88 protein-coding genes and 7 pseudogenes are annotated in these 84,332 nt (G+C 60.4%); 49 read left to right on the top strand and 46 right to left on the bottom strand.

Features of this window, described 5'->3' with window-relative positions; genetic code table 11:
* Window positions 1–337: 337 nt before the first annotated feature.
* The 7 genes and pseudogenes from KX729_RS29445 to KX729_RS29475 all read right to left on the bottom strand — a co-directional run bounded on the left by KX729_RS29445 (window position 338) and on the right by KX729_RS29475 (window position 9,638).
* Window positions 338–2,233 carry a P-loop NTPase fold protein gene (locus KX729_RS29445; RefSeq protein WP_219746034.1) on the bottom strand — a complete coding sequence of 632 codons (1,896 nt, stop codon included), beginning with the start codon at window positions 2,231–2,233 and terminating at the stop codon, window positions 338–340.
* 23 nt (window positions 2,234–2,256) lie between these two features.
* Window positions 2,257–4,566 (bottom strand): alpha/beta fold hydrolase, encoded by a 2,310-nt coding sequence (locus tag KX729_RS29450; protein WP_246617968.1) that lies wholly within the window; start codon window positions 4,564–4,566, stop codon window positions 2,257–2,259.
* A gap of 152 nt (window positions 4,567–4,718) precedes the next feature.
* Entirely contained in the window at window positions 4,719–5,207 is a 489-nt protein-coding gene (locus KX729_RS29455; RefSeq protein WP_219746036.1) for a hypothetical protein, read from the bottom strand.
* A 126-nt stretch (window positions 5,208–5,333) separates the two neighbouring features.
* Window positions 5,334–6,029: a hypothetical protein gene (locus KX729_RS29460; RefSeq protein WP_219746037.1), complete on the bottom strand. Its 696-nt coding sequence runs from the start codon at window positions 6,027–6,029 to the stop codon at window positions 5,334–5,336.
* A complete protein-coding gene (locus KX729_RS29465; protein ID WP_219746038.1) occupies window positions 6,022–7,002 on the bottom strand; it encodes a hypothetical protein in 981 nt (326 codons plus the stop codon). Before KX729_RS29465 ends, KX729_RS29460 begins: the two co-directional genes overlap by 8 nt.
* A 107-nt stretch (window positions 7,003–7,109) precedes the next feature.
* Window positions 7,110–7,584, bottom strand: a pseudogene (locus KX729_RS29470) (proton-conducting transporter transmembrane domain-containing protein); the annotation flags it as partial.
* 38 nt (window positions 7,585–7,622) lie between these two features.
* Window positions 7,623–9,638 carry a S8 family serine peptidase gene (locus KX729_RS29475; protein ID WP_219746039.1) on the bottom strand — a complete coding sequence of 672 codons (2,016 nt, stop codon included), beginning with the start codon at window positions 9,636–9,638 and terminating at the stop codon, window positions 7,623–7,625.
* Between the two features lie 11 nt (window positions 9,639–9,649).
* On the opposite strand from KX729_RS29475, the gene KX729_RS29480 reads away from it, so the two are divergent.
* On the top strand, window positions 9,650–9,916 hold the full coding sequence (locus KX729_RS29480; protein ID WP_219746113.1) for a DUF2188 domain-containing protein: 267 nt from the start codon (window positions 9,650–9,652) through the stop codon (window positions 9,914–9,916).
* 215 nt (window positions 9,917–10,131) lie between these two features.
* Here the strand turns inward: KX729_RS29480 and KX729_RS29485 are convergent, their stop codons facing one another.
* Window positions 10,132–10,557, bottom strand: coding sequence for a response regulator (locus KX729_RS29485; protein ID WP_219746040.1), 426 nt, complete (start codon window positions 10,555–10,557; stop codon window positions 10,132–10,134).
* Window positions 10,554–11,678 (bottom strand): annotated as a pseudogene (locus tag KX729_RS29490) (PAS domain-containing protein). The gene KX729_RS29485 and the pseudogene KX729_RS29490 overlap by 4 nt, the downstream one beginning before the upstream one ends.
* Before the next feature lie 222 nt (window positions 11,679–11,900).
* Between KX729_RS29490 and KX729_RS29495 the strand changes: the two are divergent.
* From KX729_RS29495 to KX729_RS29510, 5 genes are all read left to right on the top strand, one after another.
* Window positions 11,901–12,104, top strand: coding sequence for a cold-shock protein (locus KX729_RS29495; RefSeq protein WP_219746041.1), 204 nt, complete (start codon window positions 11,901–11,903; stop codon window positions 12,102–12,104).
* A 24-nt stretch (window positions 12,105–12,128) separates the two neighbouring features.
* Entirely contained in the window at window positions 12,129–12,437 is a 309-nt protein-coding gene (locus tag KX729_RS29500) for a GNAT family N-acetyltransferase (RefSeq protein WP_246617972.1), read from the top strand.
* A complete protein-coding gene (locus KX729_RS33900; protein ID WP_312992663.1) occupies window positions 12,385–12,594 on the top strand; it encodes a GNAT family N-acetyltransferase in 210 nt (69 codons plus the stop codon). Before KX729_RS29500 ends, KX729_RS33900 begins: the two co-directional genes overlap by 53 nt.
* Before the next feature lie 526 nt (window positions 12,595–13,120).
* Window positions 13,121–13,288, top strand: coding sequence for a hypothetical protein (locus tag KX729_RS29505; protein WP_219746042.1), 168 nt, complete (start codon window positions 13,121–13,123; stop codon window positions 13,286–13,288).
* A gap of 5 nt (window positions 13,289–13,293) precedes the next feature.
* Window positions 13,294–14,061, top strand: a complete 768-nt coding sequence (locus KX729_RS29510; RefSeq protein WP_246617958.1) for an SOS response-associated peptidase — start codon at window positions 13,294–13,296, stop codon at window positions 14,059–14,061.
* A 287-nt stretch (window positions 14,062–14,348) separates the two neighbouring features.
* Here the strand turns inward: KX729_RS29510 and KX729_RS29520 are convergent, their stop codons facing one another.
* The 3 genes and pseudogenes from KX729_RS29520 to KX729_RS29530 form a co-directional block, all read right to left on the bottom strand.
* Entirely contained in the window at window positions 14,349–14,717 is a 369-nt protein-coding gene (locus KX729_RS29520) for a DUF1330 domain-containing protein (RefSeq protein ID WP_219746043.1), read from the bottom strand.
* Window positions 14,718–14,763: 46 nt separating this feature from the next.
* Complete coding sequence (locus KX729_RS29525; protein ID WP_219746044.1) at window positions 14,764–15,480, bottom strand: helix-turn-helix transcriptional regulator; 717 nt, start codon at window positions 15,478–15,480, stop codon at window positions 14,764–14,766.
* Between the two features lie 70 nt (window positions 15,481–15,550).
* A pseudogene (locus KX729_RS29530) lies at window positions 15,551–16,360 on the bottom strand (OB-fold nucleic acid binding domain-containing protein); the annotation flags it as partial.
* A 356-nt stretch (window positions 16,361–16,716) separates the two neighbouring features.
* Between KX729_RS29530 and KX729_RS29535 the strand changes: the two are divergent.
* Together KX729_RS29535 and KX729_RS29540 are read left to right on the top strand one after the other, a co-directional pair.
* Window positions 16,717–16,959 carry a hypothetical protein gene (locus KX729_RS29535; RefSeq protein ID WP_219746045.1) on the top strand — a complete coding sequence of 81 codons (243 nt, stop codon included), beginning with the start codon at window positions 16,717–16,719 and terminating at the stop codon, window positions 16,957–16,959.
* 213 nt (window positions 16,960–17,172) lie between these two features.
* Window positions 17,173–17,430, top strand: a complete 258-nt coding sequence (locus tag KX729_RS29540) for a hypothetical protein (RefSeq protein ID WP_219746046.1) — start codon at window positions 17,173–17,175, stop codon at window positions 17,428–17,430.
* Window positions 17,431–17,558: 128 nt separating this feature from the next.
* On the opposite strand, the gene KX729_RS29545 is transcribed toward KX729_RS29540, so the two are convergent.
* Window positions 17,559–17,885 (bottom strand): hypothetical protein, encoded by a 327-nt coding sequence (locus tag KX729_RS29545; RefSeq protein ID WP_219746047.1) that lies wholly within the window; start codon window positions 17,883–17,885, stop codon window positions 17,559–17,561.
* Window positions 17,882–18,118, bottom strand: coding sequence for a hypothetical protein (locus KX729_RS29550; protein WP_219746048.1), 237 nt, complete (start codon window positions 18,116–18,118; stop codon window positions 17,882–17,884). The genes KX729_RS29545 and KX729_RS29550 overlap by 4 nt, the downstream gene beginning before the upstream one ends.
* 218 nt (window positions 18,119–18,336) lie before the next feature.
* Here KX729_RS29550 and KX729_RS29555 point away from each other — a divergent pair, with 218 nt between their 5' ends.
* The 3 genes from KX729_RS29555 (at window position 18,337) to KX729_RS29565 (ending at window position 21,392) form a co-directional block, all read left to right on the top strand.
* A complete protein-coding gene (locus KX729_RS29555) occupies window positions 18,337–19,761 on the top strand; it encodes a cytochrome ubiquinol oxidase subunit I (RefSeq protein ID WP_219746049.1) in 1,425 nt (474 codons plus the stop codon).
* A complete protein-coding gene (gene cydB / locus KX729_RS29560) occupies window positions 19,751–20,755 on the top strand; it encodes a cytochrome d ubiquinol oxidase subunit II (RefSeq protein ID WP_219746050.1) in 1,005 nt (334 codons plus the stop codon). Before KX729_RS29555 ends, cydB begins: the two co-directional genes overlap by 11 nt.
* A 325-nt stretch (window positions 20,756–21,080) precedes the next feature.
* Window positions 21,081–21,392: a BA14K family protein gene (locus KX729_RS29565; protein ID WP_219746051.1), complete on the top strand. Its 312-nt coding sequence runs from the start codon at window positions 21,081–21,083 to the stop codon at window positions 21,390–21,392.
* Between the two features lie 303 nt (window positions 21,393–21,695).
* Here KX729_RS29565 and KX729_RS29570 read toward each other — a convergent pair whose 3' ends face one another.
* The gene (locus tag KX729_RS29570; protein WP_219746052.1) at window positions 21,696–22,238 is read right to left on the bottom strand and encodes a TetR/AcrR family transcriptional regulator; all 543 of its coding nucleotides are present in this window, start codon (window positions 22,236–22,238) and stop codon (window positions 21,696–21,698) included.
* Between the two features lie 181 nt (window positions 22,239–22,419).
* Here KX729_RS29570 and KX729_RS29575 point away from each other — a divergent pair, with 181 nt between their 5' ends.
* Window positions 22,420–23,106 carry a glutathione S-transferase family protein gene (locus KX729_RS29575; RefSeq protein WP_219746053.1) on the top strand — a complete coding sequence of 229 codons (687 nt, stop codon included), beginning with the start codon at window positions 22,420–22,422 and terminating at the stop codon, window positions 23,104–23,106.
* A 184-nt stretch (window positions 23,107–23,290) separates the two neighbouring features.
* Here the strand turns inward: KX729_RS29575 and KX729_RS29580 are convergent, their stop codons facing one another.
* Both KX729_RS29580 and KX729_RS29585 read right to left on the bottom strand, forming a co-directional pair.
* Entirely contained in the window at window positions 23,291–23,446 is a 156-nt protein-coding gene (locus KX729_RS29580; RefSeq protein ID WP_219746054.1) for a hypothetical protein, read from the bottom strand.
* Between the two features lie 562 nt (window positions 23,447–24,008).
* A complete protein-coding gene (locus KX729_RS29585; RefSeq protein WP_219746055.1) occupies window positions 24,009–24,611 on the bottom strand; it encodes an NUDIX domain-containing protein in 603 nt (200 codons plus the stop codon).
* Window positions 24,612–24,691: 80 nt separating this feature from the next.
* Between KX729_RS29585 and KX729_RS29590 the strand changes: the two genes are divergently transcribed.
* Window positions 24,692–25,456 (top strand): DeoR/GlpR family DNA-binding transcription regulator, encoded by a 765-nt coding sequence (locus KX729_RS29590; RefSeq protein ID WP_219746056.1) that lies wholly within the window; start codon window positions 24,692–24,694, stop codon window positions 25,454–25,456.
* A gap of 166 nt (window positions 25,457–25,622) precedes the next feature.
* Here the strand turns inward: KX729_RS29590 and KX729_RS29595 are convergent, their stop codons facing one another.
* The 4 genes from KX729_RS29595 to KX729_RS29610 are packed head-to-tail and all read right to left on the bottom strand — an operon-like array spanning window position 25,623 to window position 27,895.
* The gene (locus KX729_RS29595; RefSeq protein ID WP_219746057.1) at window positions 25,623–26,513 is read right to left on the bottom strand and encodes an EamA family transporter; all 891 of its coding nucleotides are present in this window, start codon (window positions 26,511–26,513) and stop codon (window positions 25,623–25,625) included.
* Window positions 26,504–27,079: a DUF4865 family protein gene (locus KX729_RS29600; protein WP_219746058.1), complete on the bottom strand. Its 576-nt coding sequence runs from the start codon at window positions 27,077–27,079 to the stop codon at window positions 26,504–26,506. The genes KX729_RS29595 and KX729_RS29600 overlap by 10 nt, the downstream gene beginning before the upstream one ends.
* Window positions 27,076–27,480 carry a cupin domain-containing protein gene (locus KX729_RS29605; RefSeq protein ID WP_219746059.1) on the bottom strand — a complete coding sequence of 135 codons (405 nt, stop codon included), beginning with the start codon at window positions 27,478–27,480 and terminating at the stop codon, window positions 27,076–27,078. The genes KX729_RS29600 and KX729_RS29605 overlap by 4 nt, the downstream gene beginning before the upstream one ends.
* Window positions 27,467–27,895, bottom strand: coding sequence for a tautomerase family protein (locus KX729_RS29610; protein ID WP_219746060.1), 429 nt, complete (start codon window positions 27,893–27,895; stop codon window positions 27,467–27,469). The genes KX729_RS29605 and KX729_RS29610 overlap by 14 nt, the downstream gene beginning before the upstream one ends.
* Before the next feature lie 102 nt (window positions 27,896–27,997).
* Between KX729_RS29610 and KX729_RS29615 the strand changes: the two genes are divergently transcribed.
* Window positions 27,998–28,900: a LysR substrate-binding domain-containing protein gene (locus KX729_RS29615; protein WP_219746061.1), complete on the top strand. Its 903-nt coding sequence runs from the start codon at window positions 27,998–28,000 to the stop codon at window positions 28,898–28,900.
* A gap of 136 nt (window positions 28,901–29,036) precedes the next feature.
* On the opposite strand, the gene KX729_RS29620 is transcribed toward KX729_RS29615, so the two are convergent.
* The 6 genes from KX729_RS29620 to KX729_RS29645 form a co-directional block, all read right to left on the bottom strand.
* Window positions 29,037–29,273, bottom strand: a complete 237-nt coding sequence (locus KX729_RS29620; protein WP_219746062.1) for a DUF2934 domain-containing protein — start codon at window positions 29,271–29,273, stop codon at window positions 29,037–29,039.
* Window positions 29,274–30,710: 1,437 nt separating this feature from the next.
* Window positions 30,711–30,917, bottom strand: coding sequence for a hypothetical protein (locus KX729_RS29625; RefSeq protein WP_219746063.1), 207 nt, complete (start codon window positions 30,915–30,917; stop codon window positions 30,711–30,713).
* A gap of 28 nt (window positions 30,918–30,945) precedes the next feature.
* Window positions 30,946–31,119 (bottom strand): DUF3606 domain-containing protein, encoded by a 174-nt coding sequence (locus tag KX729_RS29630; protein ID WP_219746064.1) that lies wholly within the window; start codon window positions 31,117–31,119, stop codon window positions 30,946–30,948.
* Between the two features lie 87 nt (window positions 31,120–31,206).
* Window positions 31,207–33,168, bottom strand: a complete 1,962-nt coding sequence (locus tag KX729_RS29635) for a hybrid sensor histidine kinase/response regulator (protein WP_219746065.1) — start codon at window positions 33,166–33,168, stop codon at window positions 31,207–31,209.
* Between the two features lie 72 nt (window positions 33,169–33,240).
* Entirely contained in the window at window positions 33,241–33,600 is a 360-nt protein-coding gene (locus KX729_RS29640) for a response regulator (RefSeq protein ID WP_219746066.1), read from the bottom strand.
* 227 nt (window positions 33,601–33,827) lie between these two features.
* Window positions 33,828–34,439: a hypothetical protein gene (locus KX729_RS29645; protein ID WP_219746067.1), complete on the bottom strand. Its 612-nt coding sequence runs from the start codon at window positions 34,437–34,439 to the stop codon at window positions 33,828–33,830.
* 218 nt (window positions 34,440–34,657) lie between these two features.
* Between KX729_RS29645 and KX729_RS29650 the strand changes: the two genes are divergently transcribed.
* On the top strand, window positions 34,658–35,398 hold the full coding sequence (locus KX729_RS29650) for a dienelactone hydrolase family protein (RefSeq protein WP_219746068.1): 741 nt from the start codon (window positions 34,658–34,660) through the stop codon (window positions 35,396–35,398).
* 39 nt (window positions 35,399–35,437) lie between these two features.
* Window positions 35,438–35,752, top strand: a complete 315-nt coding sequence (locus KX729_RS29655) for a hypothetical protein (RefSeq protein ID WP_219746069.1) — start codon at window positions 35,438–35,440, stop codon at window positions 35,750–35,752.
* A gap of 135 nt (window positions 35,753–35,887) precedes the next feature.
* On the opposite strand, the gene KX729_RS29660 is transcribed toward KX729_RS29655, so the two are convergent.
* Complete coding sequence (locus KX729_RS29660; RefSeq protein WP_219746070.1) at window positions 35,888–36,124, bottom strand: hypothetical protein; 237 nt, start codon at window positions 36,122–36,124, stop codon at window positions 35,888–35,890.
* A gap of 760 nt (window positions 36,125–36,884) precedes the next feature.
* Here KX729_RS29660 and KX729_RS29665 point away from each other — a divergent pair.
* From KX729_RS29665 to KX729_RS29705, 9 genes and pseudogenes are all read left to right on the top strand, one after another.
* Window positions 36,885–37,061 (top strand): hypothetical protein, encoded by a 177-nt coding sequence (locus KX729_RS29665; protein WP_219746071.1) that lies wholly within the window; start codon window positions 36,885–36,887, stop codon window positions 37,059–37,061.
* Between the two features lie 64 nt (window positions 37,062–37,125).
* Window positions 37,126–37,539 (top strand): copper resistance CopC family protein, encoded by a 414-nt coding sequence (locus KX729_RS29670; RefSeq protein WP_219746072.1) that lies wholly within the window; start codon window positions 37,126–37,128, stop codon window positions 37,537–37,539.
* Window positions 37,536–38,300, top strand: coding sequence for a CopD family protein (locus tag KX729_RS29675; RefSeq protein ID WP_219746073.1), 765 nt, complete (start codon window positions 37,536–37,538; stop codon window positions 38,298–38,300). The genes KX729_RS29670 and KX729_RS29675 overlap by 4 nt, the downstream gene beginning before the upstream one ends.
* Window positions 38,301–38,373: 73 nt before the next feature.
* Window positions 38,374–38,859, top strand: a complete 486-nt coding sequence (locus KX729_RS29680) for a DUF305 domain-containing protein (RefSeq protein ID WP_219746074.1) — start codon at window positions 38,374–38,376, stop codon at window positions 38,857–38,859.
* Window positions 38,860–38,875: 16 nt separating this feature from the next.
* Window positions 38,876–40,332, top strand: a pseudogene (locus KX729_RS29685) (YncE family protein).
* Window positions 40,333–40,379: 47 nt separating this feature from the next.
* Window positions 40,380–40,907 (top strand): RNA polymerase sigma factor, encoded by a 528-nt coding sequence (locus KX729_RS29690; protein ID WP_219746075.1) that lies wholly within the window; start codon window positions 40,380–40,382, stop codon window positions 40,905–40,907.
* Window positions 40,904–41,671, top strand: a complete 768-nt coding sequence (locus tag KX729_RS29695; RefSeq protein WP_219746076.1) for an anti-sigma factor family protein — start codon at window positions 40,904–40,906, stop codon at window positions 41,669–41,671. Before KX729_RS29690 ends, KX729_RS29695 begins: the two co-directional genes overlap by 4 nt.
* Before the next feature lie 451 nt (window positions 41,672–42,122).
* The gene (locus KX729_RS29700; protein ID WP_219746077.1) at window positions 42,123–43,010 is read left to right on the top strand and encodes an alpha/beta fold hydrolase; all 888 of its coding nucleotides are present in this window, start codon (window positions 42,123–42,125) and stop codon (window positions 43,008–43,010) included.
* 121 nt (window positions 43,011–43,131) lie between these two features.
* Entirely contained in the window at window positions 43,132–43,314 is a 183-nt protein-coding gene (locus KX729_RS29705) for a hypothetical protein (RefSeq protein WP_219746078.1), read from the top strand.
* A gap of 138 nt (window positions 43,315–43,452) precedes the next feature.
* Here KX729_RS29705 and KX729_RS29710 read toward each other — a convergent pair whose 3' ends face one another.
* Window positions 43,453–44,349 (bottom strand): hypothetical protein, encoded by an 897-nt coding sequence (locus KX729_RS29710; protein ID WP_219746079.1) that lies wholly within the window; start codon window positions 44,347–44,349, stop codon window positions 43,453–43,455.
* Between the two features lie 535 nt (window positions 44,350–44,884).
* Between KX729_RS29710 and KX729_RS29715 the strand changes: the two genes are divergently transcribed.
* Window positions 44,885–45,322 carry a LysR substrate-binding domain-containing protein gene (locus KX729_RS29715; RefSeq protein WP_246617960.1) on the top strand — a complete coding sequence of 146 codons (438 nt, stop codon included), beginning with the start codon at window positions 44,885–44,887 and terminating at the stop codon, window positions 45,320–45,322.
* Between the two features lie 102 nt (window positions 45,323–45,424).
* On the opposite strand, the gene KX729_RS29720 is transcribed toward KX729_RS29715, so the two are convergent.
* Window positions 45,425–46,315, bottom strand: a complete 891-nt coding sequence (locus KX729_RS29720; RefSeq protein WP_219746081.1) for a LysR family transcriptional regulator — start codon at window positions 46,313–46,315, stop codon at window positions 45,425–45,427.
* A gap of 103 nt (window positions 46,316–46,418) precedes the next feature.
* On the opposite strand from KX729_RS29720, the gene KX729_RS29725 reads away from it, so the two are divergent.
* The 3 genes and pseudogenes from KX729_RS29725 to KX729_RS29735 all read left to right on the top strand — a co-directional run bounded on the left by KX729_RS29725 (window position 46,419) and on the right by KX729_RS29735 (window position 48,493).
* The gene (locus tag KX729_RS29725; protein WP_219746082.1) at window positions 46,419–47,288 is read left to right on the top strand and encodes an SDR family oxidoreductase; all 870 of its coding nucleotides are present in this window, start codon (window positions 46,419–46,421) and stop codon (window positions 47,286–47,288) included.
* A 51-nt stretch (window positions 47,289–47,339) separates the two neighbouring features.
* Window positions 47,340–47,813 carry an AtaL-like protein gene (locus KX729_RS29730; protein ID WP_219746083.1) on the top strand — a complete coding sequence of 158 codons (474 nt, stop codon included), beginning with the start codon at window positions 47,340–47,342 and terminating at the stop codon, window positions 47,811–47,813.
* A 69-nt stretch (window positions 47,814–47,882) separates the two neighbouring features.
* Window positions 47,883–48,493 (top strand): annotated as a pseudogene (locus KX729_RS29735) (NAD(P)-dependent oxidoreductase).
* A gap of 57 nt (window positions 48,494–48,550) precedes the next feature.
* Here the strand turns inward: KX729_RS29735 and KX729_RS29740 are convergent.
* Together KX729_RS29740 and KX729_RS29745 are read right to left on the bottom strand one after the other, a co-directional pair.
* Window positions 48,551–49,498: an alpha/beta hydrolase family protein gene (locus KX729_RS29740; RefSeq protein ID WP_219746084.1), complete on the bottom strand. Its 948-nt coding sequence runs from the start codon at window positions 49,496–49,498 to the stop codon at window positions 48,551–48,553.
* A 36-nt stretch (window positions 49,499–49,534) separates the two neighbouring features.
* Window positions 49,535–50,293, bottom strand: a complete 759-nt coding sequence (locus KX729_RS29745; RefSeq protein WP_219746085.1) for an SDR family oxidoreductase — start codon at window positions 50,291–50,293, stop codon at window positions 49,535–49,537.
* 96 nt (window positions 50,294–50,389) lie between these two features.
* Between KX729_RS29745 and KX729_RS29750 the strand changes: the two genes are divergently transcribed.
* Window positions 50,390–51,289: a helix-turn-helix transcriptional regulator gene (locus KX729_RS29750; RefSeq protein ID WP_219746086.1), complete on the top strand. Its 900-nt coding sequence runs from the start codon at window positions 50,390–50,392 to the stop codon at window positions 51,287–51,289.
* A gap of 44 nt (window positions 51,290–51,333) precedes the next feature.
* Here KX729_RS29750 and KX729_RS29755 read toward each other — a convergent pair whose 3' ends face one another.
* Window positions 51,334–51,501 carry a hypothetical protein gene (locus KX729_RS29755; protein WP_219746087.1) on the bottom strand — a complete coding sequence of 56 codons (168 nt, stop codon included), beginning with the start codon at window positions 51,499–51,501 and terminating at the stop codon, window positions 51,334–51,336.
* A 110-nt stretch (window positions 51,502–51,611) separates the two neighbouring features.
* The gene (locus KX729_RS29760; protein ID WP_219746088.1) at window positions 51,612–52,511 is read right to left on the bottom strand and encodes a LysR family transcriptional regulator; all 900 of its coding nucleotides are present in this window, start codon (window positions 52,509–52,511) and stop codon (window positions 51,612–51,614) included.
* Between the two features lie 117 nt (window positions 52,512–52,628).
* Between KX729_RS29760 and KX729_RS29765 the strand changes: the two genes are divergently transcribed.
* The 8 genes from KX729_RS29765 to KX729_RS29800 all read left to right on the top strand — a co-directional run bounded on the left by KX729_RS29765 (window position 52,629) and on the right by KX729_RS29800 (window position 61,005).
* Entirely contained in the window at window positions 52,629–53,564 is a 936-nt protein-coding gene (locus tag KX729_RS29765; protein ID WP_219746089.1) for a VOC family protein, read from the top strand.
* A 267-nt stretch (window positions 53,565–53,831) separates the two neighbouring features.
* Window positions 53,832–54,521 (top strand): hydrolase, encoded by a 690-nt coding sequence (locus KX729_RS29770; RefSeq protein ID WP_219746090.1) that lies wholly within the window; start codon window positions 53,832–53,834, stop codon window positions 54,519–54,521.
* 58 nt (window positions 54,522–54,579) lie between these two features.
* The gene (locus KX729_RS29775; RefSeq protein ID WP_219746091.1) at window positions 54,580–54,867 is read left to right on the top strand and encodes a XapX domain-containing protein; all 288 of its coding nucleotides are present in this window, start codon (window positions 54,580–54,582) and stop codon (window positions 54,865–54,867) included.
* A complete protein-coding gene (locus KX729_RS29780; RefSeq protein WP_219746092.1) occupies window positions 54,867–56,846 on the top strand; it encodes an amidohydrolase in 1,980 nt (659 codons plus the stop codon). The genes KX729_RS29775 and KX729_RS29780 overlap by 1 nt, the downstream gene beginning before the upstream one ends.
* Window positions 56,847–57,049: 203 nt before the next feature.
* A complete protein-coding gene (locus KX729_RS29785) occupies window positions 57,050–57,487 on the top strand; it encodes a DoxX family protein (RefSeq protein WP_219746093.1) in 438 nt (145 codons plus the stop codon).
* Window positions 57,484–59,082 carry an MFS transporter gene (locus KX729_RS29790; protein ID WP_219746094.1) on the top strand — a complete coding sequence of 533 codons (1,599 nt, stop codon included), beginning with the start codon at window positions 57,484–57,486 and terminating at the stop codon, window positions 59,080–59,082. Before KX729_RS29785 ends, KX729_RS29790 begins: the two co-directional genes overlap by 4 nt.
* A 306-nt stretch (window positions 59,083–59,388) precedes the next feature.
* The gene (locus KX729_RS29795) at window positions 59,389–60,225 is read left to right on the top strand and encodes an alpha/beta fold hydrolase (RefSeq protein ID WP_312992713.1); all 837 of its coding nucleotides are present in this window, start codon (window positions 59,389–59,391) and stop codon (window positions 60,223–60,225) included.
* Between the two features lie 66 nt (window positions 60,226–60,291).
* Window positions 60,292–61,005 carry a gamma-glutamylcyclotransferase gene (locus KX729_RS29800; protein ID WP_246617961.1) on the top strand — a complete coding sequence of 238 codons (714 nt, stop codon included), beginning with the start codon at window positions 60,292–60,294 and terminating at the stop codon, window positions 61,003–61,005.
* A 351-nt stretch (window positions 61,006–61,356) separates the two neighbouring features.
* Here KX729_RS29800 and KX729_RS33905 read toward each other — a convergent pair whose 3' ends face one another.
* From KX729_RS33905 to KX729_RS29830, 6 genes are all read right to left on the bottom strand, one after another.
* On the bottom strand, window positions 61,357–61,572 hold the full coding sequence (locus KX729_RS33905) for a hypothetical protein (protein ID WP_246617962.1): 216 nt from the start codon (window positions 61,570–61,572) through the stop codon (window positions 61,357–61,359).
* A gap of 425 nt (window positions 61,573–61,997) precedes the next feature.
* Entirely contained in the window at window positions 61,998–65,255 is a 3,258-nt protein-coding gene (locus tag KX729_RS29810) for an error-prone DNA polymerase (RefSeq protein ID WP_219746096.1), read from the bottom strand.
* Window positions 65,255–66,766, bottom strand: coding sequence for a Y-family DNA polymerase (locus KX729_RS29815; RefSeq protein WP_219746097.1), 1,512 nt, complete (start codon window positions 66,764–66,766; stop codon window positions 65,255–65,257). The genes KX729_RS29810 and KX729_RS29815 overlap by 1 nt, the downstream gene beginning before the upstream one ends.
* Complete coding sequence (locus KX729_RS29820) at window positions 66,690–67,439, bottom strand: ImuA family protein (RefSeq protein WP_219746098.1); 750 nt, start codon at window positions 67,437–67,439, stop codon at window positions 66,690–66,692. The genes KX729_RS29815 and KX729_RS29820 overlap by 77 nt, the downstream gene beginning before the upstream one ends.
* Before the next feature lie 246 nt (window positions 67,440–67,685).
* Entirely contained in the window at window positions 67,686–67,937 is a 252-nt protein-coding gene (locus KX729_RS34480) for a hypothetical protein (protein WP_219746099.1), read from the bottom strand.
* An 82-nt stretch (window positions 67,938–68,019) separates the two neighbouring features.
* Window positions 68,020–68,634, bottom strand: a complete 615-nt coding sequence (locus tag KX729_RS29830; RefSeq protein ID WP_219746100.1) for a pyridoxamine 5'-phosphate oxidase family protein — start codon at window positions 68,632–68,634, stop codon at window positions 68,020–68,022.
* Window positions 68,635–68,808: 174 nt separating this feature from the next.
* Here KX729_RS29830 and KX729_RS29835 point away from each other — a divergent pair, with 174 nt between their 5' ends.
* The 4 genes from KX729_RS29835 (at window position 68,809) to KX729_RS29845 (ending at window position 71,573) form a co-directional block, all read left to right on the top strand.
* On the top strand, window positions 68,809–69,486 hold the full coding sequence (locus tag KX729_RS29835; protein WP_219746101.1) for a hypothetical protein: 678 nt from the start codon (window positions 68,809–68,811) through the stop codon (window positions 69,484–69,486).
* Window positions 69,487–69,654: 168 nt separating this feature from the next.
* Window positions 69,655–70,440 carry a hypothetical protein gene (locus KX729_RS33915; protein ID WP_246617973.1) on the top strand — a complete coding sequence of 262 codons (786 nt, stop codon included), beginning with the start codon at window positions 69,655–69,657 and terminating at the stop codon, window positions 70,438–70,440.
* Between the two features lie 266 nt (window positions 70,441–70,706).
* Window positions 70,707–70,991, top strand: coding sequence for a sensor histidine kinase (locus KX729_RS33920; RefSeq protein ID WP_376776094.1), 285 nt, complete (start codon window positions 70,707–70,709; stop codon window positions 70,989–70,991).
* A 108-nt stretch (window positions 70,992–71,099) separates the two neighbouring features.
* Window positions 71,100–71,573, top strand: coding sequence for a hypothetical protein (locus tag KX729_RS29845; RefSeq protein WP_219746102.1), 474 nt, complete (start codon window positions 71,100–71,102; stop codon window positions 71,571–71,573).
* Window positions 71,574–71,720: 147 nt separating this feature from the next.
* On the opposite strand, the gene KX729_RS29850 is transcribed toward KX729_RS29845, so the two are convergent.
* Window positions 71,721–72,116, bottom strand: coding sequence for a DUF1236 domain-containing protein (locus KX729_RS29850; protein WP_219746103.1), 396 nt, complete (start codon window positions 72,114–72,116; stop codon window positions 71,721–71,723).
* A 254-nt stretch (window positions 72,117–72,370) separates the two neighbouring features.
* On the opposite strand from KX729_RS29850, the gene KX729_RS29855 reads away from it, so the two are divergent.
* Together KX729_RS29855 and KX729_RS29860 are read left to right on the top strand one after the other, a co-directional pair.
* A complete protein-coding gene (locus KX729_RS29855; protein WP_219746104.1) occupies window positions 72,371–72,673 on the top strand; it encodes a DUF1236 domain-containing protein in 303 nt (100 codons plus the stop codon).
* A complete protein-coding gene (locus KX729_RS29860; protein WP_246617965.1) occupies window positions 72,630–73,589 on the top strand; it encodes a DUF1236 domain-containing protein in 960 nt (319 codons plus the stop codon). The genes KX729_RS29855 and KX729_RS29860 overlap by 44 nt, the downstream gene beginning before the upstream one ends.
* 57 nt (window positions 73,590–73,646) lie before the next feature.
* Here the strand turns inward: KX729_RS29860 and KX729_RS29865 are convergent, their stop codons facing one another.
* A complete protein-coding gene (locus KX729_RS29865) occupies window positions 73,647–76,265 on the bottom strand; it encodes an ATP-binding protein (RefSeq protein WP_219746105.1) in 2,619 nt (872 codons plus the stop codon).
* A 149-nt stretch (window positions 76,266–76,414) separates the two neighbouring features.
* Between KX729_RS29865 and KX729_RS29870 the strand changes: the two genes are divergently transcribed.
* Both KX729_RS29870 and KX729_RS29875 read left to right on the top strand, forming a co-directional pair.
* A complete protein-coding gene (locus KX729_RS29870) occupies window positions 76,415–77,584 on the top strand; it encodes an EAL domain-containing response regulator (RefSeq protein WP_219746106.1) in 1,170 nt (389 codons plus the stop codon).
* A gap of 56 nt (window positions 77,585–77,640) precedes the next feature.
* Window positions 77,641–78,843: a pilus assembly protein TadG-related protein gene (locus KX729_RS29875; protein WP_219746107.1), complete on the top strand. Its 1,203-nt coding sequence runs from the start codon at window positions 77,641–77,643 to the stop codon at window positions 78,841–78,843.
* A gap of 57 nt (window positions 78,844–78,900) precedes the next feature.
* Here the strand turns inward: KX729_RS29875 and KX729_RS29880 are convergent, their stop codons facing one another.
* From KX729_RS29880 to KX729_RS29895, 4 genes are all read right to left on the bottom strand, one after another.
* Window positions 78,901–79,038 (bottom strand): hypothetical protein, encoded by a 138-nt coding sequence (locus KX729_RS29880; protein WP_219746108.1) that lies wholly within the window; start codon window positions 79,036–79,038, stop codon window positions 78,901–78,903.
* A 70-nt stretch (window positions 79,039–79,108) separates the two neighbouring features.
* Window positions 79,109–79,552 carry a hypothetical protein gene (locus KX729_RS29885; protein ID WP_219746109.1) on the bottom strand — a complete coding sequence of 148 codons (444 nt, stop codon included), beginning with the start codon at window positions 79,550–79,552 and terminating at the stop codon, window positions 79,109–79,111.
* 11 nt (window positions 79,553–79,563) lie between these two features.
* On the bottom strand, window positions 79,564–79,953 hold the full coding sequence (locus tag KX729_RS29890) for a hypothetical protein (protein WP_246617966.1): 390 nt from the start codon (window positions 79,951–79,953) through the stop codon (window positions 79,564–79,566).
* A gap of 55 nt (window positions 79,954–80,008) precedes the next feature.
* Complete coding sequence (locus KX729_RS29895) at window positions 80,009–80,575, bottom strand: hypothetical protein (protein WP_219746110.1); 567 nt, start codon at window positions 80,573–80,575, stop codon at window positions 80,009–80,011.
* Window positions 80,576–80,877: 302 nt separating this feature from the next.
* Between KX729_RS29895 and tnpB the strand changes: the two are divergent.
* From tnpB to KX729_RS29910, 3 genes and pseudogenes are all read left to right on the top strand, one after another.
* Window positions 80,878–81,103 (top strand): annotated as a pseudogene (gene tnpB, locus KX729_RS33925) (IS66 family insertion sequence element accessory protein TnpB); the annotation flags it as partial.
* 84 nt (window positions 81,104–81,187) lie between these two features.
* Window positions 81,188–81,352: pseudogene (locus KX729_RS33930) on the top strand (type 1 glutamine amidotransferase domain-containing protein); the annotation flags it as partial.
* Between the two features lie 253 nt (window positions 81,353–81,605).
* On the top strand, window positions 81,606–84,161 hold the full coding sequence (locus KX729_RS29910; protein ID WP_246617967.1) for an HWE histidine kinase domain-containing protein: 2,556 nt from the start codon (window positions 81,606–81,608) through the stop codon (window positions 84,159–84,161).
* Window positions 84,162–84,332: the final 171 nt, after the last annotated feature.

The raw sequence follows: 84,332 nt of genomic DNA on the forward strand, positions 1-84,332 counted from the left end.
CACGCCCCGATCTGATCTTGCAACCGGTATCAGCCGGTCAGATCGGGGCTCGTCGATGGGCATTGTGACGACCCGTCGGACATTTCTACTTTGCAAACCGGCGGACATTTCAACCTTGCCGCCACATTGAGTGAGTGTAGGGTGGGTTCAAGGATGAAGCGCGACTTGATAAAACGACGCTGGAACGGGCCAAACTGATTAAGTTCGAGCCAACAGCGAACTACGGAAGAGCCAGCGAGCAATCGTGCCTAGGGACACTCCGAAAAGATTTAGCTCCGTCCCTCTTGCACGATTGGGTTCCCAACTGTCGACTGTCTACTTGGCAATCCCGCTTGGATCAGACTACGTATCTCGCCAACCGGCGCGCATCGTCTCGTTGTTCCTCAGTTGCATCGGGTGTCACCTCGTTAATCATAGGCGTGTTGCCGAGAAGATGGACAAGCTCAACGAAGATTGCGTCGAGAATGGCCGACTTCTCCCAGTCGTGCAGCGCGCGATCTTCCGACCGAATGATCAGGTAGTGCCATAGCGTCATCATCATTTCGAATTTTCGCAGAAATGAAATGATCGCGCGGGGACCCCAGATAATTCCCTCCTCATCCGAGAGCCGGCCCATGATTTCGACGATCTTCTGGCGCTCGGCGTCCCCTACACGGATGATAGGCTGAAGCTTTGTTGCACCTTCGTCCGTGTGATAAAGCCGCTTCTTGAACGCGACGATCGCGGCCTCATCCTCGTCGAGTTGCACACGGAGGTTCGCCACTGCCTTTTCGGCCGACTGCACTTCCGCGGAAGCAGATCTCATCGCCGCATCACGGTTGCTCTTCGAGGCCGCTATCTCCTCACTTGTCGCCTTGCGAACCCGCTTCACCGCTGCTTTATAAACCGTCTTAGTCTGTGGCAGATAGGCCTCCTCGCCCATCATCATATCGTGCCGCATGGAGCCAGTGCGACGTGGAGGTGCGACTTCCACCTCATCGGTAGAAGCTGGCGTGACGATTTCCTCGACCTTCTGAATGATCGCCATTGCCTGAGCGTCCTCAAACTTCTTCGACGCCGATTTAAGGTTTGCGGTGAGGGCCTCAATCTCCATCTGCCTGTTCGCCCGCACCTGGAGCAATTTGTCCAAGACGTCCTTTTCGATGATGAATGAGCTCGTTGCCTTGGCCTCCGCGGAGGTCATGGGCGGCAGCCGTATATGGGCCTTGAAGAGCCGTTCCTTGAAGTAGTAGGCGACATTGCGATCGACGACGTCGCCATGGCGGGCGACGATCGCACTGTCCAGCGCCTTCTCGTCCATGAGGAACAGGAAGTGCATCGCCGCCGAAGCTGAGTGATCGGCGAGAAACACGGAGATCGATTCTGTTATCGATAGCGAGTGCTCGGCGGACACACGATCCAGATCCTCGATAATAACGAGGAGCCGCTTTTTGCCTGGTCGATTGGTTTCGACGAGCACGAGCAGAACCAGGCTGCATAGGCAGAAGACGGACCAAGCCATTATCGGAGGGACGCTTCCCGATAATTCAGTGTAAAGTGGAGTGCCTTTGCTAAGCGCCTTCACCAACAGAAACGCGAACGGCACGATGTACAGAACCGGGATAAGCGCGATCATTCTTCGAATGCTTGGTGTGCTCGGAGCGTTCCAGGCATTGATCAGATCTCTAAGATCTCGTCCGATGGTCTCTTGTAGACCAAGTTTTTCAGTATGGCTCTCAATCCGCCAATATACAGTGTGCAGATGTTTCACGACGTTGGGGATCGCCGATGCGATTTTCCACGCGAACAAGAGCGCGACTGGCCCAATCGAGTATGCAAGGCTCCACGCGAAGCCAACGTCCAGCGAACTTGCCGCAAACAACCATATCATGACGTAGATGACTGATAGGACCGCTTGCCAGACGCCGGACCTTTCGAAATTCATGCGGACCACCGCCGAGTACAGTGACGACGCGTTTTCCCTCAAGAGACCTTCGAAGATAGTCCTGTAGAGATGCGCCCAGCATTCCGGTTTGTTCGGATAAAGCCAGCTCGGAAACCGTATGGCCAGCATGTCTGCGGGCAGGTTTCTGCGAACTGTCTCAGATGTAAAGGTCTTGCCCCTCCCCCACGCGCCAAACATTGCGAACGCAGATTCGGTTGTCTCGGATCCTATGATGCTCACCAACGAGAAGGCGACTGCGAGCTGCTCGGCAGTGGGCCTCTCGGAGCCATTCGCGCTCTGGGAATTCATTGGATCTCCTACCTACAGTGTTGTCAGTCGGGGAATTTCCAATAAGTCGGTGCAGATGCCGCAGGCATGCCGACGAGAATGTGCGTCCGCTTGTCCGGGGGCCGGACGCCGCTTGAAAGAAGCGACGCGATCTCCTCCATCGCCGACATGGATTCTGAGAAGGTGCTGTGGTTAAGGCTGAAGAAGTCTCTGCCAACTGAGGAGATATCGATCGTATCGACACCAGCGGCAACAAGCGGGCCATCGGGCATGCTAGCGTCGCCCGCCCGCATGAACTGATTTCGAAGCTGTTTTGACGCGAAAAGTGCCCAGTCGTTCTTGTTGGCGTAGAGGGTCACTCCCTTTGCCATGCTCCTGACAATCGCGATCTGTTGAGCGAAGATCTGGCTGTCGACGTCCGGCGCGGCAAAGACCAGTTCACCTAACGGTCGATCTCCAAGCTTCGGTTCGGAACTGAGAAGCCCTTGTAGAACCACCCGCGAGCCCATGCTGTGTGCGATGACATGCACGGTCTTCACATGGGCGTCCTGCTTAAGCGTCCGGAGCAGTTCGCGAAAGGCCGGCGCAGAATACTCGGCACTGTCATAGTCAGTCTCATACCCTGCCGTCGTCCCGCGTGACGGCCAGGAAAACACGATGGGAACGCCTTGATACTTCGTATCCCAAACAATTTGCGCTAACCGAAAAACGCTGTCGTCGAAGGTGTTGCGAAATCCATGGACGTAGACCAGAGCGTCCTCGGGGTTTGCAGTCTTTATCGCGGATGTGAACTCCTCGCGCGACAGTTCCTTCTCTTCCTGGATTTGAAACTCGGTTTCAGAGACGGATTTGAAGGTGAACACCTGAAGCCACGAACGCCGATCCACCTGACCGAATGAATGGCCTGCCGGCACCGAGACGCGCGCGGCGCCGAAGGTCAAATCAGAACGGACCGGGGCAAAGTTCAGGCTGGCATTGGCCGCCTTTTCAACTTTTCGGGTGGTTGCGATCATCAGATCGACAGTGCGCTTGTTCTGGTCGACAGCCGGCTTGCAACCCACTTCCATATCGAACACCGCGCAAGTGCCGACGCCGGCGTTCCACTTCGAAACCAGAAGTTTGGTATCCGGAAGGCCGGGATTCCAGCGATCTCCGAACAGAACCGGCGTCTTCGCTTCGACGATGTAAGTGCCGTCCGACTGCGCTCGCCCCAGGAGCACCGCCTGAAGGATCCGAGTGGTGGGATCAACGCTGACGTCGAAGCCGGCGTATCCTGGCACGGCGACGCTTTGAACCTGCGGACGCCAAGCGGCTGGAACCGCCGAGCCGGCCCGTTCAACTGCGGCGGTCCAAATTGAAAAGCCCAGCGCTTCAGCAGCCATCATCTCCGTGATGGGCTCTGCGGCATGCCCGTATGCCTTCCATCGACGTAGCAGATCGCGATTGGCTGCGGTGTCGAGAGTGTCGAAGTAGGCTCGGGCCGAGAGGGTTCCGGCAGCGGGCGCGATCTTCGCTGCAAACCCTCCCTGATCGAACGCGATCATTGGCGTCGTTGCGGTCCCCGGCCCCAGGTGGTCGAAAGCCTCTTTGAAGGATTGGTTGGAGTCGCCCAATATGGTGGATATGACTGCGGTCGAGCTGTTCGACGCTTGGAGCTTCGAAGCCTCCATCGCGAGACCGGTCCAATCCGTCGAACCTACATCCTCGTATCTGGTAAGGACACTGTCCGACGACACCCCTTTCGCCTTCAAGTATTCCTCGACGAGACCGTTCACTTCCTTGCCATATGCCCCGTCGGTCGATGCAAGCAGCCAGTTTCTGATGCCATCGTTTTCGCGGAGAAATTCAACGGCTGGAATGACTCGTTGCGGTGCGGGCAGCCCAAGCTGGATAGTCCATCCACCGTTTATGGGCGTCGTGTTTTCGCCTGGGCAGAACAGCAGAACCTTCGCCTGTTCTGCGACCGCGCTCATTGTGTCGCAGGACGACTGACGCGCGCCGCCGAAAATCACGGAGACGTCTCCCCGTGCGGTTAGTATGTATGCTCCCTGGGCATACTTTTCGTCGTTTGAGGCTGGATCCATGACGACAAGTTCGACTTGTCGGCCGAGGAGACCCCCTTTGCTGTTCTGCTCGGCAACCAGCATCCGGATCATTTCCGTGAGACCGGTCTCGTCACTTGCGTAGGCGCCGCTGCTGCTCTGAACGACGCCGAGTCGAATTGGATCGGCTGCAGTTCCTACCGTCGGAACGCCTATGGCGACCGAAAAGAATACAGCTACATGAAACATCGACACTCTCGCGAGCCGAAGCACCGCGATGTCATGCAACCGCCCAAATACAGCAACCAGCATCCTGAGCACGAAATCCCCCTCGCCGTGTGGATGGCAGTTGAATTAAGTACACTGGAAAATGTTTGGCAAGAACAACTTTAGCTCTAGTGAGAATACTGGGCAGAGGCCACCCTCGCCAGGATTCGACCAGCCTGAGCAACAAGCAGGACCGGCTAAACTCCGTCCCGCTCAGCCATTTCGAGAGCCTCGCCGACTGTCCGAGCTACATCTCGGTATGGCGCCGTTCGACGTGCGATTTCGTCGAAGTCCTTGCGGTCGCGCGACTGCTTCGGTGGCCGGTCCTCCCAGCGCGCGATCACCTCATCCAGGTCGTCGAACGACAATTCGCTCCGACGCTTCCTGTCCCAACGAAGCTTTCCGTGCTCATCCTTGTATGGAACAGGGATCCGTTTGCCGAGGTGGTAGTGGCCGAACATGTCTGGACCGTTGTTCGTCGAACTTACCTTCGCTCGGCAGTTGTTGCGAATCAAAGTTCGAAGGCCGAGCGCGATGACGTGGTCCTGAATCTTTTCTAGCCGCTTTGGATGGCTGTGAAGGATCGCGCCCACCACTTTATCGATCGAAAACCTCTGTTCGGTCGAGGATCCCTCGATCAAGCCCTCGAGGAAGTTATGAAATTCGCGTAACTCCAAACTGCTCATTCGTCGCTCCGTCTATTCCGCTTCGCTGATATGAAATCAGGAAAGCGGAACAAGTCAAGAACGAGTTTCAGCTTTGCACAGCAATCTGAACTGGTTGGCGTCGATAGTTGACAGCGCCAAGCATGATCAGATTCCCTTCTTCAACGCGGGGATCTGTGAACCGATAGTCTCCGGGATAAAAGCATGGTCATATCCGCCGTACTCTCCGATCGTCCACCGGCGGAGAATACCGTGAACATCGACGCCGCGCCGCATTCCGCGGCCGGAAATCGGTATCCCCGAAAGCACGAACGGTGGTTGCTCGAATCCACGTGCCTTGAAGGATTCGCTGAAGCAGTCGAAGTCCGGGCTCTTAGCAGCGGGTACGAAAACCAGCGGCTGCGAAAGAGAGTCGTGGCGATCCATGACCCTCGCGAGGTTGCTGGCGGCCGTCGCGTACTCCGTCAAGGAGGAGGCAACAAGCACAAGTTCGTCGGGTTTCAGAATACCCTTCTGAGTATATTGTGCGATCATGTACGACGAGTCCGGTATGACGCCGTCCACGTCCTTCACGCGATACTCATTCCAGAAACACGAATAGGACGGTCGTGCTTTCTTGCTCCGAAGCGCTTCCATGAACCCCGACGCTATGAAGTCCAGATCCTCTGCGGTGCAGACCACATGCACATTCTTGCCTTCGAGCGCCCGATCCGGCGGCCAGAGATTGATCAAGTCAGCGCCCATGTCGTGAAGTACCGCACCAATTGATCGCGTTCCTTCGTCGAGATGACCAAGGTGCACCTCCATCGCTTTCGCGACGTCCTCCTGCCTCGTATCAGCCATTGGTGGTCTCTCTAAAAATCGCCAATACCTCGTTCAGATATGCGGGGCGGGCCTGCCGAACAGCCTCTTCGAAGCGATCGCCGCTTTCCGTCCCCAAGATACACGACAAGGACCCCTCAGGACCATCGTGCACTTCATACTTCACCCGCCCGTTGCTCGACACAATCGCTATCCCATCGACTGCGCCAAGTATGTCGCGAACATCCGCCGAGAGTTTCACGGGCTTCGCACGCCAACAGACGTTTCGGCATTCTGCATCGACCTTTGGAAGGAGTTCGGAGACGACATGCTTTTGCCCGGAAGGAAGCTGATGGACGAGAGCGAGAATATCGTTCACGCAGGTACGGAGATCTTCTAGCTCCAGTGGCGAGGGGTTCATCGGGTCGTATCTGTATCGAGCCGCGTTTTCCGGAAGTAGCCTTCGGATAATCGTCGCTACTGAGCTTCGCGAGCTGATATCGATCTCGTCCGGTCGCCCCTCTGCAAAAGCGGCAACTAGCACCCGCGCTCCTCCGAATGCCTTCGGCAGGTCGTTCTTCAGTATCTTGGCCCGCTCGTTCCTGCTTACCACAAGGCTATAAGTATTCCTGGCGCCACCATGCTGCGTCAACTTCCTGTCTGCGTTGATCTGGGCAGCAAAATTGTCTTCAATCCGGCGGTTCTTTTCTCCTGTCCGCCAAGTCACATCGCCGCGTTTCGCCTCAATCCAGAGCACGCCGCCCGCCATTCCGATGATGATGTCATCGATGTAACTCGGAACCTGCATCGCGATCCACAGATCGGAGCCGTCCTCGACGCGGCCGTCGCGTATCCGGCTCAGAAGTTTACCGAACTGGTAGGTCGCATATGCCAGTTCGAACGAATAACCGTCACGCTGGTTCTTGCCGCCTTGGTTCTTGCTTGCGAGATGTCTTAACTCAGCATCCGGAAGGATGGACGGCAGGCCGTCGATTTCGGGTATCGGTGGCATCATTCACCATGAGTGGTTGCTTCCGCGTCTCGATACCCGCCAAACGTTTAACAATGGTAATCGCTTATGGTAAAGCCGGCGGACGGCGAGTTCGCCGCCGCTCCGGCTGACTACTGCCGCGCCAGGACCTGCGCGAGAGCGGCCGCGCTCTTGGCCGTCACTTCCATGATGGGTGCCGTGTAAACGCCGAACAAGAGAGCAAGGGCGACCAAAGGGTATAGCATCCAGCGCTCGACGCTTGTCAGATCGGTAAGACCCTTCAGTTCCTCCTTGTCGAGCGCCAAAAATCACCCGCCGGTAGAGCCAGAGCGCATAGGAGGCCGACAAGATCACGCCCGAAGTAGCGAACAATGCGAAGATGGTGTTGACCTTGAAGGCTGCGATGATCGTCAGAAACGTGCCTGGAAGACCGACGTTAGCCATCGTGAAGACCATGAGAACGGCGGCATATTTGGGCATGTTGTTCGCCAAGCCGCCGAACGCAGCGATCTCTCTGGTGTGCAGTCGCTCGTAGACCACGCCGACGCAAAGGAAGAGCGCTCCGGATACGATGCCATGGGAGATCATTTGGAACATGGCGTCTTGTTTGATGCAGCGTGGTCGAACGGCGTGCTTTAACGGTCTCACGCGGCGGGAGGTGTGATAACGACGGCAGGCTTGATGGGCAGGCTCAGCGCAACTTCTTCGTAAACCGGCAGGTCCGCATCGGTCTGAATCGTGATCGCGATGGCGAAGGCTATCACATCGTCCGCACCCACTCCGTAGTCCTTCTCGCGTTGAACTCGGAATTCTATGCGATCGTTAGCGACGAAGGCAGCAGCCTTTTCTCCTGTGAAGATCCTGTGCGCGACCGTCCCTCTCCTCGTGGCGTTCACATCCGGCTGAAGGTCGTTCTTCGACATGCCCAATCGACCAAGGTCGTCTCCATTGGGATCGGCGACGATAAGTCGGGTGGTCTTGTAGCTGCGGCGACCTGGTGCTGTTGGGGAAAACCACGCCAAGGTCACTGCGATCGTCTTGGGAACGGTCTGTCCCGAAAGAGAGGCTGGAAGAGGTAGCGAAACTATCGCGGCACCGAGCTTCTGGACGTCACCCACGGCCCACGCGGTCGCGCGGTTCTTCACGCAGTAAAGGATGTCATCGTGATCGACGATGCCATAGCCCAAGAGGCGCGCTGCATTCGCTCTTCGCTTCTGCCAGTGCAGGCCGGCTCCAAAAGCTTGGTCGATCTTGTCGGTCACGTTGCTCCAACGAGCTCGATGGACGAGCAAGGCTTTCAACAAAAGGGCGCGGTGCCGTGAGGAAAGTGTCAGAAAGGCGGAACCGTAGGAAATTTCAAGAACGTCGTGGAGACGATGAGCCGTCCGCGTGGCGATAGCGGCGGCCGTGCTGGTCTGTCCGACGAACGATACGGAGGAGTGGGTGCCATCGCCTGAGTAAGGGCTCGCAGCCTTGAGGCCAAACGGCTTGTTCAATTTCAACGGGCGAACGGACACACCCGTGCCGCCGAGCGTTGGCAGCACCAGTTCTTGACCTCCTGCCAGCAGAATATCGGGCTTGATGCTCCGACCGTACCCTGGACCCGGAGCCGAACTAAGATTCGGAAAGGTATTCGCGGAGGCGAACGGAAGGATTCCTGGATTTCCCACCGACGCATTTGCCGCTCTGTCGCTGTTCACTGCACCAACGGTTAGAGCATTTATTGAATCTGCTGGCGCTAGAAGTGTCCTATCCCGGATGGAAGCCGCGAGCCCTTGCAGGATCGCGGTCTGTCGGGCGTCGGACGATGCGGCCGAGAACTGCAGAGGATCGGCGAATCCTTCTATGGCGACATCGTCTAAGCCAGCCGCATCGAGATTCCCTGCACTTACGACAAACAGCAGTCCATAGCGCCACGAAAGATCATCGATCGCTCTCGCCCAGCGCGACAGCCTTCCCGCGAAGCGTCGCCGATTGTCCCCGAGAGAGACGTTTATCACAAGAACGCTCGGCGCTGAGGGCGGCAGCCCATCTAGCCCAACCTTCATACGGACGACTGCATCGTAGAAATCATCGACTAGCAGCCTGTCATTGGGAAAGACCTCCTCGTCGCTTCCCGCCGTCCGCGCATACATCACGGGTCTAACGTACAACGGACGGCTGATGGAAGGCTCTGGACTGCTCAAGTCGCCGTGGATCACGAGGGAAGCCATTGCCGTCCCATGCACGCGAAGACCGACTGACCGGTTGTCCAGATTTGCCGGGTCGTCGAACTGCATACGCCCGCGAAGATGTGCATGCTGCAGCAGCGGGACAGCATCGAAGAGGCCGGCGATCGGCTCCCGATCCGGAAGATCCCTTGGAACGGCGGCGGGCTCGCTTGTCCGCTCGTCGGCACGAACAGTTATCGAAGCCTGGGGACCTATCGACATGATCGGGTCGAGTCCTGCGAGAGAAGTCTCTGAACGCTGAACGATGGGGTAGACTTGTACAGCCGGGAGTTCGACGAGGAGCGCATCTGAAAGAAATTGCGGATGGCGACTGGAGTGAAGCAGTCTACCGCCTGCCATCTCGACCGCCTTGATGACCGACTGCCGTGCCTCCGCCGCCTGAGCCTGACCCTCACGATAGACGAGTTCGATTTCAATCGCGATGGGCATGCTTGGGTCGTTTGAAGCGATGTCCTTCAGGACGTCGGCGTCCGCCTCACGACGGGGGTTTCGCGTACAGGCTGGACGACGTCTGGTCTGAGCCCTTCGCGAATCATGATGCCGCGCTAGCCGCAGCTCGTTCCGCTGCAGAGCGGCAGCATCTTGAGGGCCGCGACGCGGAGATATCGTTCCAGCTTGCCGACGGTCGCTGGCAGACGGAACATGCTTCTGGCGGAGACCGTCCAGAGACCGACGTCGTCGATGATGCAGCGGAGAAGTCGGCATGACCACGCTTTTCGGGTCTTGCTCTTGTGGTGATGTGAAGGTGGCGGTCCGCGGGGAGCCTTTGCGCACCGGCACCCGGTGATTTAATTCGTTGATGAGCAGGCCGCGCACGAAGAGCGCAGACTTTGCGATGAGACGGAGGACGCGTCGGCGTGGCCGCTTCGTCTAGCCGAAGGCAGGGTATGCGGCGTCGCCTGGAAGAAATAGTCGGCCAGTCTCATCGGCCGCTTGCTCTGTACCCGACGTCTTGCGCGAGCACCAAGCTCGCAGGCGGCAGACGACCTTCGTCGCCACTGACCACGGCGTCGATATATGCAAGCGCGTTCGCCATCCCATTCATCGTATATGGCTTCTCGATCGCGCCGAGCGCCCCAGCGAAATCCGGAGGCAACTTCTTGATGTTGCCGCTGACGAAGATGTATGGAATCCCCTTTCCGGAAAGCATCCGCCCTACCTCGATGCCCGTGGGGCCGTCCTGCAGGTGGATGTCGACAAACGCGAACTCCAGGCCTCCGTCGCGGACGATATCAGGAACCTGAGCGCTGCTTGACGCCATTCCGACCACGGCATGCCCGGCGGCTTCGACTTCGCTCTCCAGCTCCATGGCAAGCAGCATCTCGTCTTCGACGATCATCACTTTCACTGCGGTGTGTCCTTGTTTTCTACGAGAAGCGTGACGTCGACGATCGAGCGCCGACCTTCCATCGTCTTTTCAATCGTCGCGCCAACCTGTCTGGCGGACGCCTCGAGCATGCGCCGCCCAAGTTCGGCGCTGGCGGGGTCCGGCTCCACCGGCTCCGACGTGTCCTCGACGCGGATCAGAAAGTGCCCGTTGAGTCGTCGCACGACGACATGGATTTCGCCACCGCCATCGGCCAGCCCTCGTCGGACCGCGTCGCCTACCAGTTCGTTGACAATGAGCGAGAGCGGCGTCGCCTTCACGGCGGGAACAAGTACTGGCGAGACGTCCATCGTCAGCCTAATGTCGTCGCGCTTGATAGCCTCCACGAGGTCGGTCGCGAGCTCTCGAGCAAAGTCTCCAATGTCGAACCTCTCGACGTCGTTTGTCGTAAACAGCTTGCGCTGCACGGTGCTGATCGCCTCGATCCTGTTGAGGACCGAGAGAAGTGCGTGTCGCTGGCCCTCGTCTTCGGTGAGCCGTACTTGCATCTTCACGATCGATGCCATTGTAGCGAGGTTGTTCTTGACCCGATGGTCGACCTCGTGGACCAGGAGCGTACGGGCCGCAAGCGACTCCTGCAGGTCGTCGGTTCGCTCGGCGACTTCCGCCTCGGCCTGATGTCGGGCGGCGGCAAGTTCCGCTTCCTTGCTCTTGATGTTCGTGAAGTCGAGCTGCGAGGCGAAGAAGTAGATTATGTCGCCGTCGTCGTCGCGCACCGGACTGACGAACAGCGCGTTCCAGAATGTGCTGCCGTCTTTCTTGTAGTTGAGAATGTCGACCGAGATGTCCTTCCCCTCGGATACCGCCTCGTGGAGGCGTCAGACTGTATCTCCGCTTGTTTCCGGCCCCTGGAGCAGCCGGCAGTTCTTCCCGACAAGCTCGTCGTTGGAATATCCAGTCAATCTCTGGAAAGCCGCGTTGCAGAAGATGATTGGGTTGTCCTGCTGGTTCGGGTCGGTGACGATCATCGGCATGCGCGTCGCCTTGAAGGCCGCAGCGAAGGGATCTTCCCGGACACGCGCCGCTGCTAGGCGCTCGCCCGCACGTCGAGCGTCGCTCTGACTGGTATCACTATCTGGCATTATCGGCCCCTGCTGATCCTGAGCGGAATGACCGGCGGCCCGAATAGTTCCAGACACGGCGGCATCGCGCGTGAGTTCCATCGGACAGTGCCCCTCTCGAAACCACACTCGATCGGTGAGACGTGGTTGGCCCGCCCATACCTAACAGGGCGGCTAAGCCGTTGCGGGCCTCCCGCCGAGCCGCTATGAAGTACCCGCAGGATACCAACCAGGGGATTTTCAGTGGCTTACGGTACGGTCAAGTTTTTCAACCAGGACAAGGGCTTTGGATTCATAACGCCAGACGACGGCGGACAGGACGTGTTCGTCCATGTCAGCGCGGTCCAGGGTTCGACGCTGCTCCGCGACGGGCAGAAGGTGTCGTACGACGTGGGTCAGGATCGAAAGACCGGCAAGTCGAAAGCCGAGAACGTCCGTGGCGCCTGACGTAGGTCGAGCGGAGTTTCCTGGATGAACATCAGGACGGCCACCGAGGACGACGTGGCGTCGATGAGCGCGATGCTCGAGAAGCTTGTCGCGGCGGGCAGACGCACGATGCCGACGGACGAAGACTACGTTAGGGATCATTACGTCGCCAATCCTCTTGTCATACGCTGCAGTCTCGCCGAAGACGAGGATGGTAGCCTTCTCGGGTTTCAGTCCCTGATCCGCGCCGTCAAGGGCAACCCCTACGACACGCCGGTCGGCTGGGGGATTATTAACCCATGTGTCGCCGGAAGCAGCTCGAACCGGCGTCGGCACCAGACTGTTCGCATCTAGCGAGCAGGCTGCGACAGAAGCAGGATTGTCGAAGATCGAGGCCTTCATCGGCAAGGACAACGCCGTGGCTCAAGCCTACTACGAGCGGATGGGTTTCGAGACCTTTCGGCAGACGGAGGCGGCGGTCTGCAAGGTCTGGGCGCGACAGAAGGGCTGAAGGACAGGCAGTCCGCGGTTTGGGAGGCGTCGACGCCCTCAATGAAGTGTCGGCCAGACGGCATACTGAGGATGTCTGAGATGGAACGTGGTGATCATGCCGACCACCGGCCGCAAAAGGCGCATCGGGATGTCGCGGATCCGCTTGATAAACGCTCCGGTGGCAGGATTTCGATGTCTGCTTCGGCGAAAACGGGGGTGGTCTTCTCGTCCATCTCGGGTCTTCAGGTCGAGAGTTTCGACTCGAGATAGTATGGCCGGCGACGATCGCAAGATGAGTTCCGTGAGGGTAATGCCAGTACCGGTTCGATCGACATGACGAAGACGGTGGCGGCAGCGGTTCCTATTCATCTGTGAACCGACATCGAAAGCTCGAACCGCGCGCTCGCCCGCATCCTGGCGAATTGTCAGTGATCAGCATCACAGGCGCCTTGAAGCGGCCCACGCGGACTCCATCTCACTCGGATGGCGAAACCTAGTCACCAGTCGGGAGCGACGCCGACCGCCTTGTACGGTGCCAGGAAGCGATGGACGACGCCTTCTCGTCCGCCCCCGAGACCGCGGTCTGCTCTGGCTGGGAGCCCGAGGAAATCGCGGCCGCGCTGGTCGAGCTTGCCGACAATTTCATACTGGCCGTGCTTGCCAACCGCGCGGTTGAAGATGATCTTGCGGTTCTCAAAAGTGGGAGATCCTAGAACGCATGTGTGGACGGTTTACCCTGGAGCACGAGTGGCCCGCGTTCGTCGATCTTTACGACCTGCCTTGGGACGTCGAGCGGGGGCGAAACACGGAGGCCCGCTTCAACATCGCGCCGACCACGTCAGTGCTGATGGTTCATAACGATGGCGAAGGGCGGCAGATGGCGGAAGAAGCCAGATGGTGGCTGGTGCCTTGGTGGGCGAAAGAAATGCCGAAAGCGGCGATGTTCAATGCCAGAGTCGAAACCATCGACACGACGGCCGGCTTCCGGGACGCTTTCAAGAGCAAACGCTGCCTGATCCCCGCCTCCGCTTTCTACGAATGGACGGTTGACCCTTCGGACGGCAAGAAAAACCCTTGGCACATCCATCTTGCTGGCGACCGGCCGTTTTCGTTCGCGGGGCTTTGGGCCCACAACGACAAGCTGGACGTCACGAGCTGTACCATCGTCACGATGCCCGCGAGCAATCCAATGAAGACGCTCCACGACAGGCAGCCGGTGATCCTCGACCCGTCCGTTTACAAGGAATGGCTCGATGTCGGCACGACGCCCGCGCGCGCGCGCGAAGGAGCTTCTGCAGGCGAACCTCGACGACAAGGTCGAATTCCACAGAGTATCTCGGGACGTCAACTCCTCCAAGTTCGCGGGCAAGCCTATGCCGGAGGTGAACTCCCTTTGACCGTGACGACCGACATTATTTCGGAGTTCGTACGGGCGGCGAACTGTGTTGAGGCGCCGACAGGCGTCTGCTTCTCGAAAGAGGCGTAACTGCATCCGGCGCGCTGCGGGGTCTGCTTGTAAAGACTGGAAAGGTCGCACCGTCGACGATGCCGCCGAAAGAGTCATCCGGGACATCGCAAGCGACATAGAACAGATGTCGGATGAAACAGTGTCAAAGGCGATGCTCGCGCTTGCGGCTCAGATACGGACCATGAGGATTTTGAACCGAGAGCCCACTTCCGCTTGAGGAGCCTTGTTACACCTCCAGTGCGACGTGCGGAGCGAATGAGGGCTGCCGCGGCCCTATTATAGCGCGGCAGCCTGTAGTGGATAATTCAAAGTCCTTTCGAGATCTGCAGAGGCTGCAGGACGATATCTGCAAGCGCCGCCTTTCCTACTTCGAACGCCTTCTGGTAATCGGCGTCTTCCACCATCTCACGGAAGGCCGTCCGCCGCGGATACTGCACAAGCAGCACCGCGTCCCACCCTTCCACCTGCCCGTTCGTAAGGACGTCGAGGCCGTCGCCACGGAATAGGATCCGTGCACCGAAGCGGGCAAGAATGGGTTCCGCCATTCTCAGGTATTCCAGATGCCGTTCCCGGCCGCCCTCGGGGACGAACCGTAGAAGGTTCAGCATCACGACTGGGGCGTCGTCCTCTTCAAATAGGAACTTGGCAAAGACGTCGGGTGAAAACGCGACCATTGAGTTATCCTTTCATAGCAGCGTCCTTGCGACGCCTTCAGAAAGTTTAAACCGACGCTCCGTCAGAAACTGTCAGGAACGAACGCCAGTCCCGATCCTGCTCGCGCCAACGCCGCATGAGCACGGCCCGGCGCTCCGGATACCGCTCGTCGAGGATCAATGCCGACCTCACGCGGTCGACGCGGAAGTGACGGAAAGCCGACTTGCTTTCGCACCACGCAGCGAGAACCCGAACGTCGTCGAAATAGACGATGGTGATCGGCCAGACGACACGTTCAGACGTAGCGCCGCCGGCGTCCTCGTATACGAGCGCGACCTTTCGCAGGCGACGGATCGCATCACGTAGTATTCCGACCTGCGCCGGATCTGAACGCTGTGAAACGGACGCCGCCGATACGAGAGCCGGCGAATTTTCGTCGTGCAGCCGGTCTGTGCGGGTCGAAAGTATCTTGGCTAAAGCGCTGTCGCTGCTCTGAGATAGAGCCGGATCGGCTCTCTGCTGCACCCACGTCAGCCCAAGGATCAGAGCCTCCACCTCTTCCGCCGAGAATGCGAAGTTCGGCAGGAAAAATCCGTCGCGCAGCAGAAATCCGATGCCCGCCTGCCCGTCGAGCGGTGCCCCAAGCAGACGAAGGGTTTCGACGTCACGATAAACGCTTCTCTCGGAGACCCCCAGTTCCTGTGACAGCTCTAGCGCGGTTACCGGCGTTCGTCGTGCTCGAAGCATGCCAAGCATTTCAAGGAGGCGGCTTGTTCTCGACATTCAGCTAGTCGTCCCGTCTTTCGGTCGGAGATATCTAGTGCGCCTGCGACCGGCGTCCAAGAACGCCCGTCTATTGAAAATTCCGCGCTTTAACTCTGAGGGTGTCTATGTGGAGATCCCTGACGAAGATGTCCCGCGGCTGCGGCACCGGCCTCGGCCGATCCCGAGAATCCGGACTGCCCGGCGAACCATGCGCGAACTCGTCTCCCCTGCCCGTCGGCAGCTTGAAGTCGATGTCGCGATCGGCCAGTCCGGACAGGTCTCCCGACAGATCGAAGAGCTGCTGGGCGACGAGATGGACGACGTCGCCTTCCCGCTGGATGCGGCCGTTGATCGCTATCATGCTCGCTCCGAGAACGACACGACGCCGCTTCTCGAACAACGAGGGCCAGACGACGACGTTGGCCGGACCGGTCTCGTCCTCGATGGTGATGAACATGACACCCTTGGCGCTCCCCGGCTTCTGACGCACCAGGACGAGACGTGCGGCGTAAACCCAGCGGCCGTCGCGGGAGTTCATCGCCTCTGCGCACGTGATGATGTTCCGTGCCTGAAGGTCGCGGCGCAGGAAGGCAAGCGGATGTTCGCGCAGCGTCAGGCCGACGTGGCCGTAGTCCTCGACAACGTTGTGGCCTTCCGTCATCTGGCGCAACTCGACCTCCGGCTCCTGTTGCTCCGGGATGACGGCGGCTTCGCGTTCGGCCGCGGCCGCGAAAAGCGGAAGCGGCTCGTCGCGCAGAGCCTTTATCGCCCACAGCGCATCGCGGCGCTCGAGGTTCAGCGAGGGACGGAAGGCGTCCGCCTCTGCTAGCTGGACAAGCGTCTCCGTTGGAACATCAGAACGTCACCAGGCATCGTCGACGCTTTCGAACTCCTGTTCATGCGAATTCCTCCTGATGGTTTCGATCATCGGAAACGGGTGCCGATTTCCAGAAGTTGCCAAGGACTACGGCGCGAGGCACTCTTCGCAGATGCCGCACCCGTCTTCGTCCATTAGGGATTGCCACCGTCCGCACAAAAGGCATGCCGCGCCTCCTTCGCAGTGGGCATCGCGCTCCGGCGGAAGGATTTCGATTTCACATGCAGATGTCGTTTCAACGGACGCGTCTTCCATCTCGAGGCTCCAGGTTCGAGGACGGAACCAAGATGGTGATGCCGGCCGACGAAACAAGCCGTGCAAGCCCCCCGAAACCGTGCGGGGCCGGAATGCGTTTCGATGGCAAAGGAGACCACTCGATGCCCGGAACGTTCACCACCTTCTATGTACTTGCCTTCGACCTCGACGACCGAAACCAGCCGGTCAAGGCATTCGAACCGCACGCCGCCGCGAGCGTCGAGGCGGCCGTCGATGCTGCTCGAAATCTTTCTTCAAGGCATGCGGGCGTCGTCGCGTGGAAGCTTGAAAGCGATCCGGTAGTCGGGGAGGAAGGCCATCCAGAGGTTCTCTTCCAGGCCGGGAGGGTTGGCGACTTCTTCTAGGCCGTCATCCGTGGCGATCTAAACCCCATTCGACGTCCTCGCTCTTAAGAGTTCTGCGACTAAAGAAACTAACAGGGAGGCATCAAGCTGGCGGTCTCCCTGCCCTAGTGAAGCCGGGTCCTCTTCGGGCGGCCTCTCCCGCATCGGGTGCGGAGCTGTAGCGAGGACGACGTCCGTGCCTTTTACGAGCTCCTCAAGCTCCCGGACGAGCGCTTGGCGCGCACGATACGTCACCTCTTGGTGAATTGCTTTCCATTGCGCTTCAGCCCCACCGCGATTCATCAAGAAGACAACGATGCCTCGGTTTGCGAGCAGCATGAGCGGCAAGGCTCTGCGGGCGTAGCGGGAACTCCGCACGACGTTGTCTTCGAACCCAGTTCTCCAGTCTTCGTCGGTCACTTTCAGGAAGGGCTTCGCCACGAATTCGCCGCCGACATCGACCAGGATATCGAGTTCGCAAGGGGCGCATGAGAGTTCGCAGCTATTCTCAGCGGCCTCGTCGAGCACGATGGCCCCTTCCGCAGCCAATGCGGCCCGGAGCTCCGCTACGACGGGCGCGCATCCTACGACTAGCGCTGTTCTTCCTGCCAGTCGCATGTTCATCTCCCCTGCCTTCGGTCGCGCGGCACACCTCCTTGTCGCGCGCGCTCCATGACTTCGCCAAGAGTCGGCGGCGGCTCCATCACCAGGTCAATCAAATCCTCCAGCCCGACGACTACCACGACGTCATTACCGTCAACGGCCACCAGAGCCGGCCGGCCCTTCAGGGCGTCCACCGTCATGAGCAGCAGCCTCTTGCGCGCGAGCCGGACAGGAAGCGCATCGCCTGCGACCTCCCGCACGATGCTCTTGACCAGCCGTCGGCGGTCCGGGTCGATCGAAGCCTTCAATCCTCTGACGACATCCCTCCAATCAGCCTCGCTCATGCCGCCGCTCCCTGCTTCAGAACACGATGCACCTCGTCACCCTCGACGATCCCCTTCTCCACCAGGACGTCGGCGATGACCTCTACCGCGGATCGGCATGCGCGAACGATGTCGGCGGCTCGCTTCATCTGCTCCTGGAGGATTCGTTCCACCCGTGCGGCGACCGCCCGGTCGTCTGCGCGGACCCGATCGCGATCCACCACCGACTTGACGGTCCGGTAGGCAAGCGACATGTAATGTAACCCAGAGCTGGGGTGCTACATCTGTTTAGCGGCAGCCCTGCCTGGTGCCTCGGGACGTGGCATTCCGACGCGCGACACAGGGTGAGGTTGGCCTCGACAGATTTCACCCTACGTTGTGGTCCGAGAGGCCGACATAAACAGCCACGATGCCACGCCCGGAACCGGGGCGGCGGCACCGAGTTCGAGGGTCCTCAAAAAATGGAGTCGTCATGACCTTCCTTGGTCTCGAAGCCGAAATGCTGGCGCGGCTGCAGTTCGCGTTTACCGTCTCGTTCCACTTCCTATTTCCCGCCTTCTCGATCGGGACGGCAAGCTACCTCGCCGTCCTGAACGCGCTCTGGCTGTGGAAGCGCGACCAGGCCTATCTCAAGCTCTTCGAATACTGGAAGACGATTTTCGCAGTGACCTTCGCCATGGGCGTCGTCTCCGGGATCGTGATGAGCTACCAGTTTGGCACCAACTGGTCCGCCTTCTCCGACAAGGCTGGACCGGTCATAGGCCCGTTAATGGGCTACGAGGTCCTCACCGCCTTCTTCCTCGAAGCAGGCTTCCTCGGTATCGCGCTCTTCGGCCGCAAACGTGTCGGAGACACGGCTCATATGGTGGCGGTCGCGATGGTTGCGATCGGCACGCTGATTTCGGCGACGTGGATCACGGCGGCCAATAGCTGGATGCATACGCCTACCGGATTCAGCATCGACTCCAACGGCGTCTTTGTGCCGGAAGACTGGTGGCAGATCATCTTCAACCCGTCCTTCCCGTACAGGATGACCCATACCGTGATGGCGGCCTTCCTGACCACCGCCTTCGCCGTGGGCGCCGTCGGCGCGTGGCACCTTCTGAAGGACCGCAAGAACCGCCAGGCCCAGATCATGTTCTCGATGGCCATGTGGATGGCGGCCATCGTCACTCCGATCCAGATCTTCGTCGGCGACCTGCATGGCCTGAACACGCTGGAACACCAGCCTGCGAAGATCGCGGCCATGGAGGGACATTACGAGACGCATAAGGATGGTGCTCCTCTTGTCCTGTTCGGCATTCCCGACGACGAGGCGGAGACCACCCACTACGCAATCGAGGTGCCGAAGCTCGGATCGTTGATCCTGACGCACGAACTGAATGGCGAGATCAAGGGACTGAAGGAATGGCCGCGCGACCAGCGTCCTCCGGCTTTGATGCCGTTCATCACCTTCCGCATCATGGTTGGTCTCGGCTTCCTGATGCTCGGCGTCGGGCTCTGGTCTCTGTGGGCGCGCTGGAAGGGGAACCTGTACGACACGCCCTGGCTCCATCGCATCGCGGTAGCAATGGGAGGTTCCGGTTTCATCGCGGTGCTTGCCGGCTGGTACACGACCGAGGTCGGCCGTCAGCCCTGGACGGTCTATGGCCATCTGAGAACTGCCCACAGCCTTTCTCCGGTTTCCGCTCCCGCGGTGGGCACTTCGCTACTCATCTTCATCGCCGTCTACTTCGTGGTCTTCGGCGTGGGCGTCTACTACCTGCTGAAGCTCATGCAACGGCCGCCGACGCCTTTGGACACAGACCGGGAACTGGATGCCGGTCCTATCCGGACGGCGGGCATCATGCCGGGCGCTGCACAGGATCATCCGATCGGAGGCCGACATGGACATTGACCTTTCATTCGTCTGGGCGGGGATCATCGCCTTCTCGGTCCTTGCTTATGTCGTGCTGGACGGCTTCGACCTTGGGATCGGCATCGTCTTCCCGTTCTTCCGAAAGCGGCACGACCGGGATGTGATGACGAACTCGATCGCCCCAGTCTGGGACGGCAACGAGACATGGCTGGTGCTTGGCGGCGGCGGCCTCATGGCAGTCTTCCCGCTCGCCTACGCGATCATCATGCCCGCGCTCTACATGCCGATCATCCTGATGCTGGTCAGCCTGATCTTCCGCGGTGTCGCCTTCGAGTTCCGCTGGCGAACGCATCACGAATCCCACCTCTGGGACTTCGGCTTCTGGATCGGGTCCTCAGTCGCGGCTCTCATGCAGGGCATCTCTCTCGGCGCGCTGGTGCAGGGTGTCGCTGTGGAAGGCAGGCAGTACGCAGGCGGCTGGTGGGACTGGCTTACCCCTTTCTCTATCCTGACCGGGATAGCGGTTCTCGTCGGCTATGCGCTGCTCGGCGTGACGTGGCTCAATCTGAAGACGTCCGGGGAGATTCAGTCCCGATCGGCGAAGCTCGCACGTCCCTTGAGCGTCGCCCTCCTGGCCTTGATCGGCGCGGTGTCTCTCTGGACGCCGTTTATCAACGAGATTTACTTCGAACGCTGGTTTGGATGGCCGACCGCCTTCTTCTCTTCATTCGTGCCCCTGCTGCTTGCTCTCTGCGCTTTCGCGCTCTGGCACGGCCTCACCCACGGCAAGCACCTGCAGCCCTTCCTCTCGGCGCTCGGCTTGTTCATCCTCAGCTTCGCTGGATTGGGCATAAGCTTCTATCCATACATGATCCCCGGTGTGCTCACGATCAGGGACGCCGCAGCTCCGGACAGTTCGCTGAAGTTCCTGCTTGTCGGTGCGTCGATCCTCGTGCCGATGATCTTGGCCTACACCGCCTACGCCTACTGGGTCTTCCGCGGCAAGGTAGACCCAGAGGAAGGATATCATTGATGCACGAGGCTCTTCGAAAGGCGGCATGGTTTATCGGGCTTTGGTTGGCTGGCGTGGGCACAGTTACCCTGGTCGGGCTGATAATCCGCTCGTTCCTAAAGTAGGTCGAAGAGGAGAGAGCCTCATTTGACGATGTCTGGAATCGGATCTCGCCGGTTTGGCATGAAGTTGTTACGACCTTCTCAAGATAGGACGGCCTTGAATCCCTTGATTTAGCGTCCACGACAACGGCTCGTTTATGCGGATCGCCGGCGCTCTGCCGGCGAAACGGAACCATTTCAGCCCAGCGACCTTTCTTAAGTAAGTCCTAACGATTGGTCATTCCATGCGCAAAATCGCAAAGCTCGCCGCTCTGTCCACCTTCAGCGGCATCTTCTTCGCTCTAGCACTGAACTCCGTCCAGGCGTTCCAGATGCCACAAGCAGCCGGCAAGGCCGGCGCCGGGTCCAGACAGGCAGTTTCGGCGTATGCCGAAGATGCCGGAAGCGTCGGTAGCCCCCGGACCTCTGCCCTCTCTCCCGCTGAAGTCAGGCACGTCTCCTGGTGCGCAGCCCGCTACGCGCTTGCCTACAGCGCTGTAGACAACACCTATGACAATGGCCGCGGCCGCCGCATCGAGTGCGTGTCTCCAAAGTGACGATCGACTCACTAGCACGCGACCTGGCACCCCGTGGAAAGCATGCCGCTGGAGACGATTTCGGGATCGCCTTAAGATGGGAGACTTCGCCCGACCAGCGGCTTGCAACCGAGCTTCTTGATTACGCGACGGATGTCGCACGGAGCGAGTTAGACCTGAATATTCCTGCGGATACGACGTGAAGCCGAAGCGATGGCTCGACTATTTGCAAGAAACGGATTCGTCCCCGACGGCCAAGCCGACGTCGATCTGCTTCCAGAGATCCTCCTCCTCCGCTTCCACCACGACCTGCACTGACCTGCCTTACCAAACCGGGAAGAGACCGGCTGATCCATACCGATCCATCATACGGTCGAACATTCCGATGTCCGCGCTTCCGCGCGCGACGAGCTGCGCGCCCTCGATTGCCGAGAAGATTGCGAGCGCGTCGTCGCCCAGTTCGACCTCTCCGGCCTTCGGTCGATGCACGGAGATGAATTCGCGCAACCAGTCCACGTTCACCGACCGAAAACGTTCGACTTCCGTCAGCACCGGCCCTGGAAGAGCATCCCTCTCGGCGAGCATGATCCCGCAGAGGCACATCCGATTGTCGTTTTTCAGGGCGAGCCGGAAAGCTTCCACGTAAGTCCTCATCGTCTCGGCGCCGTCTTCCTTTATGAGCGACAATCCTTCTAGGAACGCCTTCGCCTCCTCGGCATACCGCTTCGCTAGAGCTTGGCCGAGGTCGCCTTTCGTAGGGAAATGGTAGTGGACGCTGGCGTTCTTGATGCCGATGTCCTTGGCCAGCTCTCGGAAGCTGAGCGCATTGTAGCCCTCCCGCTGCACCACGAGCTTGGCCGCGTCCATGATGGTGTCGCGAGTGTCGGTCGTCATCTGCTGCTCATCCTGTTTCGACCACCCTTAACATCAAACTCTACTCGCCGCAAGAATTTACCTAGCGCTAGGTAGGGGATTGACAGACGACCAGCTCGATGCTTTTCTGACCTAGCGCTAGGTAGATCGCGTAGCGCTTAACTGGAGATCATCCATGAAAATCTACGACCGCCCCGGCTTTCCAAATGCCGCCCGAATCCGCATCGTCCTTGCAGAGAAAGGATTGGACGCCGCCGTCGAATACGTTCCTGTCGACCTGATTGCGGCGGAGCACAAGCAGGAAGCCTTTCTGAAGCTTAATCCATCCGGGGTCATCCCTGTCCTGGAACTCGATGATGGGACGTTTATTTCCGAAGCGACCGCCATCTCGGAATACATCGACAACCTCGACGGAAATCCGACGCTTACAGGCGCCTCTCCGAAGGAGAAGGCCATAGTCCACATGATGCAGAGGCGAGCAGAAGCATTTGTCCTCGATCCCGTGGGAATCTTCTTCCACCACGGGACTCCGGGTCTCGGTGCAGCCCTTCAGGCCTACAAGAGCCCCGAGTGGAACGGACGCGAGGAGTGGGCGCTAAGGAACCGCGCCACCGCCATGTCCGGGTTCGCGTACTTCGACGAGGTCCTTGCCCGCTCTTCTTTCCTCGCGGGAGACCGGTTCTCTATCGCGGACATCACCCTGTACGCGGGCCTTCTCTTCGGCGACGTCGCCGGGGTGCAGCCGGCGAATGGCCTCGAACATCTGGCACAGTGGCGTGGTCGGGTGGCCGAACTTCCGAGCGTGAAAGGAAGATCAGGGCAGAACCTTCTGCCTGAAGATCTCCGTCGGCTGGGGTTCTAGTAGAGTGGTCGCGCTGCTCTGACACAGTAAAAGGTATCGCTGTAAGAGTGGAAGGGGAAATGGCACCTGAAGGGTCGATAGCCACGCACTTGGGGGGTGATGGCCACCAGGTCGGCGGCGCCGGCCATCCACTCAATCGCGATACACGGAACGGGACGGCCGCGCCGACCGTAGGCGCGTCCGTCTATGGAATCGAGTCAGCCGTTTGGCCGAATGACGCCTTCGCGCAGCCTTCCTTCTTGTCCCGGTAGGTCTTGTAAGCCTCATGCCCCTCTTCCAGGCCGATCCGATTGGCGATGAGGAAGAAAGGGCCGATCTTCCCTTCCACGATCAGATTCATCAGCGACTCAAGATACCGTTGAACGTGGGTCTAACCAGCCTTCAGTGAGACCCTTGCCCACGAAGCCTCTAAGCGGGGGCTGGGTGCAGTCCAACGAACACCCCGGCCTTTTATGTCTTCAATTTCAACCTCGACGACAAGGATCAGCCGGTGAAGGCCTTCGACCCGCGCACCTCGACGGACGAGCGGCGGCGATAAAGGGGGCGCGCGACCTGGCAAACAGGCACGCAAGCGTAGTTGTTTGGAAGCGCGAAGGAAGGCCGGTGGTGAGCGAGGACGGCAATCCCGGAACTGTGTTCCAGTCTTGCAAGATCGGAGACTTCGTCTGACGGCGCAGCCAGGAGGAAGCTCCGTCGGCGGCACTGCCTACAACTCTGCCAAACAGCATGCCACGGCCGCACGGTGCTAGTCAGCCCTGACAAGAGTCAGAATTGACTGATCTTCACGTGTCCGGCGACGCCGGCTAGTTCCCGATCGAGCGCATTTTTTTCATAGTGTCCATCGTCGTCGCCTCATCGCGCACGGTTCAGACGGACTTAGTGCCCATATAGGACAAGACCATTCATCGCTTCGCCTGTCTGCAGTCATCAAAGATGTTCAGGGCTGCGTACTGAAGCAGCATAATGGTCTTCCCATCGCGGATCCGCCTGTCGGCAATCATCGCGAGCGCCTCCTCGATCGTCGGTTCCAGACGTTCGATATCCTCGCCCTCATCGGCGTTGCCTCCTCCGCTGGAAACCTGATCCGCAGCCGTGTAAGACCCGACGAAGAAGTGAATTCGCTCCGTTACGGAACCGGGGCTCATGAAGGCGTCGAACACCTCGCGGACGTCCGTCACGCGGTATCCGGTCTCCTCCTCGACCTCGGCCCTGATGCGCTCCTCGGGCGTTGCCTTGTCGAGAAGGCCGGCGGGCGTCTCGATCAGCAGGTCGTCATACCCGTTCACGAAGGCCGGGTAGCGGAACTGCCTCGTCAGCACCACTGTGCGCCGATCGAGGTCGTAGAGGAGTATCGTCGCGCCGTTTCCGCGGTCATAGGTTTCCCGGCTCTGCCTTTGCCAGGTGCCGTCTGCTCTTAAAAAGCGAAAGGTTGTCTTCTTCAGGACGTACCAGTCATCAGACAGTGTCGCTACGTCTTCGATCTGCACGCGATCCGCAAGCATCATTTTGAGCTCCATATTCTACCGTTGCCTGACATTGCACAATCTCTGCGTTCGTGCAATATCATGCAGAGAAGGAGAAGCGAATGCTAACTGTGGAAAGGAAGGCCCTCATCCTCCAGCGCCTCGAAAGCGTGGGTCGGGTTGTGGCCAAGGAGATGAGCCTTGAGCTGGAACTGTCTGAGGATACAATTCGGCGTGACCTGAGAGAACTTGCCGCCGAGGGGTTGCTTCAGCGGGTGCACGGCGGCGCCCTTCCCGCCTCGAAAGCGCTTGCTGACCTGCCGACGAGACGCAAGGTTCAGCCGGCGGACAAGGCGGCGATCGCGAAGGCGGCCGCTGGCATGATCAAGAACGGACAGACCGTGTTCCTGGACGGTGGCACCACGGCTATCGCGCTTGCCCGGTCGTTGGCAGCCACCGACCTTCAAGCGACTGTCGTAACCCACAGTCCAGATGTGGCAGTGGCACTTCACGCTCATGGGGGGGTCGAAGTCGAGCTTATCGGTGGGCGGCTCTACAAGCACTCCAACGTCACCGTCGGCGCCGTTGCCATCGAAGAAATCACCTCCATTCGGCCGGACATCTACTTCATGGGCGTCACAGGCATCCATCCCGAATACGGCCTCACAACCGGCAACCGGGAGGAAGCAGCCGTCAAGCGCGCCATCAGCCGACAATCCGCCGAAACGGTCGTGCTTGCCTCACGAGAGAAGCTTGGGGCGGTCTCGGCACACAGCGTCGTGCCCCTCGACCAAATCGATAGCCTGCTCGTCGCGAGGAGCTGCCCACCAGACCTGATAGACCCGTTCACGAGCCTCGGGGTCTCGATTGTCCACGCCGGTGCTTGAGATGAAGCGGCGCTACATCGGACAGCCCGGCGCTACCAGCCTCCTTCTTTAGACCGACTGCGCCGAGCGAATTTCGTATACGTGTACGAAAACATACTGCTGCCGGTGAGGTTTTCGGGGTGGACGCTTACGAAGAATCTAAATTAAAGCACCTCATCCGTGCGGTTCACTTTCCGACCTGCAGCCTTGAGCCGATAGCACTCGCCCCAACGACCATTGCGATCCCCAGCATTTGAACCTGAGCAAGCCCCTGCCCCAGGACCAGCAACCCGATTGCGGCGCCGACGGCGGGCTCCAGACTCATCAGAAGCCCGAAGGAGAACGTCTGCATGCGTTTGAGTGCAAGATACTCGAGCGAGTATGGCATCAAGGGAACAAGAATCGCCAAGAGTGCCACCTGAAGGGCAAGCATCGGTGTTACGTGTTGAAGAGCTTCGATTACACCAAGCGGCGTTGCAACCAGGGTCGCGAAGAGGAGCGAGAGCGCCAAGCCTTCTAGTCCCGCGAAGCGGCGGCCGACGCGCTTCATGAGGATGATGTAGCCAGCCCAGCCTACTGCGGCGCCGAGTGCCAGAAAAGCACCAGCCGTATTGCCCGTCCAGGATCGTCCGTCCCACGAAAGGCACAACACCCCTGCAGCAGCAATAAGTGGGCAGAGGATTCGCCAGACACCGCGGCCGTAAAGAGCTGCGACGGTCAGAGGACCGAGGAAATCGATCGCTACAGCAAGGCTCAGAGAGATGTACTGAATCGAGGCGAAGAAGCACAGCGTCATTATCGCCATCGCACATCCCAGCGCTCCAGCCGACTGCCAGTGCCGGACGTCGTAGTCCCTGATGCGTGGCCGCACGAAGGGCACCAGGAAGAGGGTGGCAAACAAGAGCCGAAGCCAGGTTGCCCCAAATGATCCGAGCTTTTCCATGACTGGACCGGAAAGCGCGGCACCGACCTGAATGCTGATCATCGACAGGATACAAAGTGCCATGCCGACCAGGCTGGCTTTAAGCGGCGTAGTCGCATGGTTGGCCAACTTATCCACGTCGCGTGTCACTTCCATCTTTCACCCGCATATCCTGATTCAACAGCAACGTAGCCAACGTCGTATCTCTGTCCCGGCAACTGGTCCGTGGGCGGCTCTCTCCAGAGCGAGAACTCCACAAGCGACCAACCACGCGGATCGAAGCCTGTGACGCAGGCAAGAGCGCCCATCGTTGTCTGCTCCAGCGCGCGCCGGGTTGCCTCGCACCGCAGCGCCTGAAGATCGCAATACGGCGCAATCGGCAGGATATGTTTCATGGCACATCCTGCCGCCGCGACGTCCATGGAGACGTCTTGGTGCCAAACAAGCCAGGAAGCAACGCTCGGCCAGCCGAACGCACTGCTGACGGCCCGGAAACCTGGGCCACTCAGGAAAGCCTCCATTCCCGCAGCCCGCTCCCATAGATAGAAGGGAGCGTAGAGGTTTTCGGGGCTTTGCATCTCGCCGGTTCGCGCCGACAGGTACGCCTTGAAGCGGAGGTCCGGAAAGCCATCGAGCCTGTGCCCATTATCACTGATGCGCCGATCGATGATCGACATGTCGTAGTCGGCGGGAAGCGGGAAGCTATACTGCATCGCAATCATCTTCTCTGCTCCACCTGTTCCAACCAGTCGACGTTGCGGCCGTCCTGCCAGAGTTGCACCGACAAGTAGGCGAAGGTCCCGTGCGGCGAGGCGCCGTGCCAGTGCTTCTCACCCGGAGCAAACCATACCGCATCGCCTGCACGGAGTTCGTTCACCTCACCGCCGCAAACCTGCGCTAGTCCCACGCCGGACAGGGCATAGAGAAGCTGCCCGCGCGGATGGGAGTGCCACTTCGTGATCGTCCCAGGAGCGAGGTCGGCCCGAATCGCGGCCAGGTCGCCGTCGCCACCTCCGTCAAGGAGGTTTTCGAACCAGAAGGGCGTGCTGCTGATCCCGGCGGGCGACAGAGCCGCACCACCAGCCCGACGGATCGTCATGGAAGCTGGGTTACTCCTGTTCATAGCCCGCCTCCCCCACCTGCACGCGCCAATCTGCCGACACCATCTGGGCAACCCCGTCGCCGAACGACCATTCGTCCGGCTGCGTCGTGATGATGACGATCATCAGGTTCTTCGGGTCCAGCCCCGGACTGCGTTGAAGCTCCTCGGCCGCTCGCTTGAAAAAGGCTCCCCGCATTTGCGTTGTCCGTGCGCGGCCTGCGGTGACGGCGACGAGAATAAAGTCTTCCGTCCTCGGACCCGCGAGATACGTCGGGTCGAAGATCAGCTCGTACAGTTCGTGCTGGTGGACGATTTGGAAACGGTCACTCTCAGGCACGTCGTATTCGGCGACGAGCGCGCGGTGGAGGCCGTCGCCGATCGAGCGGATATAGCTTTCGGGCTTGCCTCGGATCATGGAAATTCGAACGAAAGGCATCAGGGGCTCCTGTCGTGTGGCTGTTTACACCGGCAAGATCGCATGGCATATCCGTACGGAAAATCAGATTGTTTAGAACTTATGGTTCGGAGAAACAGGACGATGAAGAAGATCAACCTGGACCTCGACGTTGTTCGGACGTTCGCCACCGGCATAGAACTCGGCAGCTTCGCGAAGGCGGCGGACCGGCTCGGACGATCGACGTCGGCGGTCAGCGCCCAGTTGAAGAAGCTGGAGGAACAGACGGGCGCCGAACTGTTTCGCAAGGCTGGCCGGGGCCTTGCCCTGACCGAGGCCGGTGAGACAATGCTTGCCTACGGCCGGCGCCTGCTCGAGCTCAACGACGAGGCGGTCATCGCCGTACATGGCGTCGAACTCGAAGGCTGGGTGAGGCTGGGTCTGCAGGAAGACTTCGGGGAGACGCTGCTGCCGGACGTCCTTGGTCGATTTGCGCGGGCGCACCCAAAGGTGAAGATCGAGGCTCGCGTCGCCCGCAACGCTGAACTGCTCGACGCGATCGCCGGAGGGAGGCTCGACCTCGCGCTTGCGTGGAGCGACGGGGCCCGTACGGCCCACTGCCAGCCTCTTGCCGACGTTCCGCTCTGCTGGGTCGGAAGCGCGACATACAGGAACACGATAGACCCGCGCGAGCCGGTTCCACTTCTTGCTCTCGACAACCAGTGCCTGATGCGGACTATCGGTGCGAAGGCGCTCGACGACGCGGGAAGGCCGTGGCGCATCAGCTTCGTCGGCTCCAGCCTCGCAAGCTTGTGGGCGGCCGCCGCGGCGGGATTGGGCGTCACGGTGAGGACGGAGCTGTGGCTCCCGGAAAAGGTGACAAGGATCGACTCCATAGCCGATACGCTTCCCTCGCTGTCCTCGATCGGACTGACGCTTCACCGCGCCGAAGCTCATCTGTCTCCCGCGGCGGAAGCACTTGCTTCGCTAGTGATAACCGACGTGCTATCCGCGATTGGCCGAGACCTTGGAATGTCTACTGCCTGAGCGGCATTGTTGACCGCGGCGACACCAATCGGGGGGAGACGTCTACTCGCTCGCGAGGCACCTCGTGCTGGATAGGTCGGAAACTGAAGATCGCCAGGATTTACAAGGCCACCGAATCCTTCGCGGAGGACAATGCCTACTCGTCCGCCAAAGGCCAATCGTTCGAAGGCTCTTCGACGTCCTGCTCTCCGTGAGGAACGCCTTCTGAACGCGAAGTCGGCGACACCCCGCTATTGTGGTCGGACGGCATCGTCTGCGTCGTGCCGGAATGCTCCTGCTCCGCCTCTCTCCAGTGTCGGTCATGCTGCCCTTCCGGGCGGCCCTCCTGCTCCCATCTCCGATGCGCAATCTCTCTAATCTTTTCGTCGTCCATGATAATCTCCTCGTGCATTCCACTCGAACAGCTAGCGACGACGCCAGTTCCGTAAGCGACGAACGAAAGCTCGAAACTGGAACCTCGTCTCTGCGGTTGAAAAGAGACGCCGGGTTTAGTATAAAAGCTCTGCTGATCAATGCGTTCTCAAACTTGGAGCTATCGCTTCTCCAAGATCGGCATTTATAAAGCCCGGCCATCTCCTGTGCCGGGTTCTTTTTTTAGAAAATTGCGTGGGAGCCTTCAGCCATGTAGCCGCTACACGCGATGCCGGTCGCCTATACGAAGTTGGCTGTAGTAATCATCGATATGACTGCCAAGCTGGGCATCACACCCGAAGACGTTCAGCAAATCCTTGTCTCGCGGCGGGCATTCATCAGTAATTCGTGTTTGCGCGCGAACGATCCAAGAAGCTTACCAGCCGGGCTTGCTTGTCTTTTGGGAGCCCGTATCTGGTGCCGAAATCCGCGACGCTGACGACTTTCTTCGCGCTAGGAAGTTGGATCTTTATAACACCAGCGATGCCGACAGAGGCGAACTCTACGTGAAGCTTATCCTCTCCCAAGGTCATTGGTCCTAGGGAAAACCTGGGTGCTCCAGGAGTGCTTGTGCTTTGGTAAGCAAGCAGGGACTAAAGTCCAGGTTGCAACCGACAAATGTATTGCTACTATCGCTGAGCGAGCTCATGGCTGTGCCTTGCTCGTAACGGATAAGGCTTTGAGGTGTGGAGCCTAGCCTTGTCCGTTCTGAAGTTTAGGACAGAGAAGCACTGTCCAGACAAGGCTCTCGAAGTAGTGCGTGATCGTACCCGCGGTCGTCAGAGATGTGTCGTTCGCCGCGTCAACTGTCGTTCGGGCGGCTTTAGCCCGCCCGCGCTCGGATGGCACTGAAAGTAGCCTGCTGCAGCGCACGCGCGAGGTCCTCGGACGTGTAAGGCTTCGTGAGCTGGACTGCGTCGACAATACCTGATTCCTGCCGGCCCAGCTCGTCGCCGCTGGCGAAGATGATCCCCACCCTCGGCCATCGCTCCCGGACCTGGCGCGCCAGCGCGATCCATGCCCAGCATGGTGCGTGACTTCAAAGGGTATCGGAAAGCGATCTATAGTCCGAACGACCACTTCGCGGTGGTCACCCCTTCAGGCAGCAACCGAGTTTTCGATTTCAAGGAGCGCCAGCCGCGTCGACTGTCGTCGAGGGAGCGTCGACATGCCTGCACCGGGCCGAGACCGTGATTAACGAACTTCTCCACGATCCCACGCCTCTGCCGCAGCTATAGCGCGTGGCGTCGACGCTATTCAGTCGCCGGACGCGGCGTCCATCTTAAAAATGAAGCAGGTTTCGTCGTCATCCGAACGGACGTCGATCCTTCCAGCATGTGCCTCCGCTTTCTGTGACGCGATTAGAAACCGAGGCCGAGGCCGGTGGAGGTCGCGATCTTCAAATGCCGCTTTCCATTTCGGTTTCCTCCTCGAGAGCGGACAGCCGCGCATTGGCGGCGTCGAGAATCGCCGTAAGGAACTCGACGCGGGTCCACCCGACGAGGTGCGCTTCCTCGACGAGAAGCTGGACGGCGTAGTCGACCGTCTGGTCGAGTTCGACCTTTCGCTCTGGAGATTCCGGGTTGCAGGTAGGGGGATCGATCACGGTGGAATCGTGCTCCAGTGGCTATTGCTCACTTCTCGAGTTCGTTCTCGACCTTCGAGCGCGAATTGCCAACCTTCTTCACGGCGTCCTTGACCTGGGACTTAGATACGTCTTCCTTAGAAGCTTCGTATCGAACTTCGTGGTCCTGGCCGCCGGCCACTTTCGCCCGATCCTGAGCACGGCCTTTCGACGATGTTGGCATGTGAGCACCTCCTTCATGAGTTCGCCAGAAACGCTGGACAAATGATGAAGTTCCACCGCTATCGGCCAGACCGGAAGACCTTGGCGACTAATTGCCGTCTGCGTTCCGATGCCGGTCGGCGACGACTGCCGCGAGCGCGTCGCGCAACTGCATCTGCGTGAACGGCTTCGGGAGTCGCAGGACGCCAGGATCCTCGCCTGTCGGAAGCTCCGCATACCCGGTGGCCAGAATCAATCCCACGTGGGGATGCCGCCCGGCCACCTTCCGGATGAGGTCGGCCCCCAGCATGCGTGGCATGGCGTGATCCGAAATCAGCACGTCGGGCAGCGGCCCGGATTGCAGAGCAGCTAGCGCCTCGTCACCTGAATGGGCTTCGATCGCTGTGTGCCCGAGATCTTCCAGCATCAGCACGGTGTTCATCAGCACCAGGGCGTCGTCGTCGACGGCCAGAACGGTGAGCGGCCGCATCGGAGCCGGCTGCTCGAAAACCAGCGACGGGACGTCGATGACCGGATCGGTTTTTCGGTCGGCGACGGGCAGCCACAGCTCGGCCGTCGTACCGTTTGCGAGCGACGACTTCATGACGAGCCGTCCGCCGGACTGCGCCATCAGTCCTTGCACCATTGGGAGCCCTAGTCCGGTGCCCTTGCCGACGCCCTTCGTCGTGAAGAACGGGGTGGTCGCCTTCTCCAGCGTCTCCTCGTCCATCCCCTCGCCTTCGTCCTTGACAGAAAGGCACACGTATTCGCCTGCCGGGAGTTCGGGCACCTGACCAGCGCGCAGGACATGCTTGCGTGCGGCGATCTGGATCATCCCACCGTCGGGCATGGCGTCGCGGGCATTGACGCAAAGGTTGAGCAGCGCGCTTTCAAGCTGGTTCGGGTCGGATAGCACCTGCGGTAGGGACAACGGAAAGGTCGTGCTGATCTCGACGCCCGGCCCGATGGATCTTTGTAGGAGTTCGGCCATCTCCCTGACGAGGTCGGGGACGCTGACCACCTCCAGCTTGAGGTCCTGCTTTCTGGAGAACGCGAGCAGCCGCTGCGTTAACGAAGCTCCTCGCTTCGCCCCTACGATCGCATTGTCGATCAGGCCGACGACGTCGGGCATGGACGCGACACGCTTCCGTGCGATTTCGAGGCTCCCCAGGACCGCAGTCAGCAGGTTGTTGAAGTCGTGCGCGACGCCGCCCGTGAGCTGGCCGACGGCGTCCATCTTCTGCGCCTGGAAAAGTTCCTTCTGCGCCGTGTCGAGGGCCTCCTGAGCAAGTCTCTTTTCGGTGACGTCCCTCGTGATCTTCGCGTACCCCACCAGACGTCCGTCGTCGCCGTGGATGGCGTCGATGATGACGTTGGCCCAGAACCTGCTGCCGTCCTTGCGTATCCTCCATCCCTCGCGTTCGAAGCGTCCTTCGCGCGCGGCCGTTTCCAACGCTCTTGCCGGAAAGCCGGCGTCGCGGTCTTCGTCCGTGTAGAACTTCGAGAAGTGCTCTCCGATGATCTCGTCGGGCAGATACCCTTTGATGCGCTGAGCGCCGGCATTCCAACTTGCCACGTTGCCGTCCAGGTCGAGCATGTAGATTGCGTAGTCGGTGACTCCTTGAACCAGCAGCCTGAACTGCTGCTCGCTCTGTCGTAGAATTTCCTCCGCAGCCTTGCGTTCGGAAAGATCGCGCGTGATCTTCGCGAAGCCGACGAGATGTCCGTGCGGATCCCTGATCGCATCGATCACGACGTGAGCCCAGAAACGTTCGCCGCCCTTCCTGACGCGCCAGCCTTCGGCTTCGAAGCGACCCTCGGCTCTGGCAGTCGCCAGCGCCCTCGCAGGCAGTTCCGTCGCCTTGTCCTCGTCCGTGTAGAAACGGGAGAAGTGTTCTCCGAGGATCTCGCTCTCGGCATAGCCCTTGAAGCGCTGCGCCCCGGAGTTCCAGCTCGAGACGCGCCCCTCGGTGTCGAGCATGTAGATGGCATAGTCGGTAATCGCATCTACAAGGATGCGGTAGCGATCCTCGAGGGAGCCGGACCGGAGCGAGCTTACATGGGCTGTCATATCATGGTTCCGCAAATGTGTGCAGCGGGCGGTGCCTCGGAGCAGGCAGCGGCCTTGAAGTTAGGAAACATCTCAAGCGGCAAGCATTCCCTGCATGGCCAGAGCAACCTGAGAGACGTCGTAGGGCTTGGAGAAGAACAAGCCGCAGGCCGGCATCTCGGCGCCTGTCGGGCGATGCTTGCCTGAAACGACGATTATCTGGATCTGACGCCATCGATCACGCACGGCAGCAGCAAGCCCCACCCCGTCCATGGAGCCGGGCATATCTATATCGGTAAAAAGCATCCGGATGTCGGAAATCTTCCCTAGAATATCGAGAGCCTCGTCTGCGTTCGATGCCTCGATCGCCTCGAACCCCGCGTCTTCCACGATGTCGACGGCCAGCATTCTGACAAGGGGTTCGTCTTCGACCACCAGAACTCTATGCGGCATTAGTCACCTTGTCCTCGTCCACCATCGAAAGAAACGGGCGGCTCTTGGTTCAGTTCCGTGTAGCCGAATTAATTTGGAAACGAAGGCCCTCTGGATGAAAGTCGATCGAGGAACGCGGCGTCGCCGTTGCAGGAAACGCGCGCTCTTCTTAAGGGCTGCGCCATAGGCGACGCGCTCGAGCGTCGTCACTCGACGCGCAACGTATTGATCATCCATGTTCGCCTCCGTCAGCGATGATAGCGGCGGACGACGGTGTCCAGACTGATCACCTCATCGATGTCCATGGAGATCAGGCGGTGCAGGTACATCCACGAGATGCCTGTGAGCGGCTGTGTTTCTCGGAAGACCTGAAAGCCGTCAGCGATGGTCAGCGATCCGGCTTCTTCCAGCGCAGACAACATTCGGATCCGGTCATTCAAGGGAGTGCGAGAGCGGGCGTAGCGGAGCATGTCCCTTGCGTTGGCTAGACGGGAGCCTTGCCTGACTTCCTGCCTAGGTACGGCGCGGTACCGGAGGCCGGCTACCGCGGCGCCCTCCGCGATTTCCGGCGCCCCGGTCTCCTCGACCGCGTCAAGGTAGATGCGGACGCCGCCCTCATAGTCGACAAGGAAGTCCGGCACGTGAGGGCCGCGCTCGGTGTGAAACTCGAGCGGGAGGCAGAGCCAAGCTACGACGTCAGGATCGACGTCGAGAATACACGCCAGGTCGCGTGCATGTCTTGAGCGGAACATCGGATCGCCCGAGCAACGGACCGCTGCGCGTGGATAGAAGAGTTTGGTTGAAGCAGATTCATAGGCGGCATACAGCGCCGCAGGCGTCGCGAAATGCGGATGGCTCATCATGAACATCCTCGAACAGGTGACGGGGTGCCTGCGGCCGCGGGACCGCTTGCCGTTCAACCTATTCGGGATATTTTGAGGAACCTGATCATGCGGAACAGAATAAACATTTTTCAGAGAGTCAATCGCGATTCTGTCGTTCCCTGGAATGCCCATCTCGACCGGTCTTGTAGGCGGGCCAGTGATGTCACTACGATCCACGGAAAAAGGATTTCAACTTGAAGAAGCTCATTCAGATTTCGACCAGGGACGGTATAGCTCCCGCAGGACTATTCACTCCTGTCGATGGCAGACCGGTCCGAGCCGGCGTCCTGTTCTTCATGGACGCCATGGGCCCCCGCCCCTCCATGGACGAGATGGCTCAGCGGCTTGCCGACGACGGCTACCTGGTCCTGCTGCCCGACCTCTTCTACCGCTTCGGGGAGTACGGCCCCTACACGGGATCTGCCTTCGCCCACGAGACGTCGCGAAACCAGTTGCTGAAGATGATGGGAGAAACGACCGTCGAGATGACGACGAGCGACACGGAAGCATTCCTCCAGGTCTTCGAGCGCGAGGGCGTCGCGCCGCCTCTGGGCGTCGTCGGATACTGCATGTCGGGAAGGCGCGCGCTCACCGTCGCGGCGAAGTTCCCGGACCGCTTTGCGGCGGCGGCGAGCTTTCACGGCGCGGCGTTGGCGAGCGACACGGCCGACAGCCCTCACCTTCTGGCGAGCGAAATCAAAGCTCGCGTCTACGTCGGCACCGCGTCTGACGACGGCAGCTTCCCTCCAGAGCAGTCGACCCGATTCGCGGATGCCTTCCGCCGGGCGGGCGCGGACTTCGCGCTGGAGAGCTATGTCGGCATGCAGCACGGCTGGACCGTTCCCGACCGTGACGGCGTGTACGATGAAGCCGGAGCCGAACGACACTGGCGACGCCTTCTCCAACTCTTCGGCGAGACGCTAGGACGGAGCTGAAGTCTTGCAGATACCTTCTCTATCGGCTCACTTTTCGGAATGAGCAGCATTCCCTCCTTCGTTTCCGAACTCGTCCGCTCCGCCAACGAGACCGACCGCCTTTCCGATTTCGAAGCGGTAAGCTTGCTGAGGCGGTCGATCACGGTCATCCGCGACCTACGCGAGACGGTCGGCATCCCGGCGGACGGCACGGAGCACGACGCGGTCATCCAACTGGATCGGCTCGCAACCAACGTGGATGGCGCTTCTCGTGAAGGCCTGCATCGCGGGCTGCTCGAGGCGGCCGACATGGTTCGAACTCTTTGGATCGTCGTCGACAGCGGAACCCGGATAAGCATTCCCGCTTCAGGATAGAGCGACCGTAGTGCGTCCGACTACCAGCCGCACGCGCTGCAGCAGTTGCCGTCGGCTGACCAAGTCGACCCCGCGCTCACAACAGGCACCTGAATCGATTTCCGAAGAAGATTTCGTAAGTCATTCTATCGGTGGTCAATGCAAGGCTGGCCCAGTGGGATACCGAGGGTGGCGGCTATGAAAGGTTGTGATCAGTGCCACGGCTCTGGCGGCAACGTCTTCTGCGAGCATGACGTCGCAGCAAGCAAGATCGTCGGCCACGGTCATGATGGCCTTACCGACGGAAACCATAACCATCTCCAGGCCGTCGTCGCCTTCGTCCGCCGCCCAGCTCGCGTTCCGCACCAGAGTGACCGCGAGACGCTCGAGCATTGCTTGTCGCTCCAGAGGCGAGAATTCGGCTAAAGCCTGTGGCGGGACATTCAATGTGAAACTCCGGATTCGAGAAACGAGCACCACAACCTACGAGTTTCCTATTTGTTTCAGTAAGCTGAGAACTGCGTCCGCGTCTCCATTATCTGACACCGCCGCGCCTCGAACGGGATCATTGCCGCGTGCCGACCTACGCGAGTGAACGCTAATAGGCGAATGCTGTTGGGTCCCACCATCGAGCTCGTGCACTACAGAGCGTTTGGTGAAATCGGGCCGCTCGCACGTGAATTGGCAGGATCAGATAGAGGACGCCCGAGTCATTACCGCGTCCGCAACGGCGTCGGGGAACATTGATGCAACTAGACTGGGCTTCATATGAAGCTGCAGCAAACCAGGCTTCTGCAGCTCGAACGACTTCCACGCTAGGCCGCCGTTAAAGCCCATCCCGTCCAAGTGGCGCACAATTCCCTTCAATACTGCCTCGTCCCCAACCATGCGATCCCAGTCGATGCCCTTAAGACGCGCCGGATTATAGGCAGCCTCGAACGAGGCTTCCGCTTTTACAAGCCGTCCATCCCGGAAGGGCGGATCGCTCGAACTGGACGTTGAATTGCGCCGCGATCGACGGGTGGGACTAAGGGCTCGCTGGTAGTGTCACTACCCGGAGATCACCGCGGCATCGAAAGCCACTTGGTCGCCATGGCGACTTCTGCGCTTCATCGTCGTCGGCGTCGGTATCAGGGCGGTCGCCGCCAGACGCATGATCCTTCTCTCGGCTCCCATCGGCGAGCTCGACTGTTATCTCGGTGTCGCGACCCTCAAGATGCTGTCGCTCCGCAACCCATCGTTCTCCGACCATCATGGCATCATGTTCGGCAAATGCGGCATCATGATCGGTGGGAGGACCAGACAGGCGGAGGCCTTCCCGCGGGCTTGAGCGCTGCCGTTTGATCGGCGGGCTGACGAAATCTTGCGACTGCGGGAATAAATCGACGCTGTCGATGTCTACTTGTGCGTCCAGTCACGGTCTGAAAGGCGACACAATGCGAAACGCAATCTTCTCTGCCCTGGTCGTAAGTTCGACCTGCCTCGGGCTTGCCGCCACGGCATCGGCACATGCCCGCCTCGTCCAGTCTGACCCTGCCAACGGGGCGTCGCTGCATGCGGCGCCCCCCATCGTCACCTTGTCCTTTTCCGAAGGACTAGAGCCTGCGTTCTCCCATGTGACGTTGGCCAACGGGTCAGGCGACGCCGCCCCGCTTCGGGAACGGAAGGTCGCCGGGGACGATGGCTCGCTGCTCACCGCAGTCCCTCTCGCCCCCCTCTCCGCGGGAGCCTACGAGGCAAGATGGGACGTGCTGTCGAAGGACGGTCACAAGACGTCGGGCGCGATCACGTTCACGGTCGAGCCATGACGCCGTACGACGCGCAGGTGGTCGACCGCTTTCTGTTCGACACGGCGCTTTCGTTCGTCTGGGGCGGAGGCGGATTTATCCTTTTCACGCCACGGCAGGTTCGAACTTGCCTGCAGGCGGCGATGCGGAGGCCTTTCGCCGTATGCGGCCTGGTCGCTTACGCCGCGGGAGCCGCCGCAGTGCCGATTCAGGCAGCCAGCATCGGGTCGGATTGGACGAGCGCCGGGCAGTGGGACATCCTTGCGGCCGTTGCTCTCCAGACGCATACGGGTATCTCGCTGACGGTCTCGGCCGCCGGGATCGGCATCGCACTGGCCGCGGCCACCGCATTCGACCTCCTGCGGACGAGCGTGTTCCTGTCGTTCCTGACGCTCGTCTGCCTGGCCACCAGGGGCCATTCCGCGGGGCTTTCAGGTGCGGCCGGATTGATCGAGCTCATGATCTCAGCGGTTCATGTTCTGTCGGCGACGGCATGGGTCGGTGCGCTCGTCCCATTCATCCTCCTCGTGCGGATGTCGGCGTTGAAGGTCGACGGGGCGGTCGCCGCGATGAAGCGCTTTTCCCGACTTTCGTGGAAGATAGCAGCGACACTTGCCATGACCTGCATGGCCCTCGCCAACCGATATCTCATTGTCCCGATGCGCGGCAGGCATCCCACGAGGTCGCGAACACTTCTTGTGGCGGGCTGCGGGCTGGAAATCTTGCTGGGGCTGGTCGCATTCGCGCTCGTCGCGTCCCTAGGTCTCGACGATCCGAATTGAAAAAAAATGCAGGCACAGGGAATAGAAGCCCGTCTCGGGTGTCTACTCCTTTGAAACAGGAAGGAAGAAGCCAATGACGAGAAGGTCATATGGGAAGTCGATCGCAGTGGCGGCCGGTCTCTTGCTCACGTCGAGCGCCTGGGCCGCGTTCGCGCACGATCCGTCCCAGCACGGGCACGCGCCAGTCGTTGCAGATAATACGGAGGCTGCCTACCTCGCCGAAAATGATGCCGCTATGGACACGATGATGGCGGACATGGAGGTGCAGCCGACAGGTGATATCGACCGCGATTTCGTGGCGATGATGACGCCTCATCACCAGGGCGCGATCGATATGGCGCTCGCTGTCCTCAAGTACGGGAAGAACGAGCAGCTCAAGCGTATCGCGCAGGAGATCATCGTCGACCAGCAACAGGAGATCGCGGCGATGAAGCTCGCGATCGGCGACACCCTCCCGCCCTCCGGTCCCGCTCCCACGCAAGTCGCCCCGGAAAACACCCCCGCCCCGTCCTCGCCCAGCCACACCCCGCAGGGCATGGACCCAAACATGAAGATGTAACTCTAAGGTCTATCCAATGAACATTCGGACATCTTTCGCCGCCAGCCTTCTGGCGGGCAGCATGTTGTTGCCTTTTTCCGCCTTCGCAGGACAGGCGCCCGCCGCAGCCTCCGATCCAGACATCGCCATCAGCAGCAAGGACCGAGTCTACGCCGCCGAGCAGTTCTCCAACACCGTCTCGGTCAGCGACCCGTCCACGAACAAGCTGCTCGGCGTGATCAAGCTCGGCGATCCTCAACCCGGCAATCTGTCGCCGCTCTATAAGGGCCAAGTTCTGGTCCACGGCATGGGCTTCTCGCCAGACCACAAGACCCTCGCGGTCGTCTCGATCGGTTCCAACTCCGTAACCTTCATCGACACGGCCACGAATGCGGTCAAGCACACGACCTATGTCGGCCGCTCGCCGCATGAAGCGTTCTTCACGCCCGACGGCAAGGAAGTCTGGGTCACCGTTCGCGGCGAGGACTACATCTCGGTGATCGACGCCGCGACCTTCGAGGAGAAGACGCAGATCAAGGTGCCGGCAGGCCCCGGCATGCAGATCTTCTCGCCGGACGGCAAGTACGGCTATATCTGCTCGTCCTTCAATCCTGACACCGTTGTGGTGTCCGTCGCCGACCATCACATCGTCGGCCATGTGAAGCAGGAAAGCCCCTTCTGCCCGAACATCGCCGCCTCGCCCGATGGCAAGCAGGTGTGGTTCACACTCAAGGATGTCGGCAAGACGCAGGTCTTCAACGCGCAGGCGCCGTTCGACCACATCAAGACGATCGATACCGGACCGATCACCAACCACGTCAATCTCGTCACCAACAAGAACGGCAGCTTCGCCTATGTGACGGTGGGCGGTCTGAACGAGGTGAAGGTATTCCGCACCGACAGTTTCGAGCAGGTGGCGACCATCCCCGTTGGCAACCTGCCGCACGGGATCTGGCCGTCGGGCGACGGCACCCGCGTCTATGTCGGTCTGGAGAACGCCGATCAGTTCGCCGTCATCGACACGCTTACGAACAAGGTCGTCGCTAACATCCCGATCGGCCAGGCCCCCAGGCGGTCGCCTATGTTCCAAACGCCGTACCGGATGGCGACGGCCTGGCGAACCTAGTGCCGCTCGGCAAGGCTGGCGAGGCGGCGCACCTGAAGCTGGCAGCCAAGGGTGGAACGGAGAAGACGCCTTCGACGGTTTCGCTGTTCGATCAGGGTTTGACGCAGGTCCTGCAGGCCTCGGTGACTGGACTGGAGCCGAGGAAGATGTATGTCCTTGCTCTCGCCGACAAGGCGGACGGCAGCGGCGCTCTTGAAGGTCTGTCGAACTTCATGACCAATCCGGCAGGCTCGGCCATCGTCAACGCTGTCGGCCCGATCCGTCAGATCGTGGAGGCAAAGCACAAGGACGAACGCCGATACCTCGTCGTGGCAGCCGTCGACGACGGCAAGCCGGGCAAGGTCCTGCAGGTGCAGGCGGCAGAATAACGGCAGACGGGCGCCTGCGCGTGCAGGCGTCCGTTCGGAGGCGCGATATGAACGACTTGCTTTCACAGGTGGAGCCGATGATCCCGGCCCTCAGGCGCTACGCCCGCGGTCTGGTTCGAGACGCGGAGAGCGCCGACGACATCGTCCAGGACTGCCTCGAGAGGGTCGTGCTGAACTGGAGCCGCCGCCACGACGACAACCCGCGCTCCTGGGTCTTCGCCATTCTGCATAACCTTGCCGTCAACAAGCTGAGGCAGGATGCCCGGCGCGCAGGCTCGGTGCCTATCGAAGACGCACCGGAGACGGTCGGGGCGCGGTCGCCGACGCAGGAAGATGCGATTTACGGCGGGGAGGTCATGGCGGCCATCGAGCGCCTGCCGCCCGACTACCGAAGTATTCTGTTGCTCGTTTCCGTGGAAGATCTTTCCTACGCCGAGGCCGGCAAGGTATTGGAAATTCCGCTGGGGACGGTCATGTCGAGACTTGCGCGGGCCCGCGAGCGGCTAAGGTCGATATTGGAAAACGAACGACCGCGAACTTCGACGGCCGGTTCCTACATCCGGAGGGTGAAATGACTATTAGGCCGATCACCGAAGACGATCTCCAAGCGTATGTCGACCGCGTCCTCGACGACAAGCGGCACCGGGACGTGTCGGAATACCTGGTTGCAAACCCGGAGGCAGCAGAACGCGTCTCGTCCTATCGGTCGCAAGCCGCCGCTCTTCGCTCTGCACTGGAGACAGTGGCAAGAGAACCAGTGCCTTCGAGGCTGAACTTGACGACGATCGCGGCCGCGCGAGCCCCTGCCCGCCGGACAGGGTCGTTCCGGCTTGCCGCGGCTGCAGTAGTGCTTCTGGCGGTCGGCGCGACCGGCGGCTGGATTATGAAAAGCTATACCCTGCCACCTTCGGAAGGCGTCGCAGCGCTCGCACAGGAGGCGTCAACCAGCTATGGCACCTTCGCCCCCGACCGCCTACATCCCGTTGAGGTTAGAGCCGACGGAGGCGACAGGCTCCAGCAATTCGCGAATTCGGCGCTTGGACGCCCCGCGGCCATCCCGGACCTTAGAACGGCAGGCTACCGCCTCATGGGCGGCCGCGTTGTCCCGACGGCGCATGGTCCAGCCCTGATGCTGATGTATGACGATGACAAGGGCAGCAGGCTCGTCATGTTTACCCGTCCCATGGCCTTAGACCAGGACAAGCCCATGGTGGCCACCGAGACGGCCGACGTCAGAGGTTGGAGCTGGGCGAAAAACGGCCTCGGCTATAGTCTTGTGGGATCTCTGCCGCACGCCGACCTCCACTCGATCGCAAACGTGGCGCGCTCGCAAATCTAGCGTTCAGGCAGCGTCGGGTCTGCTTCACCGTTATGCCTCGACGCTTCAGTTCGCACCGCGCTTCCGGCGGCCGGCGAGCCGATATTCTCCCGATCGCGAAATTTCGCGGTACGCCTGGCTTCCCGCAGTTCTCCGAGCGTTCGCTGCCGCCGTCCTGGAACTTGCTTGGATATCTCGCAGACGAGCCGTGCTCCGCGGACGTGGCAGGCGTGGGCCGGTCAACCATCAGGAGAACAGTAACGATGCTATCTTCCTCTTAGCTCCTCGCGTCTATGTCCACCGCGAGTAATCATCACGCTGGCCCGCACGTCGCTCTTTCATGATCCGAATATGTCTTGCCGGATCATTGGACCGACACCTGCCTACCATCGTGCGAACGCGGTCGGATAAGGGTGCCGCGGGAACCTTGGCCATAGGCTCAGGGTTCGTGTCGAAAAAGAGGGACTCATCGATGCCTCACATCTCGACCGATGATCTGCATATCAGTTACATAGAATCCGGCCCAAAAGACGGACGGCCAGTGCTCCTCCTGCACGGATGGCCGGACGACGCATCAACCTGGGCGGCCGTTTCCTCACGCCTTGCGGATCGTAATCTGCGGCTGATCGCGCCGTACCTGCGAGGCTTCGGCAGCAGCGTCTTTCGCAATCTCGATACTCTGCGCACGGCCAACGGCGCGGTACTAGCCATGGATGCAATCGCGCTGATGGACAGTCTGGACATCGAGACCTTCTCCGTTGTCGGGCACGACTGGGGATCGAATATCGCGGAGGGTCTTGCCATCGGCTGGCCACAACGGGTCGAGCGGATGGCCCTGCTATCATCCTTGCCTCGTATGGGAGGTCTGAAGACGCCGTCGTTCAAGCAGGCCCAGCGGTACTGGTACCATTGGTTTATGGCCACTAAACGAGGAGGTGAAGCCATTACGGAGGACCCTTCTGGATTCGCACGCATCCAGTGGGAGAACTGGAGTCCAAACGGGTGGTTCGACGAGGTCACATTCGATGCGGTCGCGACTTCCTTCGAAAACCCGGACTGGGTGGCTGTCACGCTGCACAGCTACAGGGTCCGGTGGGGCGAGGTCGAACCGGACCCGTCCAGCATGTGGCTCGAGGAGCGGATCAAGGAAACGAAGACGTTGTCGGTCCCGACTATATATATTCAGGGCCTGGAGGATGGCGTGAACCCTCCAGAACTGTCTGAGAACCTTCATGAGAAGTTTCTAGGACCGTTCGAACGTATCGCTCTGCAAAACGTTGGACATTTCCCGCAGCGTGAGGATCCGGAGACCGTTGCTCGAGAGTTCGCGATTTTCCTTGAAGAAACGCCAGCGTTCTGAACGCCGGATATCTGTCACGCCGTCAACTATTCTAAGTTCAGGACCGTGGCACAAGGAGGGCCGGCTGACCGCGCGATTTAACCGCTCGCGAGTTTTCCTACATCACAACAAGGAGTTTCGGATGCATAAGGATACGAAGGCCCAAGAAGCCATCGAAGAAACAGGGAATAAGCCGGCCGCTGTAGAGCAACGCCCGCCAGCAGGCCCGCATGACCAGCCGCACCTTCAGGACGAGAGCAAGACGCCCGGTGCCGGATCACTGCCCGACAATAGCGACAACAGCGTATCGCCGGGTAGCGGCTGATTCGAAACAGGGGCGCTCGACCCGATGGGAAGCGCGGAGGTCGGAGAGCGGTCGGTTGAGTATCGCCATGGAAAGAGCACTCCGTCGATCTGCCACTGGCGCGACAAGACCCTTTACCGGTGTTGCCTGTAACCTGCCTCATCGAGACGCGGCGTCGGTAGTGGCTTCGCGAACTCCGCGACGTCGCTCTGTCGATTTCGCAGCCCTCCTCGCTTCCCGCAGTTCGTCCAAGCTCGGCTGCCACCACCCCCTAATCCTTTCGAGTTCCCCCGGACCTGTTTTCGAGGGCCATGTATGGATAAGCTCCTCCAGCGTTGCCGCTCGCCATCCGGCCCACACATGCTCGTCGCTCGCATCGGGATGGTGTTCGACAATCTCCTCCGGATCAACGATCTCACCCGTTATCTCCGTGATGACGACGATCCCGAAAGCGGCCGTTGCGACCGGCCGACCCAGGGGTGGCAGATCGTCGCTTGGCACGGGCAGCCGCCTCTTCCTGCGTTCGGAGATTTTCCGCTTCGCCCTAGCCTCTACCTCGGTACCCCTTCGCGCCTCGGCACGCTTGCGCCGTTCTTCCGGCTCAGAACGCTTCGCGCCCTCCTCGATCGCCTGCCATCTGTGCTGCAGATCGTCGTAAGATGCGAAAGGGATCTCCCAAACCTTGTCGACGCCATTCCATCTGGCGAAAGGGATTTGACGGAGCTCGTCGACAACCGCCCGTGAGAACGGCGTCCTGACACGGAAACCTTGGTCGCCAACTTGAAGATATTGGCTGAGGATCGGCTCGAATTCGAAGGCATCGCGCCCGCGCTCCTGCTCGTATGGTGTCCGTCGGTCGGCCTCGGAGGCGACCCATCGGTCGATACGGTTTCTCGCCGTCTTTCCTGGCACCGTCCACGCCTGCAGTTTGTCGCTCCATCGAGCATTTGGGAAGGTCTCGCGAAAGCGAACGACCGTCATGCGATCGAAGGCAAACGATACAGTCTCCTGTAGCGGTGCTTCGGATTCGTCCTGTTCGGTGCGCTCGTCGGCCATACTAAGAAAACGCTTCCGCGGCCGCCTGGTTGCGTTCAGACAAGCGTCTCCCTGAGGAATGCAAGGGCCTTTTCGGCGCCTGCGCTGGAGATCGTATGTCCTATTCCCTGCTCGACTTCGAGTGCGACCTTGAAGCCGGCCGTCCGAACGTGACGAGCGCGCCCACCGCCCAGCATCCGTTGGCGACCGCGTCGGGGCCCATGATGGCGCCCTGCGAGGCTTTCCCGCCAAGATGCGGCAAGCGGCATGAGCTGTGCGCCCGAAGCACCTATACCATGGAGAAGGATTACGAGATTATCGTGCGAAACCATGATTTCCGTGAGTGTCAAAAAAGGTCCGAGGGCGCTCGACCCGAGGAGGGAGCGGCCCTCTCACCCCGCGCAAGGCATCACGATAGCGCCGGCGGACGGCGCTGCGGAGGCTCTCGTTGTGGGGTGGCAAACATGATATGGTGTCCCACCCGCAATCTCGCAAGGACATCGCCTGCCTCGTACGCTGCCGGACGTGCCGTCCGGACTTGTTGAAGGTGGACCTTATGGCTTCCATCTGTCGGGAATGCGGCAGCCCGGCGTACCTAGCACGACGTGGCGTCCCGCAGTCTCTGGATGACCTTCGTTCGCAGGCACACCGCACGATCCATTACAGCAGGACGCTTGGTACGAAGCCATATGGGTGGGAGTATCCGAATGGCGACGACGGCGAATATGAGACGCTCTCGGTACCTGGTTCGCTCCACGTAAACAGCGTCCAGACCTACGAGGCTGCCGGGCTTGCAGGTATGGGTCTCATCCAGGCGGCATATTCGGGGATTCGCCAGCACCTTGAGAGCGGGGCTATGGTAGAGGTTCTGCTGCAGTTCCGACCGGAACCGCTAGACGGGTCGCTCGTCGTGGCTCATCGCCGGAATCTCTCGCCCCGCGTCCGGGCCTTCATGAAGTGGGTCGAAGGGGTGCTGCAGCCATATCTGGAGTAGACAGCAGCGACTGCGCAGACAGAGGGATCGGACGAACATCAGCATACCCCTCCTCGTCGCCGCAGCCGCCGCAGCCGCCGCAGCGTCGACATCCCAGGATCGTCACCTGCCGATATAGGCGGCCAGCTCCTCGGGCGTTCCTGCGGGAAACGCCTGCTTGAGGTAGTCGAGAAAAACCGAGACACGGGCGCTCAGGAGCCGCCGGGAGGGGTACAGCGCCCATAGGGAGATTTCGGATCCTTCGACGTCGCCCCAGTGAAGGAGCGTTCCGTCGTGCAGATCATGGCTCACGAGCGAGATCGGCAGGCGAGCGGCGCCGACGCCGGCGCGTACGGCATCCCGCACCATGATGAGCGACGACATGGACAGGACCGGCTCTATCTCGATCTTCGCTCGACCTTCCGATGTCAGGACGGCCCAGCTTTGGCCGCCACCGCTGCCACGGACCACGCCCGGCGAGGCCCTCCCTGCGACCGGACGAGGAACCTTGGGACTTGCAATGACGACCAGCCGGTCATGAAGGAAGGCACGGCCGACGAGGCTTTCGTCCGCATCCGGATTGACGCGGATAACCAGGTCGTAGCCCTCCTCGATCATGTCGACCACGCGATCCTCCGTGGTGATCTCAAGCCTTACCTCCGGGTATCGGAGCGCAAACCCTGCGGCGATCTTGCCCATAGCGGTCTGCGACAGGAGAAGCGGCGCGCTGATCCGCAGCCGACCGCGCGGCCTTTCCGCGCCAGAAGAAATTGCAGCCGCCGTCTCGTGCAGTTCGATCAGGAGGGCTGCCGTCCGCTGGTGGAGAGCGCGTCCTTCCTCGGTGAGCTTCAGATCACGTGCTCCGCGTTCGAATAGCCGCAGATCAAGGGAGGCTTCGAGTTCCGCCACCCGCCGCGACAGCGTTGCTTTGGGACGGCCGGACGCCCGCGCCGCTTTTCCAAAACCGCCATGGCGGGCCACAAGATTGAAGTCGGCGAGTGCGAGAAGATCCATACTGTTTCACCTACGAGACGGCGCGTCTATTTTGAAGGTCTATTTGGCTGAAGATGAACCAGTCATATTCGGGTCGTCAAGAACACCAACCGGAGATACTCACATGACCATTCTCGTAACCGGCGCCACCGGCAATATCGGCAGCCAAGTCGTCCAACACCTCGCCAGCCGCGGCGCCGACGTTCGCGCCCTCGTCCGCGATCTCTCGAAAGTCAGCTTCCCGGCCGGCGTCGATGTCTCCAAGGGCGACTTTCTCGATGTCGAATCCCTGCGCGCCGCCATGTCCGGCGTCTCGACGCTGTTTCTGCTGAACGCCGTCGTTCCGGACGAATTCACCCAGGCCCTGATCGCGCTCAACGTCGCACGCTCGGCCGGCATTGAGCGCATCGTCTACCTCTCGGTCATTCATCCTGACGTCTATGTCAACGTTCCGCATTTCGCGGGCAAGTACGGCGTCGAGCGGATGATCGAACAGATGGGCATGAAAGCCACCATCCTTCGCCCTGCCTACTTCATCCAGAACGACCTGATGATCAAGGACGCGATCACCGGCTACGGCGTCTACCCGATGCCGGTCGGCGACAAGGGTCTCGCCATGATCGACGTGCGAGACATCGCAGAGATCGCGGCGCTCGAACTGCTGCGTCGTGAACAGGCTGCAGAACCGCTGCCGCTCAACCGCGTCAATCTGGTCGGCCCCGAAACCCTCACGGGCGAGGATATCGCCGCCATCTGGTCGGACGTCCTCGGCCGCCAGATCAGCTATGCCGGCGGCGATACGGACGCCTTCGAGCAGAACCTCAACCAGTTCATGCCGCCCTGGATGGCGTACGACATGCGGATGATGGGCGAGCGCTTCCTGACCGACGGCATGCTGCCGGAAGGCGGCGACGTCGAACGCCTGACGACGCTGCTCGGCCGCCCGCTCCGCTCCTACCGCGACTTCGCCTCGGAAGCCGCCGCCTCGGCTTGAGGCGGCAACCTTCACCACCACCAGCAAACATCCACCACAAGGACCATCGTCATGATCTATTCGACCGCTACCGTTTCAGTAAATCCAGAGGGCGAAACCAGGCTCACCCGTGAACAGGCCTGGAAGGGCCTCGAACTGAAAGCCCGCGACGCGCGGCTGTTCCTGCCGCCCGGCCTCTGCACCCGCTGCGACGTCGTGGAGGATAGCACGACCCACTTCGTGCGCGAAGCCACGATCGCCGGTTCCGACATCAGGGAGATCATCACACTGGAGCCAGAACATAAAGTCACCTTCTTCCAGGCCATGGGACCGCGCGAAGGCGCGATCATCAACGAGCTGTTCGAAGATGAAGGTGGCGAACTGCAGCTTCGCTTCTACTGCTACCTCGGCCTGCGCGGCAAGCAGCCGAACGGACCTGAAGAACAGGCGGAGCAGACCCAGTTCGACAGCGACAGGGGCTACAAGTCCGCCCTGCTGTCGACCCTTAAGCGGACCCGCGAACTGGTCGCCGAGGGCCGGCTCTGATTATCGTCACCATCAACAATACCAGCGGGGCGGCCTGAGACAGGCGCCCTGCCCGCCAGGAGAACCGCCATGCCCACCTCTGCTACCACCCGATCAGACGCCACGCCGAAGATCACCGTCCTCGGCGCCACCGGCCCGACCGGACGTCATATCGTCACCCTGGCCTTGAGCCGCGGCCACGACATCACCGCTTTCGTGCGTTCGCCGGAGAAGGTCGCGGAGACGGCTCTCCGCGAGGCTATCGAGGGCCGCGACGCGGTCATCAGCGCGCTCGGAACGCCCGCCAGCCCGTTTAAGGAAGTGACGCTTCTTTCGAGCGCGACGAAAGCCCTCGTCGATGCGATGAAGGCGGAGCAGGTGTCGCGCCTCGTCGCCGTTACCGGGACAGCCGGGCGCGTGGCGGTTTCGTCTTCGACAAGCTGATCTTCCCGCTTCTTCTGCGCAACATCTATGCCGACAAGGACCGTCAGGAAGCGCTTATCCGGGAGAGTGGGCTGGAGTGGACAATCGTCCGGCCTTCCGTTCTCAACAACAAGGCCGCCCGAGGGACTGTACGCGCGCTTACCGACCTGAGCGACTTCCATGGCGGAAGCATATCCCGCCAGGATGTCGCCCGCTTCCTTTTGGATCAGGTCGGATCAGACGGATGGCTGCGAAAGTCGCCGCTGATTACCTGGTAAGGCTTCGGCCGGTCTCGTTGAGACGCCAAGCCCGCTGGTCGAGCGGGCTTGTTTGCGTCACCTTCGTCGAACGACCACATGCCCCAGTTCCGTTGCCCGACCCGCAAGTCCGGTGCAGGCCACGCTCCATGCGTCCGGATCTACTGCAAGTGCCGTCCGCATCCAAGCGAGCGTCATGCGCTTCGTCGCCTCTAGCACGTCCGGCGCCTCGATCTCCGTTTCCTTGGCGTCGAGTCCGGCGATGCCTCCAAGTCCATGCCCGGCGCCATGCAACATCAGGAGCGCATCGTCCCGCCCCAGCGCGTCGTGAAAGGGATCGGCATGCCATTGCGGGCCACGGGTCGTAAAATGCGGATCGTCCGCATCTCCGCAGACGACCAGGATCGGTCTGGAGATCTTCGAGAAGTCGACGTCGAAGAACGGAAACCGGGCGGCGCTCTCCTCGGTCATGTCCTTCCCTCCACGCCCCGGCGCGGCGAGGAGGATGCCCGACGAGATGCGGTCGTCGGAGAAGTCCTCGCCCTCCAACTGCGCGCCCAGCAGAAGTCCGACGGTATGGCCGCCGAAGGAATGCCCGGCCGCTGCCACGCGAGAATGATCGAGCCGTCCGGACACGGCAGGCGCCTGTCGTTCCACCTCCGGCAGTCGATCGAGGATCGCCTTCATCTCCTGCACGCGCTCGCGCCAGAAGAACGGCGCTCCGGGCGCATCGCTCGACAGTCCTCCGACCCGCGAGCTTGCGTGCGTTGGCTGGATGACGGCAAAGCCGCGTTCGGCCCAGAACTGGGCCATATGCCCGTAGCCGTCCTTCGACGGGATGTAGTTGGAGGGGCCATAACCGTGGGACAGCAGCACGATGGGAAGCTTGTCGCCGGTCGCTGGCGCGGTGAGGCGCAGTTCGAGGGGCTGTCGGCCCTCCATGAGCAGTCGGATCGGCGTATAGGCAAGGGTTAGAGCGGCGTCGGGCGTGGGTATGTGGCGTGCGATATCGATGAGACGGTTCATGTTCTGAATCCTTGAGGAAATATTGGAAGGAGCTCGTTATTCGGCAAGAAGACCAGCCTCGCGGAACCACGTGCTTGCGTCGGCTCCTGCCGGAATCTTCATAGGAGCGTCGAGCTCGGTCACGGCGCGCCAAGCAGCCTCGGCCACGTCCTCCGGCGTCGTGAACTCCGTTCCGGCGCGGAGCGTGCTGAGATAGTCGTGGACGAACGAGCCGTATGGCTCAGGGATTTCCATTCCCATCCTAGCGACGGCATTCTTGCCGAATCCGGTGGTCGGAGCGGATCCCGGCAGTATCAGGCGGGTCCTTACGCCGAACGGGCCGGCTTCCAGCGCCAGGCTCTCGGTGAATGCGTTCAATGCAGCCTTGCTGGCACTGTAGACGGCCAAGGCAGGCAGCGGCTTCATCGTCACGATGGAGCTGACGTTGACGATGACGCCCGATCCCCGAATCCGCATCTGCGGAAGAAACGCCTTCGTCATCGCGATGGCGCCGAAGACGTTCGTTTCGAAGAGTTCGTGGATCTTGTCGATCTCGGCGCCTTCGAGCACGTTCAGCATACCAACGCCTGCGTTGTTGACAAGGGCGTCGATCGGTCCCGCCGCCTCGACGGCCTCCTCGATGCTTCGCGCGTCGGTCACGTCCAGCGCCAGGACTTGAAGCTTGTCGTGGGCGGGCAGCAGATCGTGCCGGCGCGTGCGCATGGTGGCGACGACCTCCCACTCACGTGCCAGAAAAGTCTGTGCGATGGCAACGCCGAAGCCGGAAGAGCAGCCGGTGATAAGGATCTTTGGCAAGTGCTTGTCTCCTGATTAAAGCCTGTCAAAGATGGACTAGATCCGGCGGACTTGCTATCTCTGTAGGTCCGAACTCCTTTAGCGAAAGTCCGAACAATGACCGATCCAGTCGCCGAAGTCGCCGCTCTGCTGAAGCCGACTCCCTCTGTCTCGAAAGTAGTGACCGGTGGCGGGCGCTGGCTCGTGGAGCGCAAAGACCTCGGGAGCCCCTTCTATTGCGCCGTGGTGGAAGGCGAATGCTTGCTGACTATCGCCGGACGCGACCCTTTGCAGATGACCGCGAGCGACTTCGTCCTGGTTCCGGAAGCCTCCTCGTTCACAATGAGCAGTCTGGAACCGCCGCCTCGCGGAACCCTTGCACAGCGGCTGGAGACGAGCCCCGGCGTCTTCCGGCTGGGCGATCCCGACCTCCCTGTCTCGATCAGGGCCATGGTTGGGCACTGTTCGTTCAATTCGGACCAGAGGGAACTTCTTGTCACGCTGCTGCCGGAGGTCATCCATGTCCATGGAGAGGAACGGCTCGCGCTGCTCGTCCGTATGATCAACGATGAGACCAGAGCCGACCGGACCGCGCGCGAGATCGTCCTGAGACATCTGCTGGAGCTTTTGTTCATAGAGGCGCTACGGTGCAGTGGCGGCGCTGCCGCATCTCCGGGCCTACTGCGCGGCATGGCCGATCCGCAACTCGCACCGACCCTGCGGCGAATCCATGAAGATCCCGGCCGCGGCATCACCGTAGAGACGTTGGCCAAGGATGCTGCCATGTCGCGTTCGACCTTCTTCGAGCGCTTCCGCAGAGAGATCGGCGTCGCGCCGATGGAATATGCGACCGGCTGGCGGATGGCGCTCGCAAAGGAGCTGCTCCGCAAGGACGTCGCCACGACGGAGATTGCGGAACGTGTCGGATATGGCTCGGCAAGCGCCTTCAGCGTCGCGTTCAGCCGCCACTTCGGAAAGCCGCCGGGAGCGTACTCGCGACAGCTTGCCGACGCATAACTTGCCGAATGAAGACGGACGACGGTTCAGCAAGTTCCTTGAGCTTAGGGGGCGAGGCACTCTTCGCAGATGCCGCATCCGTCTTCGTCCATTATAAACTGCCGCCGCCCGCAGCAGAGACATTCGGCGCTGCCTTCGCTGGAAAGCTCGCGCTCCGGCGGAAGAATTTCGATCTCGCAGGCAGATATTGTTTCAACGGACGCGTCTTCCATCTCGAGGCTCCAGGTTCGAGGACGGAATTAAGATGGTGATGCCGATCGACGAAACAAGCCGTGCAAGGTGCCCCGCCTAGTCGTTTCAGAGCAGCTCTGCGAGAAGCGCGTTAATCCAGCATGACCATATGGGCCGGGAGCTGCTCCTCGAAAAACTTGGAGAACGACGCGATGCGGGGCGGCAGGGCCTGATAGGGCGGATAGAACAGCGTGAGCCAGAGGTCCGGCGGCGCCCATCCCTTGAAGACATGCACCAGACGTCCACTGCGGATGTGTTCCGCGATGTTGAAACCGGGAAGCAGGGCAACGCCAGCCCCATCCGCAGCCATGTCCGCCAGGACCTCGCCGCTGTTGGCGCTGAAAGCACGGCCCGCCGAGATCGCAATGCTCGAGCCGCTGTCCGACAGCACCCAGTTCTCCCGCCGACTTTCTCCGCTGTAGGCAAGGCAATCGTCAGGTTTCAGCTCATTGGGGTGTTGCATGTCGACGAAGCGGCTGCCGGGTGCTGCGACGAGGATGCGCGGCACGACGCGAATCTTTCTCCAAATGGTGAACTTGTCGGACGGCTGTGAGGAGATGCGGATCGCCAAGTCATAGTCGTCGTCAACGATGTTCACCAGCCCGTCGGAGAGCGAAATCTCGAAGCACATCTTGGGATATTTGTCCTTGAAGCCGGACAGGATCGGCGGCAGCACGACTTTTCCGAACCAGGTCGGCGCGCTGATCCTGAGACGGCCCTCCTCGGCCTTGTGGGCGTTCATCATCTCACGCCGCGCGTCCTCGAGCGATTTCACCGCCGGCTGAATCTGCGCCGCGAAGATCGCGCCATCGGTGGTCAGGGAGACCTGCCGCGTCGTGCGCACGAAGAGCTGGACGCCGAGCTCCGCCTCAAGGGCGGCGATGGCGCGCGTGACGGCCGCCGGCGTCATGTCCAGTTCGCGGGCCACTTGCGCGAAATTCCGCTTCTCGGCGGCAAGGAGAAAGGTGCGCAGGGCCTTGTAGTCGTTCATGGGATTATTTCACTCTGTGCAATGCTGTGGGAATTAGTATTGCAATTCCGCCCGGCAATCAACCGGCCTATATTGCATTCACGTAACAGACACGAGTGCTGACTGAAAGGCATCGACATGATCAAGGATATCAAGGGGCTGCACCACGTGACGTCGATGGCGTCAGACGCGCGGCAGAACAACCGCTTCTTCACCGAAACGCTCGGCCTGCGCCGCGTCAAGCAGACGGTAAACTTCGACGACCCGAGCGTCCATCATCTCTATTACGGTGACCAGACGGGGTCAGCCGGAACAGTCATGACCTGCTTCCCGTTCGAAAACATGATGCTCGGGCGTCCCGGCGTGGGCGAGGTCGGCGAGACGCAGTTCTCCGTGCCCAGGGGATCGCTCAAATTCTGGCAGGATCGTCTCCTGGCGCAGGGCGTCGACGGGCTGGAAACGGACACCGTCTTCGGTGCCGGCAGGCTTCGGTTCATGGGTCCAGATGGCGACAGCCTAGCGCTGGTCGAGTCAGCCGACGACCGCCGCTCGTCTCCCTGGCTCGCCGGGGCCATCCCGGAAGACGCCGCGATCCGTGGTTTTGCAGGCGCCCGCTTCAGTCTGCATGATACGGCTGCCACCGAGGAACTGCTGAGCTTCATGGGCTATCAGCGCGCGGAAAGGCAAGGCGACGTGACACGCTTCGTCATTCCGAACGGAAACGGTGCCGATACGATCGATCTGCAGCTTCTCCCCAAGACGCCCTTCGCACGGCAAGGCGCAGGGTCGGTACACCACATCGCCTTTGCCGTCGACAATCGCGAGAAGCAGCTCGAGGTCCGCAAGGCGCTGATGGCCACCGGCTACCAGGTCACGCCCGTGATCGACCGGGACTATTTCTGGGCGATCTATTTCCGCACGCCGGGCGGCATATTGTTCGAGATCGCCACCAACGAGCCGGGCTTTGACCGCGACGAGGACACCGCCAATCTCGGGCAGGCGCTCAAGCTGCCGAGCCGGTATGAGGCATTCCGCGCGGAGATCGAGGCCAACCTCCCCTCGCTGGCTGCGTAACCGGCCTAACCCACATTGCTGTAGACGAAGGCCGCGGTCCGAAAGGATCGCGGCCTTTTTGCTACTCGCTCCGCTCAGCGTCCCCTGACTATTTCGTTTTCGACAATTCACTAGAAATATTTATTGCAATTTTGCGCGCATGCGGTCGGCGGTAAGTTCGATTTCAGCAGCCGAGACGGCAGCGAACAGCCAGCAGGCCCCGGAAGCTCCCGACAGCCGCAACTGATTTCGGGCGCCGTTCGCGGGCCCAACCAAGAGGAAAGAACCATGTCCAAGCTTGAAGTCCTAACCCCGGCAAACAGCCAGCTCATCTTCATCGACCAGCAGCCACAGATGGCTTTCGGCGTCCAGTCGATCGACCGCCAGACGCTGAAGAACAACGTCGTCGGCCTTGCCAAGGCAGCAAAGATTTTCGACATCCCAACCACCATTACCACGGTCGAGACGCTCTCCTTCTCGGGCAATACCTTTCCGGAGCTGCTCGCGGTCTACCCTGAGAACGACATCCTCGAACGGACCTCGATGAATTCGTGGGACGATCAGAACGTCCGCGACGCACTGGCCAGGAATGCCGCCGCCGGCCGTAAGAAGATCGTCGTCTCCGGTCTGTGGACGGAAGTCTGCAACACCACCTTCGCCCTTTCCGCTCTCCACGACGTTCCGGACTACGAAATTTATATGGTTGCCGATGCCTCCGGCGGCACCTCGCTGGAAGCGCATAACCGCGCCATGGACCGCATGGTGCAGGCTGGCGTGATCCCAGTCACCTGGCAGCAGGTCCTGCTCGAATGGCAGCGCGATTGGGCACGCAAGGAGAGCTACGACGCCGTCACGACGCTGGTGAAGGAGCATTCGGGCGCCTACGGCATGGGCATCGACTATGCCTACACGATGGTTCACGGCGCGGAAGAACGCGTCAAGCACGGCAAGCGCATCGGCCCGAACCCGGCGAAGTAGTAGTCCTGCCCCTGCTCCGGCATTTCGCCGGAGCGGAATCAATCCGGAAAGGTGTCCCATGAAAATGTATGTCATGTCGCTCGGCGCGGGTCTCATCGTCGGGATCGTCTACAGCCTCCTGAACGTCCGTTCGCCCGCCCCGCCCGTCGTCGCCCTGGTCGGCCTGCTCGGCATTCTGGTCGGCGAGCAGTTCCTTCCTCTCGCCAGGACGCTGCTGGCGCAGGAACCCGCAGCGGTCTCTTGGATCAACCAGATCAGGCCGCATATTTTCGGCCACCTCCCGAAAGGCGCAAAGCAGGGCGAGCTGGCTCAGCGGCCGACGACCGATATAGAGGGGCAGAGCTGATGACGACGCGCCGGACCTTTCTTGGCGGGGCGTCCAGCCTCGCCTTCTCGAACCTCTTCTCCCCGGCGAGAGCCGCCGATCCCAACCACAGAGTAGACACGATGCATCCCGACCTAATCCTCCATAACGGTCGCGTGACCACGCTCGACCGCGCAAACCCGAATGCGACCGCGATTGCCATCAAGGATGGTCTCTTCCTGGAAGTCGGCGCTGACAGCGACATCATGGCGCTCGCCGGATCCTCCACGAAGATCATCGACCTGAAGGGCAAGCGGGTTCTGCCCGGCCTGATCGACAACCACACTCACGTGGTGCGCGGCGGCCTGAACTACAATATGGAACTGCGCTGGGACGGCGTTCGCTCGCTGGTGGATGCCATGGAAATGCTGAAGCGGCAGGTGGCGATCACGCCGGCCCCGCAATGGGTTCGCGTTGTCGGCGGCTTCACCGAACACCAGTTTGCCGAAAAGCGCCTGCCGACAATCGAGGAGATCAATGCTGTCGCGCCCGATACGCCGGTCTTCCTGCTGCATCTCTACGACCGCGCGCTGCTGAACGGCGCCGCCCTGCGAGCCGTCGGCTACACCCGCGACACGCCGAATCCGCCCGGTGGCGAGATTACCCGCGATGCCAACGGCAACCCGACTGGTCTGCTGCTGGCCACGCCAAATGCAGGTATCCTGTATTCGACGCTTGGAAAGGGACCGAAGCTTCCGTTTGATTACCAGGTGAATTCGACCCGCCACTTCATGCGGGAACTGAACCGCCTTGGGATCACTGGTGTGATCGATGCGGGCGGCGGCTCTCAGAACTACCCCGACGATTACGAGGTCATCCAGAAGCTCTCCGACGAGAACCAGATGACCGTACGTCTAGCCTACAACCTCTTCACCCAAAAGCCCAAGGAAGAGAAGCAGGACTTTCTCAACTGGACATCCTCGGTCAAATATAAGCAGGGTAACGACTATTTCCGTCACAATGGTGCCGGCGAAATGCTGGTCTTCTCGGCCGCCGACTTCGAGGACTTCCGCCAGCCGCGTCCGGAAATGGGCCCGGAGATGGAAGGCGAACTGGAAGAGGTAGTGCGGGTTCTGGCCGAAAACCGTTGGCCATGGCGCCTGCATGCGACCTATGACGAGACCATCTCGCGTTCACTCGACGTTTTCGAAAAGGTCAACAAGGACATTCCCCTCGAAGGCCTGAACTGGTTCTTCGACCATGCCGAGACCATCTCCGACCGCTCCATCGACCGGATTGCGGCGCTCGGCGGCGGCATCGCCACGCAGCACCGCATGGCCTATCAGGGTGAGTATTTCGTCGAGCGCTATGGCCACGGCGTCGCGCAGGCCACGCCGCCGACCAAGCGCATGCTGGAAAAGGGCGTCAACGTCTCGGCGGGCACCGATGCCACGCGCGTCGCCTCGTACAATCCGTGGGTTTCGCTGTCGTGGATGGTGACCGGCAAGACGGTCGGCGGCATGCAGCTCTATCCGCGCGCCAACTGCCTCGACCGCGAGACGGCGCTTCGCATGTGGACGGAAAAGGTCACATGGTTCTCCAACGAGGAAGGCAAGAAGGGCCGCATCGAGAAGGGGCAGTTCGCCGATCTCGTGGTGCCCGACAAGGACTTCTTCGCCTGCGCCGAAGACGAGATTTCCTTCCTCGTGTCGGAACTCACCATGGTTGGCGGCAAGATCGTCTATGGTGCCGGCGACTTCAAGGCGCTGGACGAGAACGCTCTCCCGCCTGCCATGCCGGACTGGTCGCCGGTGCGCAAGTTCGGCGGCTATGCGGCCTGGGGAGAACCGGAAGGCGCAGGTGCGCGCTCGCTCCGCCGTACGGCGATCTCGACCTGTGGCTGCGCCAGCGACTGCGGCGTGCATGGCCACGACCATGCCGGTGCCTGGACCGCGAAACTTCCGATCGCAGACCTCAAGGGTTTCTTCGGCGCGCTTGGCTGCTCCTGCTGGGCGGTCTGAGACCATCTTCTCATGAATGAATGGACGGGCAGCGGTGAGACCGCTGCCCGTTTCGTTTCCGACCTAGGCAGATTATTGCAATTAATGCAATGAAATGGAAATTATTCGTGCAATTGCGAGATAACGCCGTCCAGGACAATATCGCTCCATCGAACAAACGCCGGTGCCGCTCGAACCGACCGGCCGAGCTTGCAGGAGCAACCATGACCAGCCACTCCCTTTCAACAGCGCGCGGGGTTCTCGCCGACATCGCAGCGGCACCCGCCCTGCGGACGACTGCGCTTCTCGCGCTCTGCGCCGCCTACATTCAGGGGCCGCTCACCAAGATTACCGATTTCAACGGTGCGCTTGCCGAGATGGATCATTTCGGCCTGCACCCCGCAGCGTTCTTTGCGGTGACCGTCATCGTCTTCGAACTGACGGCCTCTACGATGGTCGTCTCGGGTTTGCTGCGCTGGGCCGGCGCTCTCTCCCTTGCATGCTTTACCATCATTGCCACCTTCATCGCGCTGCGCTTCTGGGAAATGGCGCCGGGCATGGAGCGCATGATGGCAACCAACGCCTTCTTTGAACATCTTGGTCTTGCCGGGGCCTTCATCCTGGTTGCGGCATACGACCTCACAAAGGGAGCAGGCAAATGAGCGCGCCCAAGTCCTCCGGAGGCACGTTCGCGCCTCTTGCACAGCCCGTCTTCGCCGTCCTGTGGGCCGCCACAGTCCTCGGCAACACCGGAAGTTTTATGCGCGACGTCGCAAGTTCGTGGTTGATGACGGATCTTTCAGCTTCGCCCGCCGCCGTCGCCATGGTTCAGGCAGCTGGGACCTTGCCGATCTTCCTGCTCGCCATTCCGGCAGGCGTCCTCACGGACATCCTCGACCGTCGCAAGTTCCTCATCGCGGTGCAAATCCTGCTGGCATCAGTGAGCATCTCACTGATGGTTCTTTCGCAGACCGGTATGCTTTCGGTGAGCGCACTTGTGAGCCTGACCTTCCTGGGCGGCATCGGCGCCGCGTTGATGGGGCCGACCTGGCAGGCGATCGTTCCCGAGCTCGTAAAGCGGGAAGATGTGAAAAGCGCGGTCGCCCTTAACTCGCTGGGCATCAATATCGCCCGATCTATAGGACCGGCGGCTGGCGGCCTGCTTCTCGCCGCCTTCGGCGCGGGGATCACCTACGGCGCCGACGTCGCCAGCTACATCGTCGTGATCGCCGCTTTGCTCTGGTGGCCGCGCGCCAGGAAGACCAGCAACGCGCTTCAGGAAAACTTCTTCGGCGCCTTCCGTGCCGGCCTCCGGTACACCCGCTCCAGCAGACCGCTTCACGTCGTCCTTCTGCGGGCAGCGATCTTCTTCGCCTTCTCCAGCGCAGTCTGGGCCCTCCTTCCGCTGGTAGCGCGGCAACTGCTCGGCGGTGATGCCAGCTTCTACGGCATCCTCCTCGGCGCGGTCGGCGCAGGCGCGATCGGAGGGGCCCTCATCATACCGAGACTGCGCCAACGCATGGACTCCGACGGCCTGCTTCTGAGCGCCGCCATCGTTACCGCAGGCGTCATGGGAATACTTGCACTTGCACCGCCAAAGATCGTGGCGATCGTCGCGCTTCTCTTCCTTGGCGCTGCCTGGATCACCGCCCTGACGACGCTGAACGGCACGGCACAGTCCGTTCTGCCGAACTGGGTGCGCGGTCGTGGTCTGGCCATCTACCTCACCGTGTTCAACGGCGCGATGACGGCTGGCAGCCTCGGCTGGGGCGCGGTTGGTGAAGCCGTCGGCATCCAGTCCACCCTGCTTATCGGCGCGGCAGGTCTGCTTGTTGCTGGCTTCATCATGCACCGCGTGAAGCTTCCGGCAGGCGAAGCTGACCTCGTCGCCTCCAACCACTGGCCCGAGCCGCTTGTGGCCGAACCCGTCGCACATGACCGCGGCCCGGTTCTGATCCTGATCGAATACAAGGTCGAGAAGCATCACCGCACCGCTTTCCTGCACGCCCTCGATCAGCTCTCCCAGGAACGTCGTCGTGACGGCGCCTATGGCTGGGGCGTCACCGAAGACTCGGCCGACCCGGAAAAGATCGTCGAGTGGTTCATGGTCGAATCCTGGGCGGAGCATCTTCGGCAGCACCAGCGGGTTTCGAACGCCGACGCCGACCTGCAGGGAAAGGTTCTCGCCTATCATGCCGGCACGGACAAGCCGGTCGTCCGCCACTTCCTGACGATCAACCGGCCCGGCACGGCCTGAGAAGAAAGGGAGGCTGGTCTCCCGCCTCCTGCATAATTTCAAAAAAGGCAATTATCTCGAAACAATTGCTACAATTGTTGGCTCACGCGTTTCTGGTCAATATACGTTCATCAGACGAGCACGGGGGCGCAAATACCAGGCGCCGATCACCGAGAAACCGATATGACAATGAACGATCTTCCCGTGACGCGCCGAGGCGCCCTGCTCTCCGGAGCCGCCGCCGCTGCCGCCTTGGCACTCCCAGCTTCCCTTTCCCTTGCGGCAGATGCTGCTTCCACCCATCACTCCATCGAAGGAACAACGACCATGAACACTGTAACCACCAAGGACGGCGTCGAAATCTTCTATAAGGATTGGGGTCCAAAGGACGCCCAGCCGATCGTCTTCCACCACGGCTGGCCGCTGTCGTCGGACGACTGGGACGCGCAGATGCTGTTCTTCCTCCAGAACGGCTATCGCGTTGTCGCCCATGACCGTCGTGGACATGGCCGGTCGGCTCAGGTCTCCGAAGGTCACGACATGGATCATTATGCCGCCGACGCCTTCGCCGTCGCCGAAGCGCTCGACCTCAAGAACGCCGTCCATATCGGCCACTCGACAGGGGGCGGCGAAGTTGCCCGCTATGTCGCCCGACACGGCGGGCCTGCCGGTCGCGTTGCCAAGGCCGTGCTTGTCTCTGCAGTTCCGCCGCTCATGCTCAAGACCCCGGCCAATCCCGAAGGACTACCCCTCGAGGTGTTCGACGGCTTCCGCTCGGCGCTGGCCGCCAACCGGGCACAGTTCTTCCGCGACGTTCCGGCCGGCCCGTTCTACGGCTTCAACCGTGACGGCGCCACGGCCTCCGAAGGTGTGATCCAGAACTGGTGGCGGCAGGGCATGATGGGCAGCGCCAAGGCGCACTACGATGGCATCAAGGCGTTTTCCGAGACTGATCAGACGGAAGACCTGAAGGCAATCAGTGTTCCGACGCTGGTTCTGCATGGCGAGGACGACCAGATCGTTCCGATCGGCGACGCGGCGCACAAGTCTATCAAGCTTCTCAGGACCGGTACGCTCAAGACCTATCCGGGCTTCTCGCACGGCATGCTGACGATCAATGCCGACGTCCTCAATGCAGACCTACTGACCTTCGTTAGGGGCTGACGATCAGGAGGACGGGGGCTCCGAACCTCCGTCGTCTTTCTCTCTTCCCACGTGCTTGGACCTATCATGTCTCTGAATTCTTCCCTCGAAGCGCCTCTCTTCAGGGCGATGGAACTCACGTCCGATCTCGTCCTGAAGACGTTGCGGGCGGTGGACGACGAAGGACCGGAGCCGGATCGCACGCCGATCACTGCCGTGCAACTCGACGAACTGGTCCGCAGGGTCGAGCAGGAAGCGGCCGGCGACGATCTCTGGATCTTCGCCTACGGCTCACTGTTATGGCACCCGGGCTTCGAACCCACGGCAAGCGAACCCGCAGTCGCCCATGGTTGGCATCGGGCGTTCTCGCTTCGCATCCAGCGGCTGAGAGCGACAACTGACGCGCCGGGTCTCATGCTGGCCCTCCGGCCTGGAGGAAGCTGCTCGGGCGTCGTCCTGAGAATGTCGGCGAAGAACCGTGACGAGGATCTCCGCATCTTGCTTGCCCGCGAAATCCGGTATGCGGAAGTCAGCGACATGATGCGCTGGGTATGGGTTCGCACCCCTTCGGGAAGGCGGCGAGCGCTCACCTTCTGGGCAAGCCCGAAGGCATCGCCGCTGACGGAGAAGATTGCGCTCGAAGAGGCTGCCGCGCTCTTGGCACAGGCCTGCGGTCCCGCCGGTTCCTGCGCCGAATACCTCAGACGAACGGTCGTCGACCTTGCCGGGCGAAACATATACGACAGGAACCTTTGGCGGCTGCAGGCGCTGGTTGCCGCAAGACTGCGAGGCGAGGTTTAGCGGCAAGCTGCGTTCTGTCCGATCTAAACAGAGGCTCGTCCGGCCCGGCCGGGGTCGACAACAAAAAAGGTCGGGCGAAATCGCACCGGCCTTTCATTCGTCTTCCTATCCCTGCCAGTACATCCGTGCTCAAAGCCAGTAGACGAGGCATCGCGAGCGGCACTATCTTAAGCGCTCATCAACGATGCCGATGACCGATATCCAGTTGCGCAATCTGTTGATATCAAGGCGATGTCCCATCGTATTGGCTGTTGGGCTCGGCGCCGCTCCCTGGATTTCGCCGATAGTGCCCCAAACGCGCGGGCGAGAGCGAGTTCGGCGATGACGGGCGGCACCTTGAATCCGGTCATGTCACGTATCAAAAGACTCTTCCCATTCCGCCCCATGACCCAGCAGCGCCGACATTCGCCCGCACAGTAGCCCCCAGTCGAAATCGTCCCATCCCAGGTTCTTCTTTCCGTACTTCCGCTCCATGCGTCGGGCGGCTTTTTCGGCCGTATCAAAGACTGTTTTTTGCTCCGGTTTCAAAGGCCGCTCGCCGCTCTCGATCTGCTCGACCCACACCATGTGGCGGTTCCACCAGACTGCCCCAGAACTCGTTGTAGGCCGCCAGCATCGCGGCGTCGTTCCGGCGAAGGACGACGGGCCAGAACCACCCCTCCACCTCGCCGGAGGGAATCCATTCGACCTTGTCGCCCTCGTTCGTGTAGCCGATCGTGTGCCAATTAGGTCCCTTCTCGCCAGCACGCACCGGGTCATGAGTCTGGGCCTTCGTCCGGGAGATCCCGGATATGGTCTGTCTCTGCAGGTGTCGCAGTAAACGCCCTTAACCTGCTCGACAATGATTGTTTGGCCTCGGTACGGGAAATTGAGGTCGCTCGTGCGCATTCATTTTTCCTGATGCGCAGTAAAGACACTTCATCGAAAAACCTTCCTCTTGTCGACGTCTGAAGATGACCTTTCCCACCGCATCTTGGAAGCTCGGAAGCACGTCAATGAAAGTTCCGCGCCTTCACCTTCAACGTATCGATGTGCAGGTCCGGTATGAAGATGTCCCTCGTCTTCGTCGCAGCCTTGTCGCGATGATCCCCGCTTCCCGGAGATCCATGCGCGAACTCGTCCCCTCGCCCGGTCGGTATCTTCACGTCGAGATCGCGATCCGCTAGCGCCGAAAGGTCTCCGGACAGGTCGTATAGTTTCCGGGCGATGAGATGGACGACGTCTCCCTCACGCTGGATCTTGCCATAGATGCCCATCATCGACGCGCCGAGGACGATCCTTCGCTGCTTCTCGAAGAGCGTCGGCCACACGATGATGTTTGCCGGCCCGGTTTCGTCCTCCAGGGTGATGAACATGGTTCCCTTCGCGCTGCCCGGCTTCTGTCGCACGAGAACGAGGCCTGCGATCATGTGGAAGCGACCATCCCTCGCGTTCATGGCATCGGCGCACGTCACGATCCGGCGCGCCTCCAAGTCTTCTCGAAGGAAAGCGATCGGATGCTGCCGGAGCGTCAATCCGGCGTGCGCGTAGTCCTCGATGACGTTGTGGCCTTCGGTCATCTGCCGAAGTTCGACTTTCGGCTCCTGCTGCTCTGCGACGGCCTGCTGTTCACGTTCGGCCGCGGCCGCAAACAGAGGGAGAGGCTCGTCCCTAAGCGCTTTTATCGCCCACAGGGCATCGCGCCGCTCAAGACCGAAGGCCGGGAGAAAGGCGTCGGCCTCGGCGAGCTGGGTGAGCGCTTCGGCCGGAACCTCCGAACGACGCCAGACATCATCGATGGATTCGAAGGGGCGTTCCGCGCGAGCGGCGACGATCCGGGCGGCGTCGATGGTCGCGAGACCGGCCACCTGCCTCATTCCAAGGCGGACGGCATGCCGCTCAGTGCCGGCGATCTCCTCAAGCGTGCAGTCCCATCGCGAATGCTGGACGGATATCGGGCGGACCTCGACGCCGTGCTGGCGCGCGTCCCATATGATCTGTGCCGGAGCATAAAATCCCATCGGCAGAGAGTTCATCAACGCCGCCGCGAATGCTTCCGGGAAGTGGCACTTGATGTAGCAGGACGCGTAGGCGATCAGGGCGAACGAAGCCGCATGACTTTCTGGAAAGCCGTAACTCCCAAAGCCTTCGAGCTGCTTGAACGTGCGCTCGGCGAACTCCCTCGTGTAACCGTTGTTTATCATGCCATCGATGAGCTTCGTCTGGAACCGTGACACCCCGCCTGTGAACTTGAAGGTCGCCATGCTCTTGCGTAGCTGGTCGGCCTCGCCGCCCGTGAACCCAGCGCAGACCATCGCCACTTTCATGGCAGACTCTTGAAAGAGCGGCACGCCAAGCGTCTTGCCTAGGACGGCTTCGAGTTCCGGAGTCGGATATTCGACGGGCTCCTTGCCCTCGCGCCGGCGCAGATATGGATGAACCATGTCACCCTGTATCGGGCCTGGCCGCACGATCGCAACTTGAACCACGAGGTCGTAGAACGTGCGCGGCTTCAGGCGTGGCAGCATCGACATCTGCGCCCGGCTCTCGACCTGAAACGTGCCCAAGGTGTCGGCGCGCCGGATCATCGCATAGGTGGCACTGTCCTCTTGCTTCACCTTCGCGAGGTCGAGGTCCTCTCCCTTATGCTCGCGGATCAAATCGAACGCCTTCTGCATGCAGGTCAGCATTCCCAGCGCCAGGACGTCGACTTTCATCATCTTCAAGGCTTCGACGTCGTCCTTGTCCCACTCGATAACCTGCCGGTCTTCCATGCGCGCTGGCTCGATCGGAACGAGATCGTCGAGGCGCGAGCGCGTCAACACGAAGCCACCGACATGCTGCCCGAGGTGCCTGGGCGCACCCATTAGCTCGCGCGCGAGCTTCAAGGTCATCACGAGCCGGTAGTCGTTCGGATTGAGGTTGAGGTCGGTGACGTTCTTCTCGGTTATTTCTTCGGACCATGACCACAAACCGGACGACAGGGCCTTCGTCACATCCTCCGGCAGGCCCATGGCTTTGCCGACGTCGGCGATGGCCCTCTTCGCCCGATATCTCGTAACGGTGCAGACGAGCGCGGCCCGGTCGCGGCCGTAGGTCTTGTAGATCCACTGGATAACTTCCTCACGACGTGCGTGCTCGAAATCGACGTCGATGTCCGGCGGCTCGTTTCTCTCCTTGGAGACGAAGCGTTCGAAGAGGAGGTCGTTGGTCTCCGGGTCGATCGAAGTGATGCCGAGGATGTAACAGATCGCGCTGTTCGCCGCACTTCCCCTGCCCTGGCAGAGGATGCCTTGGCTCCGCGCGAACCTGACGATGCTGAAAACCGTCAGAAAATAAGGCGCGTAATCCATCTCCTTGATGAGATCGAGCTCATGCCGGACGGCGCGGAGGACCTTTTGAGGCAGGCCCTCGGGGTATCGGTCGGGGATGCATTCGCGGACATAGTGCTCGAGAGACTGCTGGGCATCCATGCCGTCGACAATGGCTTCCTCCGGATATTCGTAGGTCAGCTCCTCGAGGCTGAACTTGCATTTTTCGACGATCTCCATCGACCGTGCAAGCGCTTCAGTGTAGCGGGGAAAAAGCCGTTCCATCTCTTCCGGCGGCTTAAGAAAGCGGTCGGCGAATCTCTCCCTATCGAATCCAACCTCGTCGATGGTCGTTTTCTCCCGGATACAGGTGACGACATCCTGGAGCTGCCGCCTGCTCGGTACATGGAAGAGGACGTCGTTGGTCACGACGGTTTTCACCTTGTGCCGCACGGCCATGTTCGACAGCTCGTGAAGCCGCATCTGGTCGTTCGGCCGACGCCGGAGACAGAGCGAGACATAGGCGCGGTCGCCGAAGACGTCCTTCATGCGCCGGAGCTGTACGGCGCAAAGGTCGTCCGGCATGTCAGGAACGAGGATGCCGATCAACCCCTCGGCGTAGAGCGGAATGTCGTCCCAGTGCAGGATGCAGTTGTTCTTGCCGCCCCTGCCCTTGCCGAGGGTAATCAGCCGCGTCAGTCGGGAGTACGCGGCCTTGTCAGTCGGATAGACGAGGACGGACATGCCGTCCTGCAGATCGAGCCGACATCCGACGACGAGGCGCAGACCGGTCGCCCGAGAAGCCTCAAGAGCGCGGACGATCCCGGCGAGAGAGTTGCGGTCGACGACGCCCAGTGCCTCGATGCCGAGTTCCTTCGCAATCGCAAACAGTTCGTCCGCCGAGGATGCACCGCGGAGGAAGGAAAAATGGGTGGTGGTTTGCAGCTCTGCGTACCGCATCAGGCGAAGATCCCGTGCATGAACCATTTATGGGAGCCGGTCTCCGGATCGACGCCGTCGCCGGCGCGATAGACCCAGAACCGCTCGCCCTGTTCGTTCTCGATCATGAAGTAGTCGCGGACTGCCTCCAGCTCTGCCGGACGCCGCCACCACTCGCCGAAAATACGCTCTGGACCGTCAGCCCGGAGGACCTTGTGGCGCTTCCCGCGCCAGGTGACGCTTCGCGGAGGGTGGTCTGGCATCAGGGCGATCGCCTCGATCACCTCGGGCCGGTCCAGCAACCTGACAGGCCGACGCCAGTGGCCGACCCAAGTCTCCTTGGTGGATTCCGCGACGGGGGAGATGCGCTGCACGCTGCGCTCGGGAACATCGGACGCGAAAGGTGCCATACGGTACACGCGCTGGCCCCTGTTCCCGAAGATGTCGATCAAAGGGGTGATGTCGGTGACCTCTTCCTCAACGAGCGAAGATACGCGCTGTTCTTCCAAGAGGGGCTCGGCCGCGGCCGCGACCAGAACGAGACGTTCGATACCGAAACCGGGTTCGATCTTCTCCGTACGATCGCGGAATAGCTTCGTGAGCCACGCGACGTCCCTTGCCGGCTTTGCTGTTCCGGCCCTGATCACCTGTCTGGTGTTGTCGACCTTCTCGACGAAGAGATCGGCCCGTCGCACGCCGAGGCCGCGCTTCTCGAGTTCGCCGACGAGCTGGACGACGAGGCGTCCGACATACTTGTTGATCGTTTCGGCCGCGCCGATGGGCTCCTGAAAATTCCGCGAGACCTGGACGGTCTCGGCGGTGCGGATCGGATCGATCGGTTCGGCCATCACCCCGCGGATCTGGTCGAGGCGACGTCCGACCTCCGGGCCGAACCGGAGCGCTAACGGCGCGCGCGGCGTATTCGCCAGTTCGCCGATCGTCTGGAAGCCCAGTACACGAAGATCGGCGACGATCTTCTCGGGCAGTCGCAGCAAAGAGATCGGCAGCTTCTCGACGGCCCGAAACGTTTCGCCGGAAGGGATGATGACAGTCTCACGCCTGATCGCCCTCGCGCACGCGTGCGCGGCACCCCAAGTATCGGCGATGGCGACACGCGCCGTCAGCTTCTTGGCGTGGAAGCTGTTGAAGATCTTCGTGACCATCGGCAGCTCGCCGCCCTGAAGATGGTCTGCGCCCTCCGTATCGAGAACGAGACCATCGAACCCGTCGACGGCGACGATGGGCGAATAATGTTCGAGCGCCCAGAGCGCGATCATGTCCAGCCGTCTGGCGTCGGCAACCGGGTCGGCGTTGACCAGCATGAGGCCGCGGAAGAGCGCCTGCGCCTTCGCGGTAGGCATGCCCACTCGGACCCCCAACTTCTTCGCCGCGGCGTCGGCTGCGGATACCCAGCGCTTTGCACCTCTCCGGGCTATCACGGCGATGGGCTGCTCCTCAGGAATTGACGGATCGTCGCGGCGTATCCTGTCGGTCGCCAGATCTGGAAGATATATGGACACGACCCTGCTCATCACATGCTCCTACGCAAAACTCAGCACACTCTCCCGCTTTTACTCGCATCAACTCCAGAAACCATCGCGCCCGGCCAACGCCGGGAACCGGCAGGACTTCCGACGGAAGGACGCTCACTCGCCATCGTGTCGTTGCCGCGGTCGGCTGGCCGAAGTCGTTCGCTTCCGTCTGCCGCCTCCATCGTCGCACCACGATGCCCATCGTCCCAGTCCGCTCGGCGGCAAGCTGCAGACGACGGGAGGCGACCATCGGCAGGCGGACAAGCTCCCCGACGACGGCGCCCAGACCGCCGAATGAGAGGGCCTCCTCCATCGAGGCCAGTACGTCCTCTTCCTTCCCTGCTTCCACGAAGATCACCCGGTTCGGATGTAGGCCGACCTGGGTGAGTGCCGGCAGAAACAGGTCCGGGCGCGTCAGGCACCAGACGACAGGTCCCTTTGTTCGAGCAGCGATCCCCGCCGCGAATAGAGCAGCGGCTGCACCATCGACGGTACCGGATCCACCACCGGCGAATTCATGCAGCGCGCCGTAGGCCAGCCCGCCGCCAGGAAGTACGCCGTCGATCTCCGGCGCACCGAACGGAAGGCAGATTCTCGCCTTGGCAGCGCCTCCCTCCAAGGCGGAGACGCGTTCGCGCAGGTCTGCAAGGACTGTCTCGCGAGCAGCGGACATCGATCACGAATCCTTCCGAAATCGCGGTGAAAATTCACGACATCATGTCGCTGAAAACTTGTACGTTCCTCTTCTGTTCCATCCACAGAACGGCGTCAAGATGACTCGATATCGAGGAATCTAGTCCTAGGATTAGCAAGATCTCAGATTCGCTGAGCGGAATCAAAATCGTAGCTATGGCCCTCTGCAGCCGGCTTGCTCAAAAATAAATTTGTGAGAGCTAGCGCCTTGCCTCTGGGACATTGATCAGATAGTCAGCCGCCGCTCGACACGTAGCGGCAGCTTGGAGAGGGTATGGGAAGACGACAGCCGAAGCCCGATAACGAAGGCGGCCCCACCTTGAAGGATGTCCGCCTCGCGGTGATGGAAGTGGATTGCACGCTCTGCGACCGTCGAGGTTCGCTCGACCGGAAGGCGCTTGTCGCGCAGTTTGGTGCAGGCATGAGTTTTAAACGGCTCCGGCGTCGCGTGGCCATGGGCTGCGCGCGGATGTGCCATCCCCAAGGCGACAGTTGCGGGACAAGATTTCCATGCCTTGATACGGAATACTCGCTGCCGCCTAAGTCCAGCTAGAAGGAATTCAAGGCGCCCGCCTCGTCCCCAGCCAGCCGCGGTCTGACCTCATGAAGCAGAACCGGACGTGCTCGGCTCCGGATATGTCCAGATGCTCAAGCGTCAAAAGTTCGACTCGAACCGGACAGAAGCGTTCGAACGGCGATCTGTCGTCCTTCTCGTTGTCGTCATAGAGCCTCCCGTCAGAATGCATCCTTGCGCCAGGTGAGAAGGGTTGATGGAACGTCCTGCGCGTTGCCTCGCTGAGCTTGCTCCAGTGCTCTGCAAGCTCGGAATGGTCGCCCACGGTGTTCGCGATACCGGTCATACGAATTTGTACTCGGCTCGTCGCATCGTAACCTGCCAACGCCACGTGGGAACTGTGTCTAAGGATGTCGTCCATCTTCGGCGATCTGACATCCGTGACGTAGTAGATAGCGCCATCGTTTCGATAAGCCCGCCTAAGGACGATAGTGCGGACTTCAGGCTGCATCCTCTGGTTGATGGTTGCGACCTGTAGGAAATTGAATGGGCTGCCCGCTGTCGCCCCTGCTTCCAAGGCCTGCCATGTTCGATCGAAGGCGGCCCGACAACGAGGATCGCGGTCAATCCGGTCATCGTCGGTGAGAATGTCGACGAACATCCGAATCCCTCCAGCTGCATAAACGGCGACGATGGCTCAGCCAGAAACGGACGTCAACGTCACGTGGAAGCGTACCGGGCTAATGCTTTCGCTCCTCCGATCACCAATCGCCGAGAACCGGAACATTCTCCTACGGCGCCCGTTCGCTTCCCACCTACAAGGAGGAGCATGATCATGACCCAACTATACAATGAAGGCGCACCGAGCATTGCGGGCGGACGCGCCAAGAGCACTCTTACGGCATTCTTCGACAGCAAGAGGGAAGCTGAGACGGCGGTCGAGCGACTGAAAGCCGCTGGCGTGGTCGATGTGCGTCTTATGCCAGGATACGAAGATGATGCCGGAGGTACCTTGGCAGCAGCAAAGGGATCCAGCTTCTGGTCAAAGCTTGGAGACTGGTTGTTTCCGGACGATGACCGTGACGTATATGCGGAGGGTCTTCGGCGCGGCGGCGTCCTCGTTTCCGCGTCCGTTGACCCGGCAAAATACGACACGGCGCACGACATCCTTGACGAGGAAGGCTCCATCGACATGGACGAGCGTGCCGATCTCTGGAGGACGGAGGGTTGGACTGCGGGGAGCAGCGCGCAGCAGTCCGCAGCATCCAGCGAAGACGCGTTCCAGCCTGATCCAAACACGGGAGCCGGCCGCTACGCGAGGAGCACGCAGGCAACGTCGCCGCGCGTGCGTGGATACGATTTCATTGACGATCTGCCAAGCGACATTGTCGACGACGTGATCCCGACCGGCCATCAACGCAACCCGTCGGAGGGAGACAGGCCTCTCGACGATCGTCTGTCTCAGAGCCAGTCTATCGACGGGATGCAGCAGAGTCAGTCGCTGCCGAGATAGCTGCTGAATTGATCGACGACGCCGGGACGACATTGTTGCGCGGCATCGGCGTCGTCTGTTTTTGATTTTCTGGCTCGTGCAGTCCTATCAGGCTTGTAATCCGCGTCGCGTCCGTTGGCCGGACACGGACCGCAAGGAACTGGTTCTCCTACCTGCATAAACTGCTACTTGCGCGAAAGCACGACTGCTTCGCTGATTATCGGCGGCGTCGTAACGGATCTGATTTCGAGAACTGTGACCCGAAACGCGGCTGCGACGACAGCGCTGTATGTCGACAGCATCATTGCGCCGATCCTCCCTGACCTCAGCGCGGACGCCACGATTGAGGAATCGGTCGAGCGCGTCCTTGATGAGACCTTGAGCCAGGGTGCGCTCGGACGGCGGCTCGTATCCTTCAGGCTGTGGCGAGCGGACGGGACGATCCTCTATTCGAACGATAAGAGCCTAACTGGTCGGGTCGTTCAGCCTAGCGCGGACCGGATCGCAGCTTTCCAAGGGCAGTTAATCGGTCATTTCGATGAGGTCGACGACGAGGAAAGTACCGCCGAACGTGCGATCGGCGAGCCTATTCTGGAAATCTACAATCCTGTGCTTCAACCATTGTCCGGGGAGGTGGTGGCTGTCGCGGAATTTTATGAGCGAGCGGCCGATCTGCAGCAGAGCCTAAGCCGCGCCCGGACGACAACATGGATGATGGTTGTCCTGGCGACGCTGTTCATCTTCTCTCTGCTTTCCTTCATCGTCATACGGGCGAGCCGCACCATCCGAAATCAAAGAAAACTTCTGGGCAACCAGGTGAGGGAGCTGACGAATCTTCTGGCCCAGAACCGTGAACTCGGTGCGCGGCTACAGAAGGCTTCGCTCAATACCTCGACGCTGAACGAACATTTGCTAAGAAAGATCGGCGCAGACTGCACGACGGTCCGGCTCAACTTGTGGCCTATGCTTCCCTGAGGATTGACAGCGAAAGGATACTCGACGCAGCCCTGCCCCGTGAAGTCCGCGAGAGCGAGGTCCAGACGATCAAGAAGAGCCTTCAGGAAGCGATGCACGAAATCAGAAGCATCTGTCGAGGGCTCGTACTTCCGGAAATCGAGTTGTTATCCGGCGTGCAGGTAATCGAACGCGTCGTGGCGGCTCACTAGGAACGGACAGGAACCGGTGTCGACGTCATCGCCGAAGGTTGCGAGTGCAGTCTATCGCTGCCCGATAAGATATGCATCTCTAGCTTCGTCCAGGAAGCGCTCAACAATAGCTGGAAACATGCTGGTGGTCGGAACCAGCGCGTCGAACAGACCTGTAGGGACAGTCTCATCATGATCTCCGTCGCCGACGACGGTGGGTCTGGCTTGAGACTCGATCAGCTTGAGTCCTTTAGCGGCCTTGGCCTCACCGGGCTACGGGAGCGGGTGAAGAGCATCGGTGGGCGGTTTGAGATTAAATCCTCACCGAATGGGGCGGAGCTCAAGATGTCGCTGAATGTCAACGAAACCGAAATAGCGTAGGATCGTGGTGAATTAATCCAGAAGGGATCGAATCCTTTCTCGATCGGAAGCAGTAGCCGGTCGATCCACGATCGTCCGTCCCCGATTATCCCGCATGACGTACCTGTCTTGAAAAAGCTGTTCGCGGATTCCGGAACGATGGCGTACTTCGACACCTTTGTCCCCAACCGTCACAGTATCTCCGGTGCGGGCGTTGACGCCATTCGATCTGCCGACATCGCCAGAGGAAGGCGAAGACGTGCTGCCCCCTCTTCCGCCACCGGTCGCACCGCCGTTACCGCCACCGTTACTGCCACCATTGCCGCCGCCATTACTGCCACCATTGCCGCCGCCGTTACCGCCACCATTACCGCCGCCATTGCCGCCACCGTTACCATTTTGAGCGGACGCGCTGACCGCAGACAACCCAACCACGGCTCCGGCAGCAGCGGACGATATGAATTTAAGGATAAACTTTCGTCGGGTATTCATGGCAACCTCTACACAAAAACCTTACAAACGACATTACGCGTACTACGTTGTGTCGGATCTCCAAGTAATGAAGCGGCTACCCGCACAAGGATTTGCAGGCTATCAGACTAAAGTGCTGGCAGACTTCGCTTCATGTTACGGAGAAACGCTACCAGCTTGTCTGTGGTCACTAAGCGCGACGAGGTCACAGTCTCCCTAAACGAAAATGCCAGGGCGGATGATGCTGCCCTGGCATTTCATCAGCGCATGCAGATCAAGTTAATTGATAACCTGAATAACCTTGCGCGAGGACGGCTCGACAATCACACGCTGCTTGTTGACGATCGCGTAGCTGTACTTCGGGTTTTCCGGAACCTGCTTGATCACGACGGTCGAAGGCAAAGCCTCGCCGACAACCACCTTCTCCTGAACGACGACAGGATCCGACGGCATCGGAGCTTCGCGGACATAAGTTACGACGCGCTCCGGCGGCGGATCGATTGCGGTGCCTGCCACAGCGCCGACGACGCCGCCCACTGCTGCCCCGACCGGGCCGCCCACGATGGCGCCGGTTACAGCGCCGCCCGCCGCACCGTTGACAGTCGACTGCTGGGCGAATGCGCTACCTGCTGCAAGGACAACACCAGCAGCAATGACAATGCTTTTCATGGACATGATCGTTCTCCTTTGATGGCTTCGATGTGCCGACAAAGAAACAGGAATGAGACGTTTATGTTCCTACGCGGGCCTTTAGTCCCAGCTCACGTAAGGCTTTGGTCGGAAAGGATTTGAGTACTCCTCTCGACTGCCTGGGACTTTGGTCCGGGATGCCTCCGACTGAAGCCCCAATCCCGGAACAATGCCTGCCCGATCCGGTTCCAATGCCGCTTTCAACAAGCATCCTTTCAACAGATCAGGAGGAAACGAATATGAGAATACAGCTTTTTACTGTCACCGCCTTCGCCTTCATCGCCGGTTCCAGCATGGCGATGGCCCAGGCCGTCGTCATCGAACCGCAGCAGGAGACGGTGATCAAGGAGTACGTCACCAAGCACAAGGTAAAGACTGTCGAAGTTCCGAACGTAAAGATCGCCGTCGGCGCAGCGCTTCCGGAAACGGTCGAGCTCCATACGATCGATGCTCCAAACGTCACCTACAGATACGTGAACGTCAACGGAACGACGGTGCTTGTCGACCCAGGCACCCGCAAGGTGGTTCGCGTCATCGATTGAGGCCGCACACGTAACACTGACACGGTATCAAGAGCCTGAAAGGACAGAGATGAAGATCATTACGAAGACCACACTGGCAGCGGTACTGCTGGCAGGATCCACGCTGTCGCCGCTTCCGTTGCTCGCCCAGGATGCGGCCAACCAGAAGCTTGTTCCGCCGGGGCAGACCCAGCAGGACAATCAGGTCAAAGGCTCGGCCTCGGTCGACGGTAGCGCCCAGATGAAGCCCCAGTCCGGCTCGGCGGATGCAGGCGCCAAATCCGATGCTCGGATCAAGCCGCAGTCTGGTTCCCCAGAGGCCGCGGCCAAGGCCGACGTCCAAGCCAAGCCTCAGAGCGACCAGGCGCAGTTCGACCAGATGAACAAGCCCGGGTCTGCAAACAAGTCCGGCGACACCGCTGCGGCTGGTCAGGCCGACCCGAAGCTGAAGGCCAATTCCGACAGTGCCTCTTCCGGTAAGCCGTCGACCGACAACAAGGACTCAACTGCGGCCACCAGCCAGCCAGAGTCGAAGGATTCGCAGACTGCACAAGGCAAGAACGAAACAGGTGCAACCGACGCCCGCAAGGCTGACACGGCGCAAGGCGCCGTGACTGAGACCAACGAGCGCAAGCCCAACTCCGCCTCGGCAGATCGCCCGTCGAACGAAATCACCGGAAGCATCAACATCTCGACCGAACAAAGGACCGAGATCCGCAACGTGATCGTCGAGAACAAGGTCGAGACGGTAAAGCCGACCTTCAGCGTGTCTGTCGGCGTCGCGGTCCCGAAGACAGTCAAGCTGCACCGCCTGCCTCCGAAGGTCGTCGAGATCGTGCCGCAGTATCGGACTTACGAATACTTCGTGCTAGCCGACAACCGGATCGTCATCGTCGAACCGTCGACCTACGAGATCGTATACATCCTGGTCGTGTGAGGGCGATCTCGATGTGCCGGGCGCGGCCGTCTGCCTCCCGCAGGCGGCCGTCGCTCGTCAGGCCGCTATCGACGATTCGACTTGGCCCATGGCGGCAAGCGTGTGATCCAGCGCGCCCTCAAGCTCGGCAAGGAGTAACTGATCGACTGTAGCGCCCGAAGCGAGCATTGTCTCGATCCGCTGGCAGATCGATGCCGCTCTCGCAGCACCTGCGCTGGAGCAGTTCGACTTCAAAGCGTGAATAAGCCGCTTCCCCTCCGGACCATCGGAGAGGATTTCAGCGGCCGCCACGCGATAGGCATCGAGCGCGCTTGCTCGAAACATCGCGAAGACCTTGCTGCGAATGTCCGCTCCAGTGCTCGTGCGGATGTTTTCGAACATCGCCATGGTCTCACTCGACAGAAGCGGCTCTTCCTCTTCGACCTCGACCGATACTTTGCTATCCGGTTGATCCCCTAACTCCAGATCCTGGAAAACTTTCGCGAGCTGAGCGATATTGAAGGGCTTGGCGAGATAACCGGTCATGCCCGCGTCTTTCCAGTCGCCGCTCTCCTTGCCCATGAGATGTCCGGTCAGCGCGATGACGAGAGTTGGCGACCGTGCCGCCTCCGCTTCAAAGGCGCGGATAGCCTTGGTCGCCTCGAACCCGTCCATGCCGGGCATGGAGCAGTCCATGAATATGACGTCGTAGGGTTTGACACGGACCTGCGCGATCGCATCCGGACCAGACTCGGCGAGATCGGCCTGGACGCCGAACGTCTTGAGGGCTTCCGCGAGAACCTCACGGTTTACGGCCACGTCGTCGACCGCTAGCACCCTGAGATGACGAAGGTTGGGAATATCGCTCGTGCCGTTGTCCCGACGGTCAAGGTCGACGATTGAGAGATCACCGTCCTCTATGGCTGCACAGACGAGGTCGAAGACAGATCTAGTGACTGGAAGAGGAACTTCTACGTTTACCGAAAGGCCGTCCGGAATAAACACTGACGTGGCTGCAAAAGGCCGGAGAAGGATGATAGGCGTCCCCGGCATGACATTGGAAAGATCGTAAGACGTGCCTGCCCGAATGAGGACGGCCCTGCAAGCGACGCCCGCCTCATCGAGAACGGAAATTCCCCGTCCTTCCAAGGCCTGCACGACAGATCGGCGCGTCACGGCGTCATCGTCGAACAGAGCAACCGCAAGTCCTTGGCGCACTGGGAGCCGATGCGCTGGTTTGGTGGTCTTGAACGGAACCGATACGATGAATTGCGACCCGTTACCAACTTGGCTTTTGACCTGGATCCTCCCCTTCATCAACTCTGTCAACTGTTTGGAGATCGACAGGCCAAGACCGGTTCCGCCGAACTTTCGCGTAATGCTGGAGTCGGCCTGCGAGAAGCGCGTGAAGATCCTGCCAATCTGGTCGGACGCGATGCCTATCCCCGTGTCCTCAACGGTAACAACGATCTGACCGTCGTCGGCGAGTTCCACCTTTATCGACACGCCTCCGGTTTCGGTAAACTTCAAACCGTTGTTCACAAGGTTGCTGACGATCTGTGTCAGGCGGACGGGATCACCGAGGACTTTGATCGGCACGTTGGGCGAGATGAAGATAGCAAGCGACAGCCCCTTCTCCCGCGCCCGCTCAGCGAAGAGACAGGCGACGTCCTCGATCACGGAGTCGATAGAAAACTCGATTTCCTCGAGTTCGATCTTTCCAGACTCGATCTTCGAGAAGTCGAGGATATCGTTGATGATGTGAACGAGGTTCTTTCCTGACCGTGTGATGATCTCCGCGTATCGTTGATGTCTTGGTGACAGTGGCGCCGCCGACAACATTTCGGCCATGACCATCATGCCGTTCATCGGGGTGCGGATTTCATGGCTCATCGTCGCAAGGAATGTCGACTTGGCCGCATTTGCCGCGTCTGCTTCATCCTTGGCAACTCTTAGCTCAACCGTTCGCGCGTCGACCGTTTCCTCCAGCGTCTCGCGATGCTGTTGGAGGAGACGATCACGCTCGTCGATATGCCCGAACATCTCGTTGAAGGCATCGACGAGGACCCCGACCTCGTCGTTGCGCTCTTTGTCGAGACGGCGCCTGAGATCGGACCTTTGCCCGATGTCGATGAACTGGTCCGTAAGATCTCTGAGTGGCCGGATCACGCGGGCAACGTTGAGCCTTGCCAGGTATGACGTTGCGCCGACGAGCAGGCCGCCGAAGAGGGCTGAGTAGAGAGCGGCGTCGAGGTACCGGTCGAGCAGGCCCTTCGCCTCCGCACGCATGAGGACCGATCCGACGGGGACCCCCGCATTTCTGACGTCGGCCGTAACCTCGATCTTCGTGGGGATCTCCCACCAAGCGTTGTTCTCTTTGCCAACAAGGCGGGCGCCACCTCCAATCTCAGCGACCACGCGCCCGGCCGGATCGAGCGCCGCGACGTAGGCCACCTCTGGCAGGTTGCGGACACCTCGGATGACCTCGAGTACCTTCCGCGCGTCCTGTTCGGCCACACCGTCGCTGGCAGCAGCGGCAAAGGCGAAGGCCGCAGCCTGGTAGCGCGACGTCTCCGCCTGCATCGACTGTCGAAAGTCTACGACGAGGAACCCGCCTACGCTGACACTGATGCCCGTCGCCACTGCCGCGATGACAATTTGCGATATGCGAGTCGAGATCGGACGGTCGAGCTTCATTTGGATCCTCTTTTTAAGCAGGATCGCAGAAACTTCTTAACCAAGCGGAATGGAACAATGTTCAATACTCACGTTTGTACGATTTCGCACTGACAAGAAGTAACAGGTTCTTATTCATTCCGGTATCTTCTCCATATCAGGAGACCTGCATGAAACATTCCCTGAGCTGCCTGATTGTCGATGACGACCCGATGTATGCCATGGTGGCCTCTAGCATCTTGTCCACACTTACCTCTGGACCAGTGCGAACCGCGCCGAACGGACGCGCTGGGCTGGCTGCGTTGTCAGGTGATGCGCCCGAAACGGATCTCGTCTTTCTTGACCTCAACATGCCGGATCTTGACGGCTTGGCGTTCATGCGCGGAGCGCACGAGGCGGGTTACGCAGGCAACATCGTCATTTCCAGCGGAGAAAGCCCGGCAGTGCTTCGTTCCGCCGAGGCCATGGGAAAATTGCTGGGTATCTCGGTCCTTGGGGTCCTTCGGAAGCCCCTGACGCTGGATGGTGTCGCAGCGATGCTCGCGAAGTCGGAGGAGACGCGGGCGCCATCGTCGACAAGGCTTGGAGCTCTAGTTGGCAAGGACTTCGAACTGACACCGTACTACCAACCTCAATACGATCTCGCGACGCTCAAAGTTGCAGGTTTCGAATCCCTGATCCGCTTGACTGCGAGGGACGGTCGCATTCACGGACCGTCGGAACTCTTTTCGTCGGTTAGCGGAGTAGAGGATCTGACAACTGTCTCCCTGGAGATTGCCGCAAAAGTCATGCGCGACTTCCAGACCTGGCCCGTTGTCCGGGCCCATGCCGATGTATCGATAAACTTCGATGCCTCCGTGCTCGAGCAGCCTTCCGTGGTCTCCCACCTTCAACAAGCAGTGGTTGACCTGAGCCTCGATCCTCATATCATTTGTCTCGAAGTTACGGAGAAATCCCTGCCCAAGGATCCCTCCCGGCTCGTGGAAGCTCTGACCCGATTAAGAATGACGGGCTTCAAGCTCTCGCTTGATGACTACGGTATGGGGGCGTCGAGCTTCGAGCTACTGCGGCTCTGTCCGTTCTCCGAGATCAAGGTCGACAGGTCGATCATCGAGGCATGTCCACGTGATAATGTGACACGCAAGTTCCTGCATGCCGTCGCAGGACTTGCCCGCGACCTGGAACTGGTCTCTGTCGCTGAAGGCGTCGAAAACCAAGAGGAACTCTCCGAAGTTCGTGCCGCAGGGATGGACCGCGTGCAGGGCTTTCTCTTCTCTCGACCGGTGCCTCCTCAAGCAGTTCACGAACTGATGAACCGTCCTAAGGCATGTTTCGCATGATTGAAGCTTCATTGCTCCCGGTTCTGCGCAGGCTCTTGGAATGCACACGTGGTCATATGGCCATGATGACTGGGATCCTGGCGCCGATGTTGATTGGCGTCGCGGGCGGCGCGATAGACGTAAGCGCATTCATGACTCACAAGACGGACCTGCAGGACATCGCCGACGCCTCGGCTCTTGGTGCGGCAAAGGAAGCATCTCTGAACGGCTGGTCGACCTCCGCTGCCGTTGCGATCGTTAACGGCTACCTCGAAGCGCATAAACGTTCTGGGGCCGAGGGTACGGTCGCTGCCAAGGTCGAAGTGGATCCCTTTAAGAAGCAGGTCACGGTGACCCTGGAGCAGGACCACCACCCATATTTCGTTGTCGGGTATTTCGTTGGAAGCCCGCAGATCCGGGTGTCATCGGCGGCTCAAACCAATAATAATACCAACATCTGCGTCATCGGGCTTGAGAAGGCTGACGCGGCAACGGTGTCGCTGGAGACAAATGCGGCGATCTCGGCACCAAAATGCTCTGTTTACTCAAACTCTCTGAGCACAAGCGGTCTCACATCAACCGGAAACGCCAACCTTGTTGCCCAACTCGCCTGCTCAGCCGGCGGTTTTGCCGGAGTGTCGAGAAACTATAACTACCAGAACCCTTTAACCGATTGCCCGGAAGTTGCCGACCCTCTTGCCTCTCGCGCTCCACCATCCGTCGGCTCTTGCCGGGAGACGGATGCCGACTATCAGCACTTCGTCGGAAATCTCCAGCCGGGGGTCTACTGCGGTGGCCTGACCATTCGCGCGTCGTCGGACGTATTCCTAAAGCCTGGTATATACATCATCAAGGACGGCCCACTGGTCATCGAATCCAGTTCTGTCGTTGAGGGCAAAGGAGTGGGCTTTTATTTTACGGGAAAAAATGCCGGCATGTTATTCGGAAGCAGCTCACAGGTCGACATCGAAGCCCCGGTCACTGGTCCGCTTGCCGGCCTCGTGACCTTTCAGGATCGCGCATCCGCTGAGACCGATTTCGTCATCACCAGCAACAAGGCTAGAAAGTTGCTCGGGACGATCTACCTCGCCAACGGCAATCTGATCGTCGACGCCAACAACAAGGTCGCCGACGCGTCAGCATATACAGCCATCGTGGTCCGGCGGCTTCGCCTCTCAAAGGGCCCGAACCTTGTCCTCAACACCGACTACAACAAGACGCTGGTTCCCGTTCCTGAGGGCGTCGGACCGCAAGCGACGACCGTCCATCTCCTCTATTGAGGAAATCGAACACGTCTTGCTGTCATGATGGACAACTTTCCCTGCGAGCCACCTCGCTCACGGAGCACGCGTGGCGACCTGTTCCTCAGGGATGAAGACCCGGCTGGTGGAAGTGCGCCCCGCGTCATGCATGAACACGAGGGCTGCGATCATCGCCGCCATAAGCAGCATAGTGCCGACTACCGGGAATGCCATCACCCGTTCCTTCTGTAATGATCTTGCCGTCCAATGAGCGGCCGTAATTGAACGGCCGCTCACAAGATCCTCATTGCTGCGAAAGCACCGAGTTGTTGCTCGTGGTGCTCTTCATCGGCTTCTGGCCCGGCACATGCGACATAGTCCGCGTGCTGCTTTCCAGCTCGCCGTCCCGCACCCGCGTCTTCGTCTGGGACTTGCTGAACGTACCCTTATCAATGGCCTGCGCCTTCGACTGGGCCCTGAGCTGGTTGGGGTTCTCGTTTACCTTCGTCTGGCTCTTTGCCTTGCCGTCTGCCGTGGCCGCGCTACCGCCGGACGCGATGGACGAAGTCGTTCCATCATCGGTGGCGCAAGCGCCTGCTGTCCCTAAAGTACTTGCCGACGTTCCGCCTGCGGCGGCACTTCCCCCGGAACCGACCGTTCCTGTGGCATTGCAGCCCTGAGCGTAGACGGGAGTGACCGAAAGCGCAGCCGCGACTGCCAATCCGGAGAAAAGAACATTCCTTTTCAATTTAGGTCTCCTCACTTGCTGGGTTTGGTGACGCTGCATGTACCGTCGGAACGTCGGGTCACGACCGAGCCGTCCGGACGCGTCAGGCTGGACATCGAAAATGCCTGATTGCCTGCAGTCCCTGTCGTGACCGACGATCCCGCACTCGCCGACGCTGAACCACTTCCAGAATTCATGGTCGTGATCTTGCCGTCGATGATCGTCGAGGACGTCACGCCGCCGTTGCCGGCTGTGATCGAAGTGGATGTTCCGCCTGCCGTGGAAGTGCCTTCGAGTACCGTGCAGGTCGTTCCATCGTCGAGCTTGATCGTCTCGGCGGCGAGCACTTGCCATGCTATGCAGACGATTAGGAACAAAGGAAGGGCGAACGCCACCGTCTTCAGTTTGGACAATGATGTCATGTTTCATCCTCCAGGATGATGGTCGACCGCTATCTGGAGCGGCCCACCATTTGAGTTAGCAGGAGCCGCCTTCCTTCTTGACCTGGCCGGTAGGACACTTCTTGTTGCTCACATCGTCCTGGGCGGCACCCGCTGCGCTACCGCCTGTACCGACAGAGCTGCTGGACTTTCCGCCGCCAGCAGAAGTGCCGCCGGTGCCAAGCGTCGATGCCGACCCGGAGCCGGAACCGGATCCCGCCGCAGAGCCACCCGTCCCTACGGAGCTGCTGGACTGACCGCCGCCCGCGGAAGTGCCGCCTGTCCCAAGCGTCGAGGCGGAGCCTGAGCCGCTACCGGAGCCAGCGGCCGAACCGCCCGTGCCGACAGAGCTGCTCGAAGTGCCGCCGCCTGCCGATGAGCCGCCAGTCCCAAGCGTCGACGCCGAACCAGAGCCGCAGTTGGCACTACCGGGGGTGCAATCCGAACCGGAGGACGATCCACCTGTCCCCACGGTGCTGCTCGAGGAGCCACCTCCAGCGGTCGTGCCACCGGTGCCGACGGTGCTGCTGGACTGAGCGTATGCCGTCATTGTGGTGCCAGCCAGAAGGGCTGCGGCAAGAGCCGCGCAATTGAAGATCCTCATCTCTAACTCCTTGGTTCCCTCTATGCTTCTGACTGTTCCTTGGGTGTCGAAGCTAGGGATCGAACACAGACCTTGACCCGCGGTTCCCACCACGGGACTTCAGTCCCACGGTGATAGGACCTTGGGCTGGGCCAGCCGTCTGCATCGGATCGATTTCAATATCCGGTCGCAAATCGACGACGAAACGTGGCAATCCATTCGAGAATTGCCGACGCTCGCACAAGAATGATTGCGTCGAACTACAGCGGCAAGAGCGAGGCTGTAGTACTACGAGTTTCGATGAGCCGCCTGTAATGCCGATCATGGTGGCGACCAAACCTGTGGACTTCCGCAAGAGTCATGATGGCTTAGCAGCGCTGGTGAAGAACGAACTGCACAAGGACCCGTTCACCGGAACGGTCTTCGTGTTCCGGTCACAAAGCGGACTGTTTGAAGCTGATCTATTGGGATGGCTCAAGGATCGTCATGGCCTACAAACGGCTGGAGGAGCACAACTTCACTTGGCCCGGCATCAAAGATGGGCTGATGACACTGCCCCATGCCCGGCTCGAAGCTCTGTTTGCAGGCCTCGATTGGCGGCGGGTTCATGCGGTCCAGACGAGGACGCCGGAGGTCGAAGACCTCCTGAAGCAGAACGGCGGCATCTATTCGAGCGGCCCCGACTGGTCCTCCTATGCCGTCCAGGACGGTCTGCTGATCACCGGCCAGAACCCAGGCTCCTCCGCCGAAACCGCCGGCATGCTGATCAACACCCTCCGGGGTGCCGAGGTCGCCTGAAGATCCTAAGAGGCGCCGGCGCTCGCCGACGCTTCCCTAGCAGCGGTAAACACCGTGTCGCGATTTTATTTCGCGCGCCTCCGGGATTATCGTCAGCGGAACATTTTTAAAGCGAACAACGTTAATGCGCGCCCGACAAATTCGCCGCAAGCCGCCTTTAGCCTATTACTGCCACCTGGAAGATGTTGCCGCTCTGATCCCCACGTGGCACAGAGGTTTTCGGCTGGCTACTTTAGTGAAAGCAGGACGTCATTTGAGCTACGATAGATCTTCCGTCGACCTGACGAACTGCGACCGGGAACCCATACATATTCCCGGCAGCATCCAGCCGCACGGGGCGATGATTGTCGTTGACGAGACGGGAACCGTCTCGTTCGTGTCGGAAAACATCCACGAGTTCCTTGGCGACACCAATCGGGAATATCCATTCTCAGAGCTCTCGGACGTCGTCGGACCGCAGATTGCACATGACGTCGCGAATGCCGTAGCACGCGCAGGAGCAGGACAGGTTGCCGGGGTCGTCCTAAAGGCTGATCTTGGAAATGGGCGGCAGGCCGACATCACCGTGCACCGGTACGACGGACGCACGTTTCTCGAGTTCGAGCACCCCGCTTCTCCTGAAGACACCGAGGTCGCGCTCCACCTGACGCAGTCGCTCGTCCGGCGCGTCGATGGCTACAAAGAGTTCGACCCGCTGTTCAAGGCGGTCGCGCGTCTCATCCGCGCAATGCTTGGCTACGACCGTGTCATGGTCTATCGTTTCCTGCACAATGGCGCTGGCCGCGTGGTGGCTGAAGCGAAGGAGCCCTCACTCGGCAGCTTCCTCGGGCAGCACTTTCCCGTCTCGGACATCCCTGTCCAGGCACGCAAGCTCTACGTCCGTAACTGGGTTCGGGTAATCGGCGACGCCTCGTTCGTCCCCGTCCCGCTGCAGCCGAAAATTCGCGATGGTGAACCTGCGGTGGACCTTTCTTTCGCGCATCTGCGAAGCGTCTCGGCGGTTCACTGCCAGTACCTCCAGAACATGGGGATCGCCGCCTCCATGTCGATCTCGATCGTTGTCGATGGGGAGCTTTGGGGCTTGATTGCTTGCCATCATAATACTCCGAAGACGCTGTCAATTCCGCTAAGGGTGGCGACGGAACTCTTCGCCCAATACTTCTCCCTACACGTCTCAACGATCGAACACCGGCAGCAAAAAGCTGCCGCGGCGGCGATCCGCGCGTGTCTCGACGGCATCATCTCGGGCGTGGATCCGAACGAGCCGGTCGAGGAAACCCTCAAGGCAAGGCTGCGGCAGTTCGCGTCGCTCATCGCAAGCGACGGCGCCGGTTTGTGGATACGGGGCGAATGGGCATCCTATGGCCTCACTCCTGCGGATGCCGCGGTGCCGGCACTGATGGATCTCGTCGCACGAAAGGCCGACCGCAACATCTGGGACACGCAGGACCTTCGCAAGGAAACGGGAAACGCGAAAGTCTATGGTGGACGAGTGGCGGGCATCCTGGCTATCCCAATTTCGGTCTCAGCACCCGACTATCTCGTCCTTTTCCGCAGCGAAGAGGCCCACGAGATCGAGTGGGCGGGCGAGCCTAAAAAGATCGAGGAGCAGGTGGCAGGGCTTGGTCCGCGTCTAACGCCTCGTGGCAGTTTCGACACCTGGAGAGAGGACGTCCGCAACAAGTCGCTTCCGTGGTCCGCCGCCGATCTCGTGGTAGCGGATTCTATCCGCGGGTATGTTCGCGACGTGATGCTGTCGCACAACGACGCGACCGAGGAACAGCGCGGCAAGGCGGAAGAACAGCGCAAGCTGCTGAACTCGGAATTGAATCATCGCGTGAAGAACATTCTCGCGCTCGTGAAGTCGATTGCGACACAGACAGGTGCCAACGCCGAGACGGTCAACGACTACGCAAAGTCTTTCGAAGGTCGCCTGCGAGCGCTCTCCTACGCCCACGACCAGTCATTCGCTGGTTCCGACGGTGGTGAACTAAGAACGCTCATTGACGCTGAAGCGGCCATGCATAGATTTAGCAAGATGCCGGATAGGATATCAATCTCTGGCACCACGATCGGGCTGACAGAGCGCGCGTTCGGCGTCTTTGCGCTTCTCCTGCATGAGATGATGACCAACGCTGCAAAGTACGGCAGCCTGTCGGTGCCATCGGGCCAGCTATCGATATCGTGGGCGATCCTGGAAAACGGCGACTGCGACATGAACTGGGTGGAGAGCGGCGGCCCGGCGGTGGCAGCGCCATCCCGCCGCGGCTTCGGATCTGAATTGATTGAACGGACAGTCTCGCACGACCTTGGCGGCGTCGTGGAACTAAACTTCGCTCCTTCAGGGCTGGAAGCACGCATCGTCATCCCTGCTCGACACCTGCATGCGGTTGCAGAGGCGGATGCACCGGAACGCGCAGAACCCTACACCGGCGCACAGATCCTCGAGGGCCTTCGAATTCTTCTCGTGGAAGATCAGTCGCTGATCGCGATGGATACCGAAGAACTACTGAGATCTATGGGAGCTGCCGACGTCGTGATCGCACCAGACGTCGAGGGGGCGCTGGCGCGGATCGCAAGAGAGGCGCCGGAATGCGCCGTGCTGGATCTTAACCTGGGCTCTTCGTCGTCTGAAGATGTAGCGGTGGAGCTCGAGCGGCTCAAGGTTCCCTATGTATTCGCGACCGGATACCGCGACAGCGTCCATATCCCCGACCGGTTTTCTGGGGTGCCGGTGGTGCGCAAGCCGGTTGCCGAGACCGCCCTCGCGGATGCCCTATCACGGGCGATTAATATCAACGCAGGGTAGTTCCAAGTTATGCGAGCTTTGGGCTCTCCGCCGAGATGACGCTTATACCAACCGTCATTGATCAGAACCCTTGTGCCCAGTTGCGCCTTCCGATCGACATTATCTTCCACGGTCGGTCCTGCAGTGTTCGCCAAGCGTAGCAGCAATGATCGACGATATCCTCGTATGACT

This window comes from Neorhizobium populisoli, from assembly GCF_019430945.1.
Lineage (GTDB): Bacteria > Pseudomonadota > Alphaproteobacteria > Rhizobiales > Rhizobiaceae > Neorhizobium > Neorhizobium populisoli.

Excerpts from the sequence above, each read along its gene's own strand:
- KX729_RS29445 (WP_219746034.1), bottom strand. The coding sequence starts at position 2,233 with ATGAATTCCCAGAGCGCGAATGGCTCCGAGAGGCCCACTGCCGAGCAG.
- KX729_RS29450 (WP_246617968.1), bottom strand. The coding sequence starts at position 4,566 with ATGCTGGTTGCTGTATTTGGGCGGTTGCATGACATCGCGGTGCTTCGG.
- KX729_RS29455 (WP_219746036.1), bottom strand. The coding sequence starts at position 5,207 with ATGAGCAGTTTGGAGTTACGCGAATTTCATAACTTCCTCGAGGGCTTG.
- KX729_RS29460 (WP_219746037.1), bottom strand. The coding sequence starts at position 6,029 with ATGGCTGATACGAGGCAGGAGGACGTCGCGAAAGCGATGGAGGTGCAC.
- KX729_RS29465 (WP_219746038.1), bottom strand. The coding sequence starts at position 7,002 with ATGATGCCACCGATACCCGAAATCGACGGCCTGCCGTCCATCCTTCCG.
- KX729_RS29475 (WP_219746039.1), bottom strand. The coding sequence starts at position 9,638 with ATGCCCATCGCGATTGAAATCGAACTCGTCTATCGTGAGGGTCAGGCT.
- KX729_RS29500 (WP_246617972.1), top strand. The coding sequence starts at position 12,129 with ATGAACATCAGGACGGCCACCGAGGACGACGTGGCGTCGATGAGCGCG.
- KX729_RS29505 (WP_219746042.1), top strand. The coding sequence starts at position 13,121 with ATGGACGACGCCTTCTCGTCCGCCCCCGAGACCGCGGTCTGCTCTGGC.
- KX729_RS29510 (WP_246617958.1), top strand. The coding sequence starts at position 13,294 with ATGTGTGGACGGTTTACCCTGGAGCACGAGTGGCCCGCGTTCGTCGAT.
- KX729_RS29520 (WP_219746043.1), bottom strand. The coding sequence starts at position 14,717 with ATGGTCGCGTTTTCACCCGACGTCTTTGCCAAGTTCCTATTTGAAGAG.
- KX729_RS29525 (WP_219746044.1), bottom strand. The coding sequence starts at position 15,480 with ATGTCGAGAACAAGCCGCCTCCTTGAAATGCTTGGCATGCTTCGAGCA.
- KX729_RS29535 (WP_219746045.1), top strand. The coding sequence starts at position 16,717 with ATGCCCGGAACGTTCACCACCTTCTATGTACTTGCCTTCGACCTCGAC.
- KX729_RS29545 (WP_219746047.1), bottom strand. The coding sequence starts at position 17,885 with ATGAGCGAGGCTGATTGGAGGGATGTCGTCAGAGGATTGAAGGCTTCG.
- KX729_RS29550 (WP_219746048.1), bottom strand. The coding sequence starts at position 18,118 with ATGTCGCTTGCCTACCGGACCGTCAAGTCGGTGGTGGATCGCGATCGG.
- KX729_RS29555 (WP_219746049.1), top strand. The coding sequence starts at position 18,337 with ATGACCTTCCTTGGTCTCGAAGCCGAAATGCTGGCGCGGCTGCAGTTC.
- cydB (WP_219746050.1), top strand. The coding sequence starts at position 19,751 with ATGGACATTGACCTTTCATTCGTCTGGGCGGGGATCATCGCCTTCTCG.
- KX729_RS29565 (WP_219746051.1), top strand. The coding sequence starts at position 21,081 with ATGCGCAAAATCGCAAAGCTCGCCGCTCTGTCCACCTTCAGCGGCATC.
- KX729_RS29570 (WP_219746052.1), bottom strand. The coding sequence starts at position 22,238 with ATGGACGCGGCCAAGCTCGTGGTGCAGCGGGAGGGCTACAATGCGCTC.
- KX729_RS29575 (WP_219746053.1), top strand. The coding sequence starts at position 22,420 with ATGAAAATCTACGACCGCCCCGGCTTTCCAAATGCCGCCCGAATCCGC.
- KX729_RS29580 (WP_219746054.1), bottom strand. The coding sequence starts at position 23,446 with ATGAATCTGATCGTGGAAGGGAAGATCGGCCCTTTCTTCCTCATCGCC.
- KX729_RS29585 (WP_219746055.1), bottom strand. The coding sequence starts at position 24,611 with ATGATGCTTGCGGATCGCGTGCAGATCGAAGACGTAGCGACACTGTCT.
- KX729_RS29590 (WP_219746056.1), top strand. The coding sequence starts at position 24,692 with ATGCTAACTGTGGAAAGGAAGGCCCTCATCCTCCAGCGCCTCGAAAGC.
- KX729_RS29595 (WP_219746057.1), bottom strand. The coding sequence starts at position 26,513 with ATGGAAGTGACACGCGACGTGGATAAGTTGGCCAACCATGCGACTACG.
- KX729_RS29600 (WP_219746058.1), bottom strand. The coding sequence starts at position 27,079 with ATGATTGCGATGCAGTATAGCTTCCCGCTTCCCGCCGACTACGACATG.
- KX729_RS29605 (WP_219746059.1), bottom strand. The coding sequence starts at position 27,480 with ATGAACAGGAGTAACCCAGCTTCCATGACGATCCGTCGGGCTGGTGGT.
- KX729_RS29610 (WP_219746060.1), bottom strand. The coding sequence starts at position 27,895 with ATGCCTTTCGTTCGAATTTCCATGATCCGAGGCAAGCCCGAAAGCTAT.
- KX729_RS29615 (WP_219746061.1), top strand. The coding sequence starts at position 27,998 with ATGAAGAAGATCAACCTGGACCTCGACGTTGTTCGGACGTTCGCCACC.
- KX729_RS29620 (WP_219746062.1), bottom strand. The coding sequence starts at position 29,273 with ATGGACGACGAAAAGATTAGAGAGATTGCGCATCGGAGATGGGAGCAG.
- KX729_RS29630 (WP_219746064.1), bottom strand. The coding sequence starts at position 31,119 with ATGCCAACATCGTCGAAAGGCCGTGCTCAGGATCGGGCGAAAGTGGCC.
- KX729_RS29635 (WP_219746065.1), bottom strand. The coding sequence starts at position 33,168 with ATGACAGCCCATGTAAGCTCGCTCCGGTCCGGCTCCCTCGAGGATCGC.
- KX729_RS29640 (WP_219746066.1), bottom strand. The coding sequence starts at position 33,600 with ATGCCGCATAGAGTTCTGGTGGTCGAAGACGAACCCCTTGTCAGAATG.
- KX729_RS29645 (WP_219746067.1), bottom strand. The coding sequence starts at position 34,439 with ATGAGCCATCCGCATTTCGCGACGCCTGCGGCGCTGTATGCCGCCTAT.
- KX729_RS29655 (WP_219746069.1), top strand. The coding sequence starts at position 35,438 with ATGAGCAGCATTCCCTCCTTCGTTTCCGAACTCGTCCGCTCCGCCAAC.
- KX729_RS29660 (WP_219746070.1), bottom strand. The coding sequence starts at position 36,124 with ATGCTCGAGCGTCTCGCGGTCACTCTGGTGCGGAACGCGAGCTGGGCG.
- KX729_RS29665 (WP_219746071.1), top strand. The coding sequence starts at position 36,885 with ATGATCCTTCTCTCGGCTCCCATCGGCGAGCTCGACTGTTATCTCGGT.
- KX729_RS29670 (WP_219746072.1), top strand. The coding sequence starts at position 37,126 with ATGTCTACTTGTGCGTCCAGTCACGGTCTGAAAGGCGACACAATGCGA.
- KX729_RS29675 (WP_219746073.1), top strand. The coding sequence starts at position 37,536 with ATGACGCCGTACGACGCGCAGGTGGTCGACCGCTTTCTGTTCGACACG.
- KX729_RS29680 (WP_219746074.1), top strand. The coding sequence starts at position 38,374 with ATGACGAGAAGGTCATATGGGAAGTCGATCGCAGTGGCGGCCGGTCTC.
- KX729_RS29690 (WP_219746075.1), top strand. The coding sequence starts at position 40,380 with ATGAACGACTTGCTTTCACAGGTGGAGCCGATGATCCCGGCCCTCAGG.
- KX729_RS29695 (WP_219746076.1), top strand. The coding sequence starts at position 40,904 with ATGACTATTAGGCCGATCACCGAAGACGATCTCCAAGCGTATGTCGAC.
- KX729_RS29700 (WP_219746077.1), top strand. The coding sequence starts at position 42,123 with ATGCCTCACATCTCGACCGATGATCTGCATATCAGTTACATAGAATCC.
- KX729_RS29705 (WP_219746078.1), top strand. The coding sequence starts at position 43,132 with ATGCATAAGGATACGAAGGCCCAAGAAGCCATCGAAGAAACAGGGAAT.
- KX729_RS29710 (WP_219746079.1), bottom strand. The coding sequence starts at position 44,349 with ATGGCCGACGAGCGCACCGAACAGGACGAATCCGAAGCACCGCTACAG.
- KX729_RS29715 (WP_246617960.1), top strand. The coding sequence starts at position 44,885 with ATGGCTTCCATCTGTCGGGAATGCGGCAGCCCGGCGTACCTAGCACGA.
- KX729_RS29720 (WP_219746081.1), bottom strand. The coding sequence starts at position 46,315 with ATGGATCTTCTCGCACTCGCCGACTTCAATCTTGTGGCCCGCCATGGC.
- KX729_RS29725 (WP_219746082.1), top strand. The coding sequence starts at position 46,419 with ATGACCATTCTCGTAACCGGCGCCACCGGCAATATCGGCAGCCAAGTC.
- KX729_RS29730 (WP_219746083.1), top strand. The coding sequence starts at position 47,340 with ATGATCTATTCGACCGCTACCGTTTCAGTAAATCCAGAGGGCGAAACC.
- KX729_RS29740 (WP_219746084.1), bottom strand. The coding sequence starts at position 49,498 with ATGAACCGTCTCATCGATATCGCACGCCACATACCCACGCCCGACGCC.
- KX729_RS29750 (WP_219746086.1), top strand. The coding sequence starts at position 50,390 with ATGACCGATCCAGTCGCCGAAGTCGCCGCTCTGCTGAAGCCGACTCCC.
- KX729_RS29755 (WP_219746087.1), bottom strand. The coding sequence starts at position 51,501 with ATGGAAGACGCGTCCGTTGAAACAATATCTGCCTGCGAGATCGAAATT.
- KX729_RS29760 (WP_219746088.1), bottom strand. The coding sequence starts at position 52,511 with ATGAACGACTACAAGGCCCTGCGCACCTTTCTCCTTGCCGCCGAGAAG.
- KX729_RS29765 (WP_219746089.1), top strand. The coding sequence starts at position 52,629 with ATGATCAAGGATATCAAGGGGCTGCACCACGTGACGTCGATGGCGTCA.
- KX729_RS29770 (WP_219746090.1), top strand. The coding sequence starts at position 53,832 with ATGTCCAAGCTTGAAGTCCTAACCCCGGCAAACAGCCAGCTCATCTTC.
- KX729_RS29775 (WP_219746091.1), top strand. The coding sequence starts at position 54,580 with ATGAAAATGTATGTCATGTCGCTCGGCGCGGGTCTCATCGTCGGGATC.
- KX729_RS29780 (WP_219746092.1), top strand. The coding sequence starts at position 54,867 with ATGACGACGCGCCGGACCTTTCTTGGCGGGGCGTCCAGCCTCGCCTTC.
- KX729_RS29785 (WP_219746093.1), top strand. The coding sequence starts at position 57,050 with ATGACCAGCCACTCCCTTTCAACAGCGCGCGGGGTTCTCGCCGACATC.
- KX729_RS29790 (WP_219746094.1), top strand. The coding sequence starts at position 57,484 with ATGAGCGCGCCCAAGTCCTCCGGAGGCACGTTCGCGCCTCTTGCACAG.
- KX729_RS29795 (WP_312992713.1), top strand. The coding sequence starts at position 59,389 with ATGAACACTGTAACCACCAAGGACGGCGTCGAAATCTTCTATAAGGAT.
- KX729_RS29800 (WP_246617961.1), top strand. The coding sequence starts at position 60,292 with ATGTCTCTGAATTCTTCCCTCGAAGCGCCTCTCTTCAGGGCGATGGAA.
- KX729_RS33905 (WP_246617962.1), bottom strand. The coding sequence starts at position 61,572 with ATGGTGTGGGTCGAGCAGATCGAGAGCGGCGAGCGGCCTTTGAAACCG.
- KX729_RS29810 (WP_219746096.1), bottom strand. The coding sequence starts at position 65,255 with ATGCGGTACGCAGAGCTGCAAACCACCACCCATTTTTCCTTCCTCCGC.
- KX729_RS29815 (WP_219746097.1), bottom strand. The coding sequence starts at position 66,766 with ATGAGCAGGGTCGTGTCCATATATCTTCCAGATCTGGCGACCGACAGG.
- KX729_RS29820 (WP_219746098.1), bottom strand. The coding sequence starts at position 67,439 with ATGTCCGCTGCTCGCGAGACAGTCCTTGCAGACCTGCGCGAACGCGTC.
- KX729_RS34480 (WP_219746099.1), bottom strand. The coding sequence starts at position 67,937 with ATGGCACATCCGCGCGCAGCCCATGGCCACGCGACGCCGGAGCCGTTT.
- KX729_RS29830 (WP_219746100.1), bottom strand. The coding sequence starts at position 68,634 with ATGTTCGTCGACATTCTCACCGACGATGACCGGATTGACCGCGATCCT.
- KX729_RS29835 (WP_219746101.1), top strand. The coding sequence starts at position 68,809 with ATGACCCAACTATACAATGAAGGCGCACCGAGCATTGCGGGCGGACGC.
- KX729_RS29850 (WP_219746103.1), bottom strand. The coding sequence starts at position 72,116 with ATGTCCATGAAAAGCATTGTCATTGCTGCTGGTGTTGTCCTTGCAGCA.
- KX729_RS29855 (WP_219746104.1), top strand. The coding sequence starts at position 72,371 with ATGAGAATACAGCTTTTTACTGTCACCGCCTTCGCCTTCATCGCCGGT.
- KX729_RS29865 (WP_219746105.1), bottom strand. The coding sequence starts at position 76,265 with ATGAAGCTCGACCGTCCGATCTCGACTCGCATATCGCAAATTGTCATC.
- KX729_RS29870 (WP_219746106.1), top strand. The coding sequence starts at position 76,415 with ATGAAACATTCCCTGAGCTGCCTGATTGTCGATGACGACCCGATGTAT.
- KX729_RS29875 (WP_219746107.1), top strand. The coding sequence starts at position 77,641 with ATGGCCATGATGACTGGGATCCTGGCGCCGATGTTGATTGGCGTCGCG.
- KX729_RS29880 (WP_219746108.1), bottom strand. The coding sequence starts at position 79,038 with ATGGCATTCCCGGTAGTCGGCACTATGCTGCTTATGGCGGCGATGATC.
- KX729_RS29890 (WP_246617966.1), bottom strand. The coding sequence starts at position 79,953 with ATGACATCATTGTCCAAACTGAAGACGGTGGCGTTCGCCCTTCCTTTG.
- KX729_RS29895 (WP_219746110.1), bottom strand. The coding sequence starts at position 80,575 with ATGAGGATCTTCAATTGCGCGGCTCTTGCCGCAGCCCTTCTGGCTGGC.